The sequence below is a fragment of the Winogradskyella sp. Asnod2-B02-A genome, assembly GCF_045063645.1.
Classification (GTDB): Bacteria; Bacteroidota; Bacteroidia; order Flavobacteriales; family Flavobacteriaceae; genus Winogradskyella.
Window position 1 is genome coordinate 57,672 of record NZ_JBEFOG010000027.1, and the last position, 115,343, is coordinate 173,014.

119 protein-coding genes and 1 pseudogene (2 of these 120 cut by a window edge) are annotated in these 115,343 nt (G+C 32.7%); 55 read left to right on the forward strand and 65 right to left on the reverse strand.

The features are described 5' to 3' along the window. The 3 genes in view from ACJJVO_RS08385 to ACJJVO_RS08395 are tightly spaced (at most 3 nt apart) and all read left to right on the forward strand, a layout consistent with a single transcriptional unit that may run on beyond the window. Window positions 1-241, forward strand: partial view of a RimK family protein gene (locus tag ACJJVO_RS08385; RefSeq protein WP_405572827.1) — the end only. Its footprint begins 1,205 nt before the window's first position; 241 of the gene's 1,446 nt are visible here — the last part of the coding sequence; its start codon lies off the left edge, out of view; its stop codon occupies window positions 239-241. Between the two features lie 3 nt (window positions 242-244). Further along, the gene (locus ACJJVO_RS08390; RefSeq protein WP_405572829.1) at window positions 245-1,471 is read left to right on the forward strand and encodes a glutamate-cysteine ligase family protein; all 1,227 of its coding nucleotides are present in this window, start codon (window positions 245-247) and stop codon (window positions 1,469-1,471) included. Continuing rightward, window positions 1,468-2,139, forward strand: a complete 672-nt coding sequence (locus ACJJVO_RS08395; RefSeq protein ID WP_405572831.1) for an N-formylglutamate amidohydrolase — start codon at window positions 1,468-1,470, stop codon at window positions 2,137-2,139. Before ACJJVO_RS08390 ends, ACJJVO_RS08395 begins: the two co-directional genes overlap by 4 nt. A gap of 98 nt (window positions 2,140-2,237) precedes the next feature. Here the strand turns inward: ACJJVO_RS08395 and ACJJVO_RS08400 are convergent, their stop codons facing one another. Further along, the gene (locus ACJJVO_RS08400) at window positions 2,238-2,819 is read right to left on the reverse strand and encodes an NUDIX hydrolase (RefSeq protein ID WP_405572833.1); all 582 of its coding nucleotides are present in this window, start codon (window positions 2,817-2,819) and stop codon (window positions 2,238-2,240) included. A 120-nt stretch (window positions 2,820-2,939) separates the two neighbouring features. Between ACJJVO_RS08400 and pyrE the strand changes: the two genes are divergently transcribed. Further along, window positions 2,940-3,584 carry an orotate phosphoribosyltransferase gene (gene pyrE / locus ACJJVO_RS08405; protein ID WP_405572835.1) on the forward strand — a complete coding sequence of 215 codons (645 nt, stop codon included), beginning with the start codon at window positions 2,940-2,942 and terminating at the stop codon, window positions 3,582-3,584. Window positions 3,585-3,660: 76 nt separating this feature from the next. Then, the gene (locus ACJJVO_RS08410; RefSeq protein ID WP_405572838.1) at window positions 3,661-4,056 is read left to right on the forward strand and encodes an SRPBCC family protein; all 396 of its coding nucleotides are present in this window, start codon (window positions 3,661-3,663) and stop codon (window positions 4,054-4,056) included. On the opposite strand, the gene ACJJVO_RS08415 is transcribed toward ACJJVO_RS08410, so the two are convergent. Then, window positions 4,053-4,784, reverse strand: coding sequence for a biotin--[acetyl-CoA-carboxylase] ligase (locus ACJJVO_RS08415; protein WP_405572840.1), 732 nt, complete (start codon window positions 4,782-4,784; stop codon window positions 4,053-4,055). The two genes, ACJJVO_RS08410 and ACJJVO_RS08415, sit on opposite strands and share 4 nt — an antisense overlap. 93 nt (window positions 4,785-4,877) lie before the next feature. Here ACJJVO_RS08415 and rsfS point away from each other — a divergent pair, with 93 nt between their 5' ends. From rsfS to ACJJVO_RS08445, 6 genes are all read left to right on the forward strand, one after another. Next, a complete protein-coding gene (gene rsfS / locus ACJJVO_RS08420) occupies window positions 4,878-5,249 on the forward strand; it encodes a ribosome silencing factor (protein WP_405572842.1) in 372 nt (123 codons plus the stop codon). Window positions 5,250-5,267: 18 nt separating this feature from the next. Beyond that, window positions 5,268-7,211, forward strand: a complete 1,944-nt coding sequence (gene ftsH, locus ACJJVO_RS08425; RefSeq protein ID WP_405572845.1) for an ATP-dependent zinc metalloprotease FtsH — start codon at window positions 5,268-5,270, stop codon at window positions 7,209-7,211. A 220-nt stretch (window positions 7,212-7,431) separates the two neighbouring features. Next, window positions 7,432-8,040: an LUD domain-containing protein gene (locus ACJJVO_RS08430; protein ID WP_405572847.1), complete on the forward strand. Its 609-nt coding sequence runs from the start codon at window positions 7,432-7,434 to the stop codon at window positions 8,038-8,040. Continuing rightward, the gene (locus tag ACJJVO_RS08435) at window positions 8,040-8,861 is read left to right on the forward strand and encodes a phosphatidate cytidylyltransferase (protein ID WP_405572850.1); all 822 of its coding nucleotides are present in this window, start codon (window positions 8,040-8,042) and stop codon (window positions 8,859-8,861) included. The genes ACJJVO_RS08430 and ACJJVO_RS08435 overlap by 1 nt, the downstream gene beginning before the upstream one ends. Then, window positions 8,851-9,501, forward strand: a complete 651-nt coding sequence (locus ACJJVO_RS08440) for a phosphatidylserine decarboxylase family protein (protein ID WP_405572852.1) — start codon at window positions 8,851-8,853, stop codon at window positions 9,499-9,501. The genes ACJJVO_RS08435 and ACJJVO_RS08440 overlap by 11 nt, the downstream gene beginning before the upstream one ends. After that, window positions 9,501-9,767, forward strand: coding sequence for an acyl-CoA-binding protein (locus tag ACJJVO_RS08445; protein WP_405572854.1), 267 nt, complete (start codon window positions 9,501-9,503; stop codon window positions 9,765-9,767). Before ACJJVO_RS08440 ends, ACJJVO_RS08445 begins: the two co-directional genes overlap by 1 nt. 1 nt (window position 9,768) lies before the next feature. On the opposite strand, the gene ACJJVO_RS08450 is transcribed toward ACJJVO_RS08445, so the two are convergent. Further along, complete coding sequence (locus ACJJVO_RS08450; protein WP_405576920.1) at window positions 9,769-10,683, reverse strand: dimethylarginine dimethylaminohydrolase family protein; 915 nt, start codon at window positions 10,681-10,683, stop codon at window positions 9,769-9,771. 60 nt (window positions 10,684-10,743) lie between these two features. Next, window positions 10,744-12,030, reverse strand: a complete 1,287-nt coding sequence (locus tag ACJJVO_RS08455; RefSeq protein WP_405572857.1) for a citrate synthase — start codon at window positions 12,028-12,030, stop codon at window positions 10,744-10,746. 174 nt (window positions 12,031-12,204) lie between these two features. On the opposite strand from ACJJVO_RS08455, the gene ACJJVO_RS08460 reads away from it, so the two are divergent. Continuing rightward, window positions 12,205-12,963 (forward strand): DUF481 domain-containing protein, encoded by a 759-nt coding sequence (locus ACJJVO_RS08460; protein ID WP_405572859.1) that lies wholly within the window; start codon window positions 12,205-12,207, stop codon window positions 12,961-12,963. 63 nt (window positions 12,964-13,026) lie between these two features. Here ACJJVO_RS08460 and eno read toward each other — a convergent pair whose 3' ends face one another. The 34 genes from eno to rpsL all read right to left on the reverse strand — a co-directional run bounded on the left by eno (window position 13,027) and on the right by rpsL (window position 33,447). Next, window positions 13,027-14,322 carry a phosphopyruvate hydratase gene (eno, locus tag ACJJVO_RS08465; RefSeq protein WP_405572861.1) on the reverse strand — a complete coding sequence of 432 codons (1,296 nt, stop codon included), beginning with the start codon at window positions 14,320-14,322 and terminating at the stop codon, window positions 13,027-13,029. 153 nt (window positions 14,323-14,475) lie between these two features. After that, entirely contained in the window at window positions 14,476-15,579 is a 1,104-nt protein-coding gene (carA, locus tag ACJJVO_RS08470) for a glutamine-hydrolyzing carbamoyl-phosphate synthase small subunit (protein WP_405572864.1), read from the reverse strand. Between the two features lie 360 nt (window positions 15,580-15,939). Then, on the reverse strand, window positions 15,940-16,413 hold the full coding sequence (gene rplQ / locus ACJJVO_RS08475) for a 50S ribosomal protein L17 (protein ID WP_405572866.1): 474 nt from the start codon (window positions 16,411-16,413) through the stop codon (window positions 15,940-15,942). Between the two features lie 59 nt (window positions 16,414-16,472). Beyond that, a complete protein-coding gene (locus ACJJVO_RS08480; RefSeq protein WP_115818534.1) occupies window positions 16,473-17,465 on the reverse strand; it encodes a DNA-directed RNA polymerase subunit alpha in 993 nt (330 codons plus the stop codon). 93 nt (window positions 17,466-17,558) lie between these two features. Continuing rightward, window positions 17,559-18,164 (reverse strand): 30S ribosomal protein S4, encoded by a 606-nt coding sequence (gene rpsD / locus ACJJVO_RS08485; RefSeq protein WP_405572869.1) that lies wholly within the window; start codon window positions 18,162-18,164, stop codon window positions 17,559-17,561. A 216-nt stretch (window positions 18,165-18,380) separates the two neighbouring features. Then, window positions 18,381-18,764, reverse strand: a complete 384-nt coding sequence (gene rpsK, locus ACJJVO_RS08490) for a 30S ribosomal protein S11 (RefSeq protein WP_115818536.1) — start codon at window positions 18,762-18,764, stop codon at window positions 18,381-18,383. A gap of 102 nt (window positions 18,765-18,866) precedes the next feature. Continuing rightward, on the reverse strand, window positions 18,867-19,241 hold the full coding sequence (gene rpsM, locus ACJJVO_RS08495; RefSeq protein ID WP_115818537.1) for a 30S ribosomal protein S13: 375 nt from the start codon (window positions 19,239-19,241) through the stop codon (window positions 18,867-18,869). A 2-nt stretch (window positions 19,242-19,243) separates the two neighbouring features. Then, window positions 19,244-19,360, reverse strand: a complete 117-nt coding sequence (gene ykgO, locus ACJJVO_RS08500) for a type B 50S ribosomal protein L36 (protein WP_008269159.1) — start codon at window positions 19,358-19,360, stop codon at window positions 19,244-19,246. A gap of 6 nt (window positions 19,361-19,366) precedes the next feature. After that, the gene (gene infA / locus ACJJVO_RS08505; protein WP_007094967.1) at window positions 19,367-19,582 is read right to left on the reverse strand and encodes a translation initiation factor IF-1; all 216 of its coding nucleotides are present in this window, start codon (window positions 19,580-19,582) and stop codon (window positions 19,367-19,369) included. 77 nt (window positions 19,583-19,659) lie between these two features. Continuing rightward, window positions 19,660-21,024 (reverse strand): preprotein translocase subunit SecY, encoded by a 1,365-nt coding sequence (secY, locus tag ACJJVO_RS08510; RefSeq protein WP_405572875.1) that lies wholly within the window; start codon window positions 21,022-21,024, stop codon window positions 19,660-19,662. A 9-nt stretch (window positions 21,025-21,033) separates the two neighbouring features. Next, a complete protein-coding gene (gene rplO, locus ACJJVO_RS08515; RefSeq protein ID WP_405572877.1) occupies window positions 21,034-21,486 on the reverse strand; it encodes a 50S ribosomal protein L15 in 453 nt (150 codons plus the stop codon). 15 nt (window positions 21,487-21,501) lie between these two features. Next, window positions 21,502-21,681, reverse strand: coding sequence for a 50S ribosomal protein L30 (rpmD, locus tag ACJJVO_RS08520; protein WP_115818540.1), 180 nt, complete (start codon window positions 21,679-21,681; stop codon window positions 21,502-21,504). An 85-nt stretch (window positions 21,682-21,766) separates the two neighbouring features. Continuing rightward, window positions 21,767-22,291: a 30S ribosomal protein S5 gene (rpsE, locus tag ACJJVO_RS08525; RefSeq protein WP_115818541.1), complete on the reverse strand. Its 525-nt coding sequence runs from the start codon at window positions 22,289-22,291 to the stop codon at window positions 21,767-21,769. A gap of 6 nt (window positions 22,292-22,297) precedes the next feature. Then, window positions 22,298-22,654, reverse strand: coding sequence for a 50S ribosomal protein L18 (gene rplR / locus ACJJVO_RS08530; protein ID WP_405572880.1), 357 nt, complete (start codon window positions 22,652-22,654; stop codon window positions 22,298-22,300). A gap of 10 nt (window positions 22,655-22,664) precedes the next feature. Further along, entirely contained in the window at window positions 22,665-23,207 is a 543-nt protein-coding gene (gene rplF, locus ACJJVO_RS08535; protein ID WP_405572882.1) for a 50S ribosomal protein L6, read from the reverse strand. 12 nt (window positions 23,208-23,219) lie between these two features. Continuing rightward, entirely contained in the window at window positions 23,220-23,618 is a 399-nt protein-coding gene (gene rpsH / locus ACJJVO_RS08540; protein WP_405572885.1) for a 30S ribosomal protein S8, read from the reverse strand. 88 nt (window positions 23,619-23,706) lie between these two features. Beyond that, window positions 23,707-23,976 (reverse strand): 30S ribosomal protein S14, encoded by a 270-nt coding sequence (rpsN, locus tag ACJJVO_RS08545; RefSeq protein ID WP_115818545.1) that lies wholly within the window; start codon window positions 23,974-23,976, stop codon window positions 23,707-23,709. A gap of 2 nt (window positions 23,977-23,978) precedes the next feature. Then, a complete protein-coding gene (gene rplE / locus ACJJVO_RS08550; RefSeq protein ID WP_115818546.1) occupies window positions 23,979-24,530 on the reverse strand; it encodes a 50S ribosomal protein L5 in 552 nt (183 codons plus the stop codon). A 2-nt stretch (window positions 24,531-24,532) separates the two neighbouring features. Then, complete coding sequence (gene rplX, locus ACJJVO_RS08555) at window positions 24,533-24,844, reverse strand: 50S ribosomal protein L24 (RefSeq protein WP_405572888.1); 312 nt, start codon at window positions 24,842-24,844, stop codon at window positions 24,533-24,535. A gap of 13 nt (window positions 24,845-24,857) precedes the next feature. Then, window positions 24,858-25,226, reverse strand: coding sequence for a 50S ribosomal protein L14 (gene rplN / locus ACJJVO_RS08560; protein WP_115818548.1), 369 nt, complete (start codon window positions 25,224-25,226; stop codon window positions 24,858-24,860). Window positions 25,227-25,228: 2 nt separating this feature from the next. Next, window positions 25,229-25,486, reverse strand: coding sequence for a 30S ribosomal protein S17 (gene rpsQ, locus ACJJVO_RS08565; RefSeq protein WP_040756784.1), 258 nt, complete (start codon window positions 25,484-25,486; stop codon window positions 25,229-25,231). A 17-nt stretch (window positions 25,487-25,503) separates the two neighbouring features. Beyond that, the gene (rpmC, locus tag ACJJVO_RS08570; protein ID WP_092469499.1) at window positions 25,504-25,695 is read right to left on the reverse strand and encodes a 50S ribosomal protein L29; all 192 of its coding nucleotides are present in this window, start codon (window positions 25,693-25,695) and stop codon (window positions 25,504-25,506) included. Between the two features lie 12 nt (window positions 25,696-25,707). Continuing rightward, window positions 25,708-26,127, reverse strand: a complete 420-nt coding sequence (gene rplP, locus ACJJVO_RS08575) for a 50S ribosomal protein L16 (protein WP_115818550.1) — start codon at window positions 26,125-26,127, stop codon at window positions 25,708-25,710. Between the two features lie 20 nt (window positions 26,128-26,147). After that, window positions 26,148-26,864 carry a 30S ribosomal protein S3 gene (rpsC, locus tag ACJJVO_RS08580; RefSeq protein ID WP_115818551.1) on the reverse strand — a complete coding sequence of 239 codons (717 nt, stop codon included), beginning with the start codon at window positions 26,862-26,864 and terminating at the stop codon, window positions 26,148-26,150. Between the two features lie 3 nt (window positions 26,865-26,867). Continuing rightward, on the reverse strand, window positions 26,868-27,275 hold the full coding sequence (rplV, locus tag ACJJVO_RS08585) for a 50S ribosomal protein L22 (protein ID WP_405572894.1): 408 nt from the start codon (window positions 27,273-27,275) through the stop codon (window positions 26,868-26,870). A 5-nt stretch (window positions 27,276-27,280) separates the two neighbouring features. Further along, entirely contained in the window at window positions 27,281-27,559 is a 279-nt protein-coding gene (gene rpsS / locus ACJJVO_RS08590; protein ID WP_020897652.1) for a 30S ribosomal protein S19, read from the reverse strand. A 10-nt stretch (window positions 27,560-27,569) separates the two neighbouring features. Then, complete coding sequence (rplB, locus tag ACJJVO_RS08595; RefSeq protein WP_405572897.1) at window positions 27,570-28,397, reverse strand: 50S ribosomal protein L2; 828 nt, start codon at window positions 28,395-28,397, stop codon at window positions 27,570-27,572. Between the two features lie 12 nt (window positions 28,398-28,409). Beyond that, a complete protein-coding gene (rplW, locus tag ACJJVO_RS08600) occupies window positions 28,410-28,700 on the reverse strand; it encodes a 50S ribosomal protein L23 (RefSeq protein WP_299111751.1) in 291 nt (96 codons plus the stop codon). Window positions 28,701-28,705: 5 nt separating this feature from the next. Further along, window positions 28,706-29,335, reverse strand: a complete 630-nt coding sequence (gene rplD / locus ACJJVO_RS08605; protein WP_405572900.1) for a 50S ribosomal protein L4 — start codon at window positions 29,333-29,335, stop codon at window positions 28,706-28,708. Further along, entirely contained in the window at window positions 29,335-29,952 is a 618-nt protein-coding gene (gene rplC / locus ACJJVO_RS08610; protein ID WP_405572902.1) for a 50S ribosomal protein L3, read from the reverse strand. The genes rplD and rplC overlap by 1 nt, the downstream gene beginning before the upstream one ends. Window positions 29,953-30,125: 173 nt before the next feature. Then, window positions 30,126-30,431 carry a 30S ribosomal protein S10 gene (rpsJ, locus tag ACJJVO_RS08615; RefSeq protein ID WP_007650482.1) on the reverse strand — a complete coding sequence of 102 codons (306 nt, stop codon included), beginning with the start codon at window positions 30,429-30,431 and terminating at the stop codon, window positions 30,126-30,128. A gap of 12 nt (window positions 30,432-30,443) precedes the next feature. Then, a complete protein-coding gene (gene fusA / locus ACJJVO_RS08620) occupies window positions 30,444-32,570 on the reverse strand; it encodes an elongation factor G (RefSeq protein ID WP_405572905.1) in 2,127 nt (708 codons plus the stop codon). A gap of 3 nt (window positions 32,571-32,573) precedes the next feature. Next, on the reverse strand, window positions 32,574-33,050 hold the full coding sequence (gene rpsG / locus ACJJVO_RS08625) for a 30S ribosomal protein S7 (RefSeq protein WP_405572908.1): 477 nt from the start codon (window positions 33,048-33,050) through the stop codon (window positions 32,574-32,576). A 22-nt stretch (window positions 33,051-33,072) separates the two neighbouring features. Continuing rightward, the gene (gene rpsL, locus ACJJVO_RS08630; RefSeq protein ID WP_019386263.1) at window positions 33,073-33,447 is read right to left on the reverse strand and encodes a 30S ribosomal protein S12; all 375 of its coding nucleotides are present in this window, start codon (window positions 33,445-33,447) and stop codon (window positions 33,073-33,075) included. Between the two features lie 186 nt (window positions 33,448-33,633). On the opposite strand from rpsL, the gene ACJJVO_RS08635 reads away from it, so the two are divergent. The 6 genes from ACJJVO_RS08635 (at window position 33,634) to ACJJVO_RS08660 (ending at window position 42,396) form a co-directional block, all read left to right on the forward strand. After that, the gene (locus ACJJVO_RS08635; protein WP_405572912.1) at window positions 33,634-35,313 is read left to right on the forward strand and encodes a BamA/TamA family outer membrane protein; all 1,680 of its coding nucleotides are present in this window, start codon (window positions 33,634-33,636) and stop codon (window positions 35,311-35,313) included. A 117-nt stretch (window positions 35,314-35,430) separates the two neighbouring features. Next, entirely contained in the window at window positions 35,431-36,165 is a 735-nt protein-coding gene (rlmB, locus tag ACJJVO_RS08640; protein ID WP_405572914.1) for a 23S rRNA (guanosine(2251)-2'-O)-methyltransferase RlmB, read from the forward strand. 230 nt (window positions 36,166-36,395) lie between these two features. Further along, on the forward strand, window positions 36,396-39,626 hold the full coding sequence (locus ACJJVO_RS08645) for a SusC/RagA family TonB-linked outer membrane protein (protein ID WP_405572917.1): 3,231 nt from the start codon (window positions 36,396-36,398) through the stop codon (window positions 39,624-39,626). Between the two features lie 10 nt (window positions 39,627-39,636). Beyond that, window positions 39,637-41,103: a SusD/RagB family nutrient-binding outer membrane lipoprotein gene (locus tag ACJJVO_RS08650; protein WP_405572919.1), complete on the forward strand. Its 1,467-nt coding sequence runs from the start codon at window positions 39,637-39,639 to the stop codon at window positions 41,101-41,103. An 11-nt stretch (window positions 41,104-41,114) separates the two neighbouring features. Continuing rightward, complete coding sequence (locus ACJJVO_RS08655; protein ID WP_405572921.1) at window positions 41,115-41,855, forward strand: BT_2262 family domain-containing protein; 741 nt, start codon at window positions 41,115-41,117, stop codon at window positions 41,853-41,855. A 43-nt stretch (window positions 41,856-41,898) separates the two neighbouring features. After that, the gene (locus ACJJVO_RS08660; protein ID WP_405572923.1) at window positions 41,899-42,396 is read left to right on the forward strand and encodes a lipid-binding protein; all 498 of its coding nucleotides are present in this window, start codon (window positions 41,899-41,901) and stop codon (window positions 42,394-42,396) included. Window positions 42,397-42,835: 439 nt separating this feature from the next. Here the strand turns inward: ACJJVO_RS08660 and ACJJVO_RS08665 are convergent, their stop codons facing one another. Beyond that, window positions 42,836-43,585: a rhomboid family intramembrane serine protease gene (locus ACJJVO_RS08665; protein ID WP_405572926.1), complete on the reverse strand. Its 750-nt coding sequence runs from the start codon at window positions 43,583-43,585 to the stop codon at window positions 42,836-42,838. Between the two features lie 152 nt (window positions 43,586-43,737). On the opposite strand from ACJJVO_RS08665, the gene ACJJVO_RS08670 reads away from it, so the two are divergent. Continuing rightward, window positions 43,738-45,015, forward strand: a complete 1,278-nt coding sequence (locus ACJJVO_RS08670) for a replication-associated recombination protein A (RefSeq protein ID WP_405572928.1) — start codon at window positions 43,738-43,740, stop codon at window positions 45,013-45,015. 4 nt (window positions 45,016-45,019) lie between these two features. Here ACJJVO_RS08670 and ACJJVO_RS08675 read toward each other — a convergent pair whose 3' ends face one another. Genes ACJJVO_RS08675 through radC form a run of 4 tightly spaced genes read right to left on the reverse strand, consistent with a single transcriptional unit; the run spans window position 45,020 to window position 48,556 of the window. Then, window positions 45,020-45,823, reverse strand: a complete 804-nt coding sequence (locus ACJJVO_RS08675; RefSeq protein WP_405572931.1) for a hypothetical protein — start codon at window positions 45,821-45,823, stop codon at window positions 45,020-45,022. Between the two features lie 11 nt (window positions 45,824-45,834). Next, window positions 45,835-46,521, reverse strand: a complete 687-nt coding sequence (locus ACJJVO_RS08680; RefSeq protein ID WP_405572932.1) for a YjjG family noncanonical pyrimidine nucleotidase — start codon at window positions 46,519-46,521, stop codon at window positions 45,835-45,837. Further along, window positions 46,518-47,813, reverse strand: coding sequence for a polysaccharide deacetylase family protein (locus ACJJVO_RS08685; protein ID WP_405572934.1), 1,296 nt, complete (start codon window positions 47,811-47,813; stop codon window positions 46,518-46,520). The genes ACJJVO_RS08680 and ACJJVO_RS08685 overlap by 4 nt, the downstream gene beginning before the upstream one ends. Window positions 47,814-47,857: 44 nt before the next feature. Beyond that, window positions 47,858-48,556 carry a DNA repair protein RadC gene (radC, locus tag ACJJVO_RS08690; RefSeq protein WP_405572936.1) on the reverse strand — a complete coding sequence of 233 codons (699 nt, stop codon included), beginning with the start codon at window positions 48,554-48,556 and terminating at the stop codon, window positions 47,858-47,860. Between the two features lie 77 nt (window positions 48,557-48,633). On the opposite strand from radC, the gene ACJJVO_RS08695 reads away from it, so the two are divergent. From ACJJVO_RS08695 to ACJJVO_RS08710, 4 genes are all read left to right on the forward strand, one after another. Next, a complete protein-coding gene (locus ACJJVO_RS08695; protein ID WP_405572938.1) occupies window positions 48,634-49,221 on the forward strand; it encodes an FMN-binding negative transcriptional regulator in 588 nt (195 codons plus the stop codon). Window positions 49,222-49,230: 9 nt separating this feature from the next. After that, window positions 49,231-49,638, forward strand: a complete 408-nt coding sequence (locus ACJJVO_RS08700; protein ID WP_405572939.1) for a hypothetical protein — start codon at window positions 49,231-49,233, stop codon at window positions 49,636-49,638. Window positions 49,639-49,715: 77 nt separating this feature from the next. Continuing rightward, complete coding sequence (locus ACJJVO_RS08705) at window positions 49,716-50,603, forward strand: dienelactone hydrolase family protein (RefSeq protein WP_405572941.1); 888 nt, start codon at window positions 49,716-49,718, stop codon at window positions 50,601-50,603. Window positions 50,604-50,690: 87 nt separating this feature from the next. Continuing rightward, a complete protein-coding gene (locus ACJJVO_RS08710) occupies window positions 50,691-51,635 on the forward strand; it encodes a tRNA dihydrouridine synthase (protein WP_405572943.1) in 945 nt (314 codons plus the stop codon). 334 nt (window positions 51,636-51,969) lie between these two features. On the opposite strand, the gene ACJJVO_RS08715 is transcribed toward ACJJVO_RS08710, so the two are convergent. Beyond that, window positions 51,970-52,260 (reverse strand): GIY-YIG nuclease family protein, encoded by a 291-nt coding sequence (locus ACJJVO_RS08715; protein ID WP_405572945.1) that lies wholly within the window; start codon window positions 52,258-52,260, stop codon window positions 51,970-51,972. 420 nt (window positions 52,261-52,680) lie between these two features. Here ACJJVO_RS08715 and ACJJVO_RS08720 point away from each other — a divergent pair, with 420 nt between their 5' ends. The 14 genes from ACJJVO_RS08720 (at window position 52,681) to ACJJVO_RS08785 (ending at window position 67,141) form a co-directional block, all read left to right on the forward strand. Beyond that, window positions 52,681-54,882, forward strand: coding sequence for a B12-binding domain-containing radical SAM protein (locus ACJJVO_RS08720; RefSeq protein ID WP_405572948.1), 2,202 nt, complete (start codon window positions 52,681-52,683; stop codon window positions 54,880-54,882). A gap of 117 nt (window positions 54,883-54,999) precedes the next feature. After that, entirely contained in the window at window positions 55,000-55,560 is a 561-nt protein-coding gene (locus ACJJVO_RS08725) for a hypothetical protein (protein ID WP_405572951.1), read from the forward strand. Beyond that, the gene (locus tag ACJJVO_RS08730) at window positions 55,557-56,000 is read left to right on the forward strand and encodes a hypothetical protein (protein ID WP_405572954.1); all 444 of its coding nucleotides are present in this window, start codon (window positions 55,557-55,559) and stop codon (window positions 55,998-56,000) included. The genes ACJJVO_RS08725 and ACJJVO_RS08730 overlap by 4 nt, the downstream gene beginning before the upstream one ends. A gap of 264 nt (window positions 56,001-56,264) precedes the next feature. Then, a complete protein-coding gene (locus ACJJVO_RS08735; RefSeq protein WP_405572956.1) occupies window positions 56,265-59,237 on the forward strand; it encodes a class I SAM-dependent DNA methyltransferase in 2,973 nt (990 codons plus the stop codon). Continuing rightward, complete coding sequence (locus tag ACJJVO_RS08740) at window positions 59,237-59,920, forward strand: hypothetical protein (protein ID WP_405572959.1); 684 nt, start codon at window positions 59,237-59,239, stop codon at window positions 59,918-59,920. The genes ACJJVO_RS08735 and ACJJVO_RS08740 overlap by 1 nt, the downstream gene beginning before the upstream one ends. A gap of 88 nt (window positions 59,921-60,008) precedes the next feature. Beyond that, complete coding sequence (locus ACJJVO_RS08745) at window positions 60,009-61,853, forward strand: cystathionine beta-synthase (protein ID WP_405572962.1); 1,845 nt, start codon at window positions 60,009-60,011, stop codon at window positions 61,851-61,853. 711 nt (window positions 61,854-62,564) lie between these two features. Continuing rightward, window positions 62,565-62,870: a helix-turn-helix transcriptional regulator gene (locus tag ACJJVO_RS08750; RefSeq protein WP_179340008.1), complete on the forward strand. Its 306-nt coding sequence runs from the start codon at window positions 62,565-62,567 to the stop codon at window positions 62,868-62,870. Between the two features lie 50 nt (window positions 62,871-62,920). Continuing rightward, a complete protein-coding gene (locus ACJJVO_RS08755) occupies window positions 62,921-63,157 on the forward strand; it encodes a thioredoxin family protein (RefSeq protein ID WP_405572964.1) in 237 nt (78 codons plus the stop codon). Between the two features lie 11 nt (window positions 63,158-63,168). Beyond that, window positions 63,169-63,576, forward strand: coding sequence for an OsmC family protein (locus tag ACJJVO_RS08760; RefSeq protein ID WP_405572965.1), 408 nt, complete (start codon window positions 63,169-63,171; stop codon window positions 63,574-63,576). Continuing rightward, a complete protein-coding gene (locus tag ACJJVO_RS08765; protein ID WP_405572968.1) occupies window positions 63,569-64,543 on the forward strand; it encodes a permease in 975 nt (324 codons plus the stop codon). The genes ACJJVO_RS08760 and ACJJVO_RS08765 overlap by 8 nt, the downstream gene beginning before the upstream one ends. Window positions 64,544-64,562: 19 nt before the next feature. Continuing rightward, on the forward strand, window positions 64,563-65,003 hold the full coding sequence (locus ACJJVO_RS08770; protein WP_405572969.1) for a nitrophenyl compound nitroreductase subunit ArsF family protein: 441 nt from the start codon (window positions 64,563-64,565) through the stop codon (window positions 65,001-65,003). Further along, window positions 65,004-65,714 carry an aromatic aminobenezylarsenical efflux permease ArsG family transporter gene (locus ACJJVO_RS08775; protein WP_405572971.1) on the forward strand — a complete coding sequence of 237 codons (711 nt, stop codon included), beginning with the start codon at window positions 65,004-65,006 and terminating at the stop codon, window positions 65,712-65,714. A 284-nt stretch (window positions 65,715-65,998) separates the two neighbouring features. Continuing rightward, window positions 65,999-66,301: an immunity 53 family protein gene (locus tag ACJJVO_RS08780; protein WP_179339943.1), complete on the forward strand. Its 303-nt coding sequence runs from the start codon at window positions 65,999-66,001 to the stop codon at window positions 66,299-66,301. A 117-nt stretch (window positions 66,302-66,418) separates the two neighbouring features. Next, window positions 66,419-67,141, forward strand: a complete 723-nt coding sequence (locus tag ACJJVO_RS08785) for a tRNA-uridine aminocarboxypropyltransferase (RefSeq protein WP_405572974.1) — start codon at window positions 66,419-66,421, stop codon at window positions 67,139-67,141. Between the two features lie 81 nt (window positions 67,142-67,222). Here ACJJVO_RS08785 and ACJJVO_RS08790 read toward each other — a convergent pair whose 3' ends face one another. The 7 genes from ACJJVO_RS08790 to ACJJVO_RS08820 form a co-directional block, all read right to left on the reverse strand. Further along, complete coding sequence (locus ACJJVO_RS08790; protein WP_405572976.1) at window positions 67,223-68,623, reverse strand: hypothetical protein; 1,401 nt, start codon at window positions 68,621-68,623, stop codon at window positions 67,223-67,225. Between the two features lie 108 nt (window positions 68,624-68,731). Continuing rightward, window positions 68,732-70,087 (reverse strand): UDP-N-acetylmuramate--L-alanine ligase, encoded by a 1,356-nt coding sequence (murC, locus tag ACJJVO_RS08795; RefSeq protein ID WP_405572979.1) that lies wholly within the window; start codon window positions 70,085-70,087, stop codon window positions 68,732-68,734. A gap of 33 nt (window positions 70,088-70,120) precedes the next feature. Beyond that, a complete protein-coding gene (locus tag ACJJVO_RS08800) occupies window positions 70,121-71,524 on the reverse strand; it encodes a TolC family protein (protein ID WP_405572981.1) in 1,404 nt (467 codons plus the stop codon). A 3-nt stretch (window positions 71,525-71,527) separates the two neighbouring features. Continuing rightward, on the reverse strand, window positions 71,528-72,877 hold the full coding sequence (locus ACJJVO_RS08805; RefSeq protein WP_405572983.1) for an HlyD family secretion protein: 1,350 nt from the start codon (window positions 72,875-72,877) through the stop codon (window positions 71,528-71,530). A gap of 11 nt (window positions 72,878-72,888) precedes the next feature. Beyond that, window positions 72,889-74,547 (reverse strand): peptidase domain-containing ABC transporter, encoded by a 1,659-nt coding sequence (locus tag ACJJVO_RS08810; RefSeq protein WP_405572986.1) that lies wholly within the window; start codon window positions 74,545-74,547, stop codon window positions 72,889-72,891. Between the two features lie 3 nt (window positions 74,548-74,550). After that, complete coding sequence (locus ACJJVO_RS08815; RefSeq protein ID WP_405572988.1) at window positions 74,551-75,225, reverse strand: TetR/AcrR family transcriptional regulator; 675 nt, start codon at window positions 75,223-75,225, stop codon at window positions 74,551-74,553. Between the two features lie 117 nt (window positions 75,226-75,342). After that, on the reverse strand, window positions 75,343-76,296 hold the full coding sequence (locus ACJJVO_RS08820; protein WP_405572990.1) for a tetratricopeptide repeat protein: 954 nt from the start codon (window positions 76,294-76,296) through the stop codon (window positions 75,343-75,345). Window positions 76,297-76,446: 150 nt separating this feature from the next. Here ACJJVO_RS08820 and ACJJVO_RS08825 point away from each other — a divergent pair, with 150 nt between their 5' ends. Continuing rightward, window positions 76,447-82,539: an alpha-2-macroglobulin family protein gene (locus ACJJVO_RS08825; protein WP_405572991.1), complete on the forward strand. Its 6,093-nt coding sequence runs from the start codon at window positions 76,447-76,449 to the stop codon at window positions 82,537-82,539. Here ACJJVO_RS08825 and ACJJVO_RS08830 read toward each other — a convergent pair. Genes ACJJVO_RS08830 through ACJJVO_RS08840 form a run of 3 tightly spaced genes read right to left on the reverse strand, consistent with a single transcriptional unit; the run spans window position 82,536 to window position 84,875 of the window. Then, window positions 82,536-83,264 (reverse strand): LytR/AlgR family response regulator transcription factor, encoded by a 729-nt coding sequence (locus tag ACJJVO_RS08830; RefSeq protein ID WP_405572993.1) that lies wholly within the window; start codon window positions 83,262-83,264, stop codon window positions 82,536-82,538. The two genes, ACJJVO_RS08825 and ACJJVO_RS08830, sit on opposite strands and share 4 nt — an antisense overlap. Further along, complete coding sequence (locus ACJJVO_RS08835; protein ID WP_405572996.1) at window positions 83,261-84,337, reverse strand: sensor histidine kinase; 1,077 nt, start codon at window positions 84,335-84,337, stop codon at window positions 83,261-83,263. Before ACJJVO_RS08835 ends, ACJJVO_RS08830 begins: the two co-directional genes overlap by 4 nt. Window positions 84,338-84,383: 46 nt before the next feature. After that, window positions 84,384-84,875: a hypothetical protein gene (locus tag ACJJVO_RS08840; protein WP_405572999.1), complete on the reverse strand. Its 492-nt coding sequence runs from the start codon at window positions 84,873-84,875 to the stop codon at window positions 84,384-84,386. 333 nt (window positions 84,876-85,208) lie between these two features. On the opposite strand from ACJJVO_RS08840, the gene ACJJVO_RS08845 reads away from it, so the two are divergent. Next, window positions 85,209-85,580: a DoxX family protein gene (locus tag ACJJVO_RS08845; protein ID WP_405573002.1), complete on the forward strand. Its 372-nt coding sequence runs from the start codon at window positions 85,209-85,211 to the stop codon at window positions 85,578-85,580. A 36-nt stretch (window positions 85,581-85,616) separates the two neighbouring features. On the opposite strand, the gene ACJJVO_RS08850 is transcribed toward ACJJVO_RS08845, so the two are convergent. The 6 genes from ACJJVO_RS08850 to ACJJVO_RS08875 form a co-directional block, all read right to left on the reverse strand. Beyond that, on the reverse strand, window positions 85,617-86,132 hold the full coding sequence (locus ACJJVO_RS08850; protein WP_405573004.1) for a DUF4136 domain-containing protein: 516 nt from the start codon (window positions 86,130-86,132) through the stop codon (window positions 85,617-85,619). Beyond that, window positions 86,129-88,660, reverse strand: a complete 2,532-nt coding sequence (locus tag ACJJVO_RS08855) for a T9SS type A sorting domain-containing protein (RefSeq protein ID WP_405573007.1) — start codon at window positions 88,658-88,660, stop codon at window positions 86,129-86,131. The genes ACJJVO_RS08850 and ACJJVO_RS08855 overlap by 4 nt, the downstream gene beginning before the upstream one ends. 149 nt (window positions 88,661-88,809) lie before the next feature. Further along, window positions 88,810-89,523, reverse strand: a complete 714-nt coding sequence (locus tag ACJJVO_RS08860) for an ion transporter (RefSeq protein ID WP_405573009.1) — start codon at window positions 89,521-89,523, stop codon at window positions 88,810-88,812. A 148-nt stretch (window positions 89,524-89,671) separates the two neighbouring features. Next, the gene (locus ACJJVO_RS08865) at window positions 89,672-90,673 is read right to left on the reverse strand and encodes a T9SS type A sorting domain-containing protein (protein ID WP_405573011.1); all 1,002 of its coding nucleotides are present in this window, start codon (window positions 90,671-90,673) and stop codon (window positions 89,672-89,674) included. 37 nt (window positions 90,674-90,710) lie between these two features. Beyond that, window positions 90,711-91,709: a GTPase ObgE gene (obgE, locus tag ACJJVO_RS08870; RefSeq protein WP_405573013.1), complete on the reverse strand. Its 999-nt coding sequence runs from the start codon at window positions 91,707-91,709 to the stop codon at window positions 90,711-90,713. A 76-nt stretch (window positions 91,710-91,785) separates the two neighbouring features. Continuing rightward, entirely contained in the window at window positions 91,786-92,895 is a 1,110-nt protein-coding gene (locus ACJJVO_RS08875) for an adenylate kinase (protein WP_405573016.1), read from the reverse strand. Between the two features lie 167 nt (window positions 92,896-93,062). On the opposite strand from ACJJVO_RS08875, the gene ACJJVO_RS08880 reads away from it, so the two are divergent. The 5 genes and pseudogenes from ACJJVO_RS08880 to ACJJVO_RS08900 form a co-directional block, all read left to right on the forward strand. Beyond that, window positions 93,063-94,217, forward strand: coding sequence for a 5-(carboxyamino)imidazole ribonucleotide synthase (locus ACJJVO_RS08880; RefSeq protein ID WP_405573018.1), 1,155 nt, complete (start codon window positions 93,063-93,065; stop codon window positions 94,215-94,217). A 2-nt stretch (window positions 94,218-94,219) separates the two neighbouring features. Then, entirely contained in the window at window positions 94,220-94,699 is a 480-nt protein-coding gene (gene purE, locus ACJJVO_RS08885) for a 5-(carboxyamino)imidazole ribonucleotide mutase (protein ID WP_405573020.1), read from the forward strand. Between the two features lie 166 nt (window positions 94,700-94,865). Then, window positions 94,866-96,896 (forward strand): M3 family metallopeptidase, encoded by a 2,031-nt coding sequence (locus ACJJVO_RS08890; RefSeq protein ID WP_405573022.1) that lies wholly within the window; start codon window positions 94,866-94,868, stop codon window positions 96,894-96,896. Between the two features lie 134 nt (window positions 96,897-97,030). Beyond that, a complete protein-coding gene (locus ACJJVO_RS08895) occupies window positions 97,031-99,808 on the forward strand; it encodes a T9SS type B sorting domain-containing protein (RefSeq protein WP_405573025.1) in 2,778 nt (925 codons plus the stop codon). Window positions 99,809-99,891: 83 nt separating this feature from the next. Beyond that, window positions 99,892-100,068: pseudogene (locus tag ACJJVO_RS08900) on the forward strand (M3 family metallopeptidase); the annotation flags it as partial. A gap of 2 nt (window positions 100,069-100,070) precedes the next feature. On the opposite strand, the gene ACJJVO_RS08905 reads toward ACJJVO_RS08900, so the two are convergent. Further along, complete coding sequence (locus tag ACJJVO_RS08905) at window positions 100,071-100,769, reverse strand: T9SS type A sorting domain-containing protein (protein WP_405573028.1); 699 nt, start codon at window positions 100,767-100,769, stop codon at window positions 100,071-100,073. A 92-nt stretch (window positions 100,770-100,861) separates the two neighbouring features. Here ACJJVO_RS08905 and ACJJVO_RS08910 point away from each other — a divergent pair, with 92 nt between their 5' ends. The 5 genes from ACJJVO_RS08910 to ACJJVO_RS08930 all read left to right on the forward strand — a co-directional run bounded on the left by ACJJVO_RS08910 (window position 100,862) and on the right by ACJJVO_RS08930 (window position 104,390). Then, entirely contained in the window at window positions 100,862-101,365 is a 504-nt protein-coding gene (locus ACJJVO_RS08910) for a GbsR/MarR family transcriptional regulator (protein WP_405573031.1), read from the forward strand. A 390-nt stretch (window positions 101,366-101,755) separates the two neighbouring features. Beyond that, window positions 101,756-102,577, forward strand: coding sequence for a DCC1-like thiol-disulfide oxidoreductase family protein (locus ACJJVO_RS08915; RefSeq protein WP_405573034.1), 822 nt, complete (start codon window positions 101,756-101,758; stop codon window positions 102,575-102,577). A gap of 1 nt (window position 102,578) precedes the next feature. Then, window positions 102,579-103,481, forward strand: a complete 903-nt coding sequence (locus ACJJVO_RS08920; RefSeq protein ID WP_405573035.1) for a TIGR01777 family oxidoreductase — start codon at window positions 102,579-102,581, stop codon at window positions 103,479-103,481. Between the two features lie 47 nt (window positions 103,482-103,528). After that, on the forward strand, window positions 103,529-104,083 hold the full coding sequence (locus tag ACJJVO_RS08925) for a sigma-70 family RNA polymerase sigma factor (protein ID WP_405573037.1): 555 nt from the start codon (window positions 103,529-103,531) through the stop codon (window positions 104,081-104,083). Between the two features lie 40 nt (window positions 104,084-104,123). Next, complete coding sequence (locus ACJJVO_RS08930) at window positions 104,124-104,390, forward strand: hypothetical protein (protein ID WP_405573040.1); 267 nt, start codon at window positions 104,124-104,126, stop codon at window positions 104,388-104,390. On the opposite strand, the gene ACJJVO_RS08935 is transcribed toward ACJJVO_RS08930, so the two are convergent. Next, complete coding sequence (locus tag ACJJVO_RS08935) at window positions 104,364-105,200, reverse strand: hypothetical protein (protein ID WP_405573041.1); 837 nt, start codon at window positions 105,198-105,200, stop codon at window positions 104,364-104,366. The two genes, ACJJVO_RS08930 and ACJJVO_RS08935, sit on opposite strands and share 27 nt — an antisense overlap. Before the next feature lie 278 nt (window positions 105,201-105,478). Between ACJJVO_RS08935 and gcvP the strand changes: the two genes are divergently transcribed. The 4 genes from gcvP to ACJJVO_RS08955 all read left to right on the forward strand — a co-directional run bounded on the left by gcvP (window position 105,479) and on the right by ACJJVO_RS08955 (window position 110,969). Continuing rightward, complete coding sequence (gene gcvP, locus ACJJVO_RS08940; RefSeq protein WP_405573043.1) at window positions 105,479-108,328, forward strand: aminomethyl-transferring glycine dehydrogenase; 2,850 nt, start codon at window positions 105,479-105,481, stop codon at window positions 108,326-108,328. Between the two features lie 162 nt (window positions 108,329-108,490). Beyond that, entirely contained in the window at window positions 108,491-109,549 is a 1,059-nt protein-coding gene (locus ACJJVO_RS08945; protein ID WP_405573045.1) for a 3-oxoacyl-ACP synthase III family protein, read from the forward strand. Between the two features lie 26 nt (window positions 109,550-109,575). After that, window positions 109,576-110,097 carry a methyltransferase gene (locus ACJJVO_RS08950; protein ID WP_405573047.1) on the forward strand — a complete coding sequence of 174 codons (522 nt, stop codon included), beginning with the start codon at window positions 109,576-109,578 and terminating at the stop codon, window positions 110,095-110,097. Between the two features lie 23 nt (window positions 110,098-110,120). Continuing rightward, window positions 110,121-110,969, forward strand: coding sequence for a glycosyltransferase (locus ACJJVO_RS08955; RefSeq protein WP_405573049.1), 849 nt, complete (start codon window positions 110,121-110,123; stop codon window positions 110,967-110,969). On the opposite strand, the gene ACJJVO_RS08960 is transcribed toward ACJJVO_RS08955, so the two are convergent. Beyond that, window positions 110,966-111,772, reverse strand: a complete 807-nt coding sequence (locus tag ACJJVO_RS08960) for a DNA/RNA non-specific endonuclease (protein WP_405573050.1) — start codon at window positions 111,770-111,772, stop codon at window positions 110,966-110,968. The genes ACJJVO_RS08955 and ACJJVO_RS08960 overlap by 4 nt on opposite strands. A gap of 9 nt (window positions 111,773-111,781) precedes the next feature. Next, a complete protein-coding gene (gene pafA / locus ACJJVO_RS08965; protein WP_405573051.1) occupies window positions 111,782-113,452 on the reverse strand; it encodes an alkaline phosphatase PafA in 1,671 nt (556 codons plus the stop codon). 189 nt (window positions 113,453-113,641) lie between these two features. Here pafA and ACJJVO_RS08970 point away from each other — a divergent pair, with 189 nt between their 5' ends. After that, window positions 113,642-114,391: an MlaE family ABC transporter permease gene (locus ACJJVO_RS08970; protein ID WP_405573054.1), complete on the forward strand. Its 750-nt coding sequence runs from the start codon at window positions 113,642-113,644 to the stop codon at window positions 114,389-114,391. Window positions 114,392-114,393: 2 nt separating this feature from the next. Then, a complete protein-coding gene (locus ACJJVO_RS08975) occupies window positions 114,394-115,161 on the forward strand; it encodes an ABC transporter ATP-binding protein (RefSeq protein WP_115818621.1) in 768 nt (255 codons plus the stop codon). A 36-nt stretch (window positions 115,162-115,197) separates the two neighbouring features. On the opposite strand, the gene ACJJVO_RS08980 is transcribed toward ACJJVO_RS08975, so the two are convergent. After that, window positions 115,198-115,343, reverse strand: the end of a protein-coding gene (locus ACJJVO_RS08980) for a DUF389 domain-containing protein (protein WP_405573057.1). The gene runs 1,348 nt beyond the window's last position; only the last 146 of its 1,494 coding nucleotides appear in the window; its start codon lies off the right edge, out of view; it ends in the stop codon at window positions 115,198-115,200.

The following is a 115,343-nucleotide window of genomic DNA, read 5'->3' on the forward strand; positions in this document are numbered from 1 at the left end:
TGGAGATGCTGATTGTTTACCTATAGAAGAAGTTCCAAAAAACGTTATTGACATAGCACTAAAATCTGCTAAATTAATGGGATTAGGGCTTTACGGTATTGATATAAAAGTGGTAGAAGACAAACTGATGGTCATAGAAATAAATGACAACCCAAATATAGATTTTGGTGTAGAAGACGCTTATTATGGTGATGCTGTTTACACCGAAATTCTTACGGCATTAAAAAAACGCTTAACGTAATCAATGAAAAAAACATATCACTTATTCGATGTCTATGGTATAGAACTCGAATATATGCTTGTCAAAAATGACAGCTTTAAAGTGGCACCACAAGTAGATGAACTTCTATCTAGTAAAGCAGGAGAATTAAAAGCAGATATTGAAAATGGAGATATTGCTTGGAGTAATGAATTAGTGGCACACGTCATTGAACTAAAAACTAATGGCCCAACAAAAAACACTGATGATTTAGCTGAGAAATTTCATGCCAATATCTTAGAGATCGATGCGCTTTTACAACCCTTAAATTTACAACTTTTAGGTTCTGCATCGCACCCATTAATGCATCCAGACACAGATGCTGAACTCTGGAAACACAGCTATAGTGAAGTGTATGCACTTTATAATACGATATTTAATTGCAAAGGTCATGGTTGGAGTAATGTACAAAGTACACATATTAATTTACCGTTTTATGACGATAAAGAATTTGAAAAACTACATGCAGCTATCAGAATAATTTTACCGTTATTACCAGGCCTGTGTGCAAGCTCTCCAATTTTAGAAGGAAAAATTACAGGTTTTAAGGACACCCGATTAGAGTTTTACAAAACCAATCAGAAAGAAATTCCTGAATTAACTGGTATGGTAATTCCTGAGCGTGTATTTTCAAAATTAGATTATTATGCCACGATTTTTGAACCTATTAAAAAAGCGATTAGACCTTATGACAAGGATAAGATTTTAGATCAACATTTTTTAAATTCTCGTGGAGCTATTGCTCGTTTTGATCGTAATGCTATTGAAATTCGATTAATGGATATTCAAGAATGTCCTAAAGCAGATATTGCAATTTGCGCGCTTGTTATTGAAGTTTTAAAAGCCTTAGTAAACAAAGAATTTTGTTCGCTTCAAGATCAAAAACTATGGACTAAAGAAGAATTGTTCCCTATTTTTAATGATGCTATAAAACATGCTGAAAATTCAAAAATTAAGAATCTTGAGTATTTAAAATTATTTGGAATTAAAAAGGTTTCAACCGTAAATAACGTTTGGAAACAGTTATATCTAGCCGTAAAACCAAAATTGCACAAATCGCACCACCAAGCTATTGAGTTCATTTTGGAAGAAGGCACTTTGGCAACACGACTCTTAAAATCGATTGGCAACAACACGTCTGAAGAACACATTATATCAGTATATCGTGAGATGCAAAATTGTCTAAAAACTAATACATTATTTCAACCGTGAAACTCATTTTAACCTGTGAACATGGCGGAAATAACATTCCTGAAAATTATAAAAAACTATTCACTAATAAAGCTGTTTTAAAAACGCATCGTGCTTATGATTTGGGAGCTCTAGATGCTTTTCAACATCTAAAGTCCTTATCTGAGGCTTCATATTATAGTACAACAAGTCGGTTATTAGTAGAACTAAATCGGTCTTTATTTAGTAAGTCTTTATTTTCAGAATTTACTAGAGGTTTATCTAAAAAGGAGAAATCAGAAATTCTACAAAAATATTATATCCCTTATAGAACTAACGTTGAATATAAAATAGCTGAGTATATTAAAAGCAATCAGCAAGTTTTGCATTTATCTATTCATAGTTTCACTCCAAACCTTAATGGAGACGAACGCAAATGTGACATAGGATTATTATATGATTCTCGTAAAAAAAAGGAACAAGAGTTTTGCAAACAACTTAAAGCAAAACTTTTACAACAAAACCCAAATTTAAATGTGCGATATAATTATCCATATCTTGGAAAAGCAGATGGTTTAACTACTTTTTTAAGAAAGCAGTTTCCAGTAAATTATTTGGGTATTGAAATTGAGATAAATCAGAAATATGCTTTAAAAAATAGTTTAGACTCAAAATTAAAACAAACCATATATAATGCTTTAGATAACTAATTACAACTACTCTAAACTCATAAAAACATAAAGTTATAGTTATCTAGAGTTAGTATAAAAAAATTGTATTGCTAATATCTCAGAACCAATAAATGTCACTAAACCAATATTCTAATATTAGCATAACTATTTTCCAAAGCCTTTTGAGACTCCTTTGCATCTAACCATTCTACCTTAGTAATACCTTCATTTTCTTGAGGAAATAGCTCTCCTTCAAAATCTGTTTTCATCTCAAACCAATAAGTCACTTTTATCCTGTGCTTACCATTTCGCTTAAAAATATGATATGTTGTAGGTAATGGTTTTACAATTTTTAAACCCTGTACTCCTGTCTCCTCTTCTACTTCACGTATTGCTGTTTGTTCTATTGTTTCTTTACGTTCAGCTTTTCCTTTGGGTAAATCCCATTTATCATTTCTATAAATAAAAAGAATTTCGTTTTTAGCATTGTACGCTTTTCCGCCACCTGCAACAACATTAGGCAAAAGTGTTAAAAACTTTTTAAGCAGTTTATCTTCATTCTTATGAATTAAGTGTACCGCTTTTAAATCTGTATTATTTAAGGTTTTTATAACCTTACCAATATTTACCGACTTCAAAAGAAAAGATTTAAAATCAGTTTCCTTTGTGTTTTCTGTAGTTAAAATAATAGGTTTATCGCCTACATAAATAGTATACATTTCTTGGATATATTTCAGCTTTCCTTTTGTAAAAATATTATTTTTTATGACAAACTATTTGAAATGAAATTTATTTTCGATTAAAATTTTCTAAACTTTAAATTTCATTATTTTTGTATTATGATTTTTAACAAAGATACTGCCAAAAAAACAGCAGAAGTTTTACTTCAGATTAATGCAATAAAGTTGCAACCAAACGCCCCTTTCACATGGGCTTCTGGATGGAAATCGCCAATTTATTGCGATAATAGAATTGTATTATCATTCCCTACAATTAGAAACTATATTAGAGAGTCTATTGCGCGAAATATAGAAGAATTATACGGTAAACCAGACGTTATTGCTGGTGTTGCTACAGGAGCAATTGGTATCGGAGCTTTAGTTGCCGACTATTTAAACCTTCCTTTTGTATATGTTAGACCCGAAGCAAAAAAGCATGGTCGCCAAAACCAAATTGAAGGTTACATTGAGAAAGGACAAACCGTAGTTGTAGTAGAAGACTTAATTAGTACAGGCATGAGTAGCCTTAATGCGGTAAAAGCACTAAATGAAGCTGAAGTTAACGTTAAAGGCATGGTCGCTATTTTCTCTTATGGTTTTGATATTGCCGCTGAGAATTTTAAAAATGCCAATGTAGAATTACACACACTTGGTAATTACGAAAATTTGTTGGAACAAGCTGTAGATACTTTTTATATCACTAAAGAGCAACAAGACATTTTAGCACAATGGAATGCTAATCCTAGTAAATGGAACGCTAATTGATAGTCTATTAAGGTAAAGTTGTTAAGTTGAATAGCAACTAAGCAATTTCACAACAAACACATTAATAAAAAACACAATGAAATTAGAATCACCAAAAGTTACCTTAGATAAATCCGCAGAAGAAACCTTCAATTTTCTTTCAGATGTTAAAAATTTTGAAAGTTTAATGCCAGAAAACATAAGCAAATTTGAAGTTTTAGAAAATGATAAGTTTCTATTTGCATTAAAAGGAATGCCAGAAATTATATTGAAGAAAAAGGAAGCTATAGCTAACAACAAAATTGTATTAGGTGCTGCAGGCGGAAAATTAGATTTTGCCCTCATCGCAGATATTACTGAAATAGAACCAAATAAATCTGATGTAAAATTAAATTTTGAAGGTGAATTCAATGCCATGATGGCCATGATGATAAAAGGACCTATTAGTAAATTTATAGATACTTTAGCAACTAATATGAAAACCGCGATTTAGAATAATAATTTTATTTCTTTTAGATCAAAAGTTTTAATTATTTCATCTTCTATCCAAACTTGCAGGTGTCCATATTCAGTTACACCTTTAATAATACCAGAAAAGCTTTCATTTTTAGACGTTCTAAAAGTTGAAGGCTTTTCTTTTCTAAATAAAAGACTTTCGTATTCTAATTTTAGCTGAGCGTATTTTTTTGATTCTAATAAATTGAAATAAATTTTCAATTGTTTTAATACTTCAAAAAGCACTTCATCTTTATTATAAATCGAACCTGTTATTAAGCTCATTGACGAAGCATTTGGTAAATTATCAAAAAATTTCTGATTTAAATTAAGCCCAAATCCAATTATTGAACCTTGAATACTATTGTTTTTTATGACATTTTCAATTAAAATACCACACAATTTAGTATCTGCTGACAAAATGTCGTTAGGCCATTTTATACGTAATTTAGGTATTTTAAAGACGCTTAAAGCTTTATAGATTGCCAAAGAAACAGCCATACTAATGTAAAATTGATCGCTAACATTAACGGAAGGCAATCTTTTAAACACACTCGCTGTGAGGTTTTTACCAATTTCAGATTGCCATTTCGCACCCATTTGCCCTCTACCATGCGTTTGTTTTTCGGCAACAACAATAGTATAATCTTTAGGTAACGCAACTGACGCCAAATCCTTTAGATAAGTATTTGTAGAGGCAATGGCATTAAGTTTGATAATATACATTAACTAAGCAATTATAATTTATAGTTTTCTTATGACAATTAGAGCTTAAAAGAACTAAAAAAATAATAACTTTGCAAAAATTAATACTATTTAATGACAAAAGATAAAATCCCTGTAGACCAACTTATAACAAGTATTATTGGTGGCATAGAAGAAGTAAAGGGAAAAGAGATAACAATATTAGACCTAAGAGAGATAGAAAATACGGTTTGTGATTATTTTATAATTTGCGAAGGTTCTTCAAATACGCAAGTAAACGCAATCGTTGGTTCCATACAAAAACAAGTTAGCAAAGCACTGAAAGATAAACCTTGGCATATTGAGGGTACGGACAATGCTGAATGGGTTTTAATGGATTATGTTAATGTTGTAGTGCATGTGTTTCAAAAACAAATACGAGAATATTACGACATTGAAGGTCTTTGGGGAGATGCAAAAATCACCAAAATAGAAACGAGTTACTAAAAAAGAGAAACGCTTATAATGGCAAAAGACAATAAAAATTTAAATAAAAAACCTAAGGTAAGTCCGTACTGGATTTACGGAATAATTATAGCAGTATTCTTAGCGATCCAAGTGTTTTCTGGTGGTTTTGGAGATACTTCTGGTAGTAAAACTACACCAGCAGAATTTTTTCAATATCTAAAAAATGGTGACGTAGACAAGGTTGAAATCATAAACAACCGTATTGCAAGAGTTTATTTAACTAAAGAAGCTCAAGAACAAGATGTTCATAAAAAATCGAAGCAAAAATCTTTATTACCTTCGGTAGCAACGGGTCCTAACTATCAGTTTGAGTTTGGTGATTTAAAATTATTTCAAGAAGAAATCGCTAAAATCAAAACAGAAGATAACGTAGATGTTAATGTAGCATTTGATTCCGAACAAAATGTTTGGGGTGATTTACTGCTCACATTATTACCTTTTGTTTTAATCATTGGTGTGTGGATCTTCATTATGAGACGTATGTCTGGAGGCGGAGGCGGAGGCGCTGGCGGACAGATTTTTAATATCGGAAAATCTAAAGCTAAACTCTTTGACGAAAAAATAGATACCAAAACATCATTTAAAGATGTTGCTGGTTTAGAAGGAGCTAAAGAAGAAGTACAAGAAATTGTAGACTTTTTAAAATTCCCAGAAAAATACACCTCTTTAGGTGGTAAAATTCCTAAAGGAGCCTTACTAGTAGGACCTCCTGGTACAGGTAAAACCTTATTGGCTAAAGCTGTTGCTGGTGAAGCTCAAGTACCATTCTTTTCTCTATCTGGATCAGATTTTGTAGAGATGTTTGTTGGTGTTGGTGCATCTAGAGTAAGAGACTTATTTAAACAAGCTAAGGAGAAATCACCTTCAATTATTTTTATTGATGAGATTGATGCTATTGGTAGAGCTAGAGGAAAAAATAACATGTCTGGTTCTAATGATGAACGTGAGAACACATTAAACCAACTTTTAACAGAGATGGATGGTTTTGGTACTAACACTAACGTAATAGTGTTAGCTGCAACAAACAGAGCTGACGTTTTAGATAGTGCATTAATGAGAGCAGGTCGTTTTGACCGTCAAATTTATGTAGATCTTCCAGATGTAAGAGAGCGTAAAGAAATTTTTGAAGTGCATTTACGTCCACTAAAAAAAGAAGAAACTTTAGATATTGATTTCTTAGCAAAACAAACACCTGGTTTCTCTGGTGCAGATATTGCCAACGTTTGTAATGAAGCGGCTTTAATTGCTGCTAGAAAAGGAAAGAAAGCTGTAAACAAGCAAGATTTCTTAGATGCAGTAGATAGAATTATTGGAGGTTTAGAGAAGAAAAATAAAATTATTACTCCAGCAGAAAAGAGAGCTGTTGCTTTCCATGAAGCTGGTCATGCAACTGTAAGTTGGATGCTTGAGCATGCTGCTCCTTTAGTAAAAGTAACTATTGTACCTAGAGGACGTTCTTTAGGTGCTGCATGGTATTTACCAGAAGAACGCTTAATTGTTCACCCAGAACAAATGCTAGATGAAATGTGTGCTGCTTTAGGTGGTAGAGCTGCAGAAAAAGTAATTTTCGATAAGATTTCTACTGGAGCTTTAAGTGACTTAGAAAAAGTAACCAAACAAGCTAGAGCCATGGTAACCGTTTATGGTTTAAGTGACAAAGTAGGTAACTTAACATATTATGATTCTTCAGGGCAATCTGAATACGGGTTCACAAAACCTTATAGCGAAAAAACAGCTGAGCTAATTGATAAAGAAATCTCAGATATTATAGAAAAACAATATCAACGAGCTATTGCTTTATTAGAGAAAAACAAGGATAAGCTTACTGAATTGGCAGAAGTGCTTTTAGATAAAGAAGTTATTTTTAAAGATAATCTTGAAAAAATCTTTGGAAAACGTGCTTTTGAAAACTCGGCTATTATTAACGAAGAGGAAGAATAGACAATTCTTAAAAAAAGATAGAATTCATTTAAAATTTCACTTTTATAAATTGCTTTATCGTCACACTATAAAGTTGATTTAACTTATCAAAGTGATCGTTTTCTCCTAAAAACAAAACTTTAAATGAGTTCTTATAAAAAACTTAAATTAACCCAATGTTAATTTAAGTTTTTTTATATTTGAAAATAACATAAACGACAGGATTAATAGCAACTATTGAATGAGCTTATTTCGTAAATTCTTCGGAAAAAAGTCTGAAAAGACTGAAGAACACATACCAAATCAAGAGCGAGGCAAATATATGCCCGAAGTTAAGCTACCTGTTGATGAACGCTTTACCATTAACTTTAAAGCTAACGGAGGAAAATTTTTATATTGCGAAAATTTTGATGAAGTAAAAGAAAGTTTTGATGCTATCTTGAAAGAAAATAATTGGCAAAACGATAAAGTCTTTCTATTTGACCAACGTTTAACAGAATTATTCAAAACTTTTAATCTTAACAGCACAAAAAAACTATCTGAAAGCACTTATTTTTTATCAACTTGCGAATATTTAATTTCTGATGATGGTTCTTTATTAATTTCATCAAATCAAATTGCTGAAAAAAAATTAATTGAACTTCCTGATCACTTTATTATTTATGCAACAACCAGTCAGTTTGTAGAAACCATTGGAGAAGGCCTTAAAGGGATAAAAGCTAAAAACAAAGTTACAATACCTACAAACATCACTACCATTAAGCATTTTAAAACCGCTGACGACAAAGACTTTTTAACTTATGGTAGCAGTTCTAAAAATCTATATTTACTTTTATTAGAAGATTTATAATGAAAGAGGTAGCTATAAGAGCCATTTCTGGTGCTGTATATGTTTTACTACTTATAGGTTCTTTATTTGTACAAGAAGCTTCTGTTATTCTAATTGCCATATTTGGTATTATATCTCTATCCGAATTTAGCAACCTGATTAGACTTAAATCATTAGTTCAGTACATTATTTTCTTTATTATTTACGGAGGATTTTGGTATATGTGTATAAAAAATACTGATATATCTTTTAATGACGAAGCCATTCAAATTTTATTAGTCATTACCATATTTGTAAATTTAATTTTAATTAAAGATTTGTTTACTTCAAAGAGAATTCCTCTTTTTAAAGTTAAGCGCTATATTGCCTCTACGTTTTATTTATCTAGTGGTTTTGTTTTTATGCTATTAATTGCAAACTATAATTACGTATTTACACCAGAATTATTATTAGGTGGATTTATACTTATTTGGGTTAACGATAGTGCAGCGTATTTAGTGGGTAAAAACTTCGGAAAACAAAAATTATTCCCAAGTATATCTCCTAAAAAAACAATAGAAGGTTTCTTAGGCGGCTTATTTTTTGCCTGCATATCTAGTCACTTTATTGCGATATACACAGAAGCACTTGGATTTACTCCATGGTTAATATTAGCAATTGTTGTTAGTGTTTTAGGTACTTTTGGTGATTTAATTGAATCTAAGTTTAAGCGTCAAGCTGGCGTTAAAGATAGTGGTATTATTATGCCAGGTCATGGAGGACTGCTAGACAGATTAGATAGTATTATATTTGCTTCACCATTTATTTATTTATTTTTAAGAATTTCAACTCATGTTTCATAAAGAAGGCCATAAAATTATTTTTATTACACTAGTCCTCGTTGTAGGTTCATTTTTTTTAATAGATGAGTTTATTACAAACGAATGGATTCGAAAAGGACTAATGCTAACCATATTAGTTTTCTTCATCTTAATTTTACAATTTTTTAGAAACCCAAAACGAAATACACACGTCAACGAAAAACAGGCATTATCTCCTGTTGATGGTAAAGTTGTTGTTATTGAGGAAGTAGAAGAGAATGAATTTTTTAAGGATAAGCGTATTCAGGTTTCTGTATTTATGTCACCTATTAATGTACATGTAACGCGTTATCCAATTGCTGGTAATGTTACTTTTAGCAAATATCATCCTGGTAAATATTTAGTAGCTTGGCATCCAAAAGCAAGTGAAGAAAACGAGCGTACAACTGTAGTTGTAGAAAATGAACATTTTGGAAAAGTACTATATAGACAGATTGCAGGTGCACTTGCTAGACGAATTGTTAACTACGCAAAAGTAAACGATAAAGTAGAACAAGGTGCTGACTCTGGATTTATAAAATTTGGGTCGCGTGTTGATTTATTCTTACCTTTAGATGCAGATATTAAAGTAGAGCTTAACCAAAAAGTTAAAGGAGGAGAAAGTATCATTGCAGAGATTTAATGACATCAGAGGAATTAGATATAGAGTTTATTGCAGCCGTAGATCGTGTAAACGACCATATAGAGCCTTTCCCTGCTGATTTCTTATTGCGCCTATATGCTTATTATAAAAAAGCGACTAATAATTACGATCAACCGAGTAGTCGTAAACCAATTATTAATGCATTTAAGGCCAATGCACTTTTCCAAGTAAAAGATATTACAAGGGACGAAGCCAAACAAGAGTATATTAATCTTGTTACCAACTACTTTTTGTATCGCAAATAATTTATTCCCTTACTAAAGGTAATGTAGAACAACGTAATAAACCTTCTTGTTTTGCTATTTCCGAATAATGTACTTCTTCAACTATAAAGCCTTTTTGCCTTAACCAAGTATTTAATCTTGTGAAGTTTTTTTCAGAAATAATAACTTCTTCTGAGATTGAAAAGATGTTACTATTCATATGATACATTTCTTCTTTTGTAATTTCGAATATCTTATCCTCACCAAAGAAATCTACTAGCCATTGATATTCCTTTTCAATTAAAAAACCATTTTTATGAAGAATCGCTTTATCTTTTCCTATAGGTTGAAAGCAACAATCTAGATGTAAGGCATTTTCTTTTGGATCTGTATTAGACTTTCTCAACTCAAAAGCTTTAACTGTTTTATTAGGAAATAATTCTTGAATAGCAATTACGGCATCCATATTAGTCCTAGCCGTAATATAATCAGAATAATCCTCACCAGAATAAGTACCTATGAAAATATAATCATTCCAAGGCATTACATCACCACCTTCTACGTGGCATTCTTCTGGCAATACAATAATATTCTCCTCGCCTATTTCATCTAAGACATGCTGAATAGCTTCATACTCACGCTCGCGATCTGGTAAAATATTCGCTTCTATTAATTTATCTTCAATAACAAAGGCAATATCTCTAGAAAATATCTGATTATAATCCTTAATTACCTTTGGTCTATAGACTTTTACATCATATTTTTTAAACACAGCAGCTACGGCTTCCATTTCCTTAACCATATCACTTTCTTTAGGGTATGTACCAGCTTTTATATGCTGAACTGATTTAGGGTCGTAAGCGTCTTCTATTGATGGCACTGGACCAATACTTTCTGCTATACCCAAAATAACAGCTTTGAGGCGAGACGTTTCGTTTTGAATGTTTAACTTCATAATGCTAAAAATAGAAAAAGCTCCATAATACATATGAAGCTTTTATAGAAATATTATAATAATTTATCTCTTATCAATTGTTGAAAAAGGTCTATATGTTTCACCAATATATAACTGTCTAGGACGACCAATTGGCTCTTTACGTGAACGCATTTCCTTCCACTGTGCTATCCAACCTGGTAAACGTCCTAATGCAAACATAACAGTGAACATTTCTACAGGAATTCCCATAGCTCTATAAATGATACCAGAATAGAAATCTACATTTGGATATAATTTTCTATCTACAAAATATGGATCTTCTAAAGCTTCTTTTGCTAAACCTTTGGCGATATCTAAAATAGGGTCTTCTATACCTAAATCTGCTAATACATCTTCTGCTGCTTGCTTAATAATAAGTGCTCTAGGATCAAAGTTTTTGTAAACTCTATGACCAAATCCCATTAAACGGAAAGGATCATTTTTATCCTTTGCCTTAGCCATATATTTTTTAGTATCTCCACCATCTGCTTTTATGGCTTCTAACATTTCTAAAACAGCTTGATTAGCTCCTCCATGCAATGGTCCCCAGAGTGCAGAGATACCAGAAGCAAGTGATACAAAAAGTCCGGCATGCGATGAACCTGTAATTCTCACTGTAGATGTAGAACAATTTTGCTCATGATCTGCATGTAAAATTAAAAGTTTATTTAAAGCGCTTACCAAAATTGGATTCTGAACGTAATCACCATTTGGGCTTTTAAACATCATTTTCAGGATATTTTCAACATAACCTAATTTGTCATCACCATATTCTAGTGGTAAACCTTGTTTTTTACGCATAGTCCAAGCCACAATAACAGGGAATTTACCTAAAATTGTTACTATAGAATTATACATAGCTTCTTCTGATGCTACATATACAGAAGATGGGTAAAATGCAGTAAGCGCACTAGTTAATGAAGATAAAACACCCATTGGATGTGCTGATTTTGGAAAAGCATCTAATATCTTTTTTAAATCATCATCTACAACTGAATGCGACTTTATATCTTCATGAAACTTATCTAATGTTTCTTTATTTGGTAACTCCCCAAAAATAAGTAGATAAACGACCTCCAAAAAGCTAGCATTTTCAGCAAGTTCTTCAATAGAATAGCCTCTATACCTCAAGATACCTTTTTCACCATCTAGAAAAGTAATAGCGCTTTCGCAACTTCCAGTGTTCTTATAACCTGGATCTAAAGTAATAACACCTTCTGTTTCACCTCTTAAACTTTTTATATCAATAGCGACTTCTTGTTCTGTTCCAATTATAATTGGGAACTCATACTTTTCACCATTAATTTCTAATATAGCTTTATCTGACATATTTTCTTTTCGGATTTTAATAATTTATAAGGAATGTAAATTTACGAAATATCAAACGATTTCGAAAGTAGATTTATAACCGTTTTAACATTTAAAAATAGAAGTTTAGAAATGCTACTATTTTTAAACCTTTAAGCTAAAAAATCGAACTATTTTTGCATTTATTTACGCATTATGAAACACTTTATTTTATTTGTTTTTTTTTCAATTCTAGGTTACCATATTAATTATGCTCAAATTGTAAATGTAGAATCATTAAGACGCGTTTCTGATACATCTAAATGGTCTGGAGCGACAAACTTAGATATTGGACTTATAAAAAACACAAAATCTATTTTTAAAATCAGCAATAAAATAAGACTTCAGTACAACACATATAAGAACTTGTATTTGTTTGTGAATGACCTTAAATTAGATAAAATTGAAGGTAATTCATTTGTAAATAAAGGGATACAGCATATAAGATATAATAGAAAAATTTTAAACCGCTTAAAGCTAGAGGTCTTTGTTCAAAGTCAATACGATGCTATTTCTGATATAAAATTTCGAGGATTATTGGGTATTGGACCACGTTTTAAACTCTCAAAAAGTGATAAATATAGACTTTATTTAGGCACACTCTTTATGTTTGAACATGAAGAAGCTTCGGAAGATTCCATAAAAATACTAAGAGATTTCAGAGGCAGTACATACTTTTCTTGTAGTTTATATCCTTTAGAAAATATATCTTTAGTAAGTACAACATATTACCAACCATTATTGAAGCAATTTTCTGATTTTAGAATTTCTAATGAAACGTCTATTGGTATTAAAGTATTGAAAAACTTACTCTTTAAAACGACGTTTACTTATAATTTTGATGCAAACCCTATTATTGGTATTCCTAAAACACAGTATGAATTAACAAATGGTATTGTTTATACGTTTGATTAAACGCAAAAAACCATCTAAAAATTAAATTTTAGATGGTTTAGTATTTATAATAAGTTTGAAAACTTATGCTTTTACTTTAAAAGCATTTGCTCCAGGAAAATAAGCAACACTTCCTAATTCTTCTTCGATACGTAATAACTGGTTGTACTTAGCCATACGATCACTACGAGAAGCAGAACCTGTTTTTATTTGTCCACAGTTTAATGCTACAGCTAAATCTGCAATAGTATTATCTTCTGTTTCACCAGATCTATGAGACATTACAGTGGTGTAACCAGCATTTTTAGCCATATTAACAGCAGCTATAGTTTCCGTTAAAGAACCAATTTGGTTTACTTTAATAAGAATTGAATTAGCAATACCTTCTTTGATACCTCTAGCTAAACGCTCTACATTAGTAACAAATAAATCATCACCTACTAATTGTACTGTATCTCCAATTAATTCAGTAAGGTATTTAGTTCCTTCCCAGTCATTTTCATCCATTCCATCTTCAATAGAGATAATTGGATATTTCTTAGTTAATTCAGCTAAATATTCAGCTTGTTCTTTTGAATTTCTAATAACACCTTTATCACCTTCAAATTTAGTGTAATCATATTTTCCATCTACAAAAAATTCAGCAGAAGCACAATCTAAAGCAATTTTGATTTCATCACCAAATGTATAACCTGCTTTTTCAACAGCTTTTTTAATGGTATCTAATGCATCTTCTGTTCCGCCTGGTAAGTTTGGTGCAAAACCACCTTCATCACCTACTGCAGTACTTAAATTTCTATCGTGTAATACCTTTTTAAGATTGTGGAAAATCTCAGTTCCCATTTGCATTGCTTGTGTAAAGTTTTTTGCTTTTACAGGCATAATCATAAATTCTTGAAATGCAATAGGTGCATCACTATGAGAACCACCATTAATGATATTCATCATTGGTAATGGTAAAGTATTGGCAGAAACACCACCTACGTATCTGTATAATGGCATGCCTAATTCATTAGCAGCTGCTTTAGCAACAGCTAAAGAAACACCTAATATTGCATTAGCTCCTAATTTTGATTTGTTTGGAGTACCATCTAATTCGATCATCATTTGGTCAATAGCGTTTTGTTCAAAAACAGAAACACCTAATAACTCTTGAGCAATCGCAGAGTTTACATTTTCAACGGCTTTTAATACTCCTTTTCCCATGTAAGTATCTCCACCATCACGTAATTCAACAGCTTCATGTTCTCCTGTAGATGCACCAGATGGCACTGCTGCTCTACCCATAATACCGTTTTCTGTTGTAACATCAACTTCTACTGTTGGATTCCCTCTAGAATCAAATATTTGTCTCGCGTGTAAATTGATTATAATGCTCATTTTTATATTATTTTTAATGTTGATTTCTTATCAAATTTACGAAATTCTACAGCGCAAAACATAACAAAAATCATATTTCCTATTAATATTTACTATAATGTTTTCGTAACTAAAAAAACGCAATAAAAGAGCTATTTTATTGCGTTTTTGTTATTATTTATTTTTAATATTATGTAAAAATTGATCAAATAGATATAATGAATCATTTGGACCAGGACTTGCTTCTGGATGATACTGGACTGAGAAACAGTTTTTGTCTTTTATTTTTATTCCGGCAACGGTATCATCGTTTAAATGCACATGAGTAATCTCTACATTACTATTAGCTTCGGTTTCTTCTCTATTAATAGCAAATCCATGATTTTGAGAGGTAATTTCACCTTTACCTGTAATTAAGTTCTTTACAGGGTGATTGATACCTCTATGACCATTATGCATTTTATAAGTTGAAATTCCATTAGCTAAAGCAATAACCTGATGTCCTAAACAGATCCCAAATAATGGTTTATTTTTTGCAATAATTTCTTTAGCCAAATTAATAGCATCTACTAATGGTTCTGGATCACCAGGTCCATTAGATAAAAAATAACCATCTGGATTAAATGCTTCTAATTCTTCGAACTTTGCATTATATGGAAATACTTTAACGTAAGCATCTCTACTAACTAAATTTCTAAGGATATTCTTCTTTATACCAATATCTAAAGCCGCAATTTTATAAGTTGCATTTTCGTTACCTACAAAATAAGGCTCTTTGGTAGATACTTTAGATGCTAATTCTAAACCTTTCATTGAAGGTAATTCCGCTAATTGTTGCTTTAGTGTTTCTAATTTATCGATTTCTGTAGTAATTACAGCATTCATTGCTCCATTATCTCTAATGTAGCTCACCAACGCTCTAGTATCTACATCTGCAATGGCTAATGTATTATGTTTATCAAAGAACTCTTCTAAGGAAGCATCTGCTGCTGGTCTTGAATAATTAAAGCTGAAATTTTTACAAATTAATCCTGCTATTTTAACATCCTCAGATTCACTTTCTATCTCCTTAGTTCCGTAATTTCCAATATGAGCATTGGTGGTTACCATAAGTTGACCATAATAAGAAGGATCGGTGAATATTTCTTGATAACCGGTTGTACCAGTATTAAAACAAACTTCACCAAAAGCAGAACCATCTTTTCCTATGGACTTACCATGAAAAATTGTTCCGTCTGCTAAAAGAATAAGGGCTTTTTTTCTTTGTTTGTATTTCATTGTTGTTGCGTTGAATCGTTTATAGCTATTAAACCGATGTTTTTACTTATTTTACTATAGGTTATTTACAACCTTATTTGTTTGCGTTAGTGATTGAACGGTTTGTTTGAGCTCCTCGCAGAGAGCGAGTAGTGAAAGCGCGACCGAATAAGTTTTCTTAAAAACTTGTTGGGTAACGCCCAAATCGTTATTCTAAACTTTGCAAAAGTCCAAAAAAAAAGGATAAACTGAAACAGTCTATCCTTTATATTTATCAATGCTTATTAACACTCGATAATCGAGATTTAAATAAAACTAAAAACGTCTTCAAATTTTTATCATTAATGATGTTAAATTCTATTCGTTTTTTTGCTTGCATTTTTATTCTTCTTCGTTTGAAGCTTTAGTCTCCACTGGTGGAGTTGTAGTAGCTTTACTACCACCTCTTCTACTTCTACGAGTTGTTTTCTTAGGTGCTTTACCTGCATTATAGATTTCGTTGTAATCAACTAATTCTATCATTGCCATATCAGCGTTATCACCTAATCTGTTTCCTAATTTAATGATACGTGTATAACCACCTGGACGATCACCTATCTTTTGTGCTACATCTCTAAACAATTCAGTTACAGCTTCCGTTTGTCTTAGCTTAGCCATTACAATACGTCTGTTGTGAGTTGTATCTGTCTTTGATTTTGTAATCATAGGCTCTACAAACTGCTTTAAAGCTTTTGCCTTGGCAACGGTAGTGTTAATACGCTTGTGCTCTATTAAAGAACAAGCCATATTTGCTAGCATTGCTTTTCTGTGTGCTGTTTGTCTACCTAAGTGATTGAATTTTTTTCCGTGTCTCATGACATTTGTTTTATCATCTTGCTACTAAACTCGTAAATCGAGGAGCAAAATATGATTAATTAATCTTTATCTAATTTATATTTACTTAAGTCCATTCCGAAGTTTAACCCTTTAACGTTTACTAGTTCTTCTAGCTCAGTTAAAGACTTCTTACCGAAGTTTCTGAATTTCATTAAATCATTTTTATTGAATGATACTAAGTCACCTAAAGTATCTACTTCTGCAGCTTTTAAACAATTAAGTGCACGTACAGAAAGATCCATATCAACTAATTTAGTTTTCAATAGTTGTCTCATGTGAAGTGATTCTTCATCATAAGTTTCAGTTTGTGCTATTTCATCAGCTTCTAAAGTGATACGCTCATCTGAGAATAACATGAAGTGGTGAATTAATATTTTAGCAGCTTCTGTTAAAGCGTCTTTAGGATTGATTGATCCGTCAGTTTGAATTTCGAAAACTAATTTTTCGTAATCCGTTTTTTGCTCTACACGGAAGTTTTCAATAGCATACTTTACATTCTTTATAGGTGTAAAAATTGAATCTGTAAAGATGGTTCCGATTGGTGCTGAAGCTTTCTTATTTTCTTCTGCAGGAACGTAACCTCTTCCTTTTTCAATAGTTAATTCCATATTGATGTTTACTTTAGGATCTAAGTTACAGATTACTAAATCTGTATTTAATACTTGGAAACCAGAAATAAACTTCTGAAAATCACCAGCTGTAATTTGATTTTGTCCTGAGATAGAGATTGTAACGGTTTCGTTATCAATTTCATCTATTTGACGCTTAAAGTTTACTTGCTTTAAGTTTAAAATCATTTCAGTAACATCTTCAACTACACCTGAAATTGTAGAAAACTCATGATCTACACCTTCTATTCTAACTGAAGTTATTGCAAAACCTTCTAAAGAAGATAATAATACTCTTCTTAAAGCATTACCTACTGTTAATCCGTATCCTGGTTCTAAAGGTCTAAATTCAAACTTACCTTCAAAATCAGTAGAATCAATCATGATTACTTTATCTGGTTTCTGAAAATTTAATATTGCCATATTGTCTTCGTTTTAATTGTTATTTGGTTGCGCGATTTAAAAGTTTGAAGAAGTCTAATAAAACCTTTGGCCAAATACCAATATAATTAATTATTATTTAGAGTAAAGTTCAACGATAAATTGCTCGTTGATTTGTTCTGGAATTTGAATTCTCGCAGGTACAGCAACATAAGTTCCTTCCATTGATCCTGTATTCCAAGTAATCCATTCAAATACATTACTAGAGTTAGACAATGAATTTTGAATAGCTTCTAAAGATTTAGATTTTTCTCTTACACCTACAACATCTCCAGCTTTTAATTGGTAAGAAGGAATATTCACTTTTTCACCGTTTACTGTAATATGTCTGTGAGAAACTAATTGTCTAGCACCACTTCTTGTTGGAGCAATACCCATTCTGAAAACAACGTTATCTAAACGAGATTCACATAATTGAAGTAAAACCTCACCAGTAATACCTTGAGCAGCAGTTGCTCTTTTGAACATGTTTCTGAATTGCTTTTCTAATATACCATAAGTATATTTTGCTTTTTGCTTCTCCATTAATTGGATAGCATATTCAGATTTTTTACCACGACGACGTGTGTTACCATGTTGTCCTGGTGGATAATTTCTTTTTTCGAAGGCTTTATCGTCTCCGAAGATAGCTTGTCCGAATTTACGAGCTATTTTAGTTTTAGGACCAGTATATCTTGCCATTTTAAATTGTTTTTTAAGAGTGATAAATGAATTAAGGTCTTAATCTTATCCTTCAAGAATCGTTGATCTCTTATTAATACTTGTTAATATTTTTCAGTTTGCAAATTTATACAAAATAAACTAATATCAGCACATAAATGTGTGATATTAGTTTATTTGATAATTTTACTAAGTGTTTCTAACTGAAATTAGTTAGAAACCTATATAGAATTTAGATTAAACTCTACGTCTTTTTGGTGGACGACAACCGTTATGTGGCATTGGAGTAACATCAATAATTTCTGAAACTTCAATTCCTGCATTATGTATAGATCTGATAGCAGATTCTCTACCATTACCAGGACCTTTAACATATGCTTTCACTTTCTTTAATCCAGCTTCTTTCGCTACACCTGCAGCATCTTCTGCAGCTAATTGTGCAGCATATGGTGTGTTCTTTTTAGAACCTCTAAAACCCATTTTACCTGCTGATGACCAAGAAATAACGTCACCTTTTTTGTTTGTTAAAGAAATAATGATATTGTTGAAAGATGCTGTTATATGAGCCTCTCCAATTGCATCAACAATTACTTTACGTTTTTTAGTACTTGACTTTGCCATGTTTACTTTTAGTTTTTAGTATTAGTTTATAGTCGCTAGAATCCTAAACCGTTAAATTTCAAACAGATTCTTTCCAACGTCTAATAGACTAAAGACTATTTATTATTTAGTTACTTTTTTCTTATTAGCAACCGTTTTTCTTCTACCTTTTCTTGTACGAGAGTTATTCTTAGTACGTTGTCCTCTTAAAGGAAGACCAGATCTATGACGAATACCTCTGTAACATCCAATATCCATTAATCGCTTAATGTTCATTTGGATTTCAGAACGTAATTCACCTTCAATCTTAAAAGTACCAACCACGTCACGGATAGCTCCGATTTCATCATCAGTCCAATCTTGTACTTTAGTACTTTCGTCAACTTTAGCCTCAGCTAAAATTTCTTTCGCTCTACTTCTACCTACTCCGTAGATATAAGTTAAAGAGATCACTCCTCTTTTTTGTTTTGGTATGTCTACACCTGCAATTCTTGCCATATTTACCCTTGTCTTTGTTTGAATCTAGGATTCTTTTTGTTAATGACGTAAAGTCTACCTTTTCTGCGCACTAACTTACAGTCTGCGCTTCTTTTCTTTACTGATGCTCTTACTTTCATCGTGTATTAGTATCTATAGGTTATGCGAGCCTTCGTTAAATCGTAAGGACTCATTTCTAATTTTACTTTATCTCCTGGTAAAAGTTTAATATAATGCATACGCATCTTACCAGAGATATGTGCGGTCACAATATGACCATTTTCTAATTCAACACGAAACATAGCATTTGATAATGCTTCTATTATTGTTCCGTCTTGTTCTATTGCTGCTTGTTTTGCCATAATATATTTTTAGTATTCAATCCTCAATAAGCAAATACCTTGCCTAACTTAAGATTGAGATCTAAATTTGATTCATCTTATTGCGCCACCGCTTTTCTGTTCTTACCCGTTTTCATAAGGCCATCATAATGCTTATTCAATAAATAAGAATTAATTTGTTGCATTGTATCAATAGCAACACCAACCATAATTAAAAGTGATGTACCACCAAAGAATAATGCCCAACCTTGCTGCACATCCATTAACTTATGAACGAACGCTGGAAAAATAGCCACTAAAGCTAAAAATATAGAACCAGGCAATGTTATTTGTGACATAATTTTATCTAAATACTCAGAAGTTTCAGAGCCTGGACGAATGCCTGGAATAAATCCACCACTACGTTTTAAATCATCTGCCATCTTATTGGTAGGTACAGTAATTGCCGTATAAAAATATGTAAATACAATAATTAATAAAGCAAATACAAAATTATACCAAAAACCAAACATATCAGAAAAATTAGATTGCATCCAAACTCCTGTACTTGTATCTTTTAACCATGATGAACTACCAATTAAATTAGGAACAAACATAATAGCTTGAGCAAAGATGATTGGCATAACACCTGAAGCATTCAATTTTAATGGTAAAAACTGACGTGAACCAAATACATTCTTTTCATAACCACCAGATGCCGTTCTCCTTGCGTATTGCACAGCGACTTTTCTAACAGCCATCACTAAGAATACAGCTGCTAATATGATTACAAACCATATTACCATCTCTATTAATATCATCATAAATCCTCCATTACCACCTTCTAATCTAGAATACATATTCTGAACAAAAGATTGAGGTAAAGTTGCAATGATACCTACCATAATTAATAACGAGATACCATTTCCTATACCTTTATCAGTAATTTTCTCACCTAACCACATTGCAAATACACAACCAGTTACAAGAATTACTACTGAAGAGAAATAGAATATGCTTTCATTAAAACCAGGTACTAACATAGAACTGATTGAAGATGCTCCAGATAATGAAGGTATAGTTGCTAAATATCCTGGAGCTTGTACTAGACAAATTCCGATAGTTAACCAACGTGTAATTTGCGTGATTTTCTTTTGACCACTAGCTCCTTCTTTCTGAAGTTTTTGTAGATAAGGAATCGCAATACCCATTAACTGAACCACAATGGAAGCCGAAATGTAAGGCATAATACCCAACGCAAATACAGACGCATTAGCAAATGCACCACCTGTAAAGGCATTTAACAATCCTAATATACCAGTTGATGTTCCAGCTTGCAAACCACCTAAAGCTTCGATATTAATACCCGGTAAAACTACTTGAGCACCAAAACGATAAACCAAAAGCAAACCTAAGGTTAGAATAATTCTATCCTTAAGTTCTGTGATTTTCCAAACGTTTTTTAATGTTTCTATTATTTTCATCCTATAATCTTATAAAGTTACAGCTTCACCACCAGCAGCTTCAATAGCAGCCTTTGCTGTAGCAGTAAATTTATGAGCAGTTACAGTTAATTTTGATTTTAACTCTCCTCTACCTAAGATTTTTACTAGCTCGCTTTTACCAACTAATCCCATAGATAATAAAGATTCAAAATCAACGCTATCCTTAATTTTCTTTTCATCTACTAACTTTTGTAAAGTATCTAAGTTTACACCTTGATAATCTACTCTGTTAATATTTGTAAATCCAAATTTAGGAACACGTCTTTGTAATGGCATTTGACCACCTTCAAATCCTAATTTCTTAGAATAACCTGAACGAGACTTTGCTCCTTTGTGACCACGTGTTGCCGTACCACCTTTACCAGATCCTTGTCCACGTCCAATACGCTTTCCTTGATTTTTTACTGAACCTTCTGCAGGTTTTAAATTACTTAAATCCATTGTTAAGTTATATTTTTAAGCTTCTTCAACAGAAACTAAATGTTCAACTTTCTTCACCATACCAAGGATACTTGATGTAGCGTCGTGCTCTACTACTTGACCAATCTTTTTTAAACCTAAAGCTTGTAATGTAAGCTTCTGTCTCTTAGTACGATTGATTGCACTCTTTACTTTCTTTACTTTAATCTTTGCCATTTTGCTTAGTTTATTAGTTGTTAGTATTTAGTCGTTAGAAATTAAAAAAAACCGACGTCTAAACACTAAAGACTAAAGTCTATATTTATCCGTTAAATACTTTTTCAAGTGAAATTCCACGTTCTTTAGCTACAGCCTTAGCATCTCTTAATTGTAATAAAGCATCAAAAGTTGCTTTTACCACATTATGAGGATTTGAAGAACCTTGAGACTTAGATAATACATCATGTACACCTACTGCTTCAAGTACAATTCTCACTGCACCACCTGCAATTACACCTGTACCAGGTGCTGCTGGAATTATATTTACTCTTGCTCCACCGTATTTTCCTTTTTGCTCATGAGGAATAGTACCTTTAAGAATAGGAATTCTAACTAAGTTTTTCTTAGCATCTTCTACAGCTTTAGCAATTGCAGTAGCAACATCTTTAGATTTACCTAAACCTTGTCCTACTACATTTGTTTCGTCACCTACAACAACAATTGCAGAAAAACCAAATGCTCTACCACCTTTTGTTACTTTAGTTACACGCTGAACGCCAACTAAGCGATCTTTTAATTCTAATCCGCCTGGTTTAACAAGCTCTGCGTTTTTATATTTTTGATACATAATGTCTTAAAATTTAAGTCCTGCTTCTCTAGCACCTTCTGCTAATGATTTTACTCTTCCGTGATATAAGTAACCACCTCTATCAAAAGAAATAGTCTCAACACCAGCTTTCATAGCCTTTTCTGCTACAGATTTACCAACTAAAGTAGCAACTTCTGTTTTGTTACCTTTAGCCTTAGCAATATCCTTATCTCTTGAAGATGCAGCAGCTAAAGTTTTACCAGTTACATCATCTACGAGTTGAGCATAAATTTCTTTATTACTTCTAAAAACAGCTAATCTTGGTTTTGTTTCAGTACCAGATACTACCTTACGGATTCTGCTTTTAATTCTTAATCTTCTTTCGTTCTTTGTCAATGCCATAACTTAATTATTAAGCTGATTTACCTGCTTTTCTTCTAATTTCTTCACCAACAAACTTAATACCTTTTCCTTTGTAAGGTTCAGGTCTTCTAAAGCCACGTATTTTCGCTGCAACTTGTCCAACCAATTGTTTGTCAAAAGACGTTAATTTAACTCTTGGATTTTTACCTTTTTCTGAAATTGTCTCAACTGTTACTTCTGGAGCAATATCCAAAACAATATTATGAGAAAATCCTACGGCTAAATCTAATTTTTGTCCTTGATTAGACGCTCTATAACCTACACCAACCATTTCTAGTTCTTTGGTCCAACCTTTAGAAACACCTTCTATCATATTAGCAATTAATGCTCTATAAAGACCATGTTTTGCTCTTAAATCTTTCTTATCAGAAGAACGCTCTAATGTAATAGTACCGTCTTCTACTTTAATTTCAATCTCTGAATACTCTTGAGTTAATTCACCAAGTTTACCTTTAGCGGTAATCATGTTGTCTTTAATCTCAACTGTTACACCTTCAGGAACTGTTATTGGGTTTTTACCTATTCTTGACATAATTTCCTGTTTTTAGTATACGTAACATAATACTTCTCCACCAACATTTTCTCTTTGCGCTTGTTTACCTGTCATCACACCGTGAGACGTAGAAACAATTGCAATACCTAAACCATTAAGGATTCTTGGCATTTCGTTAGAAGAGGCGTACTTACGTAAACCTGGTTTACTGATTCTTTGAATTTTTTTAATGACAGACTCTTTAGTGTCTTTGTTATATTTCAAAGCGATTTTAATCGTACCTTGAACTGAAGCGTCATCAAATTTATAACTTAAAATAAAGCCCTGATCGAACAATATTTTAGTTATTTCTTTTTTTAAGTTAGATGCAGGAATTTCAACCACTCTGTGATTTGCGTTAACTGCATTTCTAACTCGCGTTAAATAATCCGCAATAGGATCTGTATACATATTTATTAATTTGCGGTAGCGGTTTTCGACACTATTGCCAAACCTGAAACCAATTTATAATCTTTTTTAAACGTAATAAACTACGCTCTTACCAACTAGCTTTCTTCACACCAGGAATTAAACCTTGGTTAGCCATTTCTCTAAACATTACACGAGAAATTCCAAATTGTCTCATGTAACCTTTTGGTCTTCCTGTAAGTTTACAACGGTTGTGCTGACGTATAGGAGATGCATTTTTTGGTAATTTCTGTAATGCTTCATAATCGCCAGCTTCTTTTAAAGCTTTACGTTTTTCTGCATACTTAGCTACCGTTTTAGAACGCTTCACCTCACGGGCTTTCATTGATTCTTTAGCCATAATTAATTCTTTTTAAAAGGTAATCCTAATTCTGTTAATAAAGACTTCGCTTCCTTATCTGTATCAGCAGAAGTCACAAATGTAATATCCATTCCTGAGATTTTATTGATTTTATCAATATCAATTTCCGGAAAAATGATTTGTTCTACAACACCTAAGTTATAATTTCCACGTCCATCAAAACCTGTAGCTTTAATTCCGTTAAAATCTCTAACACGTGGTAAAGCTGAAGTTACCAAACGATCTAAGAACTCATACATTTGCTCACCTCTTAACGTTACTTTGGCACCAATAGGCATCCCTTTACGTAATTTAAACGACGCAACATCCTTTTTAGACATTGTGTGTATAGCTTTCTGGCCAGATATTTTTGTAAGTTCTTCTATTGCGTGATCGATTAATTTCTTATCCGCAACAGCTGCACCAACACCCTTAGATATTACTATCTTAGTAAGTTTAGGTACCTGCATTACATTTTTATATCCAAATTCTTCTGTAAGAGCAGGAACAACTTTGTCCTTATACTCTTGTTTTAATCTTGCAACGTAAGCCATAATTAAATTACTTCATTAGATTTTTTTGAAAATCTTACTTTATTATCACCATCCATTTTGTAACCTACTCTAGTTGTCTCTCCTTTCGAAGTTAACAATGATAAGTTTGAAATATGAATAGATGCTTCTTTCTCTACAATTCCACCTTGAGGGCTTTGTGCACTTGGTTTAGTATGTTTCTTAACCATGTTTACGCCTTCTACAATGGCTCTGTTCTTATCTATTAATACCTTAAGTACCTTACCTTCTGATCCTTTATGATCACCAGCAATTATTTGTACTGTATCTCCTGATTTTATTTTAAGCTTTGTCATCTTTGTTTATCAATTAAAGCACTTCTGGTGCCAATGATACAATTTTCATGAATTGTTTATCACGAAGTTCTCTAGCTACAGGTCCAAAAACACGTGTTCCTCTCATTTCCCCTTGAGGATTTAATAAAACACATGCGTTATCGTCAAATCTAATGTAAGATCCATCTGGACGTCTTACCTCTTTAGCCGTACGAACAACAACTGCTGTAGAAACAGCACCTTTTTTAATAGCTCCATTAGGTGTAGCATCTTTTACAGCAACTACAATTTTATCTCCTACAGAAGCATACCTTCTTTTAGTTCCTCCAAGTACACGGATGGTTAAAACCTCCTTTGCACCAGTGTTATCAGCTACTTTTAATCTTGATTCTTGTTGTAACATAATTACTTCGCTCTTTCAATTATTTCTACTAATCTCCAACATTTAGATTTACTCAAAGGTCGTGTTTCCATGATCTTTACAGTATCTCCTTCGTTGCAGTCGTTTGTCTCATCGTGTGCGACATATTTCTTAGTCTTTAACACGAATTTACCATACATAGGGTGTTTTACCTTCTTAACTTCAGATACAACAATAGATTTCTCCATTTTGTTACTAGTTACGATCCCTATACGTTCTTTTCTTAAGTTTCTTTTTTCCATCTTTCAGCAGAATACAATTATTGTACGTCTCTTTTTGTTAATTCCGTTGCCACTCTAGCTACTGTGCGACGTGCAACTCGTAACTGAATAGGGTTATCCAAAGGAGAAATAGTATGAGCCATTTTAAGGTCTGTATAACTCTTTTTAGATTCACTAAGTTTCTCTTGTAACTCAGCTATTGAAAGCTGTTTAATTTCTGATTGCTTCATAATATTTTTCTATTAAGCTTCGTAATCTCTAGCTATGATAAACTTAGTTTTTATCGGAAGTTTCTGAGCTGCCAAACGAAGTGCTTCTTGAGCAGTTTCTAATGGTACTCCACTTATTTCAAATAACATACGACCTGGTTTCACCACTGCTGCCCAATATTCTACGGCACCTTTACCTTTACCCATACGTACTTCAAGAGGTTTCTTTGTGATAGGCTTGTCTGGAAATATTTTAATCCATAACGATCCTTCTCTTTTCATGTAACGTGTAGCTGCAATACGTGCTGCTTCTATTTGACGTGCAGTTATAAAAGTCGATTCTAAAGATTTAATACCGAAAGTACCATTTGATAACAAATGACCTCTTCCCGCATTACCTTTCATACGTCCTTTTTGCTGCTTACGAAATTTTGTTCTTTTAGGCTGTAACATTTTTCCTTTTCTTTAAAAAATTACTTTCTACGACGAGATTGGTTCTTGTTTCCTCCACGTCCACCTTTACCTTTTTGTTTAGCTAAGCCAACCAATGGAGATAATTCTCTTTTACCATATACTTCGCCTTTCATTATCCAAACTTTGATGCCCAATCTACCATAAGTAGTATGTGCTTCTACTAAAGCATAATCAATATCAGCTCTAAATGTAGATAATGGAATACGTCCTTCTTTATAATGCTCTGATCGTGCCATTTCAGCACCATTTAAACGACCACTAATCTGAATTTTTATACCTTCAGCATTCATACGGATAGAAGCTGCAATTGCCATTTTAATAGCACGTCTGTAAGAAATTCTACTTTCAATCTGACGAGCAACACTTGCTGCAACTAAAAATGCATCTAGCTCAGGTCTTTTAATTTCAAAGATGTTCAATTGAACTTCTTTTCCAGTAATCTTTTTAAGCTCTTCTTTTAACTTATCTACCTCTTGACCACCTTTTCCGATAATAATACCAGGTCTTGCAGTTGTGATAGTAACGGTTACAAGTTTAAGCGTACGCTCAATAATTACTCTACTTACACTAGCTTTAGATAGACGAGCATGAATATACTTTCTAATCTTATCGTCTTCGGCAAGTTTATCACCGTAATCATTTCCTCCGTACCAGTTAGATTCCCATCCTCTAATAATTCCTAAGCGATTTCCGATTGGATTTGTCTTTTGTCCCATATCTTAGCTTTGTGTTTTATTTATTGCATCTACAACCACTGTTACGTGATTAGATCTTTTTCTAATTCTATGTGCTCTACCTTGAGGTGCTGGACGCAATCTCTTTAACATAGAACCACCATCTACTCTAATTTCTTTGATAAACAATTTAGCCTCTTCAACATCAGAATCTTCGTTTTTAGCTTGCCAGTTTGCAATTGCAGACATTACAAGTTTCTCTAAACGACGTGACGCTTCTTTTTGACTAAACCTAAGAATCTGAAGAGCTTGCTCTGCCTTTTTACCTCTTACTAAATCCGCAACTAAACGCATTTTCCTTGGAGATGTAGGACAGTTATTTAGCTTTGCAAAAGCAACCTGCTTTTTCTCCGCTTTAATAGCTTCCGCCATTTGTTTTTTACGACTTCCCATGATTCTTATTTTTTACCTTTATTCTTAGCACCTGCATGACCTCTAAAAGATCTTGTCGGTGAAAATTCGCCTAATTTATGACCTACCATATTTTCAGTAACAAATACTGGAACAAATTGACGACCGTTATGAACTGCTATAGTCTGCCCAACGAAATCCGGAGATATCATTGAGGCTCTAGACCAAGTTTTAATTACCGTCTTTTTGTTAGAAGCTACATTTTCAGCAACTTTCTTATCTAATTTATAGTGGATATAAGGTCCTTTTTTTAATGAACGTGCCATACTATCTTAATTATTTCTTTCTACGTTCTACAATATACTTATTACTCGATTTTGTCTTAGAACGTGTTCTAAATCCTTTAGCAGGAATACCGTTTCTAGACCTTGGATGACCACCTGAAGATTTACCTTCACCACCACCCATTGGGTGATCGACTGGGTTCATCACTACTGGTCTTACTCTTGGACGTCTTCCTAACCATCTACTTCTACCAGCTTTACCTGACACAAGTAATTGATGATCTGAATTTGAAATCGCACCAATAGTAGCCATACAAGTAATTAAGATCATTCTTGTTTCACCAGATGGCAACTTTACAGTAGCAAATTTATCACCTCTTGCCATTAATTGAGCAAATGCACCAGCACTACGAGCCATAACAGCTCCTTGACCAGGACGTAACTCAATGCATGAGATAATTGTTCCTAAAGGTATTTCACTTAACGGCATTGCGTTTCCTATTTCTGGAGCAATACCAGTTTCACCAGCTACAATATTTTGACCTACTTGCAAACCATTTTGTGCGATAACATAACGTTTCTCGCCATCTTGATAGTTTAACAACGCAATAAATGCTGTTCTGTTCGGATCGTATTCAATTGTCTTAACTTCTGCAGGAATTCCCGCTTTGTTACGTTTGAAATCGATAATACGATAACGTTTCTTATGACCACCACCTAATTGGCGCATAGTCATTTTTCCTCGACTGTTTCTACCACCAGATCTCTTTTTCGGAGCAAGCAAGCTTTTCTCCGGCTTATCAGTAGTAATGGCGTCAAATCCATTAACTACTCTAAATCGCTGACCTGATGTGATTGGTTTTAATTTTCTTACTGACATTAATGTCTAAAATTACATGTTAGTGTATAAATCTATTACTTCACCTTCCGCCAGTTGTACAATTGCCTTTTTAACAGCATTTGTTTTACCATGTTGAATACCTGTCTTTGTATGACGAGTTCTTCTTTCTGGACGGACATTAATTGTACGAACTTTTTCTACAGAAACTCCATAAGCAGCTTCAACTGCTTTTTTGATTTCTACCTTGTTCGCCTTTGGATTCACTTGAAATGCAAATGCATTCAACGACTCACTTTGCATGGTCGCCTTTTCTGTGATTATAGGTTTTATTAAGATACTCATCTGTTCTATTTACTTAAATTCGATTCAATTCCTTCTAATGCACTTTCAATTAGAATCACTTTATTAGCATTCATAATTTTATAAGTGCTTAATTCAGAGGCTGTTATAACTTCCGAACCTTTAAAATTGCGTGAGGACAAATATACATTATTATTTGTACCACCCAACACAATAAGAGATTTTTTGTTTTCTACCTCTAAAGCCTTTAAAACATCTACAAAATTCTTAGTCTTTGGTGACTCAAAATTGAAATCCTCCATTACTAAAATTGATTTGTCATTTGCTTTAATAGTTAGTGCAGATCTACGTGCTAATCGTTTTACAGTTTTGTTTAATTTAAAACCATAATTTCTTGGTCTAGGACCAAACATACGACCACCACCTCTAAATACACCAGACTTAATACTACCTGCTCTCGCAGTACCAGTACCTTTCTGTTTTTTAATCTTACGTGTACTTCCAGAGATTTCTGCTCTTTCCTTAGCCTTATGAGTCCCTTGTCTTTGATTTGCTAAGTATTGCTTAACATCTAAATAGACAGCGTGATTATTTGGCTCTATAGCGAATACGTCTTTAGAAAGCTCAGCTTGTCTACCCGTATCTTTTCCGTTTATATCTAAAACTGCTACCTTCATTACTTCTCGATGATTACATAAGAATTTTTGTGACCAGGAACACATCCTTTTACCACAAGTAAGTTCTTTTCAGCAACTACTTTGTAAATTCTTAAATTTTGAACTTTTACTGTTTCGCCACCCATTCTTCCGGCCATCTTCATTCCTTTGAATACTCTCGCAGGATAAGATGCTGCACCAATAGAACCTGGAGCTCTTAAACGGTTATGTTGACCATGCGTTGCTTGACCTACACCACCGAAACCGTGACGTTTTACTACACCTTGAAAACCTTTACCTTTAGAAGTACCTGCGACATCCACAAATTCTCCTTCAATAAATTGTTCTACTGTAATAGCATCACCTAATTTGTACTCCTTATCAAAACCTTTGAATTCAACAACTTTGCGTTTTACAGAAGTACCCGCTTTTTTAGCATGACCTAAGTCTGCTTTAGTAGCGCTTTTTTCTGTCGCGTCATCGAAACCTAATTGAAGGGCTGAATAACCATCCACTTCTTCAGTTCTGACTTGGGTAACGATACATGGTCCAGCTTCGATTACTGTACAAGGAATGTTCTTCCCATTTTCATCGAAAATGCTGGTCATACCGATTTTTTTTCCAATTAACCCAGACATAATTTTTTGTTTTTATTGTGACAACTCGCGAATTGTCATCTTTTGTTTTTTTCGGGACAACTCGCGAATTGTCCATGTGTATATAAAATTCAAGGCCGAAAATACGTTTCAGCCTTGAATTGTATTTTTACCGTTTTTCCCTCGCTCGCAGCTCAGGACATGTTAATTTCTAATTACACTTTAATCTCAACTTCCACTCCACTTGGTAATTCAAGTTTCATTAAAGCATCAATTGTTTTAGAAGATGAAGAGTAAATATCTAATAATCTCTTGTAAGAGCTTAATTGAAATTGTTCTCTAGATTTCTTATTTACGTGTGGTGAACGTAATACAGTAAATATTTTTTTGTGTGTTGGTAATGGAATTGGTCCTGTTACTACTGCACCTGTACTTTTTACTGTTTTTACAATCTTATCAGCAGACTTATCTACTAAGTTATGATCGTAAGACTTTAATTTTATTCTAATTTTTTGACTCATTTTCTTAACTTTTTAAGATTCTTCTCCTTTAGCTGCTTTAATTACGTCTGCGGACACGTTTGCTGGAGTTTCAGCATAGTGTGAAAATTCCATTGTTGATGTTGCTCTACCTGAAGATAATGTTCTTAATGTAGTAACATAACCAAACATTTCAGAAAGCGGTACTGTTGCTTTAATTGTCTTTGCACCTGCACGGTCTCCCATACCTTCCATCATACCACGTCTTCTATTTAAATCACCTACAATATCACCCATGTTTTCTTCTGGTGTAATCACCTCAAGTTTCATGATAGGTTCCATTATAACCGCTTTAGCCGCTTTTGCAGAATTTTTAAATCCTAATTTAGCTGCCAATTCGAAAGATAACTGATCAGAATCGACATCGTGATAAGATCCATCTCTCAATGTCACTTTCATTGCATCTACTTCGAAACCAGCTAATGGTCCATTTTGCATAGCCATTTTAAATCCTTTTTCAATTGAAGGGATAAATTCTTTAGGAACATTACCACCTTTAATAACAGATTCAAACTGTAATCCTATAGCACCTTCATCTGCTGGCTCAATCGTAAATACGATATCAGCAAATTTACCACGACCACCAGATTGTTTCTTATAAACCTCTCTATGATCCGCAGATTGTGTAATAGCTTCTTTATATTCAACTTGTGGTTGACCTTGGTTAACCTCTACATTAAATTCTCTTTTTAAACGATCTACAATTACATCTAAGTGTAACTCACCCATTCCAGAAATAATAGTCTGTCCTGAAGCCTCGTCTGAACGCACAGTAAATGTTGGATCTTCTTCAGCTAACTTAGCTAAGCCCATACCTAATTTATCTACATCTGCTTTAGTCTTAGGCTCAACTGCTATACCAATTACTGGATCAGGAAAGTCCATAGATTCTAAAATAATAGGATGCTTTTCATCTGTAAGGGTATCTCCTGTTTTAATAGATTTAAATCCAACAGCAGCTCCGATATCACCAGCTTCTATATATTCAATTGCATTTTGCTTATTTGCGTGCATTTGATAGATACGAGAAATACGTTCTTTCTTACCTGAACGGTTATTCAAAACATATGATCCTGCATCCAAACGACCAGAATATGCTCTAAAGAATGCTAAACGACCAACAAAAGGATCTGTAGCAATTTTAAATGCTAGAGCAGCGAAAGGCTCCTTTACATCTGGCTTACGAATTTCTTCTTGATCAGTATCAGGATTCATACCTACGATACCTTCCTTATCTACTGGAGAAGGCAAATAACGACATACTGCATCCAATAAGAACTGTACACCTTTATTTTTAAAAGCAGAACCACAAATCATAGGAATGATAGCCATATCCATTACAGCAGCTCTAAGCGCAGCATGCACTTCTTCTTCTGTAATAGAATCCTCATCTTCCATGAACTTCTCTAGTAAATTCTCATCATAACTAGCAACTTCCTCAATAAGTAGTGCTCTATATTTTTTAGCTTCAGCTTTAAGCTCTTCTGGTATTTCAATAACATCAAAAGTCGCCCCTTGAGTTTCATCATGCCATACAATAGCTCTATTCTTTACTAAATCTATAATACCTTTAAAGTCATTTTCATCACCAATGTTTAAAACAATTGGCACTGCATTAGACTTCAACATATCTTTTACTTGCTGACAAACACCTAAGAAGTCAGATCCCTGACGGTCCATTTTGTTAACGAAACCAATTCTTGGAACTTTATAATTATCAGCTAATCTCCAGTTAGTTTCAGATTGTGGCTCAACACCATCAACTGCACTAAATAAGAATACTAAACCATCAAGTACACGTAATGAACGGTTTACTTCAACCGTAAAATCAACGTGACCAGGTGTATCAATTATATTAAAATGATACCCTTTAGTTTCTGGTGTTGGTTCTCCATTTTCAATTGGAAACTTCCATGTACAAGTTGTTGCAGCAGAAGTAATTGTAATACCTCTTTCTTGCTCTTGCTCCATCCAATCCATTGTTGCAGCACCATCATGCACTTCACCAATCTTATGAGAAACTCCCGTATAATAAAGAACACGTTCTGTAGTTGTGGTTTTACCAGCATCAATATGCGCGGCAATACCTATATTTCTTGTGAATTTTAAATCTCTTGCCATTTCTTAAAATCTAAAGTGTGAGAATGCTTTGTTTGCTTCCGCCATTTTGTGCGTATCCATTCTTTTCTTAACGGCAGCACCTTCTTCTTTAGCCGCAGCTAAAACTTCCGAAGCCAAACGTTGCGCCATAGATTTTTCGTTTCTTTTACGTGAAAAGCTAATTAACCATTTCATCGCAGTCGAAACCTTACGATCTGGACGAATTTGCATTGGAATCTGGAATGTAGCACCACCAACACGACGACTACGTACTTCTACGTGAGGCATAACGTTAGATAAAGCTTCTTTCCAAATTTCTAAAGCTGTTTTTTCGTCATCATTCTTTTTCTCTTCAACAATATCAATTGCATCATAGAATACTTTAAAAGCGATAGACTTCTTACCGTCCCACATCATCATGTTAACAAAACGTGTTACTAACTGATCATTAAATCTTGGATCTGGTAAAAGCGGTCTCTTTTTTGCTGCTCTTTTTCTCATGTCTTCTTCTTAAAGTTTTAAATTACTTCTTAGGGCGTTTTGCACCATACTTAGATCTACGTTGTGTTCTTCCTGATACACCTGCTGTATCTAAAGCACCACGAACGATGTGATATCTAACTCCTGGCAAATCTTTTACCCTTCCACCTCTAACCAATACTATCGAGTGCTCTTGTAAATTGTGACCTTCTCCACCAATGTATGCATTTACTTCGTTTCCGTTTGTTAAACGAACCCTTGCTACCTTACGCATTGCTGAGTTAGGTTTCTTAGGTGTAGTTGTATAAACACGAGTACATACACCACGTCTTTGAGGACACGAATCTAAAGCAGCCGATTTACTCTTCTTGGTTATTTTGGCTCTTCCTTTTCGTACTAATTGTGAAATTGTTGGCATATATTTCTATATAAAATTTTATTAACCCTCACTTTTGAGGGCTGCAAAGGTAGAAATTAATATCTATAATTCAAACAGTTGTGAATTAATTTTTCAAAGAATTACAAACTTTTTTTTTAGTCCTATATATTATACCCTATTTTTACGTTACTATAAGGCCTATACCAATTAGTGAAAATACAAATTTTGAGACGAATTATTTTTTTTGCTTTAATTTTAGTTTTATCAAATCAAAGCTACACACAGTCAATTAACCTAAGTATTGTTGGAGAAAACCAAGATGCTACAAAAATTATTGATTCAATTAATTACAAAAAAAATCACACCAATTATAATGACCTTCAAAACGAAATCAATCGTTTAAAAATAAAATTGACCAAGGATGGCTATATTGATACTTCTATAAAAAATATACACAAACAGAACGATTCACTTTTTGAAGCGCAATTTATATTAGGTAAAAGAATCAATAAAATTAGAATTTATTATGATTCTGGCTTTAACACAGAATATCTAACAACAACAAAGCATTTAAAAGACACTAATTTCTTTGAATTAAAAATAACAGAATTAGAAAGTCAATTAAAACTCTTAAACTCTAGAATTGCAGAACAAGGTGATCCGTTTTCTACATTACAGCTCATTAATATTTCAAAGTTAAGTTCTGATTTAATTTCCGCAGATTTAAAAATTGTTACTAACCAAAAAAGGCGAATTGATAAGATTATAATAAAAGGTTATGAGAAGTTTCCTAAATCTTACATTAAACGTTTTATGAAGTTGAAGACAGGAAAATCTTTTAACTTAAATGCTATTAAAGAAAAGGTTGAACTTCTAGAAGAATTACGATTTGCAAGTAAAATTAAAGATCCCGAAGTTCTTTTTACTCAAGATTCCACAACATTATATTTATATATTGAAAAAACTAAAACCAATAATTTTGATGGATTTCTAGGTTTTGGCACTAACGAAAACACCAATAAAATAGAATTTGATGGTTATTTAGATTTAAGACTTATTAATAACCTTAATTATGGAGAAACATTAAACCTTTTTTATAAAAGCGACGAAATAGATCAACAAACCTTTAAAGTTGATGTTGATTTGCCTTATTTGTTTGCTTCTCCTGTTGGACTTCAAGTTGGCTTAAATATTTTCAGAAAAGATTCTACATTTTTAAACGCCAAACAATATGCGAAAATTAACTATCAGATTAATGCACAGCATAAAATTGGTATCGGGTTAAACTCAACAACCTCTACCAATTTATTAGAAAACGACACAGATATTTTAAACGATTATACTTCAAATTACTATACCCTTCATTACAATTATACCAAACCTCAATTTTATGACCCTTTGTTTCCTATTAATTTTTGGTTTGATTTTTCTTCAGGTATTGGGAATAGAAATAATGATATAGGTAAAGAAAAACAAAGTGTCTTTAATGTAGATGCTTATAAAATTTTCAACCTCAACAATAAAAATAGTTTTTATATGAGACTTAATGGAGCCACATTAACTTCTGATGATTACCTAGACAATGAATTATTTCGTTTTGGAGGCATCAACTCTATTCGTGGATTTGAAGAAAATAGTTTGGTTGCTAATTTATATGGTGTAGTTAGCACCGAATACAGATATCGTCTTAGCAATAGTATTTATGTACATTCTGTTATAGATGCTGCATATTTTGAAAACAAGCTAACTGAAAGTAAAGAGAAACTATATGGTTTTGGTTTTGGATTAGGCTTATTAACTAATGCTGGACTCTTTCGTTTAAATTATTCTAGCGGTAAGACAAAAGATAGACCTTTTAAATTATCCGATTCTAAAGTTCATGTGAGTTTAACTGCTACTTTTTAAATCTGTTTCTATACCTTTGCTCCAATTAAATCCATAATGGATATTTTAGTCAATCATGGTGATTATACCATAAATTAGCTAGAACAATAATCTTTTGAATTAGCATATATTATATAGATGGAAAAAGAAACCACAATTTTTGGCATTAGAGCAATTATAGAAGCTATAAAATCTAATGAAACTATCGATAAGGTTTTTATGCAAAAAGGTCTTCAAGGTGAATTATTTAGAGAATTAGAACAATTAATTCGTACTGAAGGCATCAATTCATCATATGTACCTGTTGAAAAGCTTAATCGCTTAACGCGTGGTAACCATCAAGGGGCTGTGGCTCAAATTTCACCTATAGCTTTTCATGACATTGATGACTTAGTAATGGGTGTTATTGAATCTGGCAAAACTCCCTTGTTCTTATTATTAGATCAACTAAGCGATGTCAGAAATTTTGGTGCTATTGTTAGAACGGCAGAATGTACAGGTGTTAATGGTATTATCATTCAGAAAAAAGGTGGAGCCCCTATAAATGGAGATACTATTAAAACAAGTGCAGGTGCTATTTTTAAGATGCCTATTTGTAAAGTAGATCATATAAAAGATGCTGTTTTTCATATGCAGTCTTCCGGAATAAGAGTGATTGCGGCAACAGAAAAAGCTCAACACTTTTTATATGATGTCTCTTTTAAAGAACCATGTGCTATAATTATGGGTTCTGAAGGAAGAGGTATAAATCCATCGGTTTTAAAAGTAGTAGACGACCAAGCAAAACTTCCTATTTTAGGTGAAATAGAATCCTTAAATGTTTCTGTGGCTTGTGGCGCTTTTTTGTACGAGGCGGTTAGACAACGTCAATAACGTAGCACCCACCTTAAATAGGTATAGGTTTTTATGAAGTTTTAAAAGACATATCCACACTCACCAATATTAATACAGAATAAATTCAATATTCAACTCAGTATTACGACATAATAAAAAAAGAACTTAAAATTTAACATATTCTTAGTATTTGATGTGTTTTTTTTAAGATTCACATAGGATATTTCGCGTTTTTGTTGCATTTTTGTTAAAATTTTAACAAGGAAACTATGAAAGCAAAACTTAAAGGAGTCTTAACGTTATTCTTGGCGTTTATGGTGCAACTAACCTTTGCGCAAGAAAAAACAGTTTCGGGCACAGTAACCGATGAAGCTGGCTTACCCTTACCGGGAGCAACTGTTATAATTAAAGGCACTACCAGTGGCGTCTCAACAGATTTTGATGGCAAGTACTCAATTGACATCGTTACAGGAAAGTCATTAGTGTTTAGTTACATTGGATATGTAACACAAGAAATAACCGTCAGCGCTTCAAACATCATCGACGTGCAACTTTTTGAAGATACCTCAACTCTCGATGAGGTTTTAATAACGGCATTAGGCACTGGTGATCGAAATGCCAGACAAGTTGTTTATGCCAATCAAACCTTAAAATCAGAAGATTTGTTATCCACCCCAAACAAAAATGCACTGGAAGCATTAAGAGGTAAAGCCGCAGGGGTAAAGCTATCAACAGGTTCGGGTTCAGTAGGAGCCTCTACAAGAATAGTCTTAAGAGGTGAAGGTTCACTGACCGGAAATAATAATGCTTTAATTATAGTTGATGGTATTGCCATTGATAACACGTCAACAAGAGGTGGTGCAGGTGCTTCCACTACTGGATATTCTGATTTTGGTAACAGATTTAATGACATTAATCCTGATGATATTGAATCTGTAACAGTTCTCAAAGGACCATCAGCTACTTCACTTTATGGGTCGCGTGGAGCATCTGGTGTGGTTTTAGTTACAACTAAAAGTGGAAAAGGCAGTAAGATGAAAGTGAATTACAACGGTTCAACTTCAATGGAGAATGCTATTATCGTTTTACAACGTCAAAGCGAATTTGGCCAAGGCTACGATAACTCACATTTAGATTCAGGGGAAAACTGGTCGTGGGGACCAGCGTTTGATGGAGTTGTTCGTCCATGGACAAGTCCAATAGATTCCGATGGAGATGGATCTTTAGAAGCCCTAACTAGACCTTATAGCGCTGTAAAGAATCAAATTAAAGATTTTTTCAATACGGGTTATACGACTAGTCATAACGTTAGCGTTTCAGGATCTAATGATAATTATAATTATTTTGCTTCTTTTGGCAACACGGATCAAACTGGTACTTTGGATAACACATATTACAAAAGAAATAACCTTACATTTAACTCTTCTGCAAAATTAAGTGATAAATTAAAATCTGACTTTAAAATAAGTTATGCTAATGTAAGACAAAACACAGCACAAGAGGGATCCCGTGCCTTTGAAGGAAACAATGCTTACGCTATGGCCTTACAATCCCCAGTAAATATTCCATTAACTGAACTAAGAAATTATACAAGTCCATTTCATGACATAGATGGGTATTGGGGATCTTATTCTTCAGTTAACCCGTATTACATCTTAAACGAATACGGTAACGAGGCAAATATTGACAACTTTCTTGCCAATGCTTCTATAACATATGAACTTTTCAAGAATTTATCTGTTACTGGTCGTTTTGGTGGAAATATTGTATCTACTCAAACCAACGTATGGACACCTTCATATACTCCAGCACAACAAATTGTCTGGACCGATGATTTACAGCAATCAGTTAGAGACACTAAACATAGTTCCATTGGAGATTATACCAATTACAGCAGTAGAAGCATAAATTTAGATGCCTCAGTGTTAGCTAATTATTCTAATGAATTAAGCGATAATCTTAATTTAAACGTTACAGCAGGATACAATTTCTTTCAAAGAGAATTTAAGTCATTAACAGGCAGTACGGTAGGCGGTTTAGTGGTTGACGGAGTTTATAACTTATCAAATAGTGTACAGTCCCCAACATCCGAAATGTATATTAGTAAATATAGAATATATGGATTTTTGGCAAATACGACTTTAGGTTATAAAAACGCTGCATTTTTAGAGCTTTCTGCACGTAATGATTGGTCTTCTACTCTACCATCCGAAAACAATTCCTTTTTATACGGTGCTGTAGGTGGTTCATTTATATTTACTGACTTTTTTGATATCAAAAGTGATGTTTTAAATTATGGTAAACTTAGAGGAAGTTATGGTACATCAGGTAAAGACGCAAGTATATATCTTTTAGAATCTTATTTTGATGGAAATCCTACTATTGCTGATTTAGGCGACTATGCCCTTACCTTTCCAATTGGCGATATTCCTGGTTTTTCATTAGGAAATCAAATAGGAAACCCAAGCCTTAAACCAGAATTAACAACAACCTATGAGGTTGGTGCAGACCTAAGTTTCTTTAAGAATAAAATTAATATTGCTTATACCTATTACCATTCCATTCATGATGACCAAATTGTAACTGTAGATCTTCCACGATCAACAGGATATACCTCAACTGCCTTGAACATAGGTAGAATGGAAAACAAAGGGCACGAACTTACACTAAGCTTAAAACCGCTTAATGGCGTGGTGGATGGACTAGATTTTGAACTGTTTGGATCTTTTTCCAAAAATGAGAATGAGGTCGTTAAAATTACAGACGATTTAGATGAATTATCATTGGGTACGTTTGGCTTTGCTGCAGGCACAACCGTAACATTGGTTGCAAAAGAAGGTTTGCCATATGGTACCTTTAAAGGTAACGACTTCAAATATAATGAGGATGGGCAAGTTATTGTCGATCCAAATACAGGTTTTCCAGTTTATCCTGATGATGATCAATATTTAGGTAATTCCCAACCCGATTATTTATTGAGTTTTGGTACAAACATTAACTATAAAGGTTTCGGATTAAGTGTATTGTTTGACATGAAAAAAGGAGGTCTATTTGCTTCCCAATCCAAATACAATGGTGAATTTAATGGAACTGGAATTAACACCACAATTTATAATAGAGAATCTTTTATCTTTCCTAATTCTGTAGTAGATAATGGAAATGGCACTTATTCAGAAAATACGGTAGCTATAACGGAACAGGACTATTACACTAACTATGACGCTCCAGTCTCAACACAATTAATCGATGCTAGTTATTTAAAGTTGAGAGAAGTAGAATTAAGTTATAACATTTCACAAAAACTACTAGAGAATACATTTTTTACCAGTGTTAAATTATCCATATATGGTAAGAATCTCTGGTATTGGTTACCTGATGAAAATAAATATGCTGATCCAGAAGTTAATGGACCTGCTTTAACAGGTAATGCACAAGGGATAGAAACCTCTCAGACACCTTCTTCAAGAAGTCTTGGTCTTAATGTACAATTGTCATTTTAAAAAAAAGAATATGAAAAATACAATAAAATTAATAGTATGCGGTCTAATGCTCTTTCACTTTTCTTGTGACGATAGCTTAGATGAGATAAACGTAGACCCTAACACATTCCCTTCTGCTGATGATCCACAAGTGTTAACATCATCACTCGGATTCTTGGGTTATATTGTTGATGCGGATTTAAATTACAGTGATTCATTTGTATGGAGCCAATACTATACTTGGGGTATTGGAGTTGCCATTGGAAATTCTGAACGCTATGTACAACAAGCTGGTGACCATGATGGCTATTGGTCACGTGCTTATGCCAGCTCACTTGCCGATTTGGATTACATAGATAGAAATAGTACTAACAAAGCTTATAGAGGCATCTCTAAAGTTTTAAAAGTATATATTTTTCAAGGTTTAGTAGATCATTTCGGTGATATACCTTTTACAGAGGCCCTTTTAGGTGCTATAGAAGATGGATCTAATTTTTCACCTAATTATGATTCTGCTGAGACAGTTATATACCCAGCATTGGTTACAATGTTAGATGATGCTATAGAAGAATTAAGTACGGCTGATGATGATGATATTGATGTAATAGGTTCTGATGATTTACTTTATCAAGGAGATATATCGAAATGGATGAAATTCGCCAACTCTTTAAAATTAAGAGTACTTATGAGAACTTCTGAAGTATCTTCACAGTCATCTGTTGTACAAGATTTAATTAGCAGTGGAACGTTTATAGAAACAGTTGATGACATGCCTTCTATCACTTATTCTGGTGCTACGGGTAATCAAAATCCTATGTTTGCCTTAGCGGAAGCTGGTGTTGGAATGTTTTATTTTGCAAGTAATTCAACATTAAATGTATTACAAAATTTGAATGACCCAAGAGATGAAGTGTTTTACACACTCGCTACAACAGGAACATTTGCAGATAACTTACACGGTATAGACCAAGGGACTATTGATGATGAGGATTTTACAGCATCTGATTCTAATTATAGCTTGGCGAGTGATTATGCCTATGGTGAAGCTAACTCAGTTATTTTAATGAGCCCGTGGGAGGTTTGGTTTCTTAGAGCAGAAGCTGATGCCAGATATGGTACAAGCGATGATGAGACCAATGCCTTTGAAACTGCAATTAACCTGAATTTTACTTATATGGGATTAGATGCCTCTGCCTATATTAATGCACTTGGCTATTCTAGTTCTGAATCTTTGGATGACAAACTAGATGTAATAGGTATCCAAAAATGGATAGCCTTAAACGGAACACAGGAAGACGAAGGCTGGATTGAAGCACGTCGCTTCGATAGACCTGCAAGCAGAATATTTACTGATGGGATTTGGCAAACACCACCATTATCTGTATTAGCTAGTGGAGAGTTTCCTTCTGTATGGCTCTATCCATCAACTGAAAGAAGCTTAAACCCAAATGCTCCTGCACAGCGAACTATAACTGATAATATCTTTTGGGATAACTAATAAAAAATGATATGAAAAAACTAAAATTTAAATTTTACGCATTTTTAATCTTAGGATTAATGTTGTCAAGCTGCGACCCAAGTGTCGATGAACCAGGTTCTAGTGATAAGTCCGAAATTACTTATCTACCTTTAATCACACTTGAAGGCGCTACAAGCCTTGAATTAGATTGCGATACCACATCATATACGGATCCTGGTGCTGTAGCATCTGTCGCAGGAAATGAAATAGAATTAAATACCGTAACCTCTGGAACATATTTTGGAAGTGATGTTATAGATAGCCCTGACCTATATAGTGTTTCTTACTCCGCGTTTAATAGTGATGGAATTCCAGCTACTGCATTTCGTGAGGTATTATGGCCGCCTTGTAACGGAGATTTAATAACAAGTATTGCTGGCATTTATACTGCTAGTTTAACCAGAACACCCGGTTATTCCACTACCGATATAGGTCCTATCCTTATTAAAGATTTGGGTAATGATGTTTATGCCATTTCAGACGCAATTGCTGGTTGGTATCAATATGAATACGGTTATGGTGCTGATTACGCAGCTTTAGGAATGACGGTTACTGCCAATGATATTTCAGCCAATGATTTTACTCACGATGATGTCATAGGTGTAGGGGCTTTTGGAGGTGCATTGTCTATGGATTCGTTCTCTGTAAATCCAAATACCGGAACTATTGAATTTGAGACTACTTGGAGTTTTGGATACGTATTTGAAGTAACCTTAACCCAAATACAATAGTCTACCAGTATTTAACATTGATTAATTATTAAACATAGGAAAAATGATATATAATAAAATAATTAAAAAAATTAGCTATCTATTAGTAACGATAACATTTATGATGGTTTTTACTTCTTGTGATACTGATACAGTTGCAGATGAAAGTGATATTGCAATTGAAAAAATGAGAGGTACATGGGTTGTTGATATGACTTGGGATGGAGATTTTTATAGTAGCAATACGATTAGCACGTATAACAACTCATATAATGACACCGATGCTATGTGGATTGATGATTTAGAGCATGGTTGGGGATTAAAAACACAGGTGAATGCAGATCTAAATGCCTTAACCTTTTCCGGAAGCGATCTAGATGAACTTTATTATGGAGTCACTGTAAACGTAACTAATGGTCAAATTGTAAAAAATGGAGCCACGACTCCAACAGGAGACATAGTTGACAGCATTTATTTTGAAGTTGAATTTTCTGATATTCCGGGAGAAATATGGATATATTCAGGTTACAAAAGCACAGCACAAGTAGATGATTTACCATAGAAATTAAATATAATTTTATCATAAAAAAAGCAACCCTATTGGAGATTGATTTCTTGTTGTAGCTGAATACAACAAGAAATCATAATCTTTAAAAGAATTAATATATTCTGAACACATAGATAATTATTAGTTAACTGCTCAAAAAATTGACTCACTTAACACATTCAAATTATCAAGGTGTTGTAGTTCAGTTTTCACCTTTTACTTTACATAATATCAATAACTATGTAACTAACGTTGTAGAATCTAGTAAATCACTATGATTTTATTTACTAGATCAACTAAGTGATATCAGAGTCATTTTGACTCAAACGTAAGAATAGCTGAGTATGCTATTATTATATAAAACAAAGGTGAATCATATTAAACATGATGTTTTACACATACAATCACCAGATATAAGAATGTATGCAGCATCCGATATAGTTTAGTATAAAATTTAATTTTCCTTCTTCTTATAAATATAATTAATTTTTAAAGTTTGAATTTTTTCAGATTCAATTTCAGGCTCAGTTTCAATTTCTGGTTCAAATTCAATAAAATTTCCATCTTCATCAAAATGTTTCATAAATGGATCATTGTCCTCATTGTAATTAGGTTGTTCCCATTTATAACGTTCTGGCTTAGCAATTTGTTTTCTAAAAATTAATGCGAATACAAATCCTGTAATCAAACCGGATAAATGCCCTTCCCAAGACATGCCGCTTTTTATTGGAAATATATACCAAATCGTACTTCCATAGAGAAAGATAACTAATAAGGATAATGCAATTAGCCTATAGTGTTTGGCAAAAATGCCTTTAAAAAACATAAAACTGACCAAAACGTAAACTAATCCGCTTGCTCCAATGTGATTACCATTATTTGCTATAAGCCATGTTAGAAATCCTGAAAGAAGAATACCAAAACCAATAACCTTCCAAGCAATTCTATTATAAAAATAAAACATGGATAAACTAAGCACAAAAAGCGGTATGGAATTATTATAAATATGATTGACATCACCATGCAAAAACGGACTAGTGACAATACCTATAAGTCCCTCTATTTTTTGAGGCCTAATTCCAAAAGCTTTAATACCACTATCAATTCTAACTTGGTACCAAAACACTAACCATATTGTAAACAACATTAACAAAGGATAAACAATGATACTGTTAGAGTATTTAAAATGTTGTGTTTTGCTCATATTCAAATTTAAAGAATCCTATTCAAATTTATATCCAAAATAGAATTGTCTGCAATATTGGCAGAAACTAACAATTATAAAACTTGATTATTTTAAGATGAAATTCCTTAATTAAATGAATGCATCACAAATGCATTTTGTAATTTTGAATTATGAATATTCCATTAGCAGAACGTTTACGACCACATACTTTAGAAGACTATCTTAGTCAACAACACTTGGTGGGTAAAAACGGAATGCTTTATCAACAGATTAAAAGTGGAGTAATTCCCTCTCTTATACTTTGGGGTCCTCCAGGCATAGGAAAAACGACATTGGCAAACGTTATTGCTAACGAGTCTGATCGTCCATTTTTTAAATTGAGTGCCATCAATTCTGGAGTTAAAGATATCAGAGAAGTTATAGATAAAGCAAAGAAAAGTGGTGGTATGTTTACTACAAAAAACCCCATTTTATTTATTGATGAAATTCATAGATTTAGCAAATCGCAACAAGACTCCTTATTAGAAGCTGTAGAAAAAGGTTGGGTGACTTTAATAGGTGCAACCACTGAAAACCCAAGTTTTGAAGTCATCTCTGCACTACTTTCGAGATGTCAAGTTTACACACTCAATGCATTTAGTAAAACGGATTTAGAAGATTTATTACAACGTGCATTAACCCAAGACACAAAACTCTCTAAGTTAAATATTGAATTAAAAGAAACGGAAGCCTTATTAAGATTATCTGGTGGAGATGCCAGAAAATTGTTAAATATTTTTGAACTTTTAGTGGCTTCGTTTGACGACAAAGATATTATCATCACTAATGATTTAGTGATGAAACAGGTACAAAATAAAGCTGCTCGTTACGATAAAGCTGGAGAGCAGCATTATGATATTATTTCAGCATTTATAAAATCCATAAGAGGCAGTGATCCAAATGCGGCTGTTTATTATTTAGCACGAATGATTGAAGGCGGTGAAGATGTGAAATTTATTGCAAGACGACTTTTAATCTTAGCGAGTGAAGATATAGGCAATGCCAATCCAACCGCTTTAGTAATTGCAAATAATACATTTCAGGCGGTTTCTATAATTGGTAATCCTGAATCTCGTATAATCTTAAGTCAATGTACAACCTATTTAGCGAGTTCTGCAAAAAGCAACGCAGCTTACGAAGCCATAAATAGAGCTCAACAATTAGTTAAAGACACTGGTGATTTATCGGTTCCATTAGCTATTAGAAATGCTCCTACTAAACTAATGAAAGAATTAGGTTACGGAGACAGTTATAAATACTCGCACAATTACGAAAATAACTTTGCTGCTCAAGAATTTTTACCCGAAGAGATAGCTAATACAACATTATATAAACCAGGAAATAATGCTCGTGAGCAAGCTCAACGAAACTTTTTAAAATCGCTTTGGAAAGATAAATATGGCTATTAATTTATTAGAATTTAATATTCATTGATTTTCTCTCTCCAAGCTCTCCATTATTTTCTGAATAGTACCAAAAGCCATCTTCTTTAAAAACGATAGCATTTTTCCCCTTTACTATAAATACATTTTCTGCCGCAGTAGCTAGTAAAATCATAACGATTCTTGGTTCTGAATTCACCAATTGAAAACCGTTTTTAATTTCTTGTGCATAATGCAAATCTGAAAAATTGTTTTCTGTTGATACTTCTTTTGTAATTACCTCATTAACTTTCTTCTCATTAGCAGCAATTGTTTCCTTTGGAGTATTTACTTCAGCTATCGGTTGTTTTACATTTTCAACTTTAGGTTTAGGAGTCTCAACTAAAGTCTCTTCATTTGAAACATACTTATAATCTAAATTTTGAAAAGTCTCAAAAGCATTTCTTAAAGCTTCGGTGTAAGCTTTCTTATATTCTTTTTCTCTAGATTGGCCCTCTTGAGACATCATAACTATATTACCAAAGCAATCTTTAAGCTCAATCTCTAATTTTGTTTTAAAAAGACCACCTTTATTTTTAAGAGCTTCAGCATTTAATGCTAGACACCTATTACTCTTTAAATCTTCTGGTAAATCATCGGTACCAAAATAGGCTTCATATCCATATTTATTAAATAAAAATTTAAGTAAAGAATTTAATTGATATTGGTCTTCACTTTTAGAAAACTCAAATGATGTTGGTAGAATGATATACTTATAATTATTGATATTCTTTTGTGCTATTCCATAAAAACTAATAAGTATAAATGAAATTGTAAATACTATTTTCTTAAACATAATGGTAATTTTTATAAATGAGTTGTTAGTGTTCTTAAATTTGTGATTCGTTTATATTTTTGACTTCTAGATGTATCTTTATAATCAAAATGAATAGTGTCCATTCCTATATTATGAGCTCCTTCAATATCTGCTTCAAGACTATCACCAATCATAATACTCTCAATTGGCAAAGCCTTAGCAAAATCTAAAGCAAAGTTAAAAATTTTAGGATTAGGTTTTTTCACTCCAACCATTTCAGAATTAGTAACGGTTTTAAAATACTGTTTAATATTTGAAGTCGTCATTTTTTTATCCTGTGCTTCTTCAAATCCGTTAGTAATAATATGTAATTCGTATTTATCTTTAAGATAATCTAAAATTTCAAATGTACCGTCAAATAAATGGTTAAATGAAGGAAGGTAGTCAATATAAGATTCCGATAAGTGATGTATCATTTCATCATTAACAGCAACTCCTACTCCATCAAAAGCTTCTTTCAATCTACCATAACGCAATGCAGATTTTGTCACTTTTTCTTCTCTGTAAAGCTTCCAATAATTTAAATTAATAGGTTCGTAGACAGGTAAAAAATCCTCGAGTTTTACATCAATATTATTTAGGTCAAATATCTTTTCAAACGTTAAACCTGAATTTTTGTCAAAATCCCAAAGGGTATGATCTAAGTCGAAAAAAACATGTTTTATTTGGCTTTTCATTCTGAAGATTCTAATATTAAATTAAATAATGACCTAAAACCCTTCCAGCGATCCAAATCACTAAAGGAGTAATTATGAAATACAGGTATAAAAGTACCATTTACCGCCTTAACTTCACGTATTATTTTTTGTAAATGCTCCGTTTTGTCTAATTCTGAATTATACTTTAACAACGCATAATCCAAACATTGATATGGGTTAATTTGTAATGGTGTTTGCACTTCGTAATCCAAATCGTAAAATTGAAATGGAGTACATGTACCTGCTCTGAATCCTAAAGTATCAATATATCCCATAGAATAGTCTTGATTAATTTCTAGCTCCACCAAATTACGATAGGATATTGGTAAATTAAGCTTAGAAAACGAATGACGAACAGCCTTTAAATGGGTATGAGTGATAGCTTCCATTTTCAGCTTTTCTTTTTTTAGAATTGAAACATCATCTAAAGCTAAATAGGATGCTTTAATACCTACATCACAATAATCTGCAACAGATTTTATTAGTGATACAAATTCTTTTTTATTAGTATTTATATTTTTATCATAAGTTGAATAATCTCCTATTAAAAACAAAACCATAAATTTAAAATTGCAATTGTTCTGCTTTCTAATGATCCATCTAAAAGTATCGTAAGGGTCGCGTTTAAAACCAAACAACACTAAATACCGAAAATATAATTGTTTTAACTTAAACCTCCTTAAGTCATTTAATGTCCCACCAATTGTTCGCAGTAAACCTTTGTGCTTAAAATAATAAGCCATTGGCACATCTATAACAGGTTGCACATTATAACTACGCACTGGAAATTTATAATCCGGAAAACGTTTAACCAATACGTCTTTAAGCTTATAAGCCCAAATATCAACCACAGGTTGATTAAGGAATTTTTGTTTAAAAGCCACACTTTCTGATGCTAAAAACCGTCCATATTCATCTTTTACATGTGGCAAATATTCTTCATATCTACTCAATAAATAAAAGGATGCAGCAAATATATCATAAGGTAAATCACTGCGTTCACCTGTAGCAAAGAACCCTTTGGTACCTTCCCATTGTTGTACATTAAGAGTTACATCAGACAAACCGTTTTCAAATAACAACATATTACTTTGCACAAACAACTCGTTACTTAAAGGCTGTTTGGCATACGACATCTTAAGACTATCATGTGCAATAAAATCTTCAACTTTAGATGTAAAACGCACCTCAATACCCAAAATACGTTTGCATATATGTTTAAACGTGTACGTAACACGTGGTGTGATTTTATGTGTATAAACTAGTAGCATATTTTTAGTTTGCAGAATTCCGATTAAAGTTTAACGTTGTAATATTACATAATGTTTTCATCTGCGAAACTATAATAAGCATTTTGAGTAATAATTAGGTGGTCTAAAACAGAAATATCTAAACTTTGTGCCGCAGCTTTTAGTTTTTTGGTAATATCCTTATCTGCCTGACTTGGTTTTAAAGTGCCTGATGGATGATTATGACATAAAATTAAAGCCACAGCTCCTACTTCAAGCGCATTTTTTAATACCAAACGCACATCAACCAAAGTCCCAGTAATACCTCCTTTACTTAATTGATTTTTTTGAATCACTTTATTGGAATTATTCAAGTATAGAATCCAAAATTCTTCATGCGGTAAATCACCTAATATGGGTTGCATGACATCAAATACAGAACGACTAGATGTTATTTTATCTAACTGAAGTGCATCTTCTATACGACGACGACGTCCTAATTCTAATGCAGCAGCAATAGATATCGCTTTAGCTTCTCCGATACCTTTAAATTCCATTAATTGAGAAAGAGATAATTTCCCTAAAGCGTTCAAGTTATTATTTACACTTGCAAAAATGCGTTTACATAATGCTACAGCACTTTCTTCTCTATTCCCAGAACCGATTAAAATAGCTATTAATTCGGCATCACTTAAAGACGCTTTTCCTTTGTCTCTCAGCTTCTCTCGTGGCTGATCATCTTGCGACCAATTTTTAATTGAAAATGAAGTTGGTTTCTCTGACATGCACTAAAGATAAAAAATTGTAAATTTAAGCGTCTATAAATTTTGAAGTAATTCAAAGAATCTAAATACTATATCTTTTGTATCCACCAAAACAACATCAAGATAACAACATTGACCATATGATAGAGGTGATAAAGACATATCCTTTGGCAACGGTTATTTCTGTAAAAGACCATCACCCCTTAATTACACATTTACCTTTAGTTTATGAAGATGGCAAACTCATTGGGCACATAGACATTTATAATCCTCAAGCTGAACTATTAAAAGGAGATAATGATGTCACGCTTATTTTTGCAGGACCCGAATGTTACATTTCTCCTAGTATTTATTCAACGACACAACTACCAACTTGGAATTATATTAAAGTGCATCTCAAAGGAAAAGTAAGAGCCATTGAAAGTAAAGCTGCTCTTAAGCAATCATTAATTACAATGACTGAATTTTTAGAAGCGCCTGATCATAAATATACGCTAGAGTCAGACAATCCACGTTTAGACAAAAACTTAGATTATATTGAAATGTTTGAAATCACCATTACAGATTGGGAAGGCAAATTCAAATTATCTCAAGACAAAAAACCAAGTGATACTAAAGCTGCTCGTAAAGAACTAATTAGAGCGAATACACAGAGTATTACTCATTTTTTAGACCAAATATTTTAAATAAAACGTATGAAACATTTAATGACACTTTTTATCATTCCGCTATTTCTATTCACTTCAAATCCTAAAAAAGAAGATTTCTTAGGCAAATGGAAAGGAGACGACAAAAGTGAAATCGGTTATATCACTTTCGATAATGAAGGCTACGCTACTTTTGAAATACAAGGACAAATTATAGGTGGAAAAGAATTTACAATGAATGGCAAAAAAGGAAAAATGTCTTATTCTATTAATTTTAAAACAACACCTATAGAAGTAGACTTCATTGTTACAAAAATAGCATCTAAAGAATCGAAAAAAATATTAGGTATCGCAGAATTTCTAGATAACGATACCATGAGATTTGCAATGGATTTTAATGCCAAACGACCAACCGAATTTGGTGATCATACCATTTTACTTGAACGTGTTAAATAATTATAAATTTAAAATTTACTTTATTATTATTTATAACTTAACGCATTAGACTTTTTAATCACCAAAACCTGACAGTAATGAAAGACCTTAAAAAAGAAGATATTAAACAAGAAGTTTTTGATTTATACGATGACTATGCGCACAACAAACTTAACAGAAGACAGTTTGTAGAGAAACTCGGAGTCTATGCTGTTGGTGGTATCACATTGTCTTCTTTAATGAGTTTTATGTCACCTGATTACATTACAAATTTAATGGTTAAACCAGATGATCCAACCTTAGATTCAGATTATATTACTTACGAATCTCCAAAAGGAGGTGGCACCATAAAAGGTTTATTATCGCAACCAAAAGATAACAAAATTAAATTACCTGGTGTTATTGTAGTCCATGAAAACAGAGGTTTAAACCCATATATTGAAGATGTCGGACGACGCACCGCTAAAGAAGGTTTCATTTCATTAGCACCAGATGCCTTAAGTCCATTGGGTGGTTATCCAGGTAATGATGATGACGGTAGAACAATGCAAAAAACGAGAAGCCAACAAGAAATGCTCGAAGATTTTATCGCTGCCTATCATTTTCTTAAAAATCATGACAATTGCGACGGTAATGTTGGTGTTGTAGGGTTTTGTTTTGGAGGCTGGATTTCTAATATGATGGCTGTTCGTTTACCAGATTTGGGTGCAGCAGTACCTTACTATGGCAGACAACCAGAAGCTGAAGATGCTGCTAAAATTAAGGCTCCACTTCTACTCCAATATGGTGAATTAGATACACGAGTTAATGCAGGTTGGCCAGCATTTGAAGAAATTTTGAAAGCCAACAACATTGAATATACAGGTTACATCTATCCTGAAGTGAATCACGGTTTTCATAACAATACCACTCCTAGGTTTGATAAAGCAGCAGCCAATTTATCTTGGAAACGTACCATCGCTTTTTTTAAAGAACACTTAAAATAATAAACCACGGACATTCATCAGAATAATACATTAGTTTTTCGTTATTTAGCGGTTGTAAAAAAAGTCAACTTAAACACCTAAAACGAAATGCCAATTACGCTGTTATCATCACCATTACAAGGGTTTACTGATTTCCGATTTCGGAATGCGTTTAACCACTATTTTGGTGGCATCGACACGTTTTATGCTCCTTACATTCGGTTTAATAATAAGTTGATTATTAAAAACTCTTATAAACTCGATTTACAGCTTGAAAACAATACAGAACTCGAAGTCATTCCACAAATTATGACCAACAGTGCTGATGAGTTTTTATTCGTAGTCGATTATATTCAGGAGTTAGGATACAAAGAGTTGAACTGGAATTTAGGTTGTCCTTATCCCATGGTGACGAATCGAGGGATGGGTTCTGGACTCATTTGCGATCCTGAAAAAATCAATCATATTTTAGAACGCGTACATAAAGAAACTGATATTACCGTTTCTATGAAAATGCGCATGGGTTACGAACATCCCGAAGAAATTTTAGACACTTTCCCTATTCTAGACGCTTATCCTCTTAAGAATATTGCCATTCATGCACGTATTGGCAAACAATTGTATAAAGGTGGTGTGAATCTTGAGGCTTTTCAAAAGTGTATAGAAAGCACCAAACACAAATTGTATTACAATGGTGACATTACATCTGTAGCTAAGCTGAAAGAAATGCAGGCACGTTTTCCAAGCATCGATCATTTTATGATTGGCAGAGGCTTAATCGCTGATCCGTTTTTACCAAGCATGATTAAAAACAACACGACAGACTATCCTGAAAATCGATGGGATATTTTTAGAGAATTCCATGATATCATTTATCAGCAATACGATGAAGCCTTATCTGGACCAACACCTATAAAAATGAAAATGCAAGGCTTTTGGGAATACTTTGCGCAGTCGTTTTCAGATCCACGGAAGACCTTTAAGAAAATTAAAAAGGCGAATAATCCAAGAGCTTATCAACAAGCGGTTGCTGAGATTTTGAAGAATGGGTAGGAATTAAAACCTCATCTTTATTTAAACCACAAACGTCAGTTCGAGTGTTTAGTTATTCGAAGTGGAACGAAGAATAAATAAATGTATCGAGAACCATCTGTACAACCAATGTTCTCGATACAATTTTATCGTGCCTCAAAAATCACTCTAACTGACGAAAGGATATAATTGAAATCCAAACCACTCAAACGAACCACCTACGTCAGTTCGAGTGTTTATTTATTTGAAGTGAAACGAAAAACGAATAAATGTATCGAGAACAATTCGTTTACAAAAAAGTTCTCGATACAATTTTTTTGAAGAAAAAAAATCACTCGAACTGACACATCAGTATTTATTTGAATTTCTTTTTTGCCAAATTAGGTAACTTCTCATATTCATCATTAATCAAAGCTTCCTTCTTTGCTCTCGACCACTTCTTTATTTGTTTCTCAGTTTCTATAGCAAGATTTATATCTGTAAATTCTGCATAAAATTTCAATTCTACAGGTCGTCTTTTGTAGGTATAGCTATCTTTGTGCGCTCCTGATTTATGCTCAAATAATCTTTTATTTAAATTACTCGTGATACCAGTGTAATAAGTATCATCTGCGCATTTTAAAATATAAATATAAGATTTTTTCATAGCTAAAGTTATGAATTTCAAAATGAACTGTCATCGTCAGTTCGAGTGTTTATTCATTTGAAGTGAAACGGAAAATGAATAAATGTATCGAGAACAGTATGTATACAACTAGGTTCTCGATACAATTTTCTCGTGCCTCAAAAATCACTCGAACTGACGGAAGGATATAATTGAAATCCAAACCACTCAAACGAACCACCTACGTCAGTTCGAGTGTTTATTTATTCGAAGTAGAACGAAGAATAAATAAATGTATCGAGAACAGGTTATATACTACTAAGGTTCTCGATACGATTCCGAAAAAACGGAATCACTCGAACTGACGATATTACTCCCATTAAAATTCAGAATACACAACGATATAACTTCTATATTTGCAATCATCAAATTCAAATTCGTTTTCAATTTCAACTTCAACCAGTGAAAGACCTCTTACTCATAACACCTCCATTTACCCAACTCAATACTCCGTATCCTGGAACGGCCTATCTTAAAGGCTTCCTGAATACCAAAGGTATTGGCGCATTTCAAATGGATTTAGGAATTGAAGTGATTTTAGAGTTGTTCAAAAAAGAAACCTTTGAAGAAATATTTCAATTGGCTTTTGAAAACGATCGTATTCAATCTGAAAACTGTGAACGTATTTATGCTTTAAAAGATCATTATTTAAAGTCTTTAGATGATATTATTTTATTTCTTCAAGGCAAAAATCAAACCTTTGCCAGACAGATTTGCACCACCAACTTTTTACCACAAGCTTCGCGTTTTGCGCAATTAGATGATATGGATTTTGCATTTGGTGCCATGGGAATGCAAGACAAAGCCAAACATTTAGCCACACTTTATATTGAGGATTTATCCGATTTCATCGTCGAATGTATTGATCCCGATTTTGGATTCAGTCGGTATGCGGAACGTTTAGGGCAAAGTGCCAACTCCTTTGATGAACTTTATGCGCAGCTTCAAGATGATGACACTTACATCGATCAAATCACATTAGAATTATTAGAGACTCGGATTAAAGATACCCAACCCAAACTCATTTGCTTTTCGGTACCGTTTCCTGGGAATTTATACAGTGCTTTTCGTTGTGCACAATTTATAAAAGCCAATTATCCTGAAATTAAAATCGCGATGGGTGGTGGATTTCCAAATACCGAATTACGGTCTGTAACAGACATTAGAGTTTTTGAATTTTTCGATTTTATCACTTTAGATGATGGCGAATTACCAATTGAGTTACTCTATGAAAACGTTTGTCATTCTGAGCCAAAGCGAAGAATCTCAGAAATGGAATACAAACGCACCTTTGTCCTAGAAAACGGAACCATCGTTTATAAAAACAACAGCAGCTCTCCAGATTACAAACAAGCCGATGTTGGCACTCCTGATTATTCAGATTTATTATTAGACCAATATATCTCTGTTATAGAAATTGCCAACCCAATGCACAGTTTATGGAGCGATGGCAGATGGAACAAACTCACCATGGCACATGGTTGTTATTGGGGAAAATGTACCTTTTGCGATATATCCTTAGACTATATAAAAATTTACGAACCTGTTGCTGCATCGCTTTTAGTCGATCGTATGGAAACGCTCATTGCACAAACTGGCGAAACCGGATTTCACTATGTCGATGAAGCCGCTCCTCCATCGTTGATGAAAGCTTTAGCGCTCGAAATCTTAAAACGAAACCTCAGCGTCACTTGGTGGACCAACATTAGATTCGAAAAAAACTTTACTCAAGATCTTTGTATTTTATTGAAAACCTCTGGTTGTATTGCCGTTTCTGGTGGATTGGAAGTCGCTTCAGATCGGTTGTTAAAACTCATTGATAAAGGAGTTACCGTGGAGCAAGTGGCGCAAGTGACTCGCAATTTTACCGAAGCGAATATTATGGTGCATTCGTACTTAATGTATGGTTATCCAACGCAAACGGTTCAAGAAACGATAGATAGTCTAGAAATGGTGCGTCAATTGTTTGAAGTTGGTGTATTGCAATCGGGCTTTTGGCATCAATTTGCTTTAACAGCACATAGTCCTGTGGGATTAAATCCTAGTGATTATGGGATTACACCCAATTATAAAAACATCAGTTTTGCCAATAATGATGTCGATTTCACAGACTCTACAGGCATTGACCATTCACAATTTAGTTACGGATTAAAGAAATCACTTTTTAATTTTATGCATGGTATTGGGTTTGATAGTCCTTTACAAGATTGGTTTGACTTTGATATTCCTGACACCGAAATCGATCCTGATTTTATATATAATTCCTTAGCACAAGAACCTGTTTTCAACATTAAACCGACTGCAAAAATTGTGTGGTTAGGCAGCATGCCTTTAGTGGCTGAATTTTCAAAAACTAAAAAAGGAACCACTAAAGATTTCTTAGAATTCACGTTTCATGATACGGCAGCTAGCTTTCAAATTACACTAGAAAAAGAAAAAGGGCTTTGGCTTTTAAATATTTTAGAAGACATCACTCCTCAACATAAATCACAATCGTTTAAGCAATTAAAAACCAGTTTTGAAACTCAATTTCAAGATTTTGAATTGTTTTGGTATGCTAAACCGATAAATGTTCTGCGTGATTCTGGTTTATTGGTGTTATAACGTTAAACTCTAAATTTCCACCCTACAATTTGTCGCTTAAAAATTTTCTTAGACCTTTGTAAAATCTAAGACTGAGTGATTAAAATCAGTCAAAGGCAAAACTTCAAAAATTTCTTAATGAGAAAACATAAAGCCATTCGATTTTTAATGGTCGCTACTGTTTTATTTACACAGGTTACCTTTTTAACCATGATTGTAAACGCGCATTACGAAACCAACGCAGCCATAATTATAGCCGCACTTGTTATTATACTTACCATCGTTTTTGGCTATCGCTACTTAGATTTACACCACGAAGATTATGCTTACGAAAAAATATCCGTCGTCATTTGGGTGCCAATAGGAGCCGTATTGTGTTACCTCTTAAATGTTCCTGGTGGTTTAGGCCCCATTTTAGCCATGGGCATTGTAGGAACATTAGCATCATTTTTACCATCTTTAAATAAAAAATCGAATTACTTAAAACAACTACCAGCAAGCATTTATTGTGGTGCTTTTGTTGGTATGTCTAGTGTAGAAACCAGTCCCTCCCTTGGTTTTGCGCTTGCTGCAGGCACACTTGCAGGACTGTTTTTTATGATGTCTAAAAACTTATTTCTTGGTGTTGGCGGAAAATTAGGCACCATGGCATTTGCAGGTGTCATCACAGCAACTCTAATGTATGCGTTATTAGTATGAATACATTCATCCTCATCATCACCGGAATTTTAGGCGCCACACTCACCCACTTTGTTAGCGAATACTTACGCCTTGGCGCTGTAAAAGCCTCTGCGTTATTATCGCTCATTGTTGGGTTATTTTTTTATGCCTTTCCTAACGTACTTAATGGCTATTTAACCGAACACCTCCCTATTGTATTTGTTGGCACCTCGTTTATTGGGATGGTCTCTGCTAAAACCTTGAAAAGTTACACCTTGCTTGCCATAGCAGGAGCACTATTTACTGGGATTTACATTACGAAAAGCCACGTCTTTGATGGTTATGGAGGTGCACTTGGCGCACTTGCTTTTATTGCTTTGGTTACTACTATGGGTTTTGCTTTTGTGGTATCGAATTCAAATAAGATTAGGCGTAAGATTGTTTTGGTTTGGGAGACGGTTTTTGGTTCTGGGGAATAGGTTTTGGGTTGATTTGTTTTTTTGAGAGATTCTGGACTTCTAATTTTGTGAGCTTAGTTTGAAAAGGTAAGTTTAAAATTGAGTTTGATATTTCAAGTAACCTACACGTCTATATACTTTTTTAGTATATATCAATGTATATATTCATAAATCGATTTTAAGATTTGTCTTGTTGAAAAATTTCACCGAACTTCGTTAGCGAATGCTCAATTATTAATTCAATTAATTGCATTTTTGTATATTAAGTAAATCACTTCAATAAAAATGAAATCAAAAGAATACATTAGCGGATTATCTCAACTTGAGATGCGTGATGCTGAAGGACATTCTTATGGATTAATTCATATTGACGAACTTGAAAATCCAGAAATTAATTTCTATCAAAAATTATCTCTCGAAAAAGCAAAAAAAGCAGGAGCAAATGCTGTATATTTTCGAAATTTTCCTGATTCGAATAGATCTTCTAAACCACAACTATATATTTTTGACTTTACGTCAGAAGAACAAGACATTGTAGAAATTCATAAAAATGTTTGGAGTAGCACTGAAGTACGATTATATCTTATAATAACTAAATCTGAAATTAAATTTTTCAATTCTTCTAAACCGGTTAAGGTTACAGAAAGAGGGAATTTACATATTTCTCCTTTTGAAACTTTAAAAATTGCAGGTGAGGCGATAAAAAAGTATAAAGAATATTCAGGAAAAAAATTCGATAATGGCTCTTTTTGGGAAGAAACTGAGTATGACTTTGGATATAGTGAAACTGCTTACGAAAAACTAATTTCTCAACTTAAAATTACAAGAAATCAATTTCTTGAAACAATAGAACTTGATAAGATTATTGCAAGTAAACTTCTTGTTTTAGGTATTTTAATAAAATACCTAGAAGAAAGAGTAGATATCGATGAAGATGGAAACGAAACAAGAGTTTTTGCTCCTGATTTTTTTAATCAAGAAAAATTTGGGTACTCTGCTAATTTTACAGAAACCATAAGAAAAGGAAATAAATTCACTCTTAACCTATTTGAATATCTCAGCAATCATTTTAATGGAAAGATATTTTATTTATCTGATGAATATCAGGAACAGATAAAAGAGATGGACTTATCGCCATTAGCTGATTTCTTATCTGGAATGTTAGACAACAATCAGTTTGTTTTTTGGAGATTATATTCATTTAATCACCTTCCTATTGAGCTAATAAGTAGTATTTACGAAATGTTTTTAGAAGCTGACAATAGTACAGGAGTTGCCTATACACCTTCTTATTTGGTTAGTTTTATGATTGATGAGTGTATGCCTATCAATCAACCAAAAGAGAATTTTAAAATATTAGATCCAGCCTGTGGCTCAGGAATTTTCTTAGTTTCTGCCTATAAGCGAATTATTGATTGGTGGAGAGTTTCAAATTATGATAAAACAGGGGAGTGGATTTTACCTGGTAAAGAAAATTTAGATGAGTTAAAAAAATTATTAAAAGAAAGCATCTATGGTATTGACATTGCGAATGAAGCTGTTGATTTAGCCATTTTTAGTTTGAGTTTAACTCTATGTGATATTTTATCACCCAAAGTTATATGGGAAAACCTGCGTTTTGATAATTTAAATAATAATGTAGTAGGTTCAGATTTTTTTGATTGGTATCCTGAAAATAAAGAAAGAAAGTTTGATTTAGTTATAGGAAATCCTCCCTTTATAGAATACGGGATGAAAGAACCTAAAATAAATAGCTTGATTTCTGGGTTGCACTTGAAAGAGCAAGTTCCCAATAATCAAAGTGCATTATTATTCGCCATACTTGGTATGCACCTTGTGAAAAAAGGGAAGGGATTACTTTCCTTTATTTTGCCTTCAGGCCCAATGTTGTATAATAATTCATCAAAACCTATAAATTTCAGAAAGTGGTTATTTAGTGAATATAATATTCCCCAAATAATAGATTTCACTTACTTAAGTAATACCCTATTTAAAAATAAAGGAAACGAGAAAAACGTTGCTGTATCTACATTTTTTATTGAAAATAAAATGCCCGATAAAAACCCCATTTATCATGTAACTGTTAAGAAATTAAAAACAGCTAAAGAGCGTCAATATTTTGAAATCGACCACTATGATTTTCATAAAATAAACAAAAACAGTGTAATAGACAACCCTTTCGTTTGGAAAGCTAATTTATTGGGAGGTGGAAGATTAGTTCAATTAATAGAAAGGCTTAGTAGTTTCAAAACTCTACAAAGCTTCTTAAAAGATAAAAAAAATCAAGGTTGGGTATATGGTGATGGAATAATAGAAGGGAAAAAATTAGACACTGAAGTAACTCAAAAAGATTTAGAGGAAAAAAAATATAAAATTGCTGAATTCCTAACGAATAAAGACATTTTTGACCCTTCCGATTTTGATGAAAATGGTATACACAGAACATATATTTGTGAAAGAAAATATTTTCAAAGGAGTAGAAATACGAAAATAGAAATATTTAAAAAAAATCATTTACTTATAAAGAAAAATATAGGTTATAAATCAATCCCTTGTATTTTATTAGACCATGATATGGTTTTTAAAAATGAAGTTATTGGAATTCACGCTCCACCTACTGATGTAAAAGAATTAGAGAACGTTTTTATGCGTATTAAAAACAATTCGCTTTACAGATTTTATATTTTAGTTACCAGTGCAAGAAGCGGAGTGAGTCGTTCAACAAAAACAACATTACAGAAAGATATTTTAGGTATTCCTTTTCCTCAAAGTGCAAAAGACATTGAATTAACCAAATTTGATAAAATTCTAGTCAACGATACTTTAGAATATAGTTTAGACTTCCTAGGTAAAGACACCAATGTTAAAGTATTAAAAGCCGTAACTAAAGAAGAACTAAATAAATTCGGAAAAATATTCAGTGAGGTTTTAAATTCATTATTTGAAATAGAATCAAAAAAATATTCTCAAAAGAGTATTCATCAAACACAATCTTTTACTTGCTTGATATTCGAATATGGCAATGAAAAAAATACAGTTTCCATACCACTAAAAACTGAAATTGAGATTGAGAATCATATCACAGAACTAGTTTATAATAAATTTGGAACTAGTTATAGAATAAATAGAGTTGTCAAAATTTATGATGGTGATTTAATTTACTTAATTAAACCTAAGGAATTAAGATATTGGCTACAATCCATTGCTTTAAGAGATGCTGATGAAACTATTGTTGATCTATATAATGCTGGATATTAATGTTAAAAGACAATCATAACTCAATTTCGAATATCCCTAATCCTTCCATAAAGAAAGGTTCAATACACACGAAATTAATTGAATTTATAGAAGCGACATTATATAAATTTCAAAATCAATTTAAAGGAGAAATAAATACTTCAGAAGAAGTTTTAAATGAACACTTGGGTAAAACATTTAGTTATTACTCAAAAACACATCCATTTATTTTTCAAGCGGAAACTATACAAAAGCAAAAAAAAGGTCAAAATCGCAAAGTGGATATTGGAGTTTTCAAACATTATGCAGATCATAATCCTTTCTTTACCATTGAGGCAAAAAGATTATCTAATTCAATCCGAAATAATAGAAAGAAAGAATATGTCGTAGGAGATGACCCAACTAAATTTACAGGAGGCATCGAAAGGTTTAAACACAATCTTCATGGCGTAAATTTATCTAATAGTGCTATAATTGGTTACGTTCAAAATGAAGATTTAAAATTTTGGTATAAATCAGTAAATGAATGGATTCTGGAATTGATACTTGGCAAAATTAAATCTCCTCTAAAATGGAATTTCAATGATGCATTATATAATACTTGCAATTTCGCAGATTTGAGGTGCGCTAAATTCAACTCGGAAAGTGAAAAAATTGACAAAACTCGAATTTCCTTAAGTCACTACTTTGTCAATTTGTGCTAGCTATCAATATACCATATCAAAACGTCATGTTAAACCTTCTTCATCCATCCAATTAATCCATATTTTTGCATATTGAAAATTGAGAATCATGCAAGACCATAAAACCCTAAATTACATAAAAGACGTTCTAAGCAACATGCCTGCAGACTGGTTAAATCTAACCACGCATCGTTTAGATATTTACAACGAGAAATTAGCTAAAACACAGTTTTTAGATACGTTTGAGAACCTATATAAAAACAATAATTCAGAACCGTCAGCATTAAGTGAATTACCAACCGCTTACGATTATATTCGTTTAGGGCATCCCTTATCTTGTATTCTAGAATGGGGAATTGCGAATTTGAATCACATTAATGCGGATAACGTGATTAGTTTTTCGTCACAAACGGTGCCTGTGTTGTCTATTTTAAGAACTAATTTATTAGAGGATAAAAAGACCCAAATTGTATATACAGGAGACCTTCCAGAATTTTTCGATGCTGAGATCATCAAGGAGGTTTATGGTTATCATTTCGATGTCATAAAAGTGGATAGTGCAGATGCTATTTTAGAGTTTAAAGGCAGTACTGTTTTTATCTCGCAGCAAGAGGACATTTCACATCTTGAGGACAATGTAAATATTGATTTTTATATCAATCTTCATGGACACCTTGGAAGTGTACTCATAGTGAATGGCAGTCACAATGATTATTATATTTCAGATATTCAGCATGTGAGACGTCGTGAAACGATTGCTATGACTCCATCGAATTGTTTAGTGGCTTTAAAAGCCTTAACTGAACATACTGCAATTACCAATTTAGACCATCATTTTGAAGCCAATAAAGCAAGTGTTTTAAACTCTATTAAGGAGATTAATGGTACAACGTCTCAGCCTTTAGTCGGTTCTAGCGGATTGTCGGTTCAGTATGCTATTATGATGGGCTTGGTGGACTATGCCTTAGAACACCATAAAGGCAAAGCGATTAAATTTGTGGTCCCACCAAATTGTTATGGAGGCACCAATGACCAAGCCCGACGTGTGGCTGCCTGTTTAGAGAATGTGGAAGTGGTAGATTTACCTGTAGATGGTGATAATGATATGGTGCAAAGTATCCATACCGTTTTAGATAAAATTGCGCACGAGGACGCGATTCCTTATATCATAGCAGAAATCCCAACCAATCCACGTGTTGAAGTTCCGGATTTACAAAAATTAAAAGACGCTTTGACCGAAGAACGTAAAACAGCTTCTGGCGACATCGCGATAGATCCTGTGTTTATATTAGACCAAACGTTTTGTCCTAATGTGCACTTTTTAGGGGAAGGTGAAATACTATCTACAATGCGTACGATTTCTTATGCTAGTGGTTCTAAATTCCCAAGTGGTGGAAAATGTACAGCGGGTTATATTGTAGGAAATGCTAAAGTAGATGCTTTAATGAGTAAAATAGCATTGCATTTGACGCTTTGCGATAACGAGGCGACTGCGCTTCAATACGAGATATTGGCTAAGCAATTACCATCCATGAATCAACGAATTGCAGAGGCGTATAAAAACACACGTGAGTTTGTAACTTTTATTCATGACACCTTACCAGAAGCGAAAATCAATTTTGTATCTGAAGAATTAGCTGCTCAAGGGTTTACACCATCGGTGTTTTCATTAGACTTGCCAACAAAAGGCAATACACCTGAAGAGAAGGAAGCCTATAAACGAAAATTAAATCATAGATTAATCAATTTAATGATTACCGAAATCCCTAACGAAAGCAAGTATTGTGTGAGTTACGGACAATTAAAAGGCTGTTATTGGACGATTCCGGCAACCTCAACGCAAGGCACCACCAAAGAAGGAGATAAAGATTATATTGCACGTGTGTCCTTATCACCAGATATGGATTTAGAAAAGCATAAAGCGGTGTTTTTGGAATTTGTTTCTGAGATTTAGGAATCACTGAACCTATCCTAGCACGTCAGTTCGAGTGTTTATTAATTCGAAGTGCAACGACGAATAAATAAATGTATCGAGAACCATTGGGTATACTAAAGGTTCTCGATACAATTTTTCGAAAAGGACAAATCACTCGAACTGACGGAAGCACGAAATAAAGAACAAAAATTACTAAACACACTACAATCGTCAGTTCGAGTGTTTAGTTATTCAAAGTGCAACGACGAATAAATAAATGTATCGAGAACCATTGGGTATACTAAAGGTTCTCGATACAATTTTTCAAAAAAGAAAAATTACTCGAACTGACTTACGTATTAAATAAAGAATAAAAATTACTAAACACACCACAATCGTCAGTTCGAGTGTTTAGTTATTCAAAGTGCAACGACGAATAAATAAATGTATCGAGAACCGTTTAGTTTACTAAAGATTCTCGATACTATTTTTCTAAAAGGAAAAATCACTCGAACTGACGGAAAGGTAAATAATTCATTAGTTGTTATTCATAACGAGGCGCGAGTGAAAAATCTCAGCACTCTTTGTTGGTTGAGATTCTTCGCTTTGCTCTGAAAGAAAAATGAATCACTCGAACTGACGTTTCAACTTAAAAGACACTTTCCCCTTAAAATATATCCAAAAATTAAACTAATGTGACAAATGTCACATTTTAACCCAAAAACCAATCGTAAATTTGCGATAAGAGATATGAAAAGAAGTTTAGAAACTATAGAATATAAAGAAAATACCGAAGCCTTAGCAAAATTTGCTAAAGCCTTAGGCCATCCAACACGTATTGCCATATTGAAACATCTCGAAAGTCAATCGTGCTGTTTTACAGGAGATTTGGTTGATGTATTTCCGTTGGCACAATCTACAGTATCTCAGCATTTAAAGGAATTGAAAAATGCGGGATTAATTCAAGGAGAATTAAAACCACCAAAAATAAAGTACTGTATTAATCAAGACAACTGGAAGATTGCAAAATCATTATTTCAAGATTTTTTTGATTGATATTTTTTTAACAATCAATCGCCTATTGGCGATAAACAAATAATTGTATTATGAGTAAAGTAATTAAAATATTAGGAACTGGATGCCCAAAATGTAAATCGATGACCAATGTGGTTAAAGACGTGGTTTTAGAAAACAACATCGATGCTACTATTGATAAAGTTGAGGACATCATGGAAATTATGAAATTCAATGTAATGACCACACCTGCTTTGGTTATCGATGATGTAATTACCATAAAAGGTAGAGTGCCTTCAAAAGACGAGGTATTGAAACTTTTAAATTAAAATGAACGGTTATGAATTATCAAATCAAAGCCTCTTCACTTTCTAATGAAGATGCTAGTATTCATATCAAAACATCACACATAGATTTTGGAACGACTTCAAAAACGGCTGACGTTTTACCCAATCCTGCAGAATTATTCTTAGGCTCATTTGCAGCTTGTATGCTAAAAAATGTAGAACGTTTTTCTACAATGATGAAATTTAGCTACACCAAAACAACACTTAATGTTAGTGCAACTCGTTTAGAAAATCCGCCACGGATGGAAAACATCAGTTACGATTTAACCATCTATACCAATGACGACAAATTGAATGTCGGTTTATTAAAAAAGAACATTGAAAAATTTGGTACCATTTACAATACCATCAAATTAGCTTGTTCTATTTCTGGCACTATTAAAACACAAAAAGATGTTTGATTGGTTACAACATTTTGCAGATTGGTTCATCTATTCCGTCTTAGGTATTGGTGCCGAAACCCATTTGGGAGTTGCCCTCAACTTTTTTGTGTACGACACGCTTAAAATTCTGATTCTGCTTTTCGTTATCGTTTTTATCATGGGTATTGTGAATGCTTATTTTCCCATTGAACGCCTTAAAGATTACCTGAACAGAAAAAAACTTTACGGTTTAGAATATTTCTTTTCTTCTATTTTTGGAGCGATTACACCCTTTTGTTCCTGCTCTTCTGTACCGTTGTTTATAGGTTTTGTACAAGGAGGCATTCCTTTAGGTGTTACCTTTTCGTTTTTAATCACCTCACCTTTAGTCAATGAAGTGGCTGTCGCCATGTTTATTGGTATGTTTGGTGTAAAAGCCACATTAATTTATGTAGTTTCAGGAATTTTATTAGGTACTATTGGTGGTTGGCTTCTCGGTAAATTTAACCTTGAACCTTTACTTTCAGATTGGGTAAAACAGATTCTCGAAAACAAAATGCAACAAGCCAAATTTCAAGAAGAACATAGAACGTTTTACCAACGCTTACCAGAAATTACAAACGGAGCTTGGGATATTGTAAAGAACGTTCTACTATATGTCATTATTGGTATTGCTATTGGTGCAGCTATGCATGGCTATGTTCCAGAAAACTTTTTTAGTGCGTATTTAGGAGGAGGCGAATGGTGGACGGTTCCGCTTGCAGTAATAGTTGCCGTACCAATGTATGCTAACGCAGCAGGTATTGTGCCTGTGATTCAAGTATTTGTTGCTAAAGGAGTGCCTTTAGGTACAGCCATCGCTTTTATGATGGCAACCGTAGGTTTATCGATTCCTGAAGCCACTTTGCTAAAAAAAGTAATGTCCTTAAAATTGATAGCCATATTCTTTAGTGTCATTACGCTCTGTATTATACTTTCAGGCTATGTCTTCAACATCTTATTATAAACTATAAATCAATATACAAATGCAACAAACAATTAAAATATTAATAGTTCTAACAGTAGGTTTACTGCTAACAGCGTGCAATGGCAAAAACAAAAGTGAGGCACAGAATTTAGATCAATCTATAAGTAAAATAGAGGTTATGGACTTCCACTCTACACATCGTTGTATGACGTGCAATGCCATTGAAGCCAACACAAAATTTACGTTAGACACTTATTTCTCAGATGAAATGAAAGCTGATAAAATTACGTTTCAAGTCATTAATGTTGATGAAAAAGAAAACGAACAAATCGCAGAAAAATTTGAAGCTTCAGGTACAGCGTTAATCTTAAACGTGATTAAAAATGGAAAAGAATCCAAAATAGATTTAACCGAATTTGCATTTATGAACGGAAATGATCAAGATGTATTTTCTAAAGAACTAAAATCTAAAATTGACACCCAATTAAAAACGCTCTAGATGGAATATCTAAAATCACTTTTAGAGATTTACAATATTCCTATTTTATCAGCCTTTATACTCGGACTAATGACAGCCATTAGTCCGTGTCCTTTGGCAACTAATATTACAGCAACCGCATTTATCTCTAAAAATATTTCGAGTAAAAGAAAGGTTTTATTGAGTGGATTATTATATGCTGCAGGAAGAGGTTTTAGTTATACTGCCATTGGATTAATCTTATATTTTGGAGCAAGCAAGTTTCATATTGCACGTTTTTTTAATCAGAATGGCGAAAAATATTTAGGGCCATTATTAATTATAATTGGTTTAATAATGTTAAATATTATCAGACTCAATTTTTTAGGAACCTCTAATTTTCAAGAACGCCTTTCCGAAAAATTTAAAGACAAAGGTTTATTAGGTTCATTTTTAATTGGTGTTGTTTTTGCGTTAGCGTTTTGCCCATATAGTGGAGCTTTATTTTTCGGAATGCTTATTCCGATGAGTATAGCGTCTGCAGACGGCCTTTATTTACCCATAATATTTGCCTTTGGGACAGGATTACCAGTGATTTTATTCACTTATTTACTAGCCTTTACGGCAGGAAAAATTGGTGTGTTTTATAACAGAATTACCAAAATTGAAAAAGTAATGCGAACCATTGCAGGTATTGTATTTATCATTACAGGATTATATTATCTTGCTATTTTTACAGGATTATTAAAATAAACACTTCCTAATAGATTTATACGTTCAACTTCTACACAAGACGACGCTAAATCAAGAGATAAAGATTATCTTGCAAGCCTTGGGTTGTACATTTAACGTGGATATTAAAAAGTAATAATTTAACCCAGAACATCAGTCCAAGTGTTTAGTAATTCGGATTGAAATGAAGACTAAATAAATGTATCTAGAATAATCAAAAGGTTCTCGATACGGTTTTTCTAAAAGGAAAAATCACTCGAACTGACGCAAGAATAACAAATCAAATTCAATACCTTATAACACAAATGGAAATATTAGAATGGATACAAAATTGGCTTAAAGACAATGCCGATGGAGAATGGGAAAAAGGTGATGCCATTCAAATTACCACTATAGATAGTCCGTTAGGTTGGGATGTTGAAATTGATATTTCAAAAACATCTATTGCTAATCTCGATATCAAATGGATTCTCAATGAAAACGGGAAACAAGATTGGTATGGTGTGAAAATTCAAAACCAACGGTTTAGAGCTGCTGGTGATGCTAGCAAATTGACCTATTTACTTAATTTGTTTAGAGAAATGATTGATAAAATTGAGAATGAGTAATAATAATAATAATATCTAAACGTATTTAAAGCGTCTCATAATTGGCAAAGAAAGCCTCAACATACCTATGTCTATGTAGTTGCAATAGCTAACTAGAAGAACAAAAAGATATTGGACTTGCAAGCAGATTTAAAAACCCATAGAATTACATGTTACAAATGCATGAGGCCTTCGAGCACATGTATTTGTAAATATATTAGTCCTTTTCAGACTAAGACGCGCTTTATTATTCTTATGCATCCTAAGGAGTACAAAAAAGAAAAAAACGGAACGGGACATATGACTAATCTTCAACTTGAAAATTCAGAGATTATTGTTGGTGTCGATTTTACTAATAATAAACGTGTGAATGACATTTTGGATAACGAAAAAAGTGCTTTCCTTCTTTATCCTGGAAAAGATAATTTCAACTTATCCATAAGAAAAAATTCTGAAATAAATTCTTTTATGGGTGATACTCCACACATCTTCATTCTTGATGGTACATGGCCATGTGCTCGCAAAATGCTTAAATTAAGTAAGAACTTGCAAAAACTAAAAAGAGTGAGTTTTGATAATAAAATAAAATCAAAGTTTATTATTAAGCAGCAACCAGAATCGCTTTGTTTAAGTACTATTGAGTCCGTTTACACGGTTTTAAATTTACTTAAAGAAGGTAACGTAGAACAATGCGAAACAAAAGATTTTCTTATTCCTTTTGAAAAAATGATAGAGCATCAGCTCGATTATATTCTAAACCCAAATAGTAAAAACTATTCTCCAACGGCTAAGAGAGAAATAACGCCAAAAGACATGTATAAAAGAGATACACAAAGAAATACTGTTTTTGAACAAGAGTAGATGTCATTAGCAAAAAATTAATGATATCTTTTTTTGGTAATACTATTATAATTAATCGTTGAACGCCTTAATTACAAGAATTTATTCAAAGCGTTCGGTTATTCGAAAAGGAAATTTGTTTTGTATTCTATCTCTTTCTTCATAAAGTTTCTCATCACGACTAAATACATTTTTCCGAATCTGAGCATCTATCTCTTCATAATTTTCGGTCGCTCTTAATTCCCATACTGCAATTTTATGAGCAGACAACACATTGATATAATCTTGATAGGTAACATTTTCTCCGTAAATGTATTCAATAATAGAAGATTTATTAATATAGTTTTTGAACTTTTCAGAAAGCATACTTTGTGGAATTTCCAGATTATCAATTTCAATCCCTTCTGAAATATACACGCTTAATGTATCTTGAAACTTTTGTTCTTTATAAAAATCCCAACCCGGAACTCTAGGCGGTTTTCCAGCGCGTGAAAAAGCCTCTTGCAAAGATGGGGAAATATTTTTATCTATTTGATTATTATAATAGTTAGCAGTATATTCATCAGTATTAACAACTTCATAAACAAGTCTCCATTGATTCATTTCTAAAAGTATGAATTCAAATTCTTTTATATACTTAATGGGTATATTTTTATTTGCCCTTAATCGCACCAACGTACTATATGAATTAAAAGAATACTCATTAAAATCCAATACTAACCTAGATAAATCATTCCATTCTATCCTTTCATTTTCCTCATTAAATAAGCTGACGCGATGCTTCGAATCAAAATCCATTTTAATGACTAAATTATCATAATAATATCTACGATAGTTATCATTTAGGTATAAACTAGACGGCACATCCACTGTTGGGTTTGAAGCTATCATAGACGCGTCCAATGATTTATAATCTATAAAATTAACACGACTAAGTATAAAAGTTAGAACTACAAAAACTATCAAATGAATACTTTGAATTTTCCAACGGTTCTTTTTTATAACGGTTATCAGTGTTTTCCAAGTATCTAAATAAAGTACTATGACCAATAAGATTGAAGGCCATAAAAAAGTATCGATAAATTTCGAGCCCATAAACTGAGAAGTAAAAACGCAAAATAAAAACCAAATTTTTGTAAACCAATGAAGAAAAGTTGGCCCTAGAAATGCTTGATCATTAAGAACTCTATTCCGCTTATTGTTTCTTCTTGAAAATACTTTTTGAGGCCTAGAAAACAAATAACTAATACCAATAGAATTTCCTATAACCATCGAAATTGAAGCGAAGAATAAATTGTATAATTGTCTTTCAGATTCAGGAATTATAATGGGTCTATTCTCAAAATTAAGAAATAGCATCCTATCCGTTTCTCGCAAAACAACATAAAAACTGTAGAGTATAATCGCAGATAATAATCCAATAATAAATGACAAAACAATTCTCTTCTTAGAAATTGATTTGAAGTTTACATGTGAATCATAGAAAATACGATTAAATTTCATAAATAATAAGTTCTAACATATCAGTCCTATAAAAAGAATAATTGTTACGTCTGACGATTTAAAAATCAAATGATTATGAAATTCTGAAAAAGGATAAGAATGACAAATCTATTTAATCAAATTCTTCACCTCATCAAAATTCAAACCGCCATAATTACCAGAACTCATTAACAACAATGACTTATTATCAAATTTTTGAGAGAACAAGAAGTCTTTAAACTCTTCTGGATTGGTATAGATAATTAAATCATCGCGCTCAAAAGCATTAGCAATTTGGTCTTTTGTAACTTCTTCTAGTTTCTTAATTTCTACAGCATGTGGTGAATAGAAAACGACAGCCACATCTGCAGCATCTAAAGCTCCTTTGTATTCTTTTAGGAACTCGGCATTAAGACTACTATACGTATGTAATTCTAAACAGGCGACTAAAGTGCGGTCGCTGTACTGTTCTTTTACTGCTTTCGTTGTTGCTTCTACTTTACTTGGTGAATGTGCAAAATCTTTATAAGCTACGCTTGTCTTAGATTCGGCAATTTTCTCTAAACGTTTACTTGCACCTTTAAAAGTAGAAATGGCTTCGTAGAAATCGTCTTCATCGATGCCCATGTGTTGGCAAATCCATTTGGCACCAGCTAAATTATTTAAGTTGTGTGCACCAAACACTTCAATTGGCATTGGACCTTCTGGAGTTTCCAATAATGTTTCACCATCTTCAACTGTATATTCTGGAGTCTTGTATGCTATTTTTCTGATTTGATTTTCTGAAGCTTCAACCACACGTTTTACTTCTGGATCTTCTTCGTTATAATTAATGCTTCCACCTCTAACAATAGAATCTACGAAAATGCTAAACTGATCCACGTAGTTTTCATAGGTTGGAAACACATTAATATGGTCCCAAGCAATTCCACTCAACAACGCAATATTTGGTTTGTACAAATGAAATTTTGGTCGCATATCTATTGGTGAACTTAAATACTCGTCACCTTCCAATACCATAAAATCATTATGCTCTGTGAGTTTTACCATCACATCAAAACCTTCTAATTGTGCACCAACCATATAATCCACATCTCTATTATGATAATGCATCACGTGCAAAATCATTGAAGTAATGGTTGTTTTACCATGACTTCCGCCAATAACCACACGTGTTTTATTTTTGGCTTGTTCGTATAAAAACTCAGGATAACTATAGATTTTTAAACCGAGTTCTTGAGCTTTTAACAATTCTGGATTATCAGCTTTAGCATGCATACCTAAAACAATAGCATCTATGTCTGAAGTAACCTTTTCAGGATACCAACCAAAAGCATCAGGCAGTAAACCTTTTGCATCTAATCTCGATTTAGAAGGTTCGAAAATAGTATCGTCGCTTCCTGTAACTTTATAACCTTTATTGTGAAGTGCTAAGGCCAAATTGTGCATTGCTGCACCACCAATAGCGATAAAATGTACGTTCATAGTATCCTTGAATATGTCCCGTAAAAATACTATTTATAATTTAGGATTTACAGCCAAACTATTAAAAAGCTTCGCTTTAGTACTAAAAAACTTATTCTGAATTTCAATCGCTTTTAACTGTCCATCAATTAATTTAGACTCGCGAGAATTCACCAAGAACAATGAACTTTCACCAAGTTGAAATTTACGTTCTTCTGCTTGCAACATACGCTCATAATCCGAAACCATTTCTGTGGTGATTTCATTTTGGGTGACATAAGATGCTAATTCTTGCTTTAATGCTATAATCTTATTTTCTAGATTAACACGTGTGGCATTCATTTCAAATTCTGTGTCTTGCATTTTAATTTTTGCCAATTTTAAATCACCGCGTTCTTTCCTTAAAAACAATGGAAAACTCACATTTAATCCGCCTTTGTATTCAGCAGTATTAAAAGTTCTAGCAACATTTGGTGTTTCAGTTAAGAAATTATATTCTGCATTTATCTTTGGTAATAGCTTGTTTGCTTTTAGACGTTTATCGACTTCTAAACTTTCTAATTTATAACCTAATGACATCATTTTAGGATGCTCATCTAACAACAAATCCTGATCTCTAAGTTGATTGATATTAAAGGTCGCATCTACAATCGGTTCCGTATTAACATCTGGAATAATATTGGGCTGTAACTCTACAGGTACATTATTCTCTAGCCATAAAAAATTAGATAATTCTAAAGCAGCTTTCATCAGTTTCACCTTAGATTGTTCTAAGCCCAACTTTCTATTATTAACTGCAATGCGTGCTTCTGTAGCATCAATTTCTGCATTTTCTCCTACTTCTACTCCTTTTTGCACACCTCTGTATCGCAACTCTGCATTAACCAAAATAGTTTTGAACAACGTTAATTCATTATACGCTTTTAACCATTGAAAATACACCAAGGATGCTTCAAATAAGATGTTGTTTACATAAATATCACGGTCTGCTTTGGCTTGTTCTCTAAATAATTTGGCTTGTTTTAAAGCTGCCATTCTATTATTAATCAATAAACCTTGCGCTAAGGAAACCGAAACTCCTGCACTGTATAAACCATCATCAGGAACGAAGGCTTCGGGATTTAAATATTGCCCAGAATTATCATCGAATGCTGCTTTCAACCCTACTCCATACCAAGTAGGAATTTTAAATGTGCCATTTAATCTATCATAATACGCTGTATTTTTGAATTCTTTACGATTATAATCCACTTCAATTTTTGGATCGAAAGCACCTCTAGATTTCAAAAGTTTAGCTTGACTTTTGTCTATTACCAATTCGGCTTGCTTTACAATAGGATGAAATTTCTTTACAAAACCTAAGTATTCATCAAACCTAAGCACGTTAGATAGGTCTTCCGTTTGTGAAAATCCGATAATACTAAAACCAATAAGAACCGCTGTAAGTATAAATCTCATTTGCTATTTCTTTTTTGTTTTTGTTGCACCTTCTGGTTGATAATAATTTGGTGGAAAACCATTTAATTGTCTCCATAACTCATACCAAATAGGCACATCTTCTAATAATGCCATGGTAAATGCACCAGAACCTGCTCTAATATCTTCTGGCCAGGCTGCTTCGTCTTTATCTGGTGCTAATAGCACTCTAAATTTACCATTATCACTAATAAAGTTTTCAACCGCTACGACTTTTGCACCATAAGTTCCGTAAGACACATTTGGCCAACCACTAAATACAATTGCAGGCCAACCATCGAACTGAACACGGACTTTAGCACCAACATAAAGAAGCGGCAAATCAATTGGTTTCACAAAAGTCTCAACGGCCAAATCTACCATGGCTGGCATAATACCAACTAAGGCTTCACCTTCTTTAAACGTTTGGCCAACACCTCCTCGTATGGCTCTATTGATGTAACCATCGTAAGGAGCAGTAACAAATTGCAAATTGTTTCGCATTTGGTAATTTGAATATTGATTATCTAACTTACTCACTTGTGCTTCCGTATCGAACTGGCTAGATTGTGCCGTAAACTTGTCGCTTTGCGCTTTTGAAATCTTATCTGAATAGGCTGCATTCACTCTAGAAATTTCGAATTGTGCATTTAAAATTTCATTCTTGCTTGCCAATAATTTATTTTCTTGAGAAATAAGTTTGGCTTCTGTTTCTTGAAGTTTTAAGCGTTTGTCTTCAACATCTCTAGTGGCTTTAAACCCTTCCTCTTGCAAGGTTACTGTTCTATCAAACTGACGTTGTGCAATTTCCTTATTAGTTTTAGCTGCTTCAAAATCTATACTATCACTTTGTACTTTTAATTTAGACTGCAATAATTTATTCTTAGCCTGCTCTAGTTTTAAACCACGCTCATTAGCCAGCGCACCAATTTGCCTGTTTAAAGCTTTTACTTTTTCTTCATAAGAACCTATAGATTGTGCTTTTGCATCGCGTTGCTGACCTGTACGTGCTACCAAATTAGGATCGAAATATTCACTTTTAATTTCAGAGATTTTAATAATGGTATCTCCTTTAGCCACAAAATCACCTTCGCGTACAAACCATTGCTCAATTCTACCTGGAATGGGAGATTGAATCGTTTGCGGTCTTTGATCTGGCCTCAACGTGGTTACATTCCCTTTGCCTGTAATATTTTGCGTCCACGGCAGAAATAAGATGATTACACCAACAATAGCAAATGCTGCCAAAAAACGATTAAAGTACTTGTAATATCTGCCGTGAAACACACGCTTACCTGATTTAGAATCGGTAATATCCACAGACTTATGTAATTGATTATGAGATATATTTAACATGACCTGTTTCTTTAGATTATTTCACCTTTTTTAAGCGTTACTAATTGTGTACATCTTGCTGACCAATCGTTATTTCTGCTAACTACAACTAATGCCCATGGATTAGCTTCATCAGTTAAGAAATTAATAATTCTTTTTACTTCAGCAGGTTCAAATTGATCTAATGGATCTTCTAAAATGAGCACCTTTGGCTTATCAACTATGGCTCTTGCGAGTACAATTTTCTTAGCAATGGTATATGAGATCTGCTTGCCCTCTGGATATAAAATGGTATTTAAACCTTTTGGACTTTCCTTTATAAATTGATACAGTCCAACATTATCAATTGCCCACATTAATTGTTCATCGGAAATTTCAGGATTTCCAAAAGTGATATTTTCTCTTATTGTGCCTTCAAATGGAGTTTCGTCTGCTAGAGATAAACCTAAATGTGACCTGTAATGATTGAGATTAATATTACTAAGCATGTATTTATCTAAATACACCTTACCTTTTGTAGGCTCTATAATACCTGCTATTAATCGCAATAAACTCGATTTACCAGCACCACTTTCTCCTTTTACAAGCAACCTACTTTTTGGTTTAATTTTTAAGGTAATTTTACTCAAAATGTCATCCTCTTTATTTGGCACTCTAAAAGAAACATTATCTAATTCTATATCAAAATTTGCTTTAAACTCTGGCTTATCACCATCTTGCATTTCTAATTCTTTATCTACAATCTGACCCATTTTTTCTAGTGACGTCAAGACATCATAAAACGATTCTAAACCCAGAATAAGTTTCTCTACAGAAGCAATTACTAAAAGGATAATGATTTCTGCGGCTACAAATTGACCAATATTCATTTCTTGATTTAAAACCAATAAACCACCAATTAATAATAGACCTGCTGTAACAACAACTTTAAAACCTATCATTTGAATAAATTGAATAACCAAAATTCTAAAATGACTTTCTCTCGCAATTAAATAATCGTTTACCAATTCATCATTTTTGCTTAAAGCTAAATTCGTTTTTCCGGATAATTTAAAACTCACCACAGCTCTTGCAACTTCTTGGATCCAATGCGCCACTTTATATTTATATTTAGATTCCATAAGACTTGTTTCCATTCCTTTTTTAGCCGTAAACTTAAATACGATATAAATTAGAATCAGTAACAAAAACCCAAAAGCGATGAAGAATGGATGGTAAAACGACAACAGAATTAAAGCAAAAACAATTTGTAAAATTGCTGCCGGAATATCTACCAAAATCTTTGATAAGCCTTTTTGAATATTCAAGGTATCAAAAAATCGATTTGCTAATTCTGGCGGATAATTATCGCGTAATTCGTTCATTTTAAATTTAGGAAAACGGTATGTAAATTCAAATGATGCTCTAGTAAAAATACGTTGCTGAATGGTTTCAATAATACGCATCTGCATCAATTGTAATATCCCAACAAATGCAACACCTATGGTTACAAGAATTACTAAAACAACCCAAGATGTACTGACTTGAGCTCCTTGAATTAAATTGATAATAGCTTGAATTCCCAAGGGCAATGTCAATGCCAAAAAACCTGAGAAAATCGCATAATAAATAACCTGTCTGACATCTCTTTTTTCTAGTTTCAAAAGACCAATTAGTCTTTCCCACGGAGACATAACTTCTTTAATATTCATACCCTACTTAGTAATTGTGTTCATAGTGAGTTCTTTAAAAAAATCCGCTGGAGTAACGTCATCATTACAATCTGTAATTGACGTAAAATGCGATTTTAAAAAATGTTGATGCAGTGCTCCTTCAACAATCGTACTTGCTAAACTCGATGGGAATTTATATTTGGAATTGATATTAATAATCATATCTCGTAAACGTTTAATCATTCGTTTATAGACCACAAAATAGCCCTCTTTATTTTCGCTATCGACTTCTTTAGTTAAGTAAGATTTTGAGTATTCATTAATAATAATTCTATTTAAAACAATCTCGTTTATATGCGAGAAGGTTAGATCTTCTTCGATGGTTTTTGTAACGACATCAATGGCTTTGAAAAGTTGTTGTTTAGCATCTGGCATATTAAAAGTGGCAAATACCATTTGGTATTCTATCCAAGCCCAATACCAAGATGTTAAGTATAAAAGTAACTTATGCTTGCTTTCAAAATAACGATAGATTGAACTTTCATTAGATCCAATTTTTACACCTAACTTCTTAAAGGTAAAACTGTCAAAACCTATTTCATCTATTAAAAGAATACTATGTTCTATGATGCGCTTACCTAATTTTGAAGTTTCCGGATCTTTAATATAGATTTTATCTGGAACTGAAATTTTTAAATTTGAAAGTAGACTCTTCATTATTGAATTATTTAATTGCAAATATAATAGTATTACTATTAATTTTAAATAATTAACAAAAATTTATTACTTCAAAAACTGAAGCTTAACACCATCTACTAAAATTATTATTGAGTACTAGAGGTTAGTAATAGCCGTTTTCTCCTCTTTAAACACTTCGATATCAGGCAAACCAACAATAGCTTTGTTAATCCACTCCAAAGCTTTATCCTTATTGTTTTTGTGTTTATAAATTTGTGCTAATCTATAATAAGCCCATTCTTTAGGCACGCCATCTTTAGAAGAGTGATGAGACAGATAAGCTTTTAAACATTTTTCACCTTTTTCTAATTGAATATTATAATCTGCACATACTTTGCCTATCTGATAATGCATAGCATTACGTTGGTGTTTTTGTTGTGCTTCTTCTAAATTTCCTATAGCTTTTTCTGGCTGATCTTGACCTTCGTAGAAATCCGTTAACTTTTCATAACACGTTACAGAACCTCCAACTTTTATAGCTAATCTATAATATTTTTCAGCCAATTCTGGTTCATCATCATATTCGTAAACATACCCTTTTGCAAGGTAACCATCAACTTTAGATAACTCTTCTAACTCTTCAGCATATCTTTTAGCTTTAGAAAAACTTCCACCTACAATTCCTGGCAGTGACACATATAATTCTACCAGAGCCCAACGCGTTTCAATATGACTTGGATCTAATTGTGCAGCTTTTAAAAAGGCATCTTTTACATCACCAATAATTCCTAAGGCTTCAATTTTACTTATGCTTAATGCTTTCATGCCTAAAGCACCTCCATATTTGTAATGGTAATTGGCGTTTTCAGGCCGTTTTTGTTTTAATTTTTGATATTGCACAATAGCTTTATCCCATTTTTTTTGATGGCCATAAGCATCACCCAAAAGTTCAATCGCTTTTAAATCGTTGGGATTAGATGCTAAGAATGTGCTCATTTCGCTTTGAGCTTTTACAAATTCTTTCTTAACAATAAATGCCTCTGCATTCTCTATTGAAGTTTGAGAATAACAGAACGACGACAACATTAAAACAAACAAATATCTAATCATATAATTATTAAATCTTTAGACAAAAATACAATTTAATAACGCTAGGTTTCTTCAACAAATTGTTAACTTCACTAATTCAAATGAGACTTTCACTCAATAGGACTGTTTTTGGAATACATTTTGAATGTATTTTGCTATAAATTATTACTGATGAAAAACTATATATCCATACTCATGTTAATTTGCTTCGCTTCTTTCTCTAACGCTCAAAATGATTTTGAAAATCAATGGAAAGAAGTGACTAAACTTGAAAACGAAGGGCTTACAAAAAGTGCTTCTGATTTAGTGGAAGACATTTATAAAAAAGCAATTAAAGCAGAAAACACTAATCAACGCGTAAAAGCTTTACTATTTATAAGTAAGTATATGTTAACGCTCGAAGAAGATGCACAACTTACCATTGTTAATCGTTTTAAATCTGAAATTGATGCTACAAAAGACATCGTAACTAAGCGTCTTTTAGAGAACATGCTAGCCACCATGTATTGGCAATATTTTCAACAAAGTCGTTATCAATTTTACAACAGAACAAAAACCTCTGAAAAAGTAAGCGATGATTTTAGAACCTGGGATTTAGAAACTATTTTCAATGAAATCCATACCTATTATCAACGCTCTTTAGAAAATGGTATTTTATTGCAACAAGAACCGTTAAGCAACTATAGTTTACTATTACGTGAATCTGAAAACTCTAAAGACTTTCGTCCTACGTTATATGATTTATTAAGCCATAATGCTCTTAGCTTTTACAAAACTGACGAAAGTAGTATTACACAACCTTCTTATAAATTTATAATTGATAATGAAGATTTTATTGCAAGCAGCAACATCTTTATCAATGCAGATTTAAAGTCTAAAGACACGTTATCGCTACAACGCAATGCTTTAAAGATTTATCAGAATTTAATAAAATTCCATCGTCATAAAAAAGAAACCAAAGCATTTGTAGATGTAAATATAGAACGCTTGAATTTTGTAAAACAACATGCTACTTTCAAAAATGCAGAAGATGTACTTATTGAAACTTTAAAGTCGGAATCAGCAGCATTAAAGACTTCTGAGTTATCCGCTTTATATGATTATGAAATTGCTTTAGCATATCAACGTCAAGGCAATACTTATTACTTTAATCTTGAAGAAAGCGCATCCAAGGATAAAAACCGTTGGAAATTAAAAGAAGCTATAGCCATTTGTAATGCTGTAACTGAAAAATTCCCAGAAAGCATTGGCGCACAAAAGTGTGCAGTTTTAATTGAGCAGATTAAACAACCGAATTTACATTTACAAGCCGAAGAATTTATAGGAATCAATTCACCTTCAAGAACTTTAGTGACGTATAAGAATTTAGAAAAGCTAGATTTTAAAATTTATAAAGTCTCTAACAGTCAATTAAAACGTTACAATGACATTTACAGAACTGAAGAAAAAGAAGCTTTTTTCAAAAAACTGAATCCGATTGAGACATTTTCGAATGCCTTAAAAACGGAAGCTGATTATCAAAATCACAGTACTGAAATTATATTACCAAATTTAGCCAATGGTCTATATTTAATTAAAGCAAACACAGCCACTAAAGACAATGTTTTTGCAACTACGCATATCCAAGTTACAGATTTGGTATTGGTAGAAAGCTACGAGAACAGCCATCATTTATACCAGATTATAGACAGACATAATGGCGAACCAAAAGTAGATGCTGCCATAGAGTTATCCTATTCAAATAACAGAAACAACAATAGAAAAACGAAATCATTTACAACAGACCGTTTTGGGAAATTCGAGATTAAAAAAGATAATAATTACTATAGAGATGTACAAATTAAAGTAAAAACTAAAGATGACACTGGCCATTTTGGTAAATTCTACATCAATAGGACCTACGACAACAGCCCAAATAATGATACACATTATAGAAACTTCTTGTTTACTGACCGCAGTATTTACAGACCAGGACAAACAGTTTACTTTAAAGGTATTGCAACTAAATCTAAAAATGGAAAAACAGAAGTTTCAGCAGATGAGGCTGCAAAAATCAGATTAAAAAATGTGAATGGCGAAGTGGTTAGCGAGCGCTTATTAAAAACTAACGAATTTGGTTCTGTGCATGGTGAATTTATATTACCTAACGATGGTTTAACTGGTAATTTCACTATTGAAATGTTTTCCCATAATTCTACGTATGCTTATATCTCAGTTGAAGAATACAAGCGACCTAAGTTTAAAACCGAATTTCAACCTGTTACTGAAACTTATAAAGTAAACGATAGTATTACCGTAAACGGAACAGCTATAGCTTTTGCTGGTAGCAATATTACAGATGCTAAAGTGGTTTATCGTGTAAAAAGAAATGTGCGTTTTCCGAGCTGGTACTATTGGAGGCACTCGTATTTTAATGCGGAAGCCCAAGAAATTACGTTCGGTGAAACAAAAACAAATGCTAAAGGCGAATTTGAAGTCAGCTTTAAAGCTTTACCAGATGAAAGTGTTTCTAAAGACAACCTTCCTGTTTTTAATTACGAAATCACAGCAGACGTTACTGATATAAATGGAGAAACACGCTCTACCTCTACCATTGTAAATGTTGGCTATCATGCCATAACACTCAATATTGCAGTACCTCAGAAAATTAATAAGGGTAAAAACGAGATAGAATTCTCTATAAATTCGCAAAATCTAAATGGACAATTTACACCTGCAAAAGGTGAATTAAAAATATATAAACTGAATGCACCAAACCGTGTTTTAAGAACAAGACCTTGGCAAGCGCCAGATTACCAAGTACTTTCTGAAACAGAATTTAAAACCCTATTTCCGCATGAAGCTTATGACAACGAAGGTCAATTAACCAATTGGAAAAAAGGAGACGAAGTTTTTAGCACAACATTCGATACTGAAAAGGACAAAGCCATAACGCTCAAAAAACTTAAGAAATGGAATTCTGGTCAATACATTATTGTTGCAGAGAGTAAAGATAAATTTGGACAACCTATAAAAGACCAAGTCTTTACAATGCTTTTTAGTGATAAAGATAAGACAGTCGCGGACAACCAAATCTATGAAGTACAGTTAGATAAAGCAACCTACGATGTGAATTCTATTGCAAAACTAACCTTAGGTTCTGCTGCTAAAAACATCACGGTTACTGTAGAAATTGAAAAGGACAACACAATTATAATGACACAGTTAGTCCAACTCAACAATTCTAAAAAAACAATTAGTATTCCTGTAACAGAAAGTGATTTAGGCGGATTTACAGTACATACATCTTTTGCCGCTTTTAACGAATTTAAATCTCAAAGTTTTAACATTAATGTACCTTATCCAAGTACTGATTTAGACATTGAAACCACCACTTTTAGAGATAAATTACAACCAGGACAAGATGAAACTTGGAGTTTTAAAATTAAAGGACCTCAAGGAGACAAAGTATCTGCCGAATTATTAGCAAGCATGTATGATGCCTCTTTAGATGAATTTAAAGGGCACCATTGGAGTTTTAATCCTATTAGCAATCCTAATTATTCTGGAAGAATTTATAAAAACTCAAGACAGAGTTTTGGGCACACTAGCTTTAGAATTCATAATCAATTCAAAACTACAGCATCTTACCCTTACCAAGGTTATGACCAATTAAATTGGTTTGGGTTTTATATTGGGAATAATCAATATTTGAGAAGAGGTTACTCAAGTATGAAACGCATGGCTGCGCCTGAAGCAGTTATGATGGTTGAAGATTCTGCTGAATTTGATGAAGTTGCTGTTGGAAGTGGACTAATAGCTGAATCAGATGGAGTCTTAAATGCATTTGCTAATGACGAGGAATGGAACACTAAAAATTCAGATGGTGATTATCCATCAAAAAAGGATACTTCTTTAGATTCAGAAAACATCCAAATAAGAAAAAATCTAAACGAAACTGCGTTCTTCTTTCCACAATTACAAACAGACAAAGATGGTAATGTAAGTTTCAACTTTACAGCACCAGAAGCTTTAACCAAATGGAAACTGCAATTATTGGCTCATACCAAAAATTTAGAAAGTGGTACTACACAATTAACTACGGTTACACAAAAAGAGTTAATGGTAATACCTAACACACCTCGTTTTTTAAGAGAAGGTGATAAAATTAGAATCAGCACTAAAATTGCTAATCTTACAGAAAATGCTTTAGATGGTGTTGCACAATTATTGCTTACAGACCCAATTACAGGTAAATCTATTGATGGCATATTATCTAATGCTTATAATGATTTAGGTTTTAAAGTAGATGCCAAAGGCAATACACAAGTAACTTGGAATTTAGAAATCCCGGAAGGTATACAAGCTGTACAATATACAATTATTGCTAAAGCTGGCGATTTTAGTGATGGCGAACAAAATGCCTTACCTGTTTTATCTAACAGAATGCTAGTTACAGAAACGATGCCAATGTGGATTCGTTCTAATGAGACCAAAACATTCACTTTAGATAAGTTAAAAAATAATACCTCAACAACACTTACCAATCATAAGTTGACTTTAGAAATGACCTCAAATCCGGCTTGGTATGCTGTACAAGCATTGCCGTATTTAATGGAATATCCTTATGAGTGTAATGAGCAAACATTTTCGCGTTATTATGCAAATGCATTAGCACAACATATTGTACAATCGAATCCTAAAATTGAAGCCGTTTTTAATCAATGGAAATCTACAGATGCCTTGCTTTCTAATTTAGAAAAGAACCAAGAATTGAAATCGTTATTGATTCAAGAAACACCTTGGTTACGTGATGCACAATCTGAAACTGAACAGAAAAAACGTATTGGGTTGTTATTCGATTTAAATAAAATGAATAACGAATTACAATCTGCCATAAGAAAACTAAAGAACAACCAACACAGCTCTGGAGCTTGGCCTTGGTTTAATGGTGGACGCGATAATCGCTACATCACACAACATATCATTGCTGGATTTGGGCATTTAAAACAACTAAATGTCTCACAGAGCAATAGCGAGGAATCTATGATTCAAAATGCTTTACGTTATTTAGATGCAGAATTTATTCAAGAATATAAAGACATCAGAAAATATAATAAAGATGCCGATTTGAGTAAAGACCATTTATCGCAAATGCAACTGCATTATTTATACACACGAAGTTTTTATCCTGAAACAAAGCCTAGTTCTGAAGTGCAGAAAATTATGGATTATTATCAGAGTCAGATTCAAAACTATTGGTTAAAACGTTCATTATATGCTAAAGGATTAATGGCTTTAACCATGAACCGAATGGACGATTCTAAAACGGCTGGTAAGATTATAAAATCTTTAAAAGAAAATAGTATTACTTCAGATGAATTAGGCATGTACTGGAAAGCAAATACGAATTCTTGGCATTGGTACCAAGCACCAATTGAAACTCAAGCGCTCATGATTGAAGCATTTTCTGAAGTTGGAAATGAAATACAGAGTGAAGCGAAAAATCTCACAGACATTGATAACCTAAAAATTTGGTTACTAAAGAACAAGCAAACCAATCAATGGAAAACCACTAAAGCAACGACTGAAGCAGTATATGCTTTACTACTTCAAGGTAGCGATTGGTTGAGCGTTACGGAACAAGTTGATGTAAAAGTTGGCAATGAAACTATTTCGCCTGAAACATTAGACAACGTAAAAGTGGAGGCTGGTACTGGTTATTATAAAACATCTTGGACAGGTTCTGAAATTAAACCAGAACAGGCTGATGTCACTATTACTAAAAAAGGAGAAGGTATTGCTTGGGGAGCTTTATACTGGCAATATTTTGAAGATTTAGATAAAATCACCTCAGCAGAGACACCACTAAAATTGAGCAAGAAATTATTCTTAAAAACCAATACAGAAAAAGGCGAAGAGATTACTGAGATTACGAAAGACTCAAAATTAAAAGTTGGTGATTTAGTAAGAGTGAGAATAGAATTAAGAACTGATAGAAACATGGAATTTGTGCATCTAAAAGATATGCGAGCTGCAGGTTTAGAACCTATCAATGTATTGTCTCAATACAAATGGCAAGATGGTTTAGGTTATTATGAAAGCACTAAAGATGCAGCCACAAATTTCTTTATGGATTATTTACCAAAAGGTATTTACGTTTTTGAATATGATTTACGCATAAACAATGCTGGCAATATGAGTAATGGCATAAGTACCATACAAAGTATGTATGCACCAGAATTTAGTAGCCATAGCGAAGGTGTAAGAGTAATAGTAGACTAAAAACTTAATTGATCTTTAAAAATATAGGATTGTCTTCTGGAGATTTCAATTTCCTCTCCAGAATTCATTTCTATTTTTAACTTTCCGTTAAACCAAGACACTACTTTATTAACATGGTTGATATTAATAATCTGCTGTCTATTAGCTCTAAAAAACACATCTTGGGGAAGTTTTTCTTCAATCTGAGCCAATGATTTATAAATTAAAGGTTTATTAGAATCGAAAAAGACTCTGGTGTAATTCCCGACAATTTCAAAAAGTGAAATGTCTTTAATTTTCACCAACCAACAATTTTCACCATCTTTTATAAAAATCTGTTTATCTAGACTTAGTCCTTCTTGTTTTTTGTCTAAAACTGCAACTGAACTCTCTTTTTCAATGACTTTTGCTATAGAACTTGAAAAGCGTTTTTGACTTATAGGCTTCAACAAATAATCGAATGCATTGTACTCAAAAGATTTAATAGCATATTCATCAAAAGCCGTTGTAAAAATTGTTATTGGAACCTCATCTAATAGTTCTAAAAGCTGAAAACCATCTTTTTCTGGCATATTAATATCTAAAAAAAGCAGATCTGGATTCGTTTTATTAATTAGCGCAAACCCATCGTCTACGTTTTCGGCCTCACCAATAAGTTCAATCTCTTTATGCGCTTTAAAAAGTTCTTTTAACTCATTGCGAGCTAAACGAGAATCTTCAACAATAACAGCTTTTAAGGTTATCATACTAAAGGCATTTTAATAGTGGCAACCACTTGGTCTTCTATTTCTTTTAATGTAAAACTAGCATCTTGTCCATATAGTAATTCAAGTCGCTTTTTTATGTTTTGTAATCCTAGTTGTGTTGAATTTTTACTTTTATGTAGTGTTCCAGAATTTGCGACTTCAATTTGTAATTGACTATCTTTTACTATAGTTGATAATTTCACTATACCTCCATTTTTTAAATTAGAAATTCCATGCTTCAATGCATTTTCAATTAACATCTGAATGATCATTGGAGGAATTTGCTTGTTCAATGAATCAGAGTCAATGTGTGTTTCGAATTGCAAACGATTTTCAAACTGAATTTTAGAGATTTCAACATAATTTTCTACCATTTCTAATTCGTCTTCTAAAGAAATAGAGTTCACATCACTCTTTGTAAGAGAATATCTTAAAGTTTCAGATAAATTGGTTAGCATTCCTCTTGCTTTATCAACATCCTCTAACATTAACCCACGAATATTATTTAAGCTATTAAACATAAAATGTGGGTTTATTTGACCTTTTAATGTGTTTAGTTGAGACTCTTTTAAATTCGTCTCTAATTGTAGTTGCTTCAGTTGAACTTTCTTTAATTGATAATAAATCTTTATCGTTAAAAAAACAAAAAGCCAGATTATAAATAGCGTTCCAAAATAAAGAAAATTAGAAATTCTACCAGCCATAGTTAATGGACCACCACTAATTTCTGGCATACTGCCACCAAAGAAATCTACAAAATCTAACAATGGCCAAATTAATATTGAATATAGTAGCTGTATTAATAAAAACAGACTTAGTACTTTTAAAATATCTAACCTTTTTATAGCGCTAAGATTGAGTTTTAAATCTATAAATAGTGACACTACAAACGATAAAATAAACGCAAGAAAACCACATGCTATTCCTTCTGCCCACAAATAATTAAACCTTGCGTCAGAGATATTTTCACCTTCGAATAAGTAAATTTTTCTGATAGTAAGTGTAAAAAAAAATAGAAGAATCCAACCTAACAAATTGAATAGGATATAATATTTATGAAAAGATAATTTCATTCAGTTTTTCTTAAAAATTAGGGCAAGGTAATGTATAAAACTAATATTACATTAATTCATTTTTCATTGTTCTTTCTAACAACGTAATTTCTTTGTCTGTCTTTTTATAGGCTAAGTAACCAAAAACACTTACCAAAGCTATATAGCATAGAATAGCGACAATACCTATAATGTTAGACTCAAAATGTCCTATTGAAGACGGTATTAATGTTAACACCCAAAAAGCCATAAAATACATTTCATATTTTTTACGGTTAGCCATATATAACCTTAATTTTGAGATACTAGAAACCAAAGATGTTTGTGTATACGATTTTTGTTTTATTTCTTTTAGAGATAAAAATTTATCCATAAAAAAGACTATAGCTAAAGCTCCCATTAATAATAGCATAACATATAGGCCGTTGTCTCTAGACTTAAACGCAAGTACTAATGAAACGGTAACTAAAATAACTGATGATAACTTAGCCATCTTTGCTCCTGCTAGCAACTTTTCAAACTTCTCTAATTGTTCTTGAAATGTGTCTTGTTTTTTCATAATTAATGAATTTTTGATTGATTGATTGATTGATTGATTGATTGATTTTTTGGGTTTAACTAAATACAACTTCAATGATAAACTCTACAATGGTTTTTACTAAAATGAACATAATACTGTTGTTTTTTGATTGATGATTTCTATTCGTTATTAATTGATAGGATAAATATAAAACAGCTTTACCTTTATATAATTGAAAATATGACGAGTGGTAAATTGATTACATTAAACGGAAAGTTTAATAACTAATCTAAGCTAGAATGAATATAGAGTGAAGATAACAATCGATGAAGTCAGTATATCAATACAACACATAGAAAAATTAATATAGTTATGAATTCAAACCTCTTTAAAATTCTAAGAAGTACTCTTGGTATTTTTTGTTTAGTTTTTGGAATAGATAAATTCTTGCATTTTTTACCATTACCAAAATTAACCGGAGATGCTGCAGATTACTTTACAGCTTTGTCTAACTCTAAAACTATGATACTTGTAGGTGTAGTGTTGGTTGTATGTGGTTTATCTCTAATGGCAAATAAATATGGAGCATTAATGGCACTCATTTTAATGAGTATATCTGTAAATGCTTTTTTGTTCCACATAAATTTAGAACCTAACGGCATAATAAGAACCGCAATACTACTTATTCTTAATATTGCAGTAATGGTGGGTTATAAAGATAAATATAAGGCGTTATTGAGTTAAAAAACACAAACAAAGTAGAAAGTAAATCTGTTTGTTTTATCCTTTTTTTGGTGGATACTTAGCAAATATCTTTTCTACTAATTTTACAAGTGTAGTTTCACGCTTTTCAGGAGAAGCATTATATCTATAAGTACTTTCACTGACAGCTTGCCAAAATAATCTTTCATTTTGCTTCATATCTACAAACTCAATAATTATTTCTCTGGTGCTTTGGTTTGTACCTATTGGAATTCCAACAGAGACACCACCTCCACCGCTTCCTAATCCAACACCAACATTAGGGCTGCTCCTATTCATCAGTTCTTCACTTTGAATATCAATATAAAAATCTGCATTATCAGAACGTGTCAGTCCCATTGCAGATAGTTTGGCATCCATGGCCTTCATTAAACGTATGCTATCAAACGGACTTAAACCCGTTTTCATATCATCAAAATAATTATAAGTTTTATACTTACTGAAATCCGTTGATTTTTCGTAATCGTAGTGAACTAGTGTTCCGCACGATGTAAAAACTACTAAAAAAATTAAGGCACTAATTATTCTTTTCATTGTTTAATTATCTTTTTAGTGATAGTCGCATTTCCACTAAATACTTTAAGAAAATAAACTCCCGACTCATACTCAGACAGATTTAAAGTGGCATCCATAGCATCAATCGGCTTTACTGCAATACGTTTCCCTAATAAATCATATATATAAACTTGATCTATCTTTCTGTTATGAGACACAAATAATTCATCTTTAAAAGGATTAGGAAATACTTTAAAATTTTCTAAACTATTATCATTTAAAGATAACGTTGCATCTTGTATTGTTATTTCTAAATCTCCTAAAGTTGTCGAATTTGCTGATCGATCTTCTAAATCATCTGACCATACTTGTAAAAAATAAGGTGTGTTAGCAACTATTGAAACATCTTCTAATATATTCTGAGCACATGCTCCTGAAACCTGTGTTAAATCATAACAATTGCCTTCCCAAAGCTGAAGCGAAAACCCAGTAGTCACTTCAATATTAATGACGTTACTAGCATTTAAATTTAATAAAAACCATATATCTTGCCTGTTAGCATTGTCATTACAAAACGGACTATATGTTGATGCTGTAGCATAATCATTATTTGCCGTTACTGTTTCTCCTACAATTAGACTAGACATTCCATAATAATTAGTACATGTAATATCGTCATTAAATGGAGGAACTTCACAAGCAGTACTAATATCATATGTAGAATTACAACCGTCACCATTGTTAGAAACATTGAAATTATTGAGATATGGTATTGTACTGCAGACAAAATTGATATTACACACAGACAAAATTGGATTATTCTCTATAATGATACTTGGACCACAATTATCTTCAAAGGTATCTACAAAACCATCTATATCTGCTAACATCTCATTGTCTCGAATTGTAAAACCACAAAGCGGATTTACATCATTAAGAGATGTAAATGAAGTCATGGCATCATTGTTCTCAAATTCAAAGCTACCTGTAATGGCTAAATTATCTAATCCATTAAAACTCGCTAAGGCAGCGTTATCTTTTATTACGAGATCGTCAATATTTGTAAACCCGTTAAAACCATTAAAATCCACTAAAAGATCATTATTAGTTACCACAACAGTGTAACCAACTCCTTGAATACCTTGCAATCCATTTAAGCTTACTAACTGAGGATTGTTTACAATTTGCATATCCATAGGATAATCATTAGTAGCATTAATTAATCCTGAAAGATTGGTCAATAATGGGTTGTTATTTATAATTAGAAAGAGAAAATTACCAATATCAGTAAAATTTGTTAGCGAGTTTAACCCATCCACATTAGTAAGTAAAGGGTTATTTTGTAACCATAAACCACCAACACTAGTAATTCCATTTAAACCATCGAGATTAGTAATATCATCTCCTTCAATTACTAAAGTTCTTTCTATAGTTGTACAATTGGGATAATTTACAGAATAGTTATCAATATCTTGTTGATTACTCAAAACCAAATTCACCATATTATCCGGACATACTGTACACTCAGATATAATTTCAGCAATAGAATTACAACCTTCTGCATTATTTGTAGCTTGCACATTAGATGACTGAGCACTAGTTGCCCAATTACAAATAAAGCTATAATTACATACTGCTAAACTTGTATTGCCAGAAATATTCAGTTGATTAGTAAAGTCTTCAGTAAAATTTTCAATCACTGATATATCTGTCAAGCTTGGGTTATCAATAATACTTATTGAATACCAATCTGTTATTTCACCTAAACCGTTTAGACTTGTTAGCATATCGTTACCTTCAACACTAAAATCAGCAACTTTTTCTAAAACGACAAATTCATTAAAACTTGTAATAGCATCATTATCTTTTATATCAAAACTTACATAAAGGAACTCTAAATTATGAAGTCCTGTAAAATCTGTTAGCGCGTCATTATTCTCTATCTCTAAACTATTAAAAATTCTGAACTCTTCTAAACCTTGCAAACTTGTTAAAGATGGATTGTTTTTAATCCTTACACCATCAATAATAGCAGGCACAAGATTAGCCAACCCATTTATATTTGTTAAGTTATCGTTATCTGAAATATCGAGCCAATTAAATGGGAATGTGAACAAATTCTCAATACCCATATAAGTAATTGAACTAAGCCCATCAAGATTAGTCAACTGATCGTTATTAATGATATCAATATTTCCGCAAGCCACTATACCTTGAAGCGCACTAACATCCGTTAATGTTGGATTATCTATAATATGTAAATCCGTTTTATCAGTACTATTAGATTGTAAATTATCTAATCCATCTAAACTTGTTAATAAAGGGTTATTCTCAATAGTTATTCTTTTTACATAAGTTAAACTAGATAATGGACTTAAATCGATGATATCTGATCCGCTAATAATAAAATTATAGCCCGTTGTAAAGGATGTACAATTAGGATAATCTAAAATAAATGAATCTACATCTGCTTGCGAGTTTAATTCGATATGAGCATCTGTTGGACACTGAGCAAAAGATAATGCAGGTATTAAAAAAAATAAGGCAAATTGTAATTGTAGTTTCATGTGGTTTTATGTATTAATTTTTAAAGATCACATGCTAATTACTTTTAATCATTCATTAAAATGATCATGTATCTAACCTGCTTGTTTTATAAAATAGACATTAAAAGGTTTTTTAAATATAATCAAATCTAACGACTAAATTTTAAAAACTATTCTTCTTCATCTTTAGGCTCAACGGCCTTGGTTAAAGAAGATGAAATAATTCCTGTAGGAATAGCAACAATTCCCAAACCAATCATAAGAATAAAGAAAGTGAATATTCTACCTCCTACAGTAATTGGATACACATCACCATAACCAACGGTTGTTAAAGTAACAATAGACCACCAAAGACTAGAAAATATGGAAGAAAAATGCTCTGGCTGCGCTTCATTTTCAAAATAATAAATACCTACAGCGGCGAAATAAATGAGCATTAATGTAATAATCATAAATAAAACAATCTGCTCTTTTGCCAACTTCATTGCATTAACAAAATGTTTGATGGCTTTATTATAACGCACCAACTTAAAGAGACGAAATAAACGAAACATTCTTAGTAAACGCAATGAGCGCAAATCAATACCGAAAGACAAATAAAATGGAAGAATAGCTAGAAAATCAACAATACCGAAAAAACTAAAAATAAATTTTGGCTTACTGTCAGCTACGTAAATACGTGCTAAATATTCAAAAGTGAATATAATAACACAAAAGGCTTCAACGGAATTTAAAATAACCTTGGTTTGTGGTTTTAAATTAGGTAATGTTTCTATTGAAAACGTAATTACAGAGAAAATAATTAGAAACTGAATAAAATAGGCAAAACGTCTACTTCTTTTATTATCGTTAAGCTCTACTAAATTTTTAAGGTATGCTTTCATCTAATTGGTTGGATGTAAGCTTCAAATTTACAAGTTACATTAAGAATAATCAACAGCTTCGTGAGTTATTATACTATATAAAATAAATAAAAGGCCTCCAGTTTTTGAGAATCTGGCAGCTAAAAAAGAACACTGTATATTCCCGTTCTTAGTCTTTCAGAACCTTAAATATATTTTCTTTCGAATTACTTTTCACTTTTAAAAAATAAAAACCATCACTTAAATGGCTCATATCAATTGTACCTTGAGTCACTTTAGGTGTTATAGTAATTACATTCTCACCTAAAGTATTGTAAACTACAATAGTTTCAATAATAGTATTTGCACTAAAGTTTAGTATGCTTTGAGTTGGGTTTGGATAGCTTTTAAATACAACATCTGTAGAACCATCTATTGATAAACTTTCGCAGGCTAGATTAACTTCAGAAATAGAATTACAACCTATAGCATTATTTGCTATAACGATAGCACCATTATTTACAAGTTCACAAACCAAATCATTTTCACAGATTTCAAGTTGTTCATTATCTGTAATCTCAGCTGTTAATGCACTATTATATTGTACTGAGTTTAGTCTTAAAATATTAGATAGTACAGCATTATCCGAAAGATAAAGAAGCGGTGCTTCAATTACACCACCAACTATATTTAGGTTTGGGTTTAAAGCATTTAAATCTGTTAAAGCATCATTATTTTCTAAATAGATATTTATGAACTCTGTAATATTTTCTGAACCCTCTAAGGAAGTCAGTTGAGGCATATCCCTAATTAAAAATACTATTGGTACATTAAAAGTATAATTATCTAAAAATATAATATCTTGAAGCAAAGGATTATTGTCTATTACAACAAATGCATCTTCTGGCAAAGTAATACCAGCAATAGTTAAAGCATTAAGACCTTGCATACTTGTAAGTGATGTATCACTGATAAGGATACTACCAACGGTTGTGATTTGAGACAAAACGGATACATCTACTATATCGTTGCCTGACACTATAAGAAAGCCATCAACAGTATCACAATTCGGATACGCACTAACAAAATTCTCAACCTCAGCTTGTGATAATAATGTAACGTTACCTTCAGGACATTGACTGAAGCAAAATGCACAATAAAGGGATATTGTAAAAAGTAAAAATGATCTCATTATATGCAGAATATTGTTTATTAATTCTTTTTAAGGATTAATCATTCAACATCTTCCAAAGTGTATCTTTTAACTCTGTTAGGCCTTGTTGTGCTACAGAAGAAATAAACATGTAATTAGCCTTAAGATCTTTATCTAATATTGTTGCTATTTCAGACTTTAATTCGTCATCTAACATATCGGATTTAGATACCACCACAAAACGTTCTTTGTCTAACATTTCAGGATTGTAACGTCTTAATTCGTCTTCTAATATTTCGTATTGCTCAACAATATCTTTGGCATCTGCAGGAATTAAAAATAGTAGAATTGAATTCCGTTCAATATGTCTTAAAAAGTAATAACCTAAACCTTTACCCTCTGCAGCTCCTTCAATTATCCCAGGAATATCTGCCATTACAAACGACTGGAAATCGCGATATTCTACAATACCTAAATTTGGTTTTAAGGTAGTAAACTCATAATCTGCAATCTTTGGTTTTGCAGAAGTTAACACCGAAAGTAAAGTTGATTTCCCTGCATTAGGAAACCCAACCAAACCTACATCTGCTAGAACTTTAAGTTCTAAAGTAATATATCTTTCTTCAAGTGGAATACCTGGCTGTGCGTAACGAGGTGTTTGATTAACTGAATTTTTAAAATGCCAGTTTCCTCGTCCTCCCATACCACCTTCGGCAACAATACGTTCTTCACCTTCTTCTGTAATTTCAAACAGAATAGTATCGGTTTCAGAATCTCTTACAACCGTACCTAACGGCACTTCTACATACATATCTTCGCCATCAGCACCTGTACTTCTACCAGAACTACCATGCGATCCATGACCAGCTTTTACGTGTTTCTTAAATTTTAAGTGAATAAGTGTCCAAAGATTAGAGTTTCCTCGGAGTATTACATGACCTCCTCGACCACCATCACCACCATCTGGTCCACCTTTAGCAATATATTTTTCGCGATGCAAATGGGCAGAACCTTTACCTCCGTTTCCAGAAGACACATGCATTTTTACGTAGTCAACAAAATTTCCTTCAGTCATATTCATTTCCCACTAAAGTGGGAATCTTATTAATTATAATTAAGCTGCAATTAGTGCGACTCTTACTTTGTAAAAATTACAGTTTATCTAGCACAGTACTTAAACGCACTGTAATATCTTCAATACTACCAACTCCATCAACGCCAAAATATTTATTTTGGTCTGCATAATAGTCTTTTAAAATAGCCGTTTTGGTGTAATACTGCTTAATTCGGTTTCTAATAATATTTTCGTCAGAATCATCAGTTCTTCCGCTAGTTTTTCCTCTTTCAAGTAATCGTTCTACCAAGACCTCATCATCAACTTCTAATGCAACCATGGCATTAATTTGAGAATCCTTATCCTCCATTAATTCATCTAATGCTTTTGCTTGTGCATTAGTTCTAGGAAAACCATCAAAAATAAAACCTTTAGCATCGGCATTTTTTTCCACTTCTTTATTCAACATATCAATAGTTACTTGATCTGGCACCAATTCTCCCTTATCCATAAATGATTTAGCCAACATTCCTAAAGCCGTTTCGTTTTTAATATTAAATCTAAAAACATCACCTGTAGAGATATGAATTAAATCATATTTTTCTTTTAGAAAATTTGCTTGTGTTCCTTTACCTGCGCCTGGAGGGCCAAATAGTACTATGTTCGTCATGTGTTGTGTGGTTTTTAATTGATATACCGCAGGCAAATCTCTTCCTAATCCATTGTAATCTAATCCATAACCAACAATGAATTTATTAGGAATTTCCATACCTACGTAATGAAGTTTAAAATCTTTATCATAAGCTTCTGGTTTATAGAACAAGGTTGCTATAAGTAATTGCTTTACATTCTCATTTTTAAAAATGCGATGAACCTCTTCAAGTGTATTCCCAGAATCTATAATATCTTCTAAAATAACTACGGTTCTGCCAGTTAGATCTTGCGTTAAACCAATTAGTCGTTGAATATCTTCTGTAGACTTCACCCCTTCATAAGAAGCAAGTTTTATAAAAGTAACTTCACATGGTTTTGGATATTTTTTTACAAAATCGCTTACTAGCATAAACGAGCCGTTTAATATGCCAATAAACACAGGCACCTCATCACCCAAATCTGCAGCAATATCATCTGCCATCGTTTGGACTGCCGAATCAATTTCTTTTGCTGAAATGAACGGTTTAAAGTATAAATCGTGAAGCTTGATCACTTTCTTGTTATTTTAGAAATGCAAAGATACATATTTGATTGCTGTTTGAAGGATTTTTGATTTACGAATTTATAAGTATGTCTCATTTTTAGCGTATTTTTGTTGTTGAAAAGCAGAATTTTTAATCTTAAATAAGATTCCCTTTTGCATGGGAACAACAAAAATTGATGAACTATTTTTCTTCAAAATTTAAACTCGGAATTCTTGGTGGTGGCCAGCTTGGCAAAATGCTTTTATATGACACGCGTAAGTTTGATATTTACACCTGTGTTATAGACGCAAGCGCAGACGCACCGTCAAGACTGGCTTGCGACGAATTTACTGTAGGTGATATTTTAGATTACCAAACCGTTGTAGACTTTGGGAAGCACGTTGATGTATTAACTTTTGAAATTGAAAACGTTAATGTAGATGCTTTAGAAACACTTGAAAAACAAGGTGTAAAAGTTTTTCCATCCTCTAAAACTTTGCGAACCATTCAGAATAAAGCCACACAAAAATTATTTTATCGCGATCATGATATTCCTACTGCAGATTTTTCACGATTTGCATATACCTCTGAAATTGATGAAGCTATAGATAATGGAGGCTTAAATTATCCGTTTGTATGGAAAAGTGCACGATTTGGTTATGATGGCACAGGTGTTAAAGTCGTAAGAAACATTTCAGATTTAACTGATTTGCCAAATGTGGAATGTATTACCGAAAAATTAATTCCGTTTAAAAATGAATTAGCGGTTATTGTTGCCCGAAATGGAAAAGGCGATTTAAAAACATATCCTGTTGTGGAAATGGAATTTCATCCTGAAGCTAATCAAGTGGAATATGTGATTTGTCCTGCAAGAATTCCTGATGACATTGCAAAGAAAGCAGAGTTAGTCGCTTTAAAAGTAGCATCCGAATTTAAACATGTTGGTTTGTTGGCTGTTGAAATGTTTCAGACTGAAAATGACGAAATTTTAGTAAATGAAGTCGCACCAAGGCCACACAACTCTGGTCATTATAGTATTGAAGGCAGTTACACTTCTCAATTTGAGCAGCAGATTAGATGTATCTTAGATTTGCCTCTTGGCAATACGGAGAGTAAAGTTGCTGGAGTGATGGTAAATCTCGTGGGTGCAGAAAATCACACAGGAAATGTGGTTTATAAAAATATTGAAAAAATCTTAGCAATGGAAGGTGTAACTCCACATATTTATGGAAAAAAACAAACCAGACCTTTCCGTAAAATGGGACATGTAACCATTGTAAATAAGGATATCTCTGTGGCACGTGAGATTGCAGAAAAAGTAAAAAGTACAATAGAAGTAATTAGCGAATAAAAATGAGTAAAGTAGCCATAATAATGGGAAGCAAAAGCGATATGCCAGTAATGCAAGACGCTATAGATATATTAAACGGATTTGATATTGAAATTGAAGTGGATATCGTTTCTGCGCATAGAACGCCTGAAAAATTATTCGATTTCAGTAAAAACGCACACAAAAGAGGTATAAAAGTGATTATTGCAGGTGCAGGTGGCGCAGCACATTTACCAGGTATGGTAGCCTCCATGTCACCATTACCTATTATTGGTGTGCCTGTAAAAAGCAGTAATTCTATAGATGGTTGGGATTCTGTATTGTCAATTTTACAAATGCCAGGCGGTGTACCTGTAGCTACTGTAGCTCTAGATGGAGCGAAAAACGCTGGTATTTTAGCTGCTCAGATTATTGGGTGCTCAGATCAATGTGTTTTAGACAAGATAATGGTCTATAAAGAAGGATTAAAAGCCAAAGTTATTGAATCTGCCAAGGACCTATAAAAAAGCCTCAACTCACGTCAAGGCTTCTTAGCTATTAATCAATCATACTTTAACATCATTTACTATGCAAAATATTAATGCAAAGTTACAAAACATCATCCTAAACGTCATCACAATTAAAAGTTAAAATTCGGGTAATCAAATACTTAATAGAAATTTCAAAATCATGACAATTCTTAATAAATCATTTAACACACCTTATCATACGGCTCCGTTTTCTAAAGTTAAATCAGAAGACTATTTACCTGCATTTAAATTAGGTATTGAAAATGCAAAAGCTGAAATTGACGCTATTACATCAAACCAAGAGGATCCTACTTTTAAAAACACTATAGAAGCCTTAGATTATTCTGGTGAAGAACTAGATCGTATATCTAGTATTTTCTTCAACTTAAACTCTGCTGAAACCAATGATGAGATTCAGAAAATAGCACAAGAGGTATCTCCACTTCTTTCAGAGTTTAGCAATGATATTACATTAAATGAAGATTTATTTAAACGCGTAAAAGCCGTTTACGATTCAAAATCTACGTTAGATTTAACTACCGAACAAGAAACACTTCTCGATAAGAAATATAAAGGTTTTTCTAGAAATGGCGCCAATTTAGCTGAAGACAAAAAAGAAAAACTAAGAGCAATTGATAAAGAATTAAGCCAATTGAAATTAAAGTTTGGTGAACATATTTTAGCTGAAACTAATAAGTTTGAAATGCTACTCACCAACGAGGAGGACCTTTCCGGCTTGCCAGATGGTGCAAAAGAAGCAGCTAAGCAATTGGCAGAAAGCAAAGACAAAGACGGTTGGTTGATCACCTTAGATTACCCAAGTTACATTCCGTTTATGACCTATGCAGACAACAGAGAATTACGTGAGCAGTTGTCAAAAGCCTTTGGAAGAAAGGGTTTTCAGAATGATGAATTAGACAACCAAGATATTGTTCTAAAAATTGCGAAGTTACGTTTTGACAGAGCTCAATTATTAGGTTATAAATCTCATGCCCATTTTGTGTTAGAAGAACGTATGGCACAAACACCAGAAAAAGTAACGTCTTTTTTAAACGAATTATTAGACAAAGCAAAACCTGCTGCAAAAACAGAATTCAAAAAACTTGAAGATTTTGCAAAAGATTTAGATGGCATAGACCAATTACAAAAATGGGATTCTGGTTACTATTCAGAAAAGTTGAAACAAAAATTATTCGACTTAGATGATGAACAGTTGAAGCCATATTTTAAATTAGAAAACGTCATTGATGGTGCATTTATGGTTGCCAATAAATTATTCGGATTACAATTTGAAGAAATAAATACCATCGACAAATATCATGAAGACGTTTTAACATATAAAGTAACCGACAGCGAAGGCGAATTAGTTTCTATATTTTATGCCGACTTTTTTCCAAGAGCAGGCAAAAGAAATGGAGCTTGGATGACGTCTTACAAACCTCAAATGATAAAGAATGGTGTAAACGAAAGACCACACGTGTCTATTGTCTGCAACTTTACTAAACCCACCAAAAGCAAACCTTCATTATTAACGTTTAATGAAGTTACAACGTTGTTTCATGAGTTTGGTCATGCGCTTCATGGCATGTTAGCCAATACAACCTATCCAAGTTTATCTGGCACAAGTGTCTATTGGGATTTCGTAGAATTACCAAGTCAGGTTTTAGAAAACTGGTGTTACGAAAAAGAAGCGTTAGAATTATTTGCTACGCATTATGAAACAGGAGAAGTCATTCCTATGGAACTGATTGAAAAGATAAAAGCATCCTCTACGTTTCATGAAGGCATGCAAACTTTACGTCAAATTAGTTTTGGATTATTAGATATGTCTTGGCATGGAATTGACCCATCAGAAATTAAAGATGTAAAAAAACATGAAGTTGAAGCCTTTGGAGACACAAGCTTATATCCTGATGTGGCTGAGAATTGCATGAGTACATCCTTCTCGCATATTTTTCAAGGCGGTTACTCTTCTGGTTATTACAGTTACAAATGGGCCGAAGTTTTAGATGCAGATGCTTTTGAATACTTTAAAGAAGAAGGCATTTTTAATAAAGAAATTGCTCATAAATTTAAAACCTTTGTACTATCTCAAGGAGGAACAGAAGACCCAATGACTTTATATAAAAAGTTTAGAGGACAAGAACCAAAACCTGAAGCTTTATTGCGTCGTGCAGGATTAGTGAAGTAATAAGTTTTTAAGATATTATACCTTACTTAAATAAGTAATAATAAAATTTACTAATATTAACTTTTTAAGTCGTTAGATTTCATTTTTTTCTATATTAACCTAAAATTCATTATCTTAAATTTTAATTTACATTAATGATTTTCGGTTATTATTATAAAATGTTTTTTTCAAGTAATAAATTAGCTCAAATTCTACTATGCGTTTGTTGTATTTTTTTAGGTACAAGTCATGCTCAGAATGAATCTTCAAATTGGTATTTTGGATCTAATTCAGGATTAACTTTTAACACCTCACCTCCTTCGTCTCTACAAGATAGTCAAATGAGTACCAGTGAAGGATGTGCTTCAGTTTCTAATTTTGCAGGTGAATTACTTTTTTATACTGACGGAAGAACTATTTGGAATCGCAATCATTCTGTAATGCTTAATGGTACAGATTTATTGGCCGACAATTCTGTTTCTCAAGCTACATTAATTATTTCAAAACCCAATAATCTAAACGTTTATTATGTTTTCACCATAGACAAACCTGTGTTTCTGCATAATAACTTATACTACTCAGAGATTGATATGACCTTAGATAATGGACTAGGTGGTGTGACCGAGGTAAAAAATGTTTTAATTGCATCCGATGTAACAGAAATGCTTACATCACATAAAAGCGACAGTTTTGAGGGGCATTGGGTAGTTGCACATGAAATGTCTAACAACAAATATTTAACATTTAGAATTGACGAATTAGGTATAAACACAGAACCTATAATATCCTCTTCAGGTAGCAGCGCCGGAGGTTTTGGTCAATTAAAAATATCGCCTCAGGGAAATAAAATTGCTGCGACCTTATATAGTGTCACTGACAATATAAATGTTAGTTCTTTTAATGCTAATACTGGCGTAATTTCTAATTCAAAGACACTAAACCTGGGAAATAGGAATTCTTATGGATTAGAATTTTCACCTAATGGCTCTTTACTTTATGTGAGTTCAGGATTTGTAGCTACTCCATATATCGCACAATTTGATTTATCCGCAGGCACCACAAATGCAATACAAGATTCTAAAACAGTTATTCATGGGAATTCACCAAGAGCTACCGGATCTATGCAACTTGGTATTGACGGAAAAATTTATATTTCTGCTATTCAAGATAGTTACCTTGATGTTATAGATAACCCTAATACATTAGGCATAGATTGTAATTATATTGAAAGCGCAATAAATCTGGGTTCCAATAGAGGCCAATATGGACTGCCTCAATGGGTTGAAAGTATATTCTCTAATGAAATAATTACTGTTGTAACTACCTGCCCAGAAACGGAGGTTAACTTCACATTGAAGCACAATAACTTCGATTCAGTAGTCTGGGATTTTGGTGACCCATCCTCTGGAGCTAACAATGTATCTTCTGATCTTAATCCTCAACACACATACCCGTCTTCAGGAACATACACAGCTAGTGCAACTATGCAAGTCAATGGAGGTGAATTTCAATATTCCAAAGACATTGTTGTTTTTACAAATCCTGAGATCACAGAGACCGTCCAGCTAATTCAATGTGATGATAATATGGACGGTTTTGCCGCTTTCAATCTTACAGAAGCAAATGAAATAATTTCAGAATACAATGATAATCTAATTTTTACTTATTATTTAAACGAAGAAGCGGCCAAATATGAAACTTCTGAATCTCAAATAACAGAAATTCTTAACTACACAAATAACGATCCGTTTAATGATGTTGTTTATGCTAGGATTGAAAACACTAACGGATGTTACTCTATTGCAGAAATAAACTTAACCTTAAGTTCAAATCAATTTCCGCAAGCCAATATGCTTAATTACACAACTTGTGATGATGATATTAGTGACATTGACCACACTGATGGTATTGCTACTTTCGACTTTAGTGACGCAACTGCTACTATAGAAAATTTGTTCTTAGACCAAGATGTAACTGTTTCTTATTATACAAACGAGCTAGATGCTTTATCTGAAAATGATAATATTTACAATATAAATGAGCATAGCAATAGCCTTTCTCCTTTTATTCAGAATATTTGGGTACGTATTGATGGCACTGATAACAATAATTGTATTGGCTATGGCCATCTTATAACATTAACCGTAATACCTTCAAATATTGACGAGACTGACATATTAGATGAATATGTAATTTGTTACGATACAGATGAAAACATCATCAATACAGATTTAACCATTCATACAGAAATTAGTGCAGATAATTTTAAATTCCAATGGTATAATGGTTCTATGGATGATGTTGTTAATAATTCAAGCTCTACAATTCTAGTCGGAGCAGAAAATAATTATTACACACCTATGCACCATGGTTTCTATACTGTACAGATAACAGATATAAATACAGGTTGTAATTTTTGGGACTCAACACATGTCATAGCATCCTACCCTCCTGAGAATATTAACATAGAGCAAACTTCACCTTTTTTCTCAACCAAAAACTCAGTAATTGTAAATGCTATTGGCAGTGGAAACTATTTATACAAATTAGATTCAGGAGAATGGCAATCAAGCAATATATTCTCTAATATACCTCCAGGAGAACATATAATCAGTGTTAAAGATGTTTTCGGTTGTGATGTTATTGAAAAATCATTTTCGTTAGTCGGCTTCCCAGTCTTTTTCACACCAAATGACGATGGTATTAATGATTTTTGGATGGTTAATTCTAGTGAGAATTTAGTAATCAAAAAGATTTTAATTTTTAATAGATATGGTAAATTAATTACAGAATTAAAAGGTACTGACAGTTGGGATGGTACATATAATGGGAACCTCCTCCCAACCAACGATTATTGGTTCAATATAACCTATTATAACACTGAAGATTTTATTGAAAAGAAGTTTCTTGGTCATTTCACTCTGAAACATTAATAATAGTACTATAATCCAATTAATTTATAAAGCTGAATTCTTGTTTTGAAAGAATCTCTATATTATTATATCTAAAATACGTAGATGCCTTTGAATACTTTAAAGAAGAAGGTATTTTTAATAAAGAAATTGCTCATAAATTTAAAACCTTTGTACTATCACAAGGAGGCACAGAAGACCCAATGACTTTATATAAAAAGTTTAGAGGACAAGAACCAAAACCTGAAGCTTTATTACGACGTGCAGGATTAGTGAAGTAATACTAATATTTTAGCATTTTAATTGTTCGTGTAAATTGACCATCATTAATTTTAACCAAGTAAACACCTTTTGTTTGTAATTGGAAATAATGAGTTAATAATCCCGAAACGTTAAACTTAGCATCAACCACTTGTTTACCTAGAATATCATAAACTGTAACTGTATAATTCCCTTGTGAATTAAAAGTGATTTGCCCATTGCCAACATAAATATCTTTTGTTTTATTAACAGAATCTATAGAAAGTGTTGTGGAACCAAAACCATAATCGCTACCTTTTAAATCAGCAGACTGCCTAGATTGGTCTGCAACAGTAATTAAAAAGTACCAATCATTAACGGTAGTTCCGCTCGGAATTGTAACTGTATTAAGCGATGGTTCTTCTAAATAAGAACGTGTTGCAGGATTGAATGTAGCCACATAATATCCCAAATTAGCATCATAAGTCAAGGGAATCAAAGTGCTACTATTAGTAAAATCATCATGATAATCCCAAGTTAAAGGATCTGCATCTGTATCTAAACCTGTGTATAAAAACAAATTAAGGTCGCTCATTGGATCAAAAATAGAGTAATCGCCAGATGCACCATAGGTTAAAGTGAAGGTGCCAGAATTAATATCTGAAGGATTAGGCATAAGTGCTATTTGAGCACTACAAAAACTTGTGAATAGCAAAAAAATGTAGAGTAATTTTGTTGTCATATTAATTGATTTAAAATCTAAAATAGTTAAAATTAATCAATTTAAACTTTCAATAATTACTGAAAGTTTAAAAATTAGTATATATTTGTAGTATGAATTACAAAGAAGCAAAAGAAAAATTTATTAGTACTTGGGGAAGTTTAGGGTCACTTTGGGGCATAAACAAAGCCATGGCACAAATACAAGCGCTTCTTTTTATTTCTACCAAACCATTGTCTATGGAAGACATCATGGAAGAACTTAAAATTTCTCGTGGTAATACAAGCATGAATTTAAGACAACTTATGGATTGGGGAATTGTAACCAAAGTTCTGGTATCTGGTGAACGAAAAGAATTTTTCACTACGGAAAAAGACGTGCAAGAACTAGCACGTATTGTTGCCAAAGAAAGAAGTAGAAGAGAAATAAGACCTGTGATTAAAGTTTTAGAAGACGTCTCTTCTATTAAAGATGATGGCACCGAAAAAACAAAGGAATTGATTAAACAAACTAAAGCACTAAACCAACTAACTCAAGATTTAGATACATTAATGAACAAAATGGTGAATCAAAAACAAAATTGGTTAACTAAGTCAGTTTTAAAACTGATGAAATAGTTCATCTATTTTTTTAAAACAAACTTTCAATTTTTTCTGAAAGTTTAAAACAAACAAAAACATGAAGAATCTATATAAAATAAATAATTGGTGCGTCCTTATAACAATTCTACTCTACTTCACTTTTTGGGGAGGGATTATTGCTCAACCCACATTAGGGCTAATACAAATAGTAATGAGTATATATATTTTAATCCATTTTAAAGAGCTTAGTAAATTAATTAAAATTTTATTTACAATCTACATTCTCACAACAATAGCTAGTATAATACTATTTAGAACAATAGTACAAAACACCAATGGCGAATTAGAATTAATGTTTATATGGATATTCCATACGCTACTTCTGGCCATATTTCATTTATACATCACATACAAAATCAAACAATCATGAAAACACTACAAAACCAAACTTTACTGTACGATAAAGATTGCCCACTTTGTAACATCTATACAAGTGGTTTTATCAAAGCTAAAATGTTAGATGATAATGGTAGAAAAGCCTATTGTGATTTAACCAACGAAGAGCAACATTTTATAGACTTAAAAAGAGCCACAAATGAAATTGCACTTTTTGATAGAAAAAACAAAACTGTAATTTATGGCATTGATAGTTTACTAAAAGTCATCGGTAATTCAATGCCATGGGTGGAAAAAATAGGAAATCTAAAACCTATTAAATTCGGATTAAAAAAGTTGTATTCTTTTATATCTTATAATAGAAAAGTCATAATTCCGAGTAAAGAAGACCAAACGCAAACACTGCAATGCGCGCCAGATTTCAACTACAAATACAGATTCATTTATATTCTATTTGTATCACTAGTCACCAGTATTGTATTATTCAAATTTGGTAAATCATTAAATGTTATACCTGAATCAACCTTCTTAAGAGAATGTTTAATGGCTTTAGGACAGATTGGATTTCAAGGCTTATTTATTTCAAAATTAAAATTTGAAAAACAGCTCAACTACTATGGTAACCTTATGACGGTTTCATTAATGGGAAGTCTTATGCTAATTCCTGTCTTAATCCTTAATTCAATTATTCAACTACAAGAACTACATCTACTATTTTGGTTTGGACTTACAGTAACGATTATGTTGTTAGAACATATAAGACGGATTAAGCTGTTAGAATTACCAACGGTATTATCAGCAACTTGGATATTGTATCGACTCCTCGTTTTACTTCTAATTTTATTTTTATAATATGAAAACTATCATCATAGCAGGTGGAACCGGATTTTTAGGACAAGTATTAGAATCATACTTTTCTAAGAAAGGTTACGATATAAAAATCTTAACTCGAAAAACTACAAAGCCAAACCACGTTTATTGGAATGCTAAAGATTTAGACCAATGGACCAACGCACTTGAAGGCGCAGATATTCTCATTAATCTTACAGGAAAGTCCGTAGATTGTAGATATACAGAAGCGAATAAAAAACTTATATATGATTCTCGTATAGACTCCACCAACATATTAGGTAAGGCTATAAACCAATGCGAAAATCCACCCGAAGCTTGGCTCAACATGTCTACATCTACAATTTATAAAGACTCTTATCACAAACAAATGACTGAAGAAAATAGAGATATTGGTAATGATTTTTCCATGAATATTGCAAAATCTTGGGAGGCAGCATTTAATAGTATTGAAACACCTAAAACCAGAAAATTAATATTAAGAACATCAATTGTATTAGGAAAAAATGGAGGTGCACTAATTCCTTTAAAACGACTTACACAATTTGGCTTAGGAGGTAAGCAATGGCATGGCAAACAAAAAGTAAGTTGGATTCATGAAACTGATTTTGCAAGAGCAATTAATTTTTTAATTGATAAACAACTTGAAGGCACTTATAATATTGTGTCACCAAAACCAACTTCAAATGCGTTTTTAATGAAATATATACGCAAAGCATTAAAAGTGCCATTTGGAATTTCACACCCAAAATGGTTATTAAAAATTGGAGCTTGGTTTATAGGAACAGAAACAGAATTGGTCTTAAAAAGTAGAAATGTAATTCCAGAAAAATTAACAGAAAAAGGATTTACATTCAAATATCTAACAATAGAAGATGCTGTAAATGAACTACTAAAACGAAATTAATTTCTCGTTTTTTTAACCTATTTTTGACACAGCAATGCAAATGAACAATGCCTAATCATCAAATAGACCCAAATAATTGGGTAAAATCATACTCAGATTACCTCTTCAATTATACGATTACTCGTGTTAATGATAGAGACATCGCTCAAGACCTCATCTCTGAAACCTTTTTAGCTGGACTAAAATCTATGGCTAACTTTAAAGGAGAAGCGAGTGAGCGCACATGGCTTATTTCAATTTTAAAGCGAAAAATCATTGATTATTATCGAAAAATAAATTCTAATAAAGGTAAAGCTGAAGTTAGAATGGGATATATTAATAATGAAGACGCTGAAGGCGATTGGTTAGAAGAACGTGTAGCAGACCCTTTTGATAAAACGGCTGAAGACACTTTAGAGAATACAGAATTAGGTGACGCTATTTACGACTGTATAGACAAATTGCCAGAAAAACAAGCTGACGTTTTTAAAATGAAAACTATTTTAGGCTATGATACTGAAACTATTTGTAATGAATTAGAAATTACTGCGTCTAACCTATGGGTTATTATCCATAGAGCTAGAACTTCACTTGCAGATTGCATGGAAGAAAATTGGTTTTAAATATTAAAAAGTCCTTTCCTTTTGAAAGGTTTGAATACAAATGAAACAAAGTTTTTTATTTATTAACTGTGATGAAGCCAAACATATTTGTGATAAAGCACAATATGGAGAAGCCTCTTCTTGGGAACGCGTTAAATTAACGATACGTTTGGCATATTGCCGTGTCACTCAGAATTATTCTTCAAAAAATAGTAAACTCACAGAAAGCATAGAAAAGGCTGAAGTGAAATGCTTAAAAGCTGAAGAACGCAAGAAAATTGAAAATCAATTTAAAGAAGAATTAGCTAAACAGCAACACAGTCACTAACCACATAATGGGTAAACTTTCTACCCAAAACGCACTATAATATTTCGATTGATTTTTATTAGAAAATATTAATAGCACAAGCGTAATTATAGCAATTATTATTGTTGACAATAAGGTTTCTTCTGTTAACACATCTTTAAAATAATCTAATAATACAAATAGCAATAAAAGCAATACACCAATAATTTTGGTTTTTTTTATGCCTATTTTTTGAGGAATAGTCGCTAATTTTAGACTATCGTAATTCAAATCTCTTATTTCAAAAGGCAACATTAAAACGAGCACATAACAAAATCGTTGCAAACCTAAAATCATCACATCTGTATTTATAGAGACAGCTTCATTTACTACTGGTAAGAATACTGAAGTAAATGCCCAAACTAATGCAATTACATAAACTTTTAAACCACCTATTTGTCGCAAATTTTTATGATCATCAAATAAATAATTTTTGGGAAGCATAACAGGAATAGCATAAAAAAAAGTTACAACACCAAGAATTCCAATCAATATTAAGGTATTCAACTCAAGATAGAACGTTACAAAACACATAGCCAAAAAAGCTATAAACGAAAATACCTGTATAACTTTAAGCCAAGCTGCTAAATTGCGATGATGAAATTTCGCTACGCCAAAATATTTTACAAAATTATAGCCAGTTATTGTTGAAAAAAACACAAAATAAAGCAGGTATTTATCTAATTTTAAATCCAATTCAATTAGCGTAACCCAAGTTAATGCTGAAGCTGCTAACGCAACATGAATACTGCTATTTAAGTAGAAATTTAAAATGCGTTTTAATACTTGCATAAAGCAAAAGTAAGAATTGAACTCATCTAAACATTTTCAATTCCATAAAAATTAAAAATTTACAAGCCATTTTATCGTTTGTAGTTTTTAAAGCAGTGTACTTATACAAAAACATCACTAACACTACAAAATTTTAATTCAACCCTAAAAAGCAGAAATTTTAGATCAAATCACAGTGTTAATAACCTCTACTTTCGGTTAAAAACTTTAATGCTTAAAATCTAAAAAATTAGGGTAAATCCGTACTTTTGCAAGACTAAATAAACTATTTTTTTTTAATGGATACTACCTCATTTGCACTCAGACATATTGGCCCAAATTCTAACGAACAAAAAGCCATGTTAGACACTATTGGTGTTAACAGCATAGAACAACTAGTTTCAGAAACCATACCAGCAGGTATTCGTCTTGAAAAAGATTTAGACCTTGATGCTGCCATGAGTGAACAAGAATACTTAAGTCATATTTATAACTTATCGCAACTTAATAAAGTATATAAAACCTATATTGGTTTAGGCTATTATCCTACTAATTTACCTGCAGTAATACAGCGTAACATTTTAGAAAACCCAGGTTGGTACACAGCTTATACGCCATACCAAGCCGAGATAGCACAAGGAAGATTAGAAGCCTTGTTAAATTTCCAAACTATGATTATTGACTTAACAGGTATGGAAATTGCAAATGCATCACTTTTGGATGAAAGTACAGCAGCTGCTGAAGCCATGTCATTATTATTTGCAGTTAGAGATCGTGCTCAAAAGAAAGCTAACGTCAATAAGTTTTTTGTTTCAGATTTAGTATTACCACAAACTATAGATTTATTAGAAACAAGAGCAAATCCTATTGGTATTGAATTGGTCATTGGAAACGAAGCTGAATACAACCTCTCTAGCGAATACTTTGGAGCGTTATTACAATATCCTGGCAAAAACGGACAGATTACAGATATTCAATCTTTTATAGAAAAAGCAAATGCAGAAAATATTAAAGTCGCTGTTGCCGCAGATATTTTAAGCTTAGTTAAACTTGAAGCACCAGGAAAATTTGGAGCTGATGTTGTTGTAGGTACAACACAACGTTTCGGAATCCCAATGGGTTACGGAGGTCCTCATGCAGCATATTTTGCAACTAAAGAGGTTTACAAACGTGATATTCCAGGTAGAATTATTGGAATTACAAAAGATGCCAATGGCAACAGAGCCTTACGTATGGCGTTACAAACACGCGAGCAACATATTAAACGCGATAGAGCAACTTCTAACATCTGTACAGCCCAAGTGCTTTTAGCTGTTATGGCAGGAATGTACGCCGTTTATCATGGTCCAAAAGGATTAACGTTTATTGCAGACAAGGTTAAAAATTCAACTTCTACTCTAGCCAATTCACTTTCAAAATTAGGATTAGAGCAAGTGAATTCTCATTATTTTGATACACTTCAAATAAAAGCAGATGCTGTTAAGGTAAAATATGAAGCCGAAAAAAATGAAGTAAACTTTCATTATCCAGATACGAATACGGTAACAATTTCAATAAATGAAACAACTACGATTTCAGACTTAAATGAAATTATTTCAATTTTTGAAACTGTAACAGGAAAAACTACAGATAAAATTGAATCTGTTGCGCATGACAAAACTATTCCAGATCATTTAAAGCGTCAATCAGAATTTTTAACTTTTGATGTATTTAACACCTATCATTCGGAAACAGAATTAATGAGATACATTAAGCGTTTAGAGCGAAAAGATTTAGCTTTAAACCATTCTATGATTTCTCTTGGTTCTTGTACCATGAAGTTAAATGCAGCCTCAGAAATGTTACCTTTAAGTTGGAGCAGTTGGGGAAATATGCACCCATTTGTACCAACAGACCAAGCTACTGGTTACAAATTAATGTTAAACGCGTTAGAGAATCAACTCTCTGAAATTACTGGTTTTGCAGCTACTTCATTACAACCAAATTCTGGTGCTCAAGGCGAGTTTGCTGGCTTAATGGTTATTAAAGCTTATCATGAATCTCGTGGAGATCACCACAGAAATATTTGTTTAATTCCATCATCTGCGCATGGTACAAATCCTGCAAGTGCTGTTATGGCTGGTATGAAAGTTGTAGTAACTAAAGCCACTGAAAATGGAAATATTGATGTTGAAGATTTAAGAGAAAAAGCAGAGTTACATAAAGACAATCTTTCTGCTATTATGGTCACTTATCCTTCTACTCATGGTGTATACGAATCTGCAATAAAAGAAATCACACAGATTATTCACGCTAATGGAGGGCAAGTTTATATGGATGGTGCCAATATGAATGCTCAAGTTGGTTTAACCAATCCAGGAAATATTGGTGCAGATGTATGTCACCTCAACTTACACAAAACCTTTGCTATTCCGCATGGAGGAGGTGGACCAGGTGTAGGACCAATATGTGTTGCTAAACAATTAGTACCATTCTTACCAGGAAACCCAATTATTAAAACAGGAGGTCATCAGGCGATTACAGCTATTTCCGGAGCACCATTTGGTTCTTCTTTAGTATGTCTTATTTCTTATGGTTACATCAAAATGTTAGGTTATAGAGGATTGAAAAAAGCAACTGAAATTGCCATATTAAATGCTAACTATATTAAAAAACGCTTAGAAGGCTCTTACCCTACTTTATATTCTGGAGAAAACGGTAGAGCTGCTCACGAAATGATTATTGATTGTAGAGATTTTAAAGCGAATGGTATTGAAGTTACCGATATCGCTAAACGTTTAATGGATTATGGATTTCATGCACCAACAGTTTCTTTTCCGGTTGCAGGAACGATGATGATTGAACCTACAGAAAGTGAAAGTAAAGCGGAAATGGATCGTTTTTGTGATGCTATGATTTCTATTCGAAAAGAAATTGATGCTGTGGATAAAGACACTCCAAATAACACGCTTAAAAATGCACCTCATACGTTAGATATGTTAACCTCAGATGAATGGTTATTACCATACTCTAGAGAAGCTGCTGCGTACCCATTGGACTTTGTTAGAGACAATAAATTTTGGCCTAGCGTAAGACGTGTTGATGATGCTTATGGAGATCGAAATTTAATTTGTAGCTGTGCACCAATAGAAAGCTATATGGATGCCTAAATACAACATAATAAAAAGCACACAGATTGTGTGCTTTTTTGTGTTTTTCAAATTATAAATACCATTTATTGAGAATTCATTAAAAATTGACGCATTAAAACTTTAATTAAAAGAAAATTCTAGAATATTAACTAGCTTCGTAATATTGAAAAATTTATAACTATGGCGATTAGAATAACTGGAACAGGAAGTTATATACCAAGCATTATTGAGAAAAATGAAGATTTTTATAATCATCAATTTTTAAATGCTGATGGTTCTGCAATAAACAGTACAAATGAAATTATTGTAAAAAAGTTTAAAGCTATAACAGGAATACAAGAAAGGCGCTATGTTGAGGATAATCAATTAAATAGTGATATTGCTTTTATTGCCGCAACAAAAGCGATAGAAGATGCTAATATTGATAAAGAAAGTATAGATTATATTATTGTAGCTCATAATTATGGAGACATAAAACACAACACAGAACAAAGTGATACTGTACCCAGTATTGCCTCTAGAGTTAAACATTTGCTGAAAATTAAAAATCCAAAATGTGTAGGTTACGACTTGCTTTTTGGATGTCCTGGTTGGATTGAAGGAGTCATACAAGCCAAAGCATTTATTGCTTCTGGTATAGCAAAACGCTGTTTGGTAATTGGCTCTGAAACCCTGTCTAGAGTTATAGATAAGCACGATAGAGATTCTATGATTTATAGTGATGGAGCTGGTGCTGTAATTGTTGAAAAAAACGATGAAAAAGGTGGAATTTTAGCGCATGAAACAGCAACTTACGCTTTAGACGAAGCTCACTTTATATTTTTTGGAGAAACAAACAATCACGAGACTACAGACAAGCGTCGCTATATTAAAATGTATGGACGTAAGATCTATGAATTTGCACTTTCTAATGTCCCTAAGGCTTTAAAATCTTGTCTAGAAAAAAGTGGTAAATCAATTACTGATGTCAAAAAAATATTGATTCATCAGGCCAATGAAAAAATGGACGAAGCTATAGTACAAAGGTTCTATAAACTCTATGATATGCAAATGCCAAACGGTATAATGCCAATGTCTATAAATCTTTTAGGAAATTCTAGTGTTGCCACCGTACCAACTTTGTTAGATCTCATTTTGAAAGGAGAAATTGAAGGTCAGGAAATTAATAAAGGAGACATAATTATGTTTGCAAGCGTAGGTGCTGGGATGAATATTAATACAATTGTTTATCAGTATTAATTTAAATCTTATCTCCGCAACCATAGATGTACGAAAAAACATACCCAAATAAACGATTTAAACTCACACTTCAGTTTTTACAAAAACACGTTAATACTAAAGAATCTATATTAGATTTAGGTGTGAAAAATCCATTTTCGGAGATTATGATTTCTGAAGGCTATTTGGTTGAAAATACCACTGGAGAAGATTTAGACGAAGATACTTCTGCTATTAAAAATTCAGCTGCTGATGTTATTACTGCCTTTGAAATTTTTGAACATCTTTTATCTCCTTACGAAGTTTTAAAGTCTATAAAAGCTAATAAATTAGTTATAAGCGTGCCTTTAAAATTATGGTTTGCTTCTGCTTATAGAAGTAAAACTGATATGAGAGACAGACATTACCATGAATTTGAAGATTGGCAACTCGACTGGCTTTTAGAGAAAACAGGCTGGATTATTAAGGATAGATATAAATGGACCAATCCTGTAAATAAAATTGGGTTAAGACCCATTTTAAGACGTTTTACACCTAGATACTATATTGTTTACGCAGAAAGAGGTTAACTTTGAAAAAACAGCTTTCAATTTTGAATTTCCACATCATCATTCCTGCACACAACGAAGAAGATTACATTGGTAAAACTTTAGAATCTTTAGCTCAGCAAACCTTATTGCCAAAAGCAGTTGTTATTGTTAATGATAACTCAACAGATAACACTCAAACTATTGCTGAGCACTACGCCTCAAAATACAATTGGATTTCAGTTATAAATTCAACTTCTTCAGATAAACACTTACCTGGTTCTAAAATTATTAAAGCATTTAATAAAGGACTTCATTCGTTAAATGAAGACTTTGACATTATCTGTAAATTTGATGCTGACCTTATTTTCCCAGTTAATTATCTTGAAAAAATTTCGAATCATTTTAAGTTTAATCCTAAACTAGGTATGGCTTCAGGATTTTGCTATATCAAAAAAAACAACGAATGGATTCTAGAAAACTTAACTAATAAAGACCATATTAGAGGTGCTCTAAAAGCGTATAGAAAAAAGTGTTTTAATCAAATAGGGCAATTAAAATTGTCTATGGGTTGGGATACCGTTGATGAACTAATTGCAAAATATAATGGGTGGGAAATTTTAACCGATGAATCGCTTCATGTAAAACATCTCAAACCAACAGGACAGTCATACAACAAAGCCTCTAAGTATCTGCAAGGCGAAGCGATGTACAAAATGCGTTATGGGTTTTCGATTACGCTCATTTCGGCTTTAAAACTGGCTTTCAAAAAAAGAAGTTTTCAGCTATTTAGAGATTATATGTCTGGATATTTTAAAGCTAAATCTAATAAAGCAGCATTTTTAGTATCTAAAGCTGAAGGTGAATTTATAAGAGATTTACGTTGGAAAGGGATTAAAAGTAAATTCAGTTAAAAACTCCAACTTTTATAACTGCTAGACGCTTCTAATTTATTTTCAAGATTATCGTCTAACTCAGGAAAGAAATCAATTCCTGTTAATGCTTCAACCTCATCAACTGACACCACAAATTTATACAATGGTAATTTTGAATCCTCGTGATCTATTAAAAATGCTAAAACCTTAGTTTTGCCATTTGCATTATCTAAAATAACTTTGTAAAATTGATTAGGCACTGAAACATCATCTGTTCCAATTGTTTTCATGTTACCAGATAAAACGCCACCTGTAACTACAAAAACACCATCATTCTTTTTTGCCCAATATCTCACTTTCTGTTCTAATCGGTTCCAAATACCTGCATTAAATTTATGCTCTTGTGGACTTATATTACTTGTTAAAAAAGTTTCATCGTGTGCCATTTTTGTAAATCTTCGATCACCAGCAGGACATAAATGCCCTTTATCATATCCCGATTTCTTATAATTCCTCCAATGTGCTGCTCCTGTTTTTACGGCTTCATCAATTTCAAAATAAGGCCTTATATGATTTGTATAACTTATGTGAGAAGCTTTTAACTCATAGGCGACCCATTCCGCTTGCTCATGTGGCTCGCTATAAGACAAAGAATAATTTTGATGATGAACTATTTGATTTGTAGTACTCGTTGGCAAAAAGTACTCGTTAGTACCACTTTTTACGGTTTGCCCTACGTTTACAACTTCAGCTTTTTGTTCAGCATTAAGATAATAGTCATAGCTATAAATAGCTATAGCTATAATGATCGCTATTATGGTGAAAATGGGTTTTCTTTTCAAATCAAAAAATTAATCAATTAAAAATCCTAAAGGTTGACCAGTTGCTCCATTTGGAAAACTAATTCCTAACAATGCAGACATGGTTGGTGCAATATCTGGAATAATTGTTTTGTTTAAAGTTTCTCCATGCTTAATGCCTTTACCAAAAAACAATAATGGTACATGCGTATCATAATTTAAAGCACTACCGTGTGTAGAACCTGTTCTGCCGTATGAAATAAAAGCAGTGTCATTTACTAAAATAACATCACCAGAGCGTTTTTGATTGAACCCGTTTTGCAACAACTCTTCTACTCCATTCGAAAAACCTGATGTACTCATTGTCGTCGCGGTATATACTTTAGATACATTAGGATAAGTTAGTTGCTCCATTGCTATAGTATTCTGAACATCAATAAGATTTAAGCCTAAAGACTTTACTTTGGCTCTATCTAAGAATATTTGATTGTTACTGATGTTTTCAACAATATCTTTAGTTCCATAAGTCTCATTTAAAAAAGCATTAAACTTTTCCTTTCTATCTTTATTATCTATATAGCCAGCTGGCACGTTAACGGATTGCAAATAAGCTGGCACGTCTACAGCGCCATGATCTGCTGTTAAAAACACAGTGTATTCTCCTTCACCTACAGTAGCATCTAAATAGTTAAAAAAGCGCTCTAAATCTTTATCTAAACGAATGTAAGTATCTTCAATTTCTTTAGAATTAACGCCAAAATTATGACCTACATAATCCGTAGCAGAAAAACTAACAGCTAAAACATCGGTTATGTCATCAGCACCCAAATTTTCTCCTTTAATTGCAGCCATAGCAAAATCAGTAGTTAGGCTATTACCATAAGGTGTCGCTTTTAAAATATCGAATCCTCTGTTGTCCTTACTTAATGCTTTTAAATCATATGGAAAAGTTGCTTTTTCTTTTCCTTTAAACCCACCTTCAAAATTATTTTCGTCAGTACCACTTTCTACATAGGTAGAAATATCATAAAATGTATTCCATACTTTCAAATATGATTCTGCACTTTCTGAAGTATTAAAATCACTAACCCATTGTGGTAATTGATTCATATAAAAAGAACTTGAAATCCAAGAACCTTCATCTCTTCCATGAAACCAATATGCTGCATTTGCAGTATGACCAGCGGGTAAGATAGCACCTCTATCTTTTAAAGAAACGCCTATTGTTTTTCCTCTCATTTGAGTAAACAATCTGTTTTCATCTCCAAACGTGGTAGTTTGCATTCTTCGTGGTGACATTAAACCTGCTTTATCTTCTGTACCAATTGACTTTACATTATCATCTTGAGCGCAGTACACCATATCCTTAATCTCCTTATCATAAAAATTATTACCCACAATGCCATGATATTTTGGAGTTGTACCTGTATAAATCGATGCATGTCCTGGACCTGTATAAGTTGGTACGTAGTTGAAATGATTGTTTTTACAATTAAAACCTTCGTTTATCATACGTTTAAAACCTCCATCTCCAAACTTAGACTCAAAACGTGTTAAATAATCGTAACGCATTTGATCGACCACTATACCAACCACTAATTTTGGTCTAGTATTAGATTCTATTGTATTCAATGGTTCTGTAGTAGTATCAATAGCTGTATTTTGAGATCTACAAGCGCTAAATAAAACTAAAAAGGCAATAAAAGTGATGGCATTTTTCATCTGAATAAGACTTTAAATTTAATATCAAAAATACAATTTTTATGTTATCTTATTTTTAATTTAACGTAATTTCATAAGTTCATATTTATTTTTTTTATTTGTCGCATGTCGTTCACAATTAATCATTTTTATGTGTGAAAAAATAATGAATATGCTCGTTTCCTAATCATTTTTTATACTTTAGCATTAATGAAAAGACCCAGCACTTACCTTTATAATATAGGTACATATTTTATAATGATTAAGGACATATTTCGCAGACCTACTAAATGGTCTGTAATGAAACCCTTAATCTTAAAAGATATTGATGATCTTATTATTGGATCGTTAGGTATCGTAGCCTTTATCTCGTTTTTTGTTGGAGGTGTTGTAGCTATACAAACCTCGTTAAATATGACGAGTCCCTTAATGCCAAAATATCTAGTAGGTTTTGCCACTAGACAATCTATAATTTTAGAATTTGCACCAACATTTATTTCTATTATTATGGCAGGTAAAGTAGGTTCATTTATAACATCTAGTATAGGTACCATGCGTGTTACAGAACAAATTGATGCCTTAGAGGTTATGGGAATAAATGCAATTAACTATTTAGTGTTTCCAAAATTTATTGCGCTAACACTTTATCCTTTTGTTATTTCTATTGCTATGTTTTTAGGAGTTTTAGGAGGTCTTGTAGCCTGTGTTTACGGTGGATATGGCACACTAGAAGATTATTTAGAAGGTGTAAAAACAGATTTTATCCCTTTTCATTTTATATATGCTTTTATTAAAACATTTGTATTTGCCTTCTTGTTAGCAACAATTCCTTCATTTTACGGTTATTTTATGAAAGGAGGAGCTTTAGAAGTTGGTAAAGCCAGTACAACATCATTCGTTTGGACGAGTGTAATGATTATATTGGTCAACTTTTTACTAACCAGTTTATTACTAGGCTAATTATGATAGAGGTTAAAGATTTACATAAATCGTTTGGAGATGCACATATTTTAAAAGGCATAACAACGTCTTTTGCAAAAGGAAAAACCAACTTGATTATTGGTCAAAGTGGCTCTGGTAAAACTGTGTTTTTAAAATGTTTATTGGGTTTATTTGAATATGAAAAAGGATCTATTTCTTATGATGGCAAGATATTTAGCAAATTAAGTCCCGATGAAAAACGTGCACTACGTGCAGAAATAGGTATGGTATTTCAAGGTAGTGCTCTATTTGATTCTATGACTATTGCAGAAAATGTAATGTTTCCTTTACGTATGTTTACTAAGCAAAGTAAAAGTGAAATGGAAGATAGAGTTAATGTGGTTTTAAACCGTGTAAATCTTCCTGATGCTCATAAAAAAATGCCAAGTGAAGCTTCTGGAGGTATGCAAAAACGTGTTGCCATTGCTAGAGCAATTGTGAATAGACCTAAATATTTATTTTGTGACGAACCTAATTCTGGTCTAGATCCTAAAACAGCTATCGTAATAGATAATTTAATACAAGAAATTACAGACGAATTTGACATTACTACGGTTATAAATTCTCACGACATGAATTCTGTAATGGAAATTGGAGAAAAAATTGTATTCTTAAAAGATGGACTTAAAGCATGGGAAGGCTCTAACGAAACTATTTTTAGAACTGATAACGAAGTTGTAACGGACTTTGTATATTCTTCTAACCTATTTAAGAAAGTGCGTAAAATGTATCTTGAAGAACGTAATTAACTCGTCCTTTTTCAACTCTACTATATAACTCTATTATTAGTTTCGTTTAATAAAAACTGTATCTACTTTCAGTTCATTTTTTAGCCATTGTTGTAAATCGCGCTCTTTTGTAAGCACTAAACTATCGGCAAGTTTAACTTTCCATCTTACGTTTGCTACGGTTACCGTATCAATATTTATAA

Excerpts from the sequence above, each read along its gene's own strand:
- ACJJVO_RS08390 (WP_405572829.1), top strand. The coding sequence starts at position 245 with ATGAAAAAAACATATCACTTATTCGATGTCTATGGTATAGAACTCGAA.
- ACJJVO_RS08400 (WP_405572833.1), bottom strand. The coding sequence starts at position 2,819 with ATGTATACTATTTATGTAGGCGATAAACCTATTATTTTAACTACAGAA.
- pyrE (WP_405572835.1), top strand. The coding sequence starts at position 2,940 with ATGATTTTTAACAAAGATACTGCCAAAAAAACAGCAGAAGTTTTACTT.
- ACJJVO_RS08410 (WP_405572838.1), top strand. The coding sequence starts at position 3,661 with ATGAAATTAGAATCACCAAAAGTTACCTTAGATAAATCCGCAGAAGAA.
- ACJJVO_RS08415 (WP_405572840.1), bottom strand. The coding sequence starts at position 4,784 with ATGTATATTATCAAACTTAATGCCATTGCCTCTACAAATACTTATCTA.
- rsfS (WP_405572842.1), top strand. The coding sequence starts at position 4,878 with ATGACAAAAGATAAAATCCCTGTAGACCAACTTATAACAAGTATTATT.
- ftsH (WP_405572845.1), top strand. The coding sequence starts at position 5,268 with ATGGCAAAAGACAATAAAAATTTAAATAAAAAACCTAAGGTAAGTCCG.
- ACJJVO_RS08430 (WP_405572847.1), top strand. The coding sequence starts at position 7,432 with ATGAGCTTATTTCGTAAATTCTTCGGAAAAAAGTCTGAAAAGACTGAA.
- ACJJVO_RS08435 (WP_405572850.1), top strand. The coding sequence starts at position 8,040 with ATGAAAGAGGTAGCTATAAGAGCCATTTCTGGTGCTGTATATGTTTTA.
- ACJJVO_RS08440 (WP_405572852.1), top strand. The coding sequence starts at position 8,851 with ATGTTTCATAAAGAAGGCCATAAAATTATTTTTATTACACTAGTCCTC.
- ACJJVO_RS08445 (WP_405572854.1), top strand. The coding sequence starts at position 9,501 with ATGACATCAGAGGAATTAGATATAGAGTTTATTGCAGCCGTAGATCGT.
- ACJJVO_RS08455 (WP_405572857.1), bottom strand. The coding sequence starts at position 12,030 with ATGTCAGATAAAGCTATATTAGAAATTAATGGTGAAAAGTATGAGTTC.
- ACJJVO_RS08460 (WP_405572859.1), top strand. The coding sequence starts at position 12,205 with ATGAAACACTTTATTTTATTTGTTTTTTTTTCAATTCTAGGTTACCAT.
- eno (WP_405572861.1), bottom strand. The coding sequence starts at position 14,322 with ATGAGCATTATAATCAATTTACACGCGAGACAAATATTTGATTCTAGA.
- carA (WP_405572864.1), bottom strand. The coding sequence starts at position 15,579 with ATGAAATACAAACAAAGAAAAAAAGCCCTTATTCTTTTAGCAGACGGA.
- rplQ (WP_405572866.1), bottom strand. The coding sequence starts at position 16,413 with ATGAGACACGGAAAAAAATTCAATCACTTAGGTAGACAAACAGCACAC.
- ACJJVO_RS08480 (WP_115818534.1), bottom strand. The coding sequence starts at position 17,465 with ATGGCAATATTAAATTTTCAGAAACCAGATAAAGTAATCATGATTGAT.
- rpsD (WP_405572869.1), bottom strand. The coding sequence starts at position 18,164 with ATGGCAAGATATACTGGTCCTAAAACTAAAATAGCTCGTAAATTCGGA.
- rpsK (WP_115818536.1), bottom strand. The coding sequence starts at position 18,764 with ATGGCAAAGTCAAGTACTAAAAAACGTAAAGTAATTGTTGATGCAATT.
- rpsM (WP_115818537.1), bottom strand. The coding sequence starts at position 19,241 with ATGGCAAGAATTGCAGGTGTAGACATACCAAAACAAAAAAGAGGAGTG.
- ykgO (WP_008269159.1), bottom strand. The coding sequence starts at position 19,360 with ATGAAAGTAAGAGCATCAGTAAAGAAAAGAAGCGCAGACTGTAAGTTA.
- infA (WP_007094967.1), bottom strand. The coding sequence starts at position 19,582 with ATGGCAAAACAAGCAGCAATAGAACAAGACGGAACAATAATAGAAGCA.
- secY (WP_405572875.1), bottom strand. The coding sequence starts at position 21,024 with ATGAAAATAATAGAAACATTAAAAAACGTTTGGAAAATCACAGAACTT.
- rplO (WP_405572877.1), bottom strand. The coding sequence starts at position 21,486 with ATGGATTTAAGTAATTTAAAACCTGCAGAAGGTTCAGTAAAAAATCAA.
- rpmD (WP_115818540.1), bottom strand. The coding sequence starts at position 21,681 with ATGGCAAAGATTAAAGTAAAGAAAGTAAAGAGTGCAATCAATCGTACT.
- rpsE (WP_115818541.1), bottom strand. The coding sequence starts at position 22,291 with ATGTATCAAAAATATAAAAACGCAGAGCTTGTTAAACCAGGCGGATTA.
- rplR (WP_405572880.1), bottom strand. The coding sequence starts at position 22,654 with ATGGCATTGACAAAGAACGAAAGAAGATTAAGAATTAAAAGCAGAATC.
- rplF (WP_405572882.1), bottom strand. The coding sequence starts at position 23,207 with ATGTCAAGAATAGGTAAAAACCCAATAACAGTTCCTGAAGGTGTAACA.
- rpsH (WP_405572885.1), bottom strand. The coding sequence starts at position 23,618 with ATGTATACAGATCCTATTGCGGATTATTTAACGCGAGTTAGAAATGCA.
- rpsN (WP_115818545.1), bottom strand. The coding sequence starts at position 23,976 with ATGGCTAAAGAATCAATGAAAGCCCGTGAGGTGAAGCGTTCTAAAACG.
- rplE (WP_115818546.1), bottom strand. The coding sequence starts at position 24,530 with ATGGCTTACGTTGCAAGATTAAAACAAGAGTATAAGGACAAAGTTGTT.
- rplX (WP_405572888.1), bottom strand. The coding sequence starts at position 24,844 with ATGACAAAGCTTAAAATAAAATCAGGAGATACAGTACAAATAATTGCT.
- rplN (WP_115818548.1), bottom strand. The coding sequence starts at position 25,226 with ATGTTACAACAAGAATCAAGATTAAAAGTAGCTGATAACACTGGTGCA.
- rpsQ (WP_040756784.1), bottom strand. The coding sequence starts at position 25,486 with ATGGAAAAAAGAAACTTAAGAAAAGAACGTATAGGGATCGTAACTAGT.
- rpmC (WP_092469499.1), bottom strand. The coding sequence starts at position 25,695 with ATGAAGCAATCAGAAATTAAACAGCTTTCAATAGCTGAGTTACAAGAG.
- rplP (WP_115818550.1), bottom strand. The coding sequence starts at position 26,127 with ATGTTACAGCCTAAAAGAACAAAATTTCGTAAGCAGCAAAAAGGACGT.
- rpsC (WP_115818551.1), bottom strand. The coding sequence starts at position 26,864 with ATGGGACAAAAGACAAATCCAATCGGAAATCGCTTAGGAATTATTAGA.
- rplV (WP_405572894.1), bottom strand. The coding sequence starts at position 27,275 with ATGGGAAGTCGTAAAAAACAAATGGCGGAAGCTATTAAAGCGGAGAAA.
- rpsS (WP_020897652.1), bottom strand. The coding sequence starts at position 27,559 with ATGGCACGTTCATTAAAAAAAGGACCTTATATCCACTATAAATTAGAT.
- rplB (WP_405572897.1), bottom strand. The coding sequence starts at position 28,397 with ATGTCAGTAAGAAAATTAAAACCAATCACATCAGGTCAGCGATTTAGA.
- rplW (WP_299111751.1), bottom strand. The coding sequence starts at position 28,700 with ATGAGTATCTTAATAAAACCTATAATCACAGAAAAGGCGACCATGCAA.
- rplD (WP_405572900.1), bottom strand. The coding sequence starts at position 29,335 with ATGAAGGTAGCAGTTTTAGATATAAACGGAAAAGATACGGGTAGACAA.
- rplC (WP_405572902.1), bottom strand. The coding sequence starts at position 29,952 with ATGTCTGGGTTAATTGGAAAAAAAATCGGTATGACCAGCATTTTCGAT.
- rpsJ (WP_007650482.1), bottom strand. The coding sequence starts at position 30,431 with ATGAGTCAAAAAATTAGAATAAAATTAAAGTCTTACGATCATAACTTA.
- fusA (WP_405572905.1), bottom strand. The coding sequence starts at position 32,570 with ATGGCAAGAGATTTAAAATTCACAAGAAATATAGGTATTGCCGCGCAT.
- rpsG (WP_405572908.1), bottom strand. The coding sequence starts at position 33,050 with ATGAGAAAAAGAGCAGCAAAAAAGAGACCGCTTTTACCAGATCCAAGA.
- rpsL (WP_019386263.1), bottom strand. The coding sequence starts at position 33,447 with ATGCCAACAATTTCACAATTAGTACGAAAAGGAAGAGCCAAAATAACC.
- rlmB (WP_405572914.1), top strand. The coding sequence starts at position 35,431 with ATGGAAAAAGAAACCACAATTTTTGGCATTAGAGCAATTATAGAAGCT.
- ACJJVO_RS08645 (WP_405572917.1), top strand. The coding sequence starts at position 36,396 with ATGAAAGCAAAACTTAAAGGAGTCTTAACGTTATTCTTGGCGTTTATG.
- ACJJVO_RS08650 (WP_405572919.1), top strand. The coding sequence starts at position 39,637 with ATGAAAAATACAATAAAATTAATAGTATGCGGTCTAATGCTCTTTCAC.
- ACJJVO_RS08655 (WP_405572921.1), top strand. The coding sequence starts at position 41,115 with ATGAAAAAACTAAAATTTAAATTTTACGCATTTTTAATCTTAGGATTA.
- ACJJVO_RS08660 (WP_405572923.1), top strand. The coding sequence starts at position 41,899 with ATGATATATAATAAAATAATTAAAAAAATTAGCTATCTATTAGTAACG.
- ACJJVO_RS08665 (WP_405572926.1), bottom strand. The coding sequence starts at position 43,585 with ATGAGCAAAACACAACATTTTAAATACTCTAACAGTATCATTGTTTAT.
- ACJJVO_RS08670 (WP_405572928.1), top strand. The coding sequence starts at position 43,738 with ATGAATATTCCATTAGCAGAACGTTTACGACCACATACTTTAGAAGAC.
- ACJJVO_RS08675 (WP_405572931.1), bottom strand. The coding sequence starts at position 45,823 with ATGTTTAAGAAAATAGTATTTACAATTTCATTTATACTTATTAGTTTT.
- ACJJVO_RS08680 (WP_405572932.1), bottom strand. The coding sequence starts at position 46,521 with ATGAAAAGCCAAATAAAACATGTTTTTTTCGACTTAGATCATACCCTT.
- ACJJVO_RS08685 (WP_405572934.1), bottom strand. The coding sequence starts at position 47,813 with ATGCTACTAGTTTATACACATAAAATCACACCACGTGTTACGTACACG.
- radC (WP_405572936.1), bottom strand. The coding sequence starts at position 48,556 with ATGTCAGAGAAACCAACTTCATTTTCAATTAAAAATTGGTCGCAAGAT.
- ACJJVO_RS08700 (WP_405572939.1), top strand. The coding sequence starts at position 49,231 with ATGAAACATTTAATGACACTTTTTATCATTCCGCTATTTCTATTCACT.
- ACJJVO_RS08705 (WP_405572941.1), top strand. The coding sequence starts at position 49,716 with ATGAAAGACCTTAAAAAAGAAGATATTAAACAAGAAGTTTTTGATTTA.
- ACJJVO_RS08710 (WP_405572943.1), top strand. The coding sequence starts at position 50,691 with ATGCCAATTACGCTGTTATCATCACCATTACAAGGGTTTACTGATTTC.
- ACJJVO_RS08715 (WP_405572945.1), bottom strand. The coding sequence starts at position 52,260 with ATGAAAAAATCTTATATTTATATTTTAAAATGCGCAGATGATACTTAT.
- ACJJVO_RS08725 (WP_405572951.1), top strand. The coding sequence starts at position 55,000 with ATGAGAAAACATAAAGCCATTCGATTTTTAATGGTCGCTACTGTTTTA.
- ACJJVO_RS08730 (WP_405572954.1), top strand. The coding sequence starts at position 55,557 with ATGAATACATTCATCCTCATCATCACCGGAATTTTAGGCGCCACACTC.
- ACJJVO_RS08735 (WP_405572956.1), top strand. The coding sequence starts at position 56,265 with ATGAAATCAAAAGAATACATTAGCGGATTATCTCAACTTGAGATGCGT.
- ACJJVO_RS08740 (WP_405572959.1), top strand. The coding sequence starts at position 59,237 with ATGTTAAAAGACAATCATAACTCAATTTCGAATATCCCTAATCCTTCC.
- ACJJVO_RS08745 (WP_405572962.1), top strand. The coding sequence starts at position 60,009 with ATGCAAGACCATAAAACCCTAAATTACATAAAAGACGTTCTAAGCAAC.
- ACJJVO_RS08750 (WP_179340008.1), top strand. The coding sequence starts at position 62,565 with ATGAAAAGAAGTTTAGAAACTATAGAATATAAAGAAAATACCGAAGCC.
- ACJJVO_RS08755 (WP_405572964.1), top strand. The coding sequence starts at position 62,921 with ATGAGTAAAGTAATTAAAATATTAGGAACTGGATGCCCAAAATGTAAA.
- ACJJVO_RS08760 (WP_405572965.1), top strand. The coding sequence starts at position 63,169 with ATGAATTATCAAATCAAAGCCTCTTCACTTTCTAATGAAGATGCTAGT.
- ACJJVO_RS08765 (WP_405572968.1), top strand. The coding sequence starts at position 63,569 with ATGTTTGATTGGTTACAACATTTTGCAGATTGGTTCATCTATTCCGTC.
- ACJJVO_RS08770 (WP_405572969.1), top strand. The coding sequence starts at position 64,563 with ATGCAACAAACAATTAAAATATTAATAGTTCTAACAGTAGGTTTACTG.
- ACJJVO_RS08775 (WP_405572971.1), top strand. The coding sequence starts at position 65,004 with ATGGAATATCTAAAATCACTTTTAGAGATTTACAATATTCCTATTTTA.
- ACJJVO_RS08780 (WP_179339943.1), top strand. The coding sequence starts at position 65,999 with ATGGAAATATTAGAATGGATACAAAATTGGCTTAAAGACAATGCCGAT.
- ACJJVO_RS08790 (WP_405572976.1), bottom strand. The coding sequence starts at position 68,623 with ATGAAATTTAATCGTATTTTCTATGATTCACATGTAAACTTCAAATCA.
- murC (WP_405572979.1), bottom strand. The coding sequence starts at position 70,087 with ATGAACGTACATTTTATCGCTATTGGTGGTGCAGCAATGCACAATTTG.
- ACJJVO_RS08800 (WP_405572981.1), bottom strand. The coding sequence starts at position 71,524 with ATGAGATTTATACTTACAGCGGTTCTTATTGGTTTTAGTATTATCGGA.
- ACJJVO_RS08805 (WP_405572983.1), bottom strand. The coding sequence starts at position 72,877 with ATGTTAAATATATCTCATAATCAATTACATAAGTCTGTGGATATTACC.
- ACJJVO_RS08810 (WP_405572986.1), bottom strand. The coding sequence starts at position 74,547 with ATGAATATTAAAGAAGTTATGTCTCCGTGGGAAAGACTAATTGGTCTT.
- ACJJVO_RS08815 (WP_405572988.1), bottom strand. The coding sequence starts at position 75,225 with ATGAAGAGTCTACTTTCAAATTTAAAAATTTCAGTTCCAGATAAAATC.
- ACJJVO_RS08820 (WP_405572990.1), bottom strand. The coding sequence starts at position 76,296 with ATGATTAGATATTTGTTTGTTTTAATGTTGTCGTCGTTCTGTTATTCT.
- ACJJVO_RS08825 (WP_405572991.1), top strand. The coding sequence starts at position 76,447 with ATGAAAAACTATATATCCATACTCATGTTAATTTGCTTCGCTTCTTTC.
- ACJJVO_RS08830 (WP_405572993.1), bottom strand. The coding sequence starts at position 83,264 with ATGATAACCTTAAAAGCTGTTATTGTTGAAGATTCTCGTTTAGCTCGC.
- ACJJVO_RS08835 (WP_405572996.1), bottom strand. The coding sequence starts at position 84,337 with ATGAAATTATCTTTTCATAAATATTATATCCTATTCAATTTGTTAGGT.
- ACJJVO_RS08840 (WP_405572999.1), bottom strand. The coding sequence starts at position 84,875 with ATGAAAAAACAAGACACATTTCAAGAACAATTAGAGAAGTTTGAAAAG.
- ACJJVO_RS08845 (WP_405573002.1), top strand. The coding sequence starts at position 85,209 with ATGAATTCAAACCTCTTTAAAATTCTAAGAAGTACTCTTGGTATTTTT.
- ACJJVO_RS08850 (WP_405573004.1), bottom strand. The coding sequence starts at position 86,132 with ATGAAAAGAATAATTAGTGCCTTAATTTTTTTAGTAGTTTTTACATCG.
- ACJJVO_RS08855 (WP_405573007.1), bottom strand. The coding sequence starts at position 88,660 with ATGAAACTACAATTACAATTTGCCTTATTTTTTTTAATACCTGCATTA.
- ACJJVO_RS08860 (WP_405573009.1), bottom strand. The coding sequence starts at position 89,523 with ATGAAAGCATACCTTAAAAATTTAGTAGAGCTTAACGATAATAAAAGA.
- ACJJVO_RS08865 (WP_405573011.1), bottom strand. The coding sequence starts at position 90,673 with ATGAGATCATTTTTACTTTTTACAATATCCCTTTATTGTGCATTTTGC.
- obgE (WP_405573013.1), bottom strand. The coding sequence starts at position 91,709 with ATGACTGAAGGAAATTTTGTTGACTACGTAAAAATGCATGTGTCTTCT.
- ACJJVO_RS08880 (WP_405573018.1), top strand. The coding sequence starts at position 93,063 with ATGAACTATTTTTCTTCAAAATTTAAACTCGGAATTCTTGGTGGTGGC.
- purE (WP_405573020.1), top strand. The coding sequence starts at position 94,220 with ATGAGTAAAGTAGCCATAATAATGGGAAGCAAAAGCGATATGCCAGTA.
- ACJJVO_RS08890 (WP_405573022.1), top strand. The coding sequence starts at position 94,866 with ATGACAATTCTTAATAAATCATTTAACACACCTTATCATACGGCTCCG.
- ACJJVO_RS08895 (WP_405573025.1), top strand. The coding sequence starts at position 97,031 with ATGATTTTCGGTTATTATTATAAAATGTTTTTTTCAAGTAATAAATTA.
- ACJJVO_RS08905 (WP_405573028.1), bottom strand. The coding sequence starts at position 100,769 with ATGACAACAAAATTACTCTACATTTTTTTGCTATTCACAAGTTTTTGT.
- ACJJVO_RS08910 (WP_405573031.1), top strand. The coding sequence starts at position 100,862 with ATGAATTACAAAGAAGCAAAAGAAAAATTTATTAGTACTTGGGGAAGT.
- ACJJVO_RS08915 (WP_405573034.1), top strand. The coding sequence starts at position 101,756 with ATGAAAACACTACAAAACCAAACTTTACTGTACGATAAAGATTGCCCA.
- ACJJVO_RS08920 (WP_405573035.1), top strand. The coding sequence starts at position 102,579 with ATGAAAACTATCATCATAGCAGGTGGAACCGGATTTTTAGGACAAGTA.
- ACJJVO_RS08925 (WP_405573037.1), top strand. The coding sequence starts at position 103,529 with ATGCCTAATCATCAAATAGACCCAAATAATTGGGTAAAATCATACTCA.
- ACJJVO_RS08930 (WP_405573040.1), top strand. The coding sequence starts at position 104,124 with ATGAAACAAAGTTTTTTATTTATTAACTGTGATGAAGCCAAACATATT.
- ACJJVO_RS08935 (WP_405573041.1), bottom strand. The coding sequence starts at position 105,200 with ATGCAAGTATTAAAACGCATTTTAAATTTCTACTTAAATAGCAGTATT.
- gcvP (WP_405573043.1), top strand. The coding sequence starts at position 105,479 with ATGGATACTACCTCATTTGCACTCAGACATATTGGCCCAAATTCTAAC.
- ACJJVO_RS08945 (WP_405573045.1), top strand. The coding sequence starts at position 108,491 with ATGGCGATTAGAATAACTGGAACAGGAAGTTATATACCAAGCATTATT.
- ACJJVO_RS08950 (WP_405573047.1), top strand. The coding sequence starts at position 109,576 with ATGTACGAAAAAACATACCCAAATAAACGATTTAAACTCACACTTCAG.
- pafA (WP_405573051.1), bottom strand. The coding sequence starts at position 113,452 with ATGAAAAATGCCATCACTTTTATTGCCTTTTTAGTTTTATTTAGCGCT.
- ACJJVO_RS08970 (WP_405573054.1), top strand. The coding sequence starts at position 113,642 with ATGAAAAGACCCAGCACTTACCTTTATAATATAGGTACATATTTTATA.
- ACJJVO_RS08975 (WP_115818621.1), top strand. The coding sequence starts at position 114,394 with ATGATAGAGGTTAAAGATTTACATAAATCGTTTGGAGATGCACATATT.